This is a genomic window from Aminobacter sp. GW821-FHT11F06, assembly GCF_058808215.1.
Genome location: NZ_JBXARL010000001.1, coordinates 673,383 through 788,435 on the forward strand (window position 1 = coordinate 673,383; position 115,053 = coordinate 788,435).

Consider the following 115,053-nt stretch of genomic DNA (forward strand, 5'->3'; position numbering starts at 1 on the left):
GATCAGCAACACGTCGAAGCGCGTGCCCTCGACCTTGTTGACCGTCAGCGACGTGCCGTCGAGTGCGACGGAGCCCTTGGGCGCAATGAATTTGGCCAGCTCGCGCGGCGCTTCCAGGCGGAAGCGTACCGCCTCGCCCTCGTCTTCGCGCGCCACGATCTCGGCCATGCCGTCGACATGGCCTGAAACGATATGACCGCCAAGCTCGTCGCCGATCTTGAGAGCGCGTTCGAGATTTATCCTGCGACCGGACGCCCAGTCGCTCGCCGTGGTCAGGCGCAGTGCCTCTTCCCAGGCCTCGACCTCGAACCAGCGGGCGTTCGAGGTGGCTTCAGGGAGGGTTACCACCGTCAGGCAGACGCCGGAGCAGGAAATCGACGCACCGATGTCGATCGTCTTGGGATCATATGCCGTGTCGATGCGCAGGCGCACACCCTGGTCGAGCTGTGCTGCAGACGCGACTGTACCCACGTCGGTAACGATACCGGTAAACATCAAATTTCCCTTATCCATTCAGCGAAGCTGTCCTCGCCGAAGCGCGCTTCGCGCACCAGCTCGAACCCTGCCGGTATATGGTCGCGCCCGATAGGGGCTGCAATGCCGTCGGTTCCAATCGCTTCGGGTCCGTAAAACAGTGCGATCCGGTCGACGAGGCCCTCCTCGAGAAAGGCGCGCGCTGTGTCGGCGCCACCTTCGACGATGATGCGCGACATGCCGTGATTGCCCAGATCCTCGAGCAGCTCAGGCAGCGCCACGCGCCCGTCATAGGTCTCGGTCGCCAGGAACTTCACGCCGGCGCGCTCCAGCTCCGCCTTGTTTACCGTATGGATTTCCGAACAGGCGGCGACAAGCACCGGCACATCATGGGCCGAGCGCGCGAGCTTCGAGGTTGCCGGCAACCGGGCCAGCCTGTCGAGCACGATACGCGCCGGCGACCGCGCCCTCAGCCCCGGCAAACGCACGGTCAGCTCGGGATCGTCAGCAAGCGCGGTACCGATACCGATCAGGATCGCATCGGTTTCGGCGCGCATGATGTGAACCTGACGGCGAGCGATCTCACCGGTGATCTCGATCTGGCCCTGGCCGCGCCGGCCGATCATGCCATCGGCGGAAAGCGCAAGCTTCAGAATCACTTCCGGGCGCTTCCTCACCGAGCGATTCATGTAGCCGGCGAGCTGGTTGGAAGCCTCGCGGGCAAGCACGCCTTCCTTAACCTCAACGCCGGCGTCTCGGAGGATCGCATAACCCTTGCCTGATACACGCGGGTCCGGGTCGCTGGCGGCCCCCACAACACGCACGACGCCGGCGGTGACCAGCGCGTTGGCGCAAGGCGGGGTGCGGCCGTGATGAGCGCAGGGCTCGAGCGTGACATAGGCGGTGGCGCCGCGCGCCAGATCGCCCGCTTCGGCCAGGGCCTCGGCTTCGGCATGCGGGCGTCCGCCGATGGCGGTGACACCGCGCCCGACAATGACAGGGCCATAACCGTCGTCGCGGACAATGAGCGTGCCGACCGCCGGATTGGTCGAGGTCAGCCCGAGATGTTTTCGCGACAGCCTGAGGGCTGCTGCCATGAAACGATGGTCAATCCTGTCCTGCCTGGATGCGTCGTTGACCATTGCTCAGCTGGCTTCCTCGTCGCCCTTGAGCTCGCCCAGTACTTCGTGGAAATCCTTGGCCTCGCGGAAATTGCGGTAGACAGAGGCGAAGCGGACATAGGCGACATCGTCGAGCGACTTGAGCGCCTCCATGACCAGCCGGCCGATCTCGCCGGAAGGGATTTCGCTTTCGCCGGAGCTTTCGAGCTGGCGGACGATGCCTGTCACCGCGCGCTCGATGCGTTCTGGATCGACATTGCGCTTGCGCACCGCGATCTCGACCGAGCGGGCAAGCTTGTCGCGGTCGAACGGCACCTTGCGGCCGGACTTCTTGAGAACCACGAGGTCGCGAAGCTGGACGCGCTCGAACGTGGTGAAGCGGCCGCCGCAAACCGGGCAGATGCGCCGGCGGCGGATCGCAGCCCCGTCCTCGGCCGGACGGGAGTCCTTCACCTGCGTGTCTTCAGACTGGCAATATGGGCAACGCATCGTTCAGCCTTGTCATTCGAATCCTCGACCGTGAAAGGCTTAACCCATCGGCCCGGAAATCTAAACCATGATCCCAAGATGCGGAGACCGCATTTGGATGATCACGCCCGGCCGAAAAGCAAAAACCCCACCCCTTACATGTAGGGATGGGGTTTCCATGTTTCAGGGGATAGCTCGGCGCCCTCCCCGGCTCGGTGCTTAGCCGAGGTAAGGATAGAGCGGGAAGCGTTCGGTCATGCTGACGACCTTCTGCTTGACCGCCGCCTCGACGGCAGCGTTGCCCTCGTCGGAATTGGCGACCTTGAGGCCGTCCAGCACCTCGGTGATCAGCGTGCCGATCTCACGGAACTCGGCCTCGCCGAAGCCGCGGGTCGTGCCTGCCGGGGTGCCGAGACGGACGCCCGAGGTGACGAAGGGCTTTTCCGGGTCGAAAGGAATGCCGTTCTTGTTGCAGGTGATGTTGGCACGTCCAAGGGCTGCCTCGGCGCGCTTGCCGGTGGCGTTCTTGGGGCGCAGGTCGACAAGCATCAGATGGTTGTCGGTGCCGCCGGAGACGATGTCGAGGCCGGTGTCCTTGAGGCTCGCGGCCAGCGCCTTGGCGTTGGCGACGACATTTGCCGCATAGGTCTTGAACTCGGGCTTCAGCGCTTCGCCGAAGGCGACTGCCTTGGCGGCGATGACATGCATCAGCGGGCCGCCCTGCAAGCCCGGGAACACAGCCGAGTTCATCTTCTTGGAAATGTCCTCGTCATTGGTGAGGATCATGCCGCCGCGCGGGCCGCGCAGCGACTTGTGCGTGGTGGTGGTGACGACATGGGCGTGCGGCAGCGGCGACGGATGCACGCCACCGGCAACCAGTCCGGCGATGTGGGCCATATCGACCATCAGATAGGCGCCGACTTCATCGGCGATCTCGCGGAAGCGCTTCCAGTCCCAGATGCGGGAATAGGCAGTGCCGCCGGCAAGGATCAGCTTCGGCTTGTTTTCGCGGGCAAGGCGCGCGACCTCGTCCATGTCGAGCAGATTGTCGTCCTTGCGAACGCCGTAGGAGACGACCTTGAACCACTTGCCGGACATGTTGACCGGCGAGCCGTGGGTCAGGTGACCGCCCGAATTCAGGTCGAGGCCCATGAAGGTGTCGCCCGGCTGCAGCAGCGCCAGGAACACGGCCTGGTTCATCTGGCTGCCGGAATTGGGCTGGACGTTGGCGAACTTGCAGTCGAACAGCTTCTTGGCGCGTTCGATGGCGAGCTCTTCGGCAACGTCGACGAACTGGCAGCCGCCATAATAGCGCTTGCCCGGATAACCCTCGGCATATTTGTTGGTCATGATCGAGCCCTGCGCCTCGAGAACGGCGCGGGAAACGATGTTTTCCGAGGCGATCAGCTCGATCTCGTGGCGCTGGCGGCCAAGCTCATTGCGGATCGAGCCGAAGATTTCCGGATCGGCCTCCGACAGTGGGGTTCCAAAGAAGGATTCGAGGTGTTTCGAAGCGGCCATTGCGGAAGATCCTTTAGTCCGGAGGGCATCGGGGAGGTTCGGCGGGCCATTAACACACTTGCCCCAGCGTCGCCACGTTTGCGGCGCGAAATTTCGTTGTCGCTTTGCGCCAAAGGGCGGCCCAAACGAAAAAGGCCGCCCCGAAGGACGGCCTTTTCAAAATGATTGTGGCTGGCTCAGAGCGCAGAAGTGATCTGCAGCTCCTGAACACCGTCGAGGCCATAGATATCGTCGCGGAACTGGGCGACGCCGTCGCCAGTCGACCATGCCGAGACATAGGTGAAATAGACCGGCACCGGGTTGGTGACCGCAATGGGCGTGTTCTCGCCCGACTTGATCGCCTGTTCAAAGTGCTGGCGGCTCCAGCCTGGCGTATCGCGCAGGATCCAGGTGACAAGGTCGCGCACGTTCTGGACGCGCACGCAGCCCGACGAATCGAAGCGCATCATCTTGCCGAACAGACTCTGCTGCGGCGTGTCGTGCATGTACACGCCATCGGGGCTCGGGAAGTTGATCTTGACCGAGGCCATCGCATTGTTGGCGCCGGGATCCTGGCGGAAGCGATATTTCGCCGCCTCTTCCGTCGACCAGTCGACATTCAGCGGATCGACTTCGCTGCCATCGGGCGCAAACAGGCGAATCTTGCTGTCGGCCAGATAGTTCGGGTTCTTGCGCATCAGCGGGATGATGTCCTTGCGGACGATCGACACCGGCGCGTTCCAGTAGGGGTTGACGACGATCTCGTTGATCTTCGAATTGACGATGGGCGACTGGCGGTCGACCTTGCCGACGATAGCGGTGTGGCGCAGCACGATGCGATCGTTTTCGACGGCTTCGACCTGCGCTGCCGGAATGTTGACGTTCACATAGCGGTTGCCGAGCTTACCCGCCTGCGCCTGGATGCGGGCGAGATTGGTCTGGAGCTGGCCAAGACGAACCTGGGCGGAGATGTTCATCGCCGCGTAGGTGTACTTGCCCATGACGCCGTCGGACGGCAATCCATGTCGGGCCTGGAAGCGATTGAGCGCTGCATCGACATAGGTGTCGAAGGATTGGGAAAGACCGGCGCGCGGCGACAGGTCGCCAGAAACCATCAGGCGCTTGCGCAGCACCACGACATCGGGATCCTCGTCGCCAAGCTTAAGCTTCTTGTTCGCCGGCACGACCGGCCAGCCACCCTGAGCGACGATATTCTGATACTGGCCAATCGCCTGCTGGACAAAAGAAGCCGTCTGCGGCGAAAAGATCGGCAACGTCGAGACGACCTTGGCGCCCTGCGTCACACGCGCATCGAACTGATCGTCCCAATTGCCGCGACGCGACGAACCAAGCACCTCGCCGACAACATCCTGGGCGCTGGCGGCACCTGATATGGCAGCCACGGCGACCGCGCCGGCACCGGTGAGAAAGAAACGGCGGCTAGTTTTCATGGACGTTCCAGACATATTCGCGCAACCAAACCCGGCAGGAGATCTCCCGCGACGATATGACGACCATACTTAACAATTAGCCAACCATAACCCGGCATCACTAAGGCGTGAAACGCACTTCATCGCACGGGTTGCTGACGGCCGAACAGGCAGATCTGGCACATCACAGTTTTTCGATAGTCATCCGAATATGGCGGCAACATGGCTGTGTCGCCTTCTATTGCCTCGCCGGGCGTTGAAAAAGGAAGAGCCGGTGCATTTCTGCAACCGGCTCTGCGACTGGAGGTCGGTCCTTGGGAAGATAGGAATAGGGCAGTTAGGCAGGAGCGCAGTCAGGATTTGGAGCATGGCGCTACGGTCGCGCCGACCCATTGCCCTACTGCCTAACTGCCCTATTCCCCTTCCCCGCAGGCTTACATGCGATAGGCGATGGTGTCGTTCCAGAAGCGGTCGAGGCGCTGCAGAGCGCGGTTCATCTGCTTGAACTCGTCGGTGTTGATGCCGCCGACATGCTCGATCGAGCCGACATGGCGGTCATAGAGGCCGGCCACGACCTCGGCCACGTCCTGGCCCTTGGGCGTCAGGCTGACACGGACCGAGCGACGGTCGATGCGCGAACGCTGGTGGTTGATGAAGCCAAGCTCGACAAGCTTCTTGAGATTGTAAGAGACGTTCGAGCCGAGATAGTAGCCGCGTGAGCGCAATTCACCGGCGGTCAGTTCCGCATTGCCGATGTTGAACAGCAGCAATGCCTGGATCGCATTGATGTCGCTGCGGCCGTTGCGGTCGAACTCATCCTTGATAACATCAAGCAGACGGCGATGAAGTCTTTCGACCAGCTGCAGGGATTCCATGTAAAGCGAACGGATCGCTTCGTTACGGTCCTCGGAAACCATGGCGGGCTTAGCCACCTGACGCGAGTTGATCATTGTCTTTGCCTCTCTGTTGTCGCCTGGTGACTTTTTTGTTTGATGTCACCTTGATCGCGAACTTATCGAATACCCATAAAATTCGACTTAAACGTCAGGCTTAACAAGGGCTTACCAGGCACTGGTTTCGAAAGAGGGTTAATGAAAGCCCTTCCGAGTAAGAATAATTAACCTTGTATTTTATGGGATGGCCCGCAACGCCCTGAAAGCGTTGGCTACTGGGCTGCGCGGCGTCTTTTGAGGTGCAAGACGATCCGGAAGGCCGCGTAAATCAATGCCACCGAAATATGGGCGGCGACGATAAGCGGTCGGCTGCCGAACATATTGGGGAAGCCTGCATACATAATAATTTCGGTCGCAGCGCAAATGAACCAGATGACCGGCCCCCACGACGACAGCATCCACAGGCCGATGGCGGCGAAGGGGAAGAAGGCTGACAACGTCACCGCGGCGACCTGCCAATGAATGGGCATCAGGTCGAAGCGCCAGAGCGGGCCGTCATAAACGCCGATGAGGCGAATCCAGTAGAGGATGCCGAACAACAGGCAATAGGCAGCCACCACGCGCAGGAACAAGGCAAAGGCATTCTCTATCGCGGAGGGGTGCATCTCGCGCAGGCGGCTTGCATTGTCATTCACAGGGCGAGTTCCCTGTCGCCGAGCGTTTCGAAATAGCGATCGATATCGGCCGGGTCGACATCGGCGAGCCGCGCCGGTTGCCATTGAGGCGTCGAGCCCTTGTCGATCAGCACCGCGCGGATGCCCTCGTAGAAGTCGCGGCCGGCGAGCATGCGGTTCAGGATGCGGAACTCCATGCGCATGCAATCGTCCATCGACATGGTCAGCCCGGCTTTGACCTGGCGGAAGGCGACGGACAGGCTGGTTGGCGAACGGGTCAGAATGGTCGCGAGCGTCTTGGCTGCGAATTCGCTCGTATCGGCTTCGAGGCTTTCGATGACATCGGCAAGGGTGGGCATGGAAAAATGCAGCGCGATGGCTTCGAGCGTGGCGCGGTCGGTCTCACGCTTGGCCGGTTGGAAAAAGTTGCGCAGGACCGCTTCCGACTCACCGGTCTCGCAAAGACGTTCCAGAAGCCCGATCTGCCCGTCCGCCGAAATCGTGTGCGTCGCCAGACCCGACCAAAGCGCGTCGCCATAGCGAATGCGGTTTCCAGTCAATGCCAGATACATGCCGAAATAACCGCCGAGGTCGGGCAGCAGGTGGCTGCCGCCGACATCGGGGAAAAATCCGATACCGACTTCGGGCATGGCGAACTGCGCGTTTTCGGTCAGCACACGATGCGAGCCATGGAACGAGAGTCCAACGCCGCCGCCCATGACGATGCCGTCAATGAGTGAGATGTAAGGTTTGGGAAACCGCGCGATCTGCGCATTCAGCCGGTATTCGTCAGCGAAGAAATCGACAGACGGATTGCCGAGGCGGCCCGCCTCATAGACCTTCAAGATGTCGCCGCCGGCACAAAACGCCCTGCCCTCGGCCTTCAGGACAACCAGTGCCACGTCGCGGTCCACCTGCCATGCGGTGAGTGCCCGAGACAACGCCAGGACCATCTTGTGGGTCAGCGCGTTCAGCGCCTGCGGCCGCGTCAGCGTGACGATGCCGGCTGCTCCGGAGCGCTCGAAGCGGATTTCGTCGTCGCCGCCAAAGTCGATATCCACGAGATTCCCTCACATTCAGGCTGAGTGTGCAGAGCTAATGTGGAGTGCCGGGGTGCGTCAATGCCGCAGGGCTCATCCTGCATCTTGGTCTTGGGCAAACCGGCATGCTAAAAACTGCACAATTGCCGGAGACGACCGATGAACAAGTTTACCCCAGCCAAGCCAGCCAGCGCGCGCAGCGTCGACGAAATCACCGGCAGCCGCCGCCTGCGCCGCATGCGCAAGGCCGACTGGTCGCGTCGCCTGGTGCAGGAAAACCACCTGAGCGTCGATGATCTGATCTGGCCGATCTTCATCATCGACGGCGAGAATCGCCAAGAGATCATCCCGGCGATGCCCGGCGTGTTCCGCATGTCCGTCGATCTCGCCGTCAAGGAAGCCGAGCGCGCGGCAAAACTCGGCATCCCGGCGATCGCCACCTTTCCGAATGTCGAAATGGGTCTGCGCGACCAGACCGGCGCGCATATCCTCGACCCCGACAATTTGATCAACCGCACCACCCGCGCCATCAAGGCGGCGGTGCCGGAGATCGGCATCATCACCGACGTCGCGCTCGACCCGTTCACCAGCCATGGCCATGACGGCATCTTGCGCGACGGCATCATCGTCAATGACGAGACGGTCGCCCAGGTGGCAGCTGCAGCTGTGCTTCAGGCAGCGGCAGGTTCCGACATCATCGCGCCATCCGACATGATGGACGGCCGCATCGGCGCCATCCGCGACGCGCTCGACGACAATGGCTTCCAGGACGTGGCGATCATGTCTTATGCGACAAAATTCGCCTCAGCCTTCTATGGTCCCTATCGCGAGGCGATCGGCACGCAAGGCCTGCTCAAGGGCGACAAGAAGACCTACTACATCGACCATGCCAATTCCGACGAAGCGGTGCGCGAGGCCGAACAGGATCTGGCCGAGGGCGCCGACATGCTGATGGTCAAGCCCGGCCTGCCCTATCTCGACATCATCCACCGGCTGAAGCAGGAATTCCGCGTGCCGACCTTCGCCTATCAGGTGTCGGGCGAATATTCGATGATCAAGGCCGCAGGCGCCAATGGCTGGATCGACGGCGAAAAGGCGATGCTGGAAAGCCTGCTCGCCTTCAAGCGCGCTGGTTGCGACGGCATCCTGACCTATTTCGCGCCTGAAGTGGCGCAGATTCTGAAGGGCTGAGGCGGCGCCTACTCCCCGATAGCATTTTTGCCGGTCGCGCCAGAATTCTTGAATCCGGCGCTGCAATTCCCATTTATTTTCCTGCGCGGGCAATCTCGCCCGCCATAGAGGATACAATGACCGCACGCGTACTGGACGGCGAAATCATCACCAACAGGCTTGAGGATACGCGCGCCTATGACGGTGTACGCACGCGCCGCATCCTGGCGTTCCTGATCGACTATCTCATCGTCGGCCTTTTGATGATCCCCTTCGCCATCATCATCCTGTTTCTCGGCATCCTGACGCTCGGCCTCGGCTGGGCGCTATTCGGCATCCTGTTTCCCGCGGTTGCCCTGCTCTATATCTGGACGACGCTCGGCGGGCCGAATCAGGCGACAACCGGCATGCGCATGATGGGCATCCGGCTCGACCGCCTCGACGGTCGGCCGGTGGACGGCATGCTGGCGGTTGTTCACTCGGTGCTGTTTTGGGCCGGCAACGTGGTTTTGACGCCGTTGGTGCTGCTGGTGACGCTGTTTTCCGACCGCAAGCGTACGCTGCACGACCTCCTGCTCGGCACCGTCGTCAGCCGCAGCGATAGCTGAAATTGCCATTCGGCGAGTCAAAACGGCCAGTTGCGCCAAAATGTGAAGGCAAAGAATCCACTTGCCTTCACATTCATGTTGAAATTTTCGCCGGTAGCGCCAAGCTAGGGGACATTGATTGGGAGTCTTCCTGACGCTCGATGACGCAGCATCCGACCCACTCTCCCCAATTTTTCCTGACGGCGCCGTCTCCATGCCCCTATCTTGAGGGGCAGTTCGAGCGGAAGGTCTTCACCCACCTCGTGGGCGACAAGGCGCCGGAGATGAACGACCTGTTGACCCAGGGCGGCTTCCGACGCTCGCAAAACATCGCTTATCGGCCGGCTTGCGAAACCTGCAGGGCGTGCGTCTCGGTCCGCATCCTGGCCCAGGAATTCAAGGCCACGCGCAACATGCGCCGGGTGATCGAGCGCAACTCCGACCTCGTCGGCGCCATGCACGACGCCGAGCCTTCGACCGAGCAATATTCACTGTTCCGTTCCTATCTCGATGCCCGCCACCGCAAGGGCGGCATGTCCGACATGACGGTGCTCGACTATGCCATGATGGTCGAAGACACCCATGTCGACACCAAGGTGATCGAATATCGCCGGCGCGGTCCTGATACCTTCATCACCGGCCAAGGCCAGGGCGAGCTGATGGCGGTGGCGCTGACCGACAAGATGTCGGACGGGCTGTCGATGGTTTATTCCTACTACAATCCGGAAATGGACGAGCGGTCGCTTGGCACTTACATGATCCTCGATCATATTGCCCGCGCGCGCGCCATGGGCCTGCCCCACGTCTATCTTGGCTACTGGGTCAACGGCTCGCGCAAGATGAACTATAAGGTACGCTTCACACCTCAGGAACATCTCGGCATGAAAGGCTGGGAGCGTTTCGAAGGCAACATCTGAGCCCGTCCGGCCCGTTTTCCACGCTGCCGTCCGACATCTGGCAGGGAAAATCGTGGCAAACACTCAATCGAACCACTCCAGGGGATTGTTGCTGACCGGCCTCGGCGGGCTGGCGCTGACTGTCGACATTCCGCTGATCAAGCTTGCCGACGGCAACAACTGGTCGATCCTGCTGATGCGCAGCGGCGTGACGTTCGTTGCGGCCATCGTCATCTGGCTGGTCTGGCGCTCGTTCAGCCGCAATGCGCCGCAACTTATCCCAGGACGCGCCGGCCTGGTGGTTGCCGGCCTCTACGGCCTCGGCTCGATCGCCTTCATCACCGCCGTCTACAACACCTCTACGGCCAATCTGGTGTTCATCCTGGCCTTCAACACAGTGTTCGCGGCCGTGCTTTCGTGGATATTCCTCAGGGAAAGGCCACGACCAGCGACCATGCTTGCCATGCTGGCGATGGTCGGGGGCGTGCTCATCATCGTTGGCGGCTCGATCGGCACTGGACATCTGTTCGGCGACCTGATGGCGGTATGCTCGGCCTTTTGCATCGCCTCGGCCATCACCATTTCGCGCTCAAGCGGCAAGGACATGGGCTTCACAGCCCTCGTCGGCGTCCTCCTTCCCTGCCTGGTCGCTGCCTTCATGGTTTCCAAAACCGGCTTCAAGGTCGAAGCGCCGTGGTGGATCATCTTCAACGGCGCGGTGATCATGCCGATCTCGTTCTTCTGCCTCGCCAACGGCCCCAAATACATTTCCGGGCCGGAAGTCGCGATGTTCTACCTGCTCGAGACGGTGCTGGCGCCGATCTGGGTATGGATGATCTTCGCCGAGGTGCCGACCCGCAACAGCCTGATCGGCGGTGCGATCCTCATCGTCACGCTCGTCGCCCACTCGGCCTGGCAACTCGCCGAAGGCCGCAAGCGGCGGGCAAGTGCCGCCGTTCAACAGGCTGTGTAAGCGCCGGTTCGGTATTATCCGGCCTTTGTTCGCTTGGACGACAGGTCCTCTCGGGAGGCCTCGATGGCGCGCGGTGTGTCGCCTTCGGCCAGTACATTGGCACCGATCATCGCCGCCTCGTCGTTCAGCTCGATCTCGCGGATCCACTCGCGCCAGATGGCGACAAGCAGCGCCATCAGCACCGGGCCGATGAACAGGCCCAGAAAGCCCATCGTCTTGACGCCGCCGATAAGGCCGAAAAAGGTCGGCAGGAACGGCAGCTTGATCGGTCCACCGACGAGCTTGGGACGCAGCGTCTTGTCGACGATGAAGAGTTCGATCGAACCCCAGGCGAACAGGGCGATACCGGCAACCGGCGAGCCGCTGGCAACCAGATAGACCGAGACCAGGCTAAACGACAAAGGCGCGCCGCCGGGGATCAGCGCCATGAAGCCGGTCAGCACGCCGAGCGTCACCGGCGACGGCACACCGGCGAGCCAATAAGCGACGCCAAGCACCACGCCTTCGCCGATGGCAATCAGCGTCATGCCGGTGACTGTGGCGCTGATGGTCTTGGGCACGACCCGCGAGATGCGCTCCCAGCGCATCGGCAGGATGCGTTCACCTAGGCTGTCAAGCTGGGCAACGAAGGACTCACCGTCGCGGTAGGTGAAAAACAGGGCAATCAGCATGAACAGCAGCGTCAGAACGATGCCGAAGGCGCTGCCACCGGCAGCAAGCACGCCGCGATAGATGCTACCTATATTGGCGCCGCTGACGAGTTGGATCAGTTCGCCGATCGCCCCGGGGTGGCCGACATAGTGGGCCCACTGTTCGTTCAGCCACTCGCCGACGACGGGAAGGTTCAATATCCAACCGGGAGTCGGCGCGCCATGGCGATTGGTCTCCACAGCCCAGCCAACCCATTCGCGGATCTCGTTGACGGTGTAGGTCGCGGCAAACGAGATCGGCACGACGAGGAAGGCGATGATGAAGAGCAGCGCCAGCGTGGCGCCAATGGTCCTGTTGCCGTCGACTGCCGTCAAAAGCCTACGATAGAGCGGCCAACTGGCAAAGGCGATGACGAGCGCTGCCAGCACCGGCACCAGGAAGCCATGAAAGAAATAGATTCCCGCCGCAACGATCAGCACGAGCAGCCAGCGCGCCGCCGAAAGCGGCGGCACCAAAGCGGCACGCATCGGCTGGGACGGGCCGAACAGCCTCGGCTCTCGCTCCGGTTTGCGGGGATTGGTCACGTTCAAAGGCCTAAATCTCCTCGGCCCTGAAATGGACCCGTGTTAACGCCCGGCGCTGGCTTCGTAGCCGGTGGGGAGATCATAGAGGCTAATGCGATGCCGCGCACGAAAACTTTGCCGCACCGCACGCGCTCAATGCTTCATTTCGCCCTTAGCCAAAGCGTCCTGTGCGCGGAAAACCCTTGGGCACCATCCGTCCGGCGGTTGCACGCGTACCGATCCATTCGATCAGTTCCTCGCGTGAGCGGGTGAAGGTGCGCTCGGCTGAATCCAGCCAGCTGAGCCCGTTTTCCATCGTGAAGGTCTTCACGTCGAGCACCCCGCCGTCCTTATATTTCTGCAGCCTGACACCCTTGCCGCGGGTCATTTCGGGGATCTGCTCAAGCGGGAAGACCAGCATCTTGCGGTTCTCGCCGACGATGGCGAGATGATTGCCCTGAAGCGGTATGCAGCGCTTGGCTTCATCGGGCGATTTGACGTTCATCACCTGCTTGCCCTTGCGGGTGTTGGCGACGACCTCTTCTTCGACAACGACGAAGCCATTGCCCTCATGGGAGACAAGCAGCAGCTTGCGCTTGGGCTCATGGACGAAGGCGGTGACGATGTCCTGGTCATTGTCCATGTCGACGATGATGCGGATCGGCTCGCCATGGCCACGCCCACCCGGCAGGCGGTCGGCACCGATGGTGTAGAACTTGCCGCCGGTGGTGAAGACCAGGATCTTGTCGGTGGTCTGGGCGTGGAAGGCGAGCTTGAGGCTGTCGCCTTCCTTGAAGGTGAGCAGCGAATAGTCGGCCAGATGCCCCTTCATCGCCCGCAGCCAGCCCTTTTCCGAGACGACGACCGTCACCGGCTCCTTCTCGATCATGGCATGGGCGATATCGGTCAGGTCGTGGTCGGGCGCTTCGGCAAAGACAGTGCGGCGACGGCCAAGCTTGGTATCGGGACCGTAGTGCCTGCGAACCTCGCTCACCTCCCACTTGATTGTCGCCCACTGTTTGGCGTCAGACGCCAGCAACGCTTCGATCTGGCTCTTTTCGGTGCTCAGCGCATCGAATTCCTTGCGGATTTCGAACTCTTCGAGCTTGCGCAACGCCCTAAGGCGCATGTTGAGGATGGCTTCGGCCTGATTGTCCGTCAGTCCCCAGCGCGCCATCATCGTGCGCTTGGGCTCATCCTCCTCGCGGATGATGCGGATCACCTCGTCGATATTGAGATAGGCGATCAGGTAGCCGCCAAGGATTTCGAGGCGTTTCTCGATTTCGCCGAGACGGAACTTCGAGCGGCGGACAAGCACCTCGCGGCGGTGGTCCAGCCATTCGCGCAGCACGCCCTTGAGCGACAGCACGTTCGGCACCTTGCCGCGCGACAGCACGTTCATGTTGAGCGGGAAGCGGCTTTCAAGCTCGGTGAGCTTGAACAGCGATTCCATCAACAGGCCCGGATCGACAGTGCGGCTCTTGGGTACCAGAACGACGCGGATGTCTTCGGCACTTTCGTCGCGAATGTCTTCGAGCAGCGGCAATTTGCGGGCCATCAGAAGCTCGGCGATCTTTTCGATCAGTCGCGACTTCTGCACGCCATAGGGAATTTCGGTGACGACGAGGTTCCAGGTGCCCCTGCCCTGGTCTTCCTGCTGCCACATGGCGCGCATGCGGAAGCCGCCACGCCCCGTCTCGTAGGCATTGACGATGGACGCCCAGTCATCGTCGATGCTGCCGCCGGTCGGCAGATCGGGACCGCGCACCTTGCAGCCCAGGCGCAATTCGGGATCGTCCTTGATGCGCTCCCACTCGCCCGGCGAGGTCATCAGGTCGGTGACCGAAGCGTCGGGATTGTCGATGAGGTAGAGGGCCGCACTGCACAGCTCGGCCGCGTTGTGCGGCGGTATCGACGTCGCCATGCCGACGGCGATGCCTGACGAACCGTTGGCGAGCAGATTGGGGAACGCGCCCGGCAGGACGACGGGTTCTTCGTCTTCTTCGTTGTAGGTCGGGCGGTAGTCGACGGCGTCTTCGGTGATGCCTTCCAGCAGCGAGACCGACACTTCGGTCATGCGCGCTTCGGTGTAACGCATGGCAGCAGCGCTATCGCCGTCGATATTGCCGAAATTGCCCTGCCCGTCGACGAGCGGATAGCGGACCGAAAAATCCTGCGCGAGGCGCACCAGCGCGTCGTAGATCGACTGGTCGCCATGGGGGTGGAACTTGCCCATGACCTCGCCGACGATGCGGGCGCATTTGGCAAAACCCTGGTCCGGGTTGAGCCTGAGCAGCCGCATGGCGTGCATGATGCGGCGATGGACCGGCTTCAGTCCGTCGCGCACATCCGGCAGTGCCCGGTGCATGATGGTCGACAGCGCATAGGCCAGATAGCGCTCTTCGAGCGCCTTCTTCAGATCGACCGGTTCAATGTTGTCGCCGCTACCGTTTCCGGGCGGCAAAAGCGCTTTTCCCATGGGTTGGGACTAGCGGAACGGGTGATTCGCGACAAGGGCATTTGGCGAATGCAAGAGTGTCGTGGTGCCGCATATGAACAAATCTGGTTGCAAGGCGATGGTAGCGAACCGCAAAACCAACCCTTCACCATTCTTGCGTGTGCTGCGCGCCAGAGATTGCCTTTTCGCGCGAATTGCGGCCAATGTCACCGCAATGCCTTTTTCCAGTCCAGTTCCTGACGGACAGGAGAGGCGTGAACGAATCCTCACAGTCTCAGGGAACCATGATGACGCAATACCGCTCTGCATTCAGCAAGCTCGCTCTATCGACATTTCTCTTCACGCTTCCGCTCAATGCAGCATTGGCCCAGGATGCCACCGCGGTCGCCGAGCGACTGAAGTCCGTACTGGCCGCCCAGAACCTGACGCTCGCCTGGACCGGCGTGTCGGGTGACGCCTCCAGCGCCGTGCTCGAAGGGGCGAGCATCGCGATGGACGGCGAAGGCAAGCCGCTTTCCATCGGCAAGGTCACGCTCAGCGGCATCACCGAAGAGAACCGCGGCTACAAGATCGAGTCCATAACCACAGAGCCCTACAACGTCACCGAAGGCACGGCCAAGGTCGAAATCAGCCCGCTGACGCTCGGCAACGTGACGCTGCCAGCCGCGGATTCAACCGATCTGCTTGCGTCGTTTTTGATGTACGAAACCGCAAGCCTCGACAATGTCAGCGTCAAGATTGGCGACAAGCAAGCCTTCCAGATGACCAATTTCCAGGCCGAGGTGACGCCGCCGGCCGATGGAAACGCCATGGAATTCACCGGTTCGGCCGAGAAGTTCACCGCCGACCTGACCCTTGTCGACGACCCGCAGTCCAAGGCTGCGATCGACGCGCTTGGCTATCAGAACATCAGCGGCAACTTCCAGCTGGGCGGAACCTGGCAGCCGACCGACGGCCGCATGTCGCTGTCGCAGTATGACATCGCAGTCGACAATGCCGGCACGCTCGGCATGACCTTCGACCTCGGCGGCTACACGATCGACTTCCTCAAGTCGGTGCAGGACCTGCAGAAGAAGATGGCGGCCCAGCCGGAAGGCACCGACAACTCGGCTCAGGGCCTCGCCATGCTCGGCCTGATGCAGCAGCTGACCTTCCATGGCGCGACCGTTCGCTTCGACGACGATTCGGTGACCAACAAGGTGCTCGAGTATCTCGCCAAGCAGCAGAACATGACGGCGAAGGACATCGCCAACCAGGCCAAGGCGATCGTGCCGTTCCTGATGATGGAGCTGAACAATCCGGAGCTGGCGACACAGGTAACGTCGGCGGTCACCGCCTATCTCGACAACCCGAAGTCGATCGAGATCGCCGCCAAGCCCGCCTCGCCGGTTCCGTTCGCGCTTTTGGCCGCAAGCGGCATGTCGAACCCCAAGGACCTGCCCAAGACGCTTGGCCTGACGGTTACGGCTAACCAGGATTGATCCTGGTTAGCATGGTCTAAAACGAAAAAAGCCCGGCAGCGATGCCGGGCTTTTTGCTGAGTCCAAAGAGTCGCTTGCGCGGACTTCTTAAGCTTCTTTCTTAGCCACGGCGACGCGCAGAGACAGCTCGCGAAGCTGCTGCGGCGAGGCCTCGGCGGGTGCGTTCATCAAAAGGTCCTGAGCCTGCTGGTTCATCGGGAACAGCGTCACTTCACGCAGGTTCTTGGCACCGACAAGCAGCATGATCACGCGGTCGACGCCCGCGGCCATGCCGCCATGCGGCGGCGCGCCATACTGGAAGGCGCGGTAGAGGCCACCGAACTGCTCTTCAACCTCTTCGCGCGTCTTTCCTGTCAGCTCGAACGCCTTGACCATCAGGTCGGGCAGCTGGTTGCGGATCGAACCGGACGCAATCTCGAAACCGTTGCAGACCATGTCGTACTGATAGGCCTTGATGGTCAGCGGGTCCTGGCTGTTCAGCGCATCCAGGCCGCCCTGCGGCATCGAGAATGGATTGTGGGCGAAATCGATCTTCTTTTCGTCTTCCAGCCATTCGTAGAACGGGAAATCGATGATCCAGCACAGCTCGAAACGCTCGCGGTCGACGAGGTTCAGTTCCTCGCCGGCACGCGTGCGGGCAGCACCTGCAAACGAAACGAACTTCTTGGGATCGCCGGCAACGAAGAATGCGGCATCGCCATCCGACAGGCCAAGCTGCTGGCGGATCGCTTCGGTGCGCTCTTCGCCGATGTTCTTGGCGATGGGACCAGCACCTTCGAGCTTGTCACCTTCCTTGCGCCAGAAGATGTAGCCGAGCCCCGGTTGGCCCTCGCCCTGCGCCCAGGCATTCATGCGGTCGCAAAACGCGCGCGAACCACCGGTCTTGGCCGGAATCGCCCAGACTTCAACCTTCGGGTTGGAGGCGATCATGCCCGCGAACACCTTGAACCCCGAACCGTCGAAATGCTCGGTGACGGGCTGGATCTCGATCGGGTTGCGCAGGTCAGGCTTGTCGGTGCCATAGGTGCGCAGCGCCGTATCGTAGGGAATACGGCGGAACTGCTGTGTGACCGGCTTGCCTTGGGCAAACTGTTCGAACACGCCGCGCATCACCGGCTCCATCGTGTTCCAGACGTCTTCCTGGGTCACGAAGCTCATTTCGAGGTCGAGCTGGTAGAATTCGCCCGGCAGACGGTCGGCGCGCGGATCTTCGTCGCGGAAGCAAGGCGCGATCTGGAAGTAGCGGTCGAAGCCTGCAACCATCAAAAGCTGCTTGTACTGCTGCGGTGCCTGCGGCAACGCAAAGAACTTGCCGGGATGGATGCGCGACGGCACCAGGAAGTCGCGCGCGCCTTCAGGCGACGATGCCGTCAGGATCGGCGTCGAATATTCGGTAAAGCCCTCGTCGGTCATGCGCTTGCGCATTTCGGCGATGATCTTGGTGCGCGCGACGATGTTCTTGTGCAGCGTTTCGCGGCGCAGATCGAGGAAGCGGTACTTGAGGCGGATGTCTTCGGGATAGTCGGGCTCGCCAAACACCGGCAGCGGCAATTCCTTGGACGCCGACAGAACTTCGATCTCGCTGGCGAAAACCTCGATCTCGCCGGTCGGCAGGTTGCCGTTGACGGCGTCGGCCATGCGCGCCTTGACCTCGCCGTCAACGCGGATCACCCACTCGCCACGCACGGTCTCTGCGACCTTGAAGGCAGGCGAATCGGGATCGGCGACGATCTGGGTCAGGCCGTAGTGGTCGCGCATGTCGATGAACAGCAAGCCGCCGTGATCTCGCACGCGATGGACCCAGCCGGACAGGCGAACGGCCGAGCCGACGTCGGATTTCCTCAATTGAGCGCAGGTGTGGCTGCGGTAACGGTGCATGGCAAATATTCCGGTTCGGGCTGTTGTCATACGGCCGGAGCGTCCGATGCGCCCGGGCCGAAATTTGGCGCGAAAAGCGCATGGGTGCCCGGTTTTGTCAAGGTTAGGCCAGCCGCGAGCGGGCAAACGAGCTGTGCTCAGAGTCTTTTCTTCAACCAGACGCAGGAATGTCCTGGCGGGAAATCGTCGATGCGCCCGAACTCCTCATATCCCAAGCGCTTGTAGAAGTCCGGCGCCTGGAATGTAAACGAATCGAGATAGACGCCGATGCAGCCGCGCTGGCGGGCTTGTTCTTCGGCCTTTGCCAGCAATTTCTCGCCAAGTCCCTGCTTGCGGTGCTCGACGCCGATCCACAACCACGCGACAAACAGCCAGGAATATTCGGACACCCCCTTGAGGCCACCGATGACCCGTCCATCGTCGTTGCGAGCAACGATCCACAGGTCTTGTCCGTTGTACGGTCCGGCGCTATCGAAGTTGTACTTATCCAAGCCGTCGCGGATAAAACGGGCGATCTCGTCGTCGATGCTGGTGCTAACGGTCAATGTCGTCATTGCGGCGGCCTCGTTCGTGCCAACAGGCTCCAGCCAAGCGGCCGGACGGCGCGCACGCTAACCGCCTCCGTGGCAGCGACGTTGGCGCAGTCGACGGAATATGTCGCACCAGCGGCTGACTGCCATTGACCGATCAGGCAAACTGTAGCCACCTCAGCTTTTGTATCGCGTGCCTGATGTCCTCCATACGTCCCCTCATCCCGCTCCTGATCACCGCCGGCATCCTGTTGGGCGGCAACGGCCTGCAAAGCACCTTGATTGCGCTGCGCGGCGCGCAGGAAGGCTTTTCGGCGTCGACCATCGGGTTGATGGGTACGGCCTATTTCATGGGCTTCCTGCTCGGCTGCATCTTCATCACGCGCATCATGAAGGCCGTCGGCCACGTCCGGGCCTTCGCGGCACTTGCCGCGATCGCCGCCTCAGCCACACTGACCCTAGTGCTGGTCATCGATCCGGTGATGTGGTCGGTGGTTCGCTTCGCCACGGGTTTCTGCTTCGCCGGACTGTTCACGGTGATGGAGAGCTGGCTCAATTCGGGCGTTTCCAACCACGACCGGGCCCGCGTGCTGGCCATCTACCGCATCATCGACATCGGTTCGGTGACAGGCGCGCAATTCATGATCCCGGTCTTCGGCGCGGGCGGCTTCACCATCTTTGCCATCATGTCGATCATGATCACGCTGTCGCTGGTGCCGGTCTCGCTTGGCGACCGCTCCAATCCGACACCGCCTGAAGACGTCAAGCTCGACCTCAAGCGCGCCTGGATGATCTCGCCGCTCGGCAGCATTGGCTGCATCTTCGTCGGCATCACCAACAGCGCCTTCCGCACGCTAAGCCCGATTTATGCCGAACAGATCGGGCTGTCGGTCACCGACGTCGTCACCTTCGTCAGCGTCGGTATCATCGGCGGCGCGCTTATCCAGTATCCGCTCGGCTACATGTCCGATCTGTGGGATCGCCGCATGGTGCTGCTTGTCACCACATTTGGCGCGATGGCATCGGCGCTGATGCTGGTTTTCCTCGCCGGCAATTCGCCGCTGGCCAATTTCGTGCTCGTCTTCATCTTCGGCTCGTTTGCCATGCCGCTTTATTCGCTGTCGGCGGCGCACGCCAATGACCGGGCCGAAAAGGGTGAGTTCGTATTGGTCAACGCCGCCCTGATGCTGTTCTACTCGGTCGGCGCCATTGCGGGTCCGCTCGTGGCCTCAATCGTCATGGAACAGTTTGGGCCGCATGCGCTATTCAGCTTCAGCGCTGCCGTCTATGTCATCTTCGTCGCGGTCATCGTCTACCGCATGGGATCGCGCTCGCCGGTGCCCGCCGGCCATCGCGGCCGCTTCATCGCACTGCTGAGAACATCGCCCATCTTCGCGCGCCTCGCCCGCAAAAATGGCCCCACGAATGGTCCGGATGCCGGCTAGACTTTCCCTCCGAGCGCCGCAAGCGCTTGACGAAAGGGCGCACGACTGAAATGGAAAGACAACGCGTTCTGAACAAAGCAATATTATGCATGTAATAACGACCCAGGACGAGCTCGAAACCGTCATTGCCGCTCTCGAAAAATCCAATTTCGTCACGGTAGACACCGAGTTCATTCGCGAAACCACTTTCTGGCCTGAGCTCTGCCTGATCCAGATGGCAGCGCCTGGCGTTTCCGCGCTTGTCGATCCCCTCGCCCCCGGCCTCGATCTCAAGCCGTTTTTTGCGCTGATGGCCAATGAAGCGGTGACCAAGGTCTTCCACGCCGCCCGGCAAGACATCGAAATCGTCTTCCATCTTGGCGGCCTGATCCCGCATCCGGTGTTCGACACCCAGGTTGCGGCCATGGTCTGCGGCTTCGGCGACAGCGTCTCTTACGAGCAGATCGTCCAGAAGATCACCGGCGGGCGCATCGACAAGTCGTCGCGCTTCACCGACTGGCGCCATCGGCCGCTGTCGGAAAAGCAGCTCGACTACGCGCTGGCCGACGTCACCCATCTGATCGACGTCTATCAGCATCTCGTCGCCGAACTCGAGCGCGAAGGCCGCGCGCACTGGCTCAACGAAGAGATGGAGGTTTTGACCTCCCGCGAAACCTACGATCCGCATCCCGAAGACGCCTGGAAGCGGCTCAAGATGCGGCTGCGCAAGCCGCAGGAACTGGCCATCGTCCAGGCGGTGGCTACCTGGCGCGAGCGTGAAGCGCGTGAGCGCAATGTGCCGCGCGGGCGCGTGCTCAAGGACGATGCGATCTACGAGGTAGCCCAGCAGGCGCCGCGCGACATCACAGCCCTTTCGCGGCTGCGGACCACACCCAAGGGCTGGGAGCGTTCGTCTTCGGCCACCGCACTGCTGGCGGTCGTCAACGCAGCGCTCGACATGCCGCGCGAGCAGATGCCCAGACTGCCCAAGACATTCCAGCCGCCGGAGGGCTCAAGTGCCGCCGCCGAGCTGCTCAAGGTGCTTTTGCGCCTGGTCTCCGAGAAGGAAGGCGTCGCGCCCAAGGTGCTCGCTTCCGGCGACGACATCGACCGCATCGCCGCCGAGGGCGAGGCAGCAGACGTGCCTGCCCTTCAGGGCTGGCGCCGCTCGGTGTTCGGCGAGACCGCACTCAAGCTGGTGCGCGGCGAGATCGCCATCCGCTTCGACAAGCGCAAGATCGCGGTATTCGAGATCGAGGCCTCAGAGGTCTGAAGGCGCGCCGCTCTCGCGGCGTTGGCTTCTATCCCCGGCGCGGTTCAAACCGCGCCGGCAAGATGCAGCGCAAACCAGATCCACAGTAGCCCAAGCACCAGCCAGCCAAGGATGAAGGCGCGGCTGCGGAACGTGACCTGGTTCGTGGTCAGGTGACAAAGGGCATGCGCGTAGCGCGTGGCAACGAACAGCCAGGCCAGCCCGACACTGACATAGGAAGTGCCCTCGGTCACATAGAGCGACAGGCACGCCGCATAAAACAGCACCGGCAATTCGAACTGATTGTTGATGTTGTTGGCGACTGTGGCGCTTGATTCCGGCTCGGCCGAACGTGTCTTGAACTGATTGACGCGCGCCTCGCCCGAGACAACCGCCTGTCTGCGGCGCATGCCGAGCACGACATAGACGATGTAGACCAGAAGAACTTGCGCAAGCATCGGCCAGAAAATGGCGGTCTGGTTCATGATTCCCCCAAAAGCAATTGCCGATGATACGCGAAACGAGTGTGCGGCCTTTTCAGCCCTTGGTATTTTGCGTTGTCCGCTGCCCCGCCAGGACAAAGGCTGCGATGACGGCAACGGGCACAGCCAGCAGCGCGAACTTCGTCACGATCAGCCCCGAAGCCAGCGACATTGACCTCGCCCCTGCCGCTGGCGGGTCGGAGAGAATACGGCCCACGACGAAGTTCTGGGCGTAGTCGGCAATCATGTAGGGCAACACCAACACAAGTGCTGCAACCGAACGCATGGTTGGGGACAGGGCGGCAAAGCGCGGCAGGCGTTCACCTGCTTTCAGGATCAGGCTGGCCAGAGTCAGCGAAAGCAGTGCTGGAAAAACCAGGTCGAGGGTCAGGTAGTGCCAGACAAGAACGGCCTCGGCACCACGACGCCCGAGTGCTGCCACCCAGGCGAAACCCTCGGCTTCGGAAAAACCCCAAAACCGCAGGTCGAGCGAGGTCAGGCCGCCGCTCAGACTGCGGAAATAGAACAATTCCAGGGCCACCATGGCAGTGAACACCGCCACGGTGGCAAAGCTCAATACAGCCGCATGACGTCGCAGCCGTACGGTCATTCGCCTTACACTCCGCCGGGATAGTTCGGGCTTTCGCGGGTGATGGTCACGTCATGGGCGTGGCTCTCACGCCAACCGGCATTGGTGATGCGCACGAAGGTGGCACGCTCGCGGAAATCGGCAAGATCGCGCCCGCCGACATAACCCATCGCAGCCTTGAGGCCGCCCGCAAGCTGATGCAGCACACCGGCGACAGGCCCCTTGTAGGGCACCTGGCCCTCGATGCCCTCGGGTACCAGCTTGAGCGTGTCGCGAACTTCTGCCTGGAAGTAGCGGTCGGCCGAGCCGCGCGCCATCGCACCGACAGAACCCATGCCGCGATAGGCTTTGAACGAGCGGCCCTGGTGCAGATAGACTTCGCCCGGGCTTTCTTCGGTGCCGGCAAGCAGCGAGCCGATCATGGCAGCGCCAGCACCTGCGGCGAGCGCCTTGGCCAGATCGCCCGAATATTTGATGCCGCCGTCGGCAATGACCGTCACGCCGGCCTTCTGTGCTGCCTCGACGGCAGACATGATGGCCGAGAGCTGGGGAACACCGACACCGGCGACGATGCGCGTGGTGCAGATCGAGCCCGGTCCGATGCCGACCTTGACGGCGTCGGCACCAGCGTCGATCAGCGCCTGCGCGCCGTCGGCTGTCGCGACATTGCCGGCCATGATGCGCACGGAATTGGAGATTTTCTTGGCGCGGGCGACCGCGTCGAGCACACGCTGCGAATGGCCGTGCGCGGTGTCGATGACGAGCAGGTCGACGCCCGCGTCGATCAGGCGCTCGGCACGCTCGAAGCCGTCATCGCCAACACTGGTGGCGGCCGCGGCCCTGAGGCGCCCCTGCCCGTCCTTGGACGCGTTCGGGTTGAGCTGCGACTTCTCCATGTCCTTGACGGTGATGAGGCCGACGCAATTGCCGTGCTTGTCGACGACGAGCAGCTTTTCGATGCGGTGCTGGTGCAAGAGCCGCTTGGCCTCGTCCTGCTCGACCGTCTCCTTGACGGTGATCAGGTTCTCGCGCGTCATCAGTTCGTAGACCTTCTGCGCCGGGTCGGAAGCAAAGCGCACGTCGCGGTTGGTCAGGATACCAACGAGGCGCCCGGTCTTTTGTCCGCCGGTGCCGCCGTTTTCGACGACCGGAATGCCGGAGATGCCATGCGCCCGCATCAGCCCGCGTGCGTCGGCCAAGGTTGCGTCAGGGCCAATGGTGACCGGATTGACCACCATGCCCGATTCGAACTTCTTGACCTGGCGAACCTGCTCGGCCTGTTCGGCCGGGGTGAAGTTGCGGTGGATGACGCCGATGCCGCCGGCCTGGGACATGGCGATGGCAAGCCGCGCTTCCGTCACCGTGTCCATGGCGGCTGAAATGATCGGAATGTTGAGGTCGATATCGCCGGCAATGCGGGTGCTGACGTCGGTCTCGCCGGGCATGACCTCGGAATGACCGGGCTGCAACAGCACGTCGTCAAATGTCAGCGCCAGAGCGCCGGTGGAGGATTCAATGATTTTTGCCATGGCCAACCTCGGAATGCGTGAAAGGACGCTGGAACCATTGGTATGCAGCGCCGACTCGTCTTTTCCCTTTCAGGATTGGCGCTGGCTGGTACCACGTCTTCGGTTCGATGAAAAGCGCGTGATGAAGGCCAATCGCCGCAGTTCGCGCCGGAACGCTTAGCCAAGACCTTGCGTTATGCCAGCGAGGTCGGCGTTCGAACCGACTGGCCTTGAGAAGCGGCAGGTCCTGGCAGCGGACAGGCTGGCATATCCATGCTAACCCTTCAAAACGGCTGAGCCAGCGGCCGCTATCGTAGACTTCATGCCGGACGCTTTCGTGAACAGAACCACGCCGCTGATCCTTGCCGTCGCCTTGTTCATGGAAAACATGGACTCAACGGTCATCGCCACATCATTGCCGGCGATCGCCGCCGACATCGGTACAAGCCCGATCGCGCTCAAGCTGGCATTGACGGCCTATCTGGTTTCGCTCGCCATCTTCATCCCGATCAGTTCGTGGATGGCCGACCGCTTCGGCGCGAAGCTCGTCTTCCGCGTGGCAATCGCCGTGTTCATGGTGGGCTCCATCGCCTGCGCCATGTCGGATTCGCTCAGCGCGTTCGTGCTTGCCCGCTTCTTGCAAGGCATGGGCGGATCGATGATGACGCCGGTGGCGCGGCTGGTTCTGGTGCGCACGACGGAAAAGAGCGGGCTGGTCGCGGCGATGGCGACGCTGACCATCCCAGCCCTCGTCGGCCCATTGATCGGACCACCGGTCGGCGGCTTCATCACCACCTTCTTCACCTGGCACTGGATATTCCTGATCAACATTCCGATCGGCGTGATCGGCATCTGGCTGTCGGGGGTTTTCCTGCCCGAGATACCGCCCGAAGCGACACGGCCGATGGACGTGCCCGGCTTCTTCCTGTCGGCGATCGCTGCGTCAGGTGTGGTCTTTGGCCTGTCGGTGGTCAGCTTGCCGGCACTGCCGCCGGCCGTCGGTGCGATCACCATCGTCATCGGCGTGGTCGCTGGCCTGCTTTATGTCCGCCACGCGCGCCGCGCGCCCTACCCGCTGCTCGACCTCAAGCTCTTCGCCAATCCGGTTTTCCGCACGGCCATTGTCGGCGGCTCGTTGTTTCGCATCGGTGTCGGCGCGGCACCATTCCTTTTGCCGCTGCTGTTTCAGCTCGGCTTTGGCCTGTCGCCGTTCCAGTCGGGTATGATCACCTTCGCCACGGCAGCAGGTGCGCTGTCGATGAAGTTCGTGGCGCCGAGGATCCTGAGGACAGTGGGCTTTCGCAACGTACTGGTGGTTGCGTCGGTTGTGTCGGCCGGCTTGATGGCCGCCAACGCACTGTTCACGCCGCAGACGCCTTATCTGGCGATCCTGTCGGTTCTTTTCCTGGCCGGCTTCCTGCGCTCGCTGTTTTTCACCTCGTCGAACGCGCTGGTCTTTGCCGACATCGAGGCGTCCCAGAGCGGCCAGGCAACAGCAATCTCGGCAGTCGCCCAGCAGACCTCGGTGGCGTTGGGTGTGGCAGTCGGTGGCGGTGCGCTCGAGATCTGGTCACTGGCCACCGGCCAGGCGATCGGCGGCGCGGGCTTCACCTTTGCATTCCTGACGGTCGCCGTCATTTCGCTGCTGCCGGCGCTCATGTATGCGCGCATGGCACCCGACGCCGGCAAGGCCATCTCCGGCCACCGCTTGGCGCAAAACACCGCAGACGAGCCGCAGCAACTATGAGGCGTCTGGCTCGGACTTGCCCTTGAAGTCCTTGGCGAGCAGATAAAGCTCGGCTGATTCCTCGCGCGACGCCGGCGGCTTGACGTGCTGGACGGTGCGGAAATTCTTCTTGAGCAGGGTCAAAAGCTCGGATTCCGTTCCGCCTTGAAACGTCTTGGCCAGGAAGTGGCCGCCGGGCTTGAGCACCGAAATGGCGAAATCAGCGGCGACCTCGCACAGATGCATGGTTCGGATATGGTCGGTGCGGCGATGCCCGGTCGTCGGTGCCGCCATGTCGGACAGCACAAGGTCGGGCGCGCCGCCGAGCGCCTCGGACAGGCGTGCCGGAGCCTCGTCGTCAAGAAAATCCATCAGCAGGACCGGTGCGCCGGGCACCGGATCCATTTCGAGATAGTCGATACCGACGACATGCGGATTTTCCGCCGTCGAGTTGGTGCGCGCAGCCGCCACCTGGCACCAGCCGCCGGGCGCAGCACCCAGATCGATGATCTTCATGCCGGGCTTGAGCAGATGGTGCTTGTCGTCGATCTCGATCAGCTTGAAGGCCGCGCGCGATCGGTAGCCATCGGCCTTGGAGCGCTGGACGTAGGGATCGTTCATATGACGTTCGAGCCAGCGACGCGACGATTCCTTGAGACCGCGCTTCTTCTTGATCTTGGTGCGGAGCACGCGCGTGGCGCCCGCCGCTACTCCTGGTTTTGTCGGTTTCTTGGTCATATACGCTGTCCGTTCCGCCAGTTGCGGCGCCACACGCCGTCGTCGGCCATCAATTCGCTCAAAATGCCTTCACGCAAGCCGCGATCGGCGACGCGCAGCCTCTCCGACGGCCATACCGCGCGGATGGCCTCAAGGATGGCGCAGCCCGCCAAAACGAGGTCGGCCCGGTCGGCGCCGATGCAAGGGTTTGCCACACGCTGGTGAAAGTCCCAGCCGAGCACCTTTTCGACCATCTGGTCGACGCTTGTGCCATCCATCCACAATCCATCGACACGGCGGCGGTCGTAGCGGTCAAGTTCGAGATGCACGCCGGCAAGCGTGGTGACAGTGCCCGACGTTCCCAGCAGATGGAACTTCGGGCTCGACACGATATGGCTGAGCCGGTCGCGTCCGTCAAACGCGCGCAGGCGGGCAGCGACGTCCTCGACCATGGCGGCAAAGATCTCGCGCGTCACCGTGCGGCCGCCGAAACGCTCGGCGAGCGAAACCACCCCGACCGGCAGCGACGTCCACGAGACGATGTGATTCGCCAGACGCGGCGAGCGGTGACGCGAGACGTCGATCAGCGCGATCTCCGACGAGCCGCCGCCAATGTCGAACAGCACCACGCCATCGGTATCGCGCTCGACAAGCGAGCCGCAGCCGGAAACGGCGAGCCGCGCCTCGGTCTGGCGGTCGATGATCTCGAGCTTCAGGCCCGCCTCGCGTTCGACGCGGTCAATGAACTCCGCACCATTTTCGGCCGTACGGCAGGCTTCGGTCGCGATCAGCCGCGCCTTCTTGATCTTGCGGTTGCGCAGCTTGTCGCTGCAAACCTTGAGCGCTTCGACCGCGCGGTCCATCGCCGGCTGGCTGAGCCGCCCTGAAGCCGTAAGCCCCTCGCCCAGGCGCACGATGCGCGAAAAGGCATCGATCACCCGGAACTGTCCGGGCCGTCCAGGCACAGCCACGAGCAGCCGGCAATTGTTGGTGCCGAGATCGAGTGCGGCAAAAACCGGCAGTTCCGACGTCGGCACACGACGCGGCTGTTCGGCCTGATCCTGCCTTGCGACAGGGCTCGGCCTTATCGGTGCGACGCTTGGCCGAACAGGCGCCTGCGGGCCGGCTGGCTCAGGCTGCGCGCCACCGGACTGAACACCATCGCGCGCAAATACCTTGCGGCCGCGACGGCGCTTGCGCCTTTTCCTGGTCTTTCCATTGTGTTGCGCAGCGTCCCCATTGCCGTGACCGTTGACCGGTCGCGCGGCGGCCTTGCGGCCTTTTTGAGATCGGCCCGCGCCGTGAGGCGACGAAACATTCCCAGAGACACCCGCATCCGACGCACCAGCGTCGGGTTCGCGGTCCTTCACCTTGCAACTTCCTTCTCGCGCCGCGCGAACCTTTTCGGACGCTGCAGGCGCATGTCATCTTGTGTTGCCGGCAGCGTATCAGCGCCGGACCAGATCACCAAGGCCCGCTCGGGCGGAAATTTAGCTCGCCCTCAATTCACATCCCCCCACCGACCGAAATCCCGGGATCGGGTTGAAGTGCCGGCGTTGATGAGGCAAAGCTGAAAAACGAACAGGATATGCGAGCGGACGCATAGCCAACGCGAGGCACAAAAAACGCCAGACCGAAAGGGACAGCCCAGCGCTATCGCATGAGAATCAAGGACTATATCTGGCCCGTCATCGGGCTTGGCGCCGTCGCCGTTTCCGCCTGGCTGCTCTATCACGAGTGGCGTGAAATCTCCCTCGACGATGTCTGGAGCGGCCTCACCGCCATCCCCTTGCATGGATGGATGCTTTCGGCCCTCAGTTCCATCGTCGCTTACGCCGCCCTTGCCGGCTACGATCACATAGCGCTTCTGCATCTGGGCAAGCGCGTGTCGTGGTTCTTCGTCACCATCTGCTCCTTCACCACCTATGCGCTGTCGCACAATATCGGCGGCTCGGTGTTTTCGGGCGCTGTCATCCGCTATCGCGCTTACGCCAGCAAGGGCCTCACCGGCCAGGATGTCGGGATCCTAGTCGGCATTTGCTGGTTCACCTTCGTGCTGTCGAGCGTGTTTGTGGGCGCCGTGGTGATTCTGCTCGAACCGGGCCTGCTCGACCGCTACACCGAAGGCAGCCACGAAGGCTGGTGGATAGCCCTTGGCATCGCCATGCTGGTGTTCGTTGTCGCTTACGTGTTCGGCAGCTGGCTTCATCTCAAGCCGCTCGCCATTCGCAACTTCCGCCTGCACTACCCGGCTTTGCCCATCGTCGTGCGCCAGCTGATCATCGGCCCGCTGGAGATTCTGGCAGCCGCCGCGATCATCTATTTCGCGCTGCCTGCCGAAAACAATCCGGGCTATCTGATCGTGCTCGGCATCTTCCTTTTCTCCTTCGCCGTGGCGCAGGCCTCGCACGCGCCGGGCGGCCTGGGTGTGCTCGAAGTGGTCTTTCTCACCGGCCTTTCGGAAATGGATCCGGCGGCGGTTCTGGCTGCCCTTCTGGTCTTCCGCCTTTTCTACCTCATCATCCCGCTCATCCTCGGCATCATCGCAGTACTTGCCTTCGAGCATTCGCAGTTCGGGCGCGGCGACAAGCAAGGCGAAGCCTGAAAACCGAAATTGCAGCATCGAACGGGGTTGACTATTTCCCGGCGGTGGCTACAAGGCGCGCACCGGCGGCGTTGTCGAGACAGCGTCGCGGCCGAACCAAAAGTCGGCCCTGCTGGGGAATAGGTTAACGGTAGACCCACGGACTCTGACTCCGTTAGTCCTGGTTCGAATCCAGGTTCCCCAGCCAACCTTCTTTTTTCCAATAGAAACAAGCGCTTAAGCGAAGCGAGAAAATCGCAACCGGAACACCTTTCCGGTTCATATATCCGGAGCATCCGCCTTCGGTGAGCGCCTCACAGTCCCCTTGAAAACCGCACGTCCCGCGCTTGACACGCGAGTCCGACAAAGAGACGTTGCTGCCGGGCAATGCTTTGGGGACCATTCGTGAAAAAGCTAATCATGGTAGCGGCGAGCGCTTGCGCTCGCCGGGTAGTGAAAATCTGTCGCGACATGAAGGTCTAACTGGGATGTGCGCCACTATCATAGCCAATTACAAATGGCTCACCTTCTTCGGCCTACTTCTGGCTACATTGGCAGCGCTCTTATTAGCTTTTACAGGAAGTGCGCTGTATAACTGGCTTCGCCGGCATCAAGCTCAACATGTTTTCACAACCCTTGGGAAGCTTGCCGCCAAACATGAGCGGCTGGAGACTGCGACCAAAGTGCCCGCCCTTCTCGAAGGTTCGGAAGTCGTCACCGCACATCTAAAGGCAAAGCGCCAATCAAGATTAGTCGGATTGGCGCTATCAAGGTATCTTTGGGTTCGAACGCATAATGACATGCGCAAGAAGCTCAATCTGCCACCGCAGTCGATTGAATGGCCGACATCGATAATGCGGCTGAAACTGGTAGAAATCAGCCGAAAGCAGGTGATGGAAGCATTGGAATGCTCGATTGCCAACACTGCTCTTTCGGAAAGCAGATACTTCAAATTTGCGATATGGACATTTGTGTTTGGATCGACACTTCAGGTGATTGCGGGAATACCTTGGTGCTGATGGCAATAGATCAGCGACCAGTCGAACGCCCTAAGCGCCGGCAAAATCGGCTGGTGGCCAGCCTATATCCAGGGCATGGCCTTCGCGCACCTTCCGTTTTCTTTTAAGCTTGATATTCTCAATATCGGGCATGTTTTTGAGGCTGGACAATGGCTGTAGTGCATATCGGCATGGATACGAGGCAATCGGTCATCGGCGAGCTTTTACCATATGACGTAGAACTATGCATTCGCTCTATTGAGCTATTATACTATATAAGCGCGGAACCTAAAATATTTCCTAGACCTTACATGGATGACACTGTCATAATTGATGGTATCAACTTCACAAACCCACTCAACATATGGGCGTTCTTCAAGGAAATACCCGAATACTTTGCGAAAGCGGCATTGGACCGCACCATCTTTTACCAAGCAGAATATGCGCGGCGGAGCGCCGAAGCAGAGATTACACGGCAAGCAGTTATTTCGGCAAAGCTCGATAACCTTCGAAAGGCAAACGAGATTCGCAACGAACTAATCGCGGGCGAGCACGACCCGGAGATAACCTCCCGAATGCTTGCAAAAATACTGCAAGACCAGAAGGCTAGTATGAAAGTGCACGGCGCAAACCGGCGAAAGCGCCTACTGCCCTGAGACTGTCAAAAGTAAAGCCTGCCGGGGTGAGCGGGGCAATCGTCAACAGGAATTTACATGCCCAATGGATATGCTGGCCTTTCATCGAAAGAGGCCAACGAAGTGATGACCAGCACTATTGCCGATATCATTTGCGAAGAACTTGTTGCCAAGCGTCCGCCAAAGATAAGGGAAAGCCCGCCGGGGTGAGCGGCGGGCTTTTTGGTAGCTTGGCGATCGGCGACTAGATGAATTCCGGCTCCTTATCCGGGTCACAAAAGATGACTTCGCCAGCGACAAAACCGATCGCCCGACGCTCAAGCTCATCCATGACGTCCGTTGCCAACTGCGGGAAGTCGGCCTCCATGCCGGTTTCTACTGCCTCGACAAGCTTCGTATAGATCGCGTCAAGGGCCTTTTCGCGCGGGCTGAGATACGTCGCCTGCGCATCCATAACCATCTTCTTAATTGCGGCCGATACCTGGGGCGTGTTATTTTCAATGTTCATCGCGTTTGCTCCTTGTGATTGCGATGTTTCGGTAAAGCGGCGCGGTCATGCTCGGCGACCAAACTTTGCATGGCCCGCTCGCTGCTTCATTCGCCAAGCCAAAGCTTGACGCCATCAAACGATGGACGGTTGCCGGATCGGCGGTGCCGGTCACGGTCATCTTCGTTCTGCGAAATCATGGGAACGTCCCTTCGTTGATGGGACTTGATGATTAGACACAGAAAACCTTACTTCTCCATCGGAAAATATAGGCGATTGATAAGCGCTTGTTTTCGCTAGCTTTATGCGGTGAGCGAGATCGGTTTGCATCCGTCTTTCTGGCAGTAGTCCGGCCAGATGTTACCGACTTCACCCAATGCGATCTTGATGGCGTCGCTATCTGACTTTCCGGTAATCGCGCACTCGCGGTCGGCGGTCATCAGGGCCTCGACCAGAGAAGCATAGGCGGCGGCGGACAGGTAAGCAGGTTGGTTGTTCAATTCAGGCTCCTACGTTTCAAGCGGTAACCGCCCATTAAACGGTGCCGTTTACTGTGTCAATAAACGGCACCGTTAATTCGCTTGGGAGATATGGGAGATATAGTTGACTGAATATACGATACCGCTTATTCGTCGCCAGATGGGACGGCCACCACTACATATGAAATCCACTAATGTGCGATTTCCATCCGAGATCTTGGACCGCATAGACGCGCGGGTTGGCGATAAGCATCGCGCGAAGTTCATCCGTGAGGCTGTTATTCGCGAGTTGGAACGGCTCGAACGCGCCGACGACCAGCCCGACGGTTGAAGAATTGGCCCCTCACGCTGGTTACTTCATGAGGGGCCGCCGCGCCGAACCGGGTAGCGCTTACAAGGAGCCCGGCCCGACAATTCACTTATAGCGGGCTGGCTATGCGGCCGCTGACGATTTGTCAGAAAATCGCCCGGTCCTTCAACGCCGCCGCTGCGTCAGCCTTCTCGCGTTCCTTTTGCGCTCGGCGCCGCGCCGCCCGAGCTTCGTTCTCAGCGTCCTTCTGTTCGGGTGTCATGGCGTCGCGCTTCGCCGTCTTGGAAGCGTTCTTCTGCCCCTTCCTGCGTTGTTGCTTTTCCGGGCTGTCAGGCTCGCCATATGGCCTGGGAAGCTTGCCCGTCCTATTGAGCGTGGACGTGGCGTATGCTGCCTTCCGATCCGCATTGTAGGCGTCCCTGCCCACCCCGCGCCGGTGCTCGTCAATCTCTCGCCGCGCCTGTGCATTCCAGCCATTCTTGATCGCGTCGGCCTTCAGGGCGTCGCGGGTGCGCCGCACAAGTTCCATGCGGGCGGTGTCGAGCGGCAAGGTCGCATCGTCGCCGTGAAGATCGAAATCGGCCAAAGCCGCACCGATATCGTTCAATTTTTCTTGATGATTTCTGCTCATCGTTCTATAATTTTGATTTATGATCTTGATTTGAACCCTTGGCGACTTCGCTTGCCGGGGTTCTTTTTTTTATACGGCTGCCTGCTCAACCAGCCCGGCGAGGTCGCGGGCGAGGTCAGCGGAGAACACGGTTTCAGGACCGGGGAACGGCAGCGCGATCTTGAAGCCAGTCCCCTTCCTGTAGACACCGAAGCTAAGGTCCAGGTTCACGACGCCCGGCGCACCATCAACAACGGCACGGATCGTGCCGGCAAGCTCTCGCGCGCTGTCCTTGTTGTAGACGGCCGGCGCATGCTCATCGACAGTGATCGATACACCGGCGTCAGTCTTGCGGATGATGACGCCGGGGATGGCGTCGGCGATCACGCCTGCGTCGATCTTCTCGCGGATCATCTGCGAGACAACGCCCGCGCTGGTGAGCCCAAGCTTCGCACCGATGGCCTTCAACTGTTCCACGCGCCGGGGATCAAGGCGAACGGCATTCGTGGACTTCTTTAGGGAATTCATATGGTAATACTCCTGCAACTGATCTATACATATTAACACGTTAACGTGTATAGATCAAGCCGAGATAGGAATATTGTCCGCCGACAGTTTTCGGGAATCGCCCGGTGTCCGCCGACAATTTTCGTTCGTAGTGCAGGCATGTAACTAACAGATACATCAAATACAGATTCACTGGACGCGAAAACTGTCGGCGGACACCTAAAGGCAAGACGCCCCGGCTACTCGGGCCTTCGGCCCTCGCCCATGCGGCCCTTCGGGCCTTACCGCGCCTGAGGCGCGGCTTGTAGCTCGTCTCTCATTCCGGAATGAGTGAGTTTTCCTGCTCCGGCCCGCAACAGATATCCCGGCTCGAACAACGGAGGGTTGCCCGGCTCGGTCGCTTCGCTCCCGGCTGGCAACGTCTCCAGATCGAGCGGGGACCGTTCCGCCCCAAAGCGACAGGGAGACTCACCAGCAACCGCCATGCACGCCGGATAGGGAAAGACACCAACCGGATGCCAACGCCCTCTCCACGGCCGTCCCTGAGTCAAACAAGGTATGCGCTACCGCATCCGCGTGTTCATGAAGTTGCCCGGCCGGGTCTGGCGTCGAATCTCATCAGCAACAACCGAACGCATCCCCAACTCCATCTGCTTGCGCATCTTGTCGGCGAGGTCGGCATTCTGTTCGGGCGTGCCGGCGCTGCCGTTAACGGTGATCGGTGCATTGATGGAAATCGCCTGCGCAGGCGCGGTATTGTTGTTCGCCGGCACCTGCATTCTGCGGACGGCCGGCGCATCTCCGACATAGCCACCTTCGGCAAAGCCGCTAAGTGCTCCCCGGTGTAGCGCCTCAAGATTGCCGACGCCGATCCGGCGAGTTGCGTCCTTGCTCATAACGTATTCGCCCTTATGGACGATGCCGGCCGGCTGGTGCTTCCTGCCGTCGCCGGTGTAGCCACCATCCGCAAAGCCGAACAACGCGCCAAACAGACCACCACCGCCACCGGTGCCGAACAGGGCAGCAAGCGGCCCCTGCCCCAAGAGCATCGCCTGAAGTGTGGCGTCGATCAGCGAATTGACCAGCCCGCGCACGGCGTCGTTAAGCGTGGTCGTGCCGGTAAGCAGGCCGGACAGGGCGGACGTGAAATTCTGGGCGAAGAACTGGCCCGCCTGCTGCAAGGCGGTTTCGGACTGCGCTGCCTGCTGGTTCTTCTGATCAAGCTGCCCGGTGAGTTCGAGCTTCTCGCGTATCTTCTGGATTTCTTCGGCCGTGAGCGTGATCCCGGCGCGCCTTGCCTCCTGCTGATACTGGTAAAGCTGAAGCTCGACACGCTGCTGACTGGCAGACATGCCGGAAATGGACTGTTCGAACCGAGCGAGGTCCAATCCCTGCTGCACGGTCTGATTCAAGCTCTTGCGGGCCTCGTTCTGCTGCCGCGCAAGGTCAATCTGCTTCTGCTGCGTATCCGTGGGTGCAAGGGGCTGTGCAGCGGTCGGTGTGCCGCTGTAGGCATCGCGAATGGTCGTATCGTCTACACGGCGCAAGCCTTCCCATTCGTTGCGAAGGCCAGCCGGATCGTCGCCACGCCGCCGAAGCAAGGCGCGCGCAATTTCGTCCTGGGTGCCTTCATCAAACAGTCGGTCGCCGGTAAGGCCAAGCTGTTTCATCATATCGGTGAGCGTGGCGCTGGTGATCTGATACCGGCCAAGCGCCGATGAACCCTTGCCCTCTCCATACAAGGCGCGGTTTTCGGGCGTTCGCATACGGCCCTGAAGTGCAAGCACCTGATCAAGCGTCATGCTGGTGAGGTTCACCGCGCCGCCGGTCCAGCGGCCATAGTCGAGCGTTTCATTGTAGCCGCGCCCCTTGTCGGTGCCTTCAGCCGCGCCGATCAGGTCGAGAATATTGTCGTGCGCGCCGAACCGCTGCATGCTCTTGGCGCGGTTTGCGATATCGGTCGCGCTCAAAATCTCGCCCATGCTGCGCGCGTTTGCGACCGTCTTCCGATAGGCGGCGTCGATGGCGTCGGACTGCGCGAGCGTGTCCAGTTCGGCCTTCAGTTCGGGCACAAGCGCCTTGAGGTCGGCGAGTGCCGTCTTGAAATTCGCCGCTGCCGTGACGTTGCCATTGAACCGATTGCCGACATTCTGCGTGATGTCGGAAAGCTCCTTCAGCGCCGCCTTCAACTGGTCGCTGCCACCCCCGAGCGAGACGATCTGTTCCTCGACAGCCTGCAGCGATGCTCGAAGCTGGCGAAGCTCCAAACCCTTCGTAGCAAAGTCCGGTCCGATCTCAACATCGGCGATCTGCTTCTGTATGCGCTCGCGCTGCTTTTCGGCCTGTTTCAGCTTCGCTTCGTCAGAGAACAGGTAATCATAGGCCTTCTGCTGCTTGTCGTAGCCGGGGAGCCATTCACCGCGAAGGGCAGAAATGATGCTACCGGCGTAGCCAACACCTTCGATTGCGGCCTTCTTGGCGTAGACGGTGACATTTCGCCAGAGCGTGGCGAACTCCGCATCGATCTTCTTCGCGGCCTCAATCTGCTCATTGGTGAAGGTGGCGGCTTCGTTCCGCATCTTCTGGATTTCGGTGACAGACAGGCCGAGCACCTTCGCAAGCTGTTCCGCGCCGGTGCCGCCGAACATCTCATCGAGGACGCGGGTGCGCGAAGCGGCGTCAAGCTTCTGCAGCTTGCCGATAATCTCATCAAGGAAGCGGCTCGGGTCGGCGAGCTTGGCGGCAACTTCCGTCGCCGAGTAGCCGAGCGTTTCGAATGCGGCCTGTGCGCTCCCCTTCCCGGTCTTGGCGAACTCGTCGCCGCGAATGTTCAGTTCCTTGAGGGCGTCAGTCATGCCGTCAATAGACATGCCGGTAGAGGTCGCAACCGCGTGCCACTGCTGCCATACCTGTGCCGTGACGCCTGCCTTCTTGGCCTCGCGATCCACTTCGGCAACAGAGTCGGCAATCTGCTTCACTGCCATGGCAGTGCCGGCGACACCGGCAAAGATTGCGCCACCACGAAGGAAAGGCGCGAAAGCGCTTTCGATGCTGCCGGCGAGTGATTCCACGGCCCGGCCGGTCGCCTTCTCCATGTTGCCGGAGAACTGCTTGGCGCGGCCTTCCATGCGCCGGAAGTTATCATTGGTCGCCTTGCCGGCGCGCGTCATGTCCTTCTCATACTTGTTCAAGCGGGCTTCGAGCGACACGACAAGGCGCTGTTGATCGTTGTTCATTCTCAAATTTCCTATGCTGCTTCGTCCGTGAGGCGGTCGAATTCGTCTTTGTCCATGTCGTAGATGGACTTGCGGTTATCATTGAGAGTGGCGCGGGCAACGGCCATGACGGCGGCAACCGCGCCGTCTATGCGATCGGTCTTCTTGCTCTTGTGCATCCGAACAAGACCTGTGTCGTTCCGCGATGCTACGACGCTATCGAAGTGATGGCGAAGCACGGGGTGCCCGTTGTGGCGAAGCGCCCGGCCGTTCACTACGCGCTCGAGCACGCCGATTGCTGGCCCCATGGTGAGCGGCCCTTGCCGCATCTCGACTGCCGGCAAGCCATCGTCATGAAGGCGCTGCATCGTCATCCGGGCAAGGTGCGGGTCGAAGGCGATTTCACGCACGTTGTCGTTGTCGGCGCATATCTCGCGAATCTGCTTTTCAACTTCCTCCGGCTCGATCACCGGCCCGTCGATCACAGTGATAAGGCCATCGTCGCGCCACTGCTCATAGGGAACGCCGTCACGTTCGGCCCGTCCCTTTAGGTCGTCACCGGGCACGAAAAACCACGGATGCACCGTGATCGTGCCATCATTGCCGCGCCAAGCCGCCACAACAGCCGTGAGGTCGCCGTTGACGGACATATCCACGCCAATGAAACACGGCAGCGCTGATAGGTCCGCGAGATCGAGCGGGATCTTGCCGGTGTCATAGGTCGCCATGTCAAAGAGCGGATCGCGGGAATGTGCCTGCCAGATATTCAGGTTCAACTGCTGAAACTGATAGCGGGCGGGCGGGCTGTTTTCGGCTTCCTTCGCCTTGTTCCGCAAACCGACGATGTTCGGGAAGCCGAAAGGAAGGCCAGGATTCGCCTTTGGCCACATCGCTTCATCGCGCCAGTCGTCGCCCGCCTCAAGCTGGAACAGGATCGGTAACACGGTCGGGTCGTCAATCTCGCCGGTCGCTACCCTGTAAGCGTAGTCATACTGCTCGAAACCGAGATTATCCTGTCCACGGCCTGCCGTGGTGCAGATGATCGTAAGAGGATCGGCCACCTTCGTCGTGCCGGAGTCGAGTGCTTCCCAAAGGTCGCGTCCCTTCCATTGGTGGATTTCGTCCACGAGGATGAAGTTGGGCGTGGTGCCGTGTTGCGCCTTCCCGTCGCTCGAAATGGCCTTGAGGGTCGCGCCGTTCGTCCGGTTCAAAATCTGCTTCGCGGAATTGAATGCGTCATTGATCTTCGTCGCGGCCACAAGCCGCTTATCCATACGCACGATGTTCGCCGCTTCACGGAAGCCGATGCCCGCCTGTTCACGGTCGCAGGCCGCAAAGATTACCTGTCCAGCGGGAACGGCTTCGGGGCCAAGTAGATGCAAGAGCGACCACGCCGCGGCGTGGCTGGTCTTCCGGTTCCCGCGGCCAAGCATAAGAAAGACCTTCTTTACAATGCGAGTGCCGTCCGAATTACGCGGCCCATAGATGCGCTTCGTCATCCGCTCAAAGGGCGTAAATAGCTGGAAGACGTGCTTCGGCGCCGTGCTGGCCGGGTGCCTCAGCACCCGGAGGAAATCAACGGCTTCCTGTCCGTAGCCCTTCGGATCGGGGATCGGAGTGCCGTCATAAATCCAGTGTGGAAACGCGCTCCTACTCATGGGCGGTTCCTTCCGATTGTGAGCGGGTTGCCGTCGTCATCGTCATCAGTGCCGACAGCACCGACGCGAGCGCGCGAGACCGGCGACAGGCCATATTCGGCGGCAAGCTGCCGCGCCGTCTGCATGGCGCGGTTCTGCATTCCGAAAAGCACCTTGTCCAAACTGCCAGTAGCGCGGAAGATAGTTTCGATTTCGCGGATGCGTCCGGTCGCCAAGCAATAGTTCTCGACGCCGGTCAGGTCGGCCTTGGTGATGATCCGATCCGCCACAAGGCGCGGCATGATCCGCTTCCATTCCGCGCGGGCTTCGGCCGTCATCCACTTCGGCGCGGATGGTGCCTTCGTAAGCGGTTCACGATCTGGGGAGAGAGCGGGCTTTATGCCCCTGAGGTGGGTCACGACGTTGCCACGGCGCGAAGCTCAAGGGCATCGCGCCTGCCGACTTCGGTGATGCCCTTAAGGTTGAACACGCAGCCTTCGAACACCAGTCGGTCGGCAGTCGTGATACCGGGGAAGTAGCGGGTGCGGAACGTGAGTGTTTCGGTTTGCGCCTCCCCCATGCCTGCCTCCCCTTCGTCGGCGACGGTCTGAAGAACTTCAGCCCAAAGCGTGACAAACTCCGTCCAGGCTGCAATCGGGGTGTGGTGCTCGTTTTTCGCTTCGGTGCGCCTTTCAACAACAACGGTGCGGTCGAGCCTTCCAATATTCAGCATGTTAGACGCTCCACCGCATGACGGCTTCTACAGTGAGGACGCCGTGGGTGTAGGACTCCTCCGGATCGGGATCGCGCATCCACCGAACAGCCGGCAGGTCGAATTCATCGAAGGTGAAGCCAGCCGCATCGGGCGCTTCCTTTAGGACGTTGCAAACGGCAAAGCCGATGGCCTTCGCGGTGTCAGCACCGTCCTCCACCGCCCACACATGAAGGTCGAGAAAGACGCGGGCGACATACTGCGAGCCGGAAGCGTTGCCGAGGAATTGGGTCATGCCGCCGCTCATGATGATGGCCGGTAGGTTGTCGGGCCGCGTCGAGCCGCCACGGATATTGTCGGAATCGACAAGCGCGGTGACGGCGGGCGATGCCACTAGGGCGTTACCGATAGCGGTCTGAAGGGCTAGGGTCGGTTCGATCATTGGCCGCTCCAAGCGTCCTTGACGGCCTTCTTTGCGGTCCGGTTGATGCGGTTCTGAAGGCGCTTTCGAAGCAGGCGAAGGGCCGGCCAGAAGAACGGTTGCGCTTCAGCGTCGGCCGTGCCGAACTCGACAAGGTGCGCGTAGCGGACATCTACATTGCCGGCGGTCACTATCACTTCGGTTTCACCTGCCACGCGCGAGCCACCGGGCTGCGAGTAAGGCGGTGTCGATTGGCCGGGCGGCGTCACGGCTATGCTGTCGATCAACGCGCCTGTGTCGCGCGAGCTTTCAGCAAGCAGCCGCTGAGCGTCGGCAAGCTCTTCGCCGGACTTCAGAAGCGCCTGCATGATGGCCTCGCGGGGTGCGCGGCGAGCGCGCTCGATAGCCGCGAGCGTCGAGACAAGCCCGTTGTCTTTCTTAGCCATCGGCGTCATCCGTAAAAATGTCCGCGCGCTTCTGTCCAAGGAAGGCGCGGTAGTTGTCGGCAACGGTCGTGACGCCGGCCGGCGCAAGCTGCATGGACAGGCCGAAGGCGGCAATGCCGCGCATCTCATAGTGGAAGGCCGCGAGCTTCAGAACGGCGTGCTTGAGGTCCCCCGGCAGCGGATCGAAGTCGGCGAGCGGCTTGTCGATGTAGTTGCCTAGGAATGCTTCGGCCGAGTCGAGATAAAGTTGAATGAGCTCATCTTCGTCAGTTCTGACTACCTTCAGGTGTGCCTTGGCGAGCGAAAGGGTCACGATGCTCATGCGTTTTCAGCCTTTTCAGAAAAAGTTATTTCGGGAGTCTCTTGCGCGGTGCTCCCCGCGCCGGTCCCCTCGAAGGGCTCAAAGTTAGAGACCACCCCGGGGCGCTTTCTCAGGGGAGTGGTCAGGGCATCCTCAATCGACCAACCGCTATTCAATCGGGTGCGGAGGGTGCGCGGACTAAAGCCAACACGCTCCGCCCATTCGACAAGGCTTCCGCTTTTGCCCTTATGGAGGAGCTCATGCGTTAAGCCGTAGCAGCGGCCCAAAGGATTGCGACGGGCTCGCGGTCTTTGATCGCGCTCTCGCTTCTCACGCTGCCACACACTGCGATTGGCAGTGATGTAGTGTTCAAGATGCTGACCAATGAGGCGCTGCCCACGTGCCGTCACCATGGGCTTGGTGATGGCCTGCTCTATCGAAAGGCCGCGCTCAAGCCGGGCGATGATGATCGCCGGCAGGATGCCGTAGTCGAGCGCCCATTCAGTGATGGCTTGGCTGACGCCGTCAAAGGCAAGTAAATCGTCGTTGGTCATCACGCGGCGTTCCGCGCTTGTATTTTTGTCGTCTTTAAGCCACGAGTAAGTCTGCTTTGATTCATCTTGGGGGTATTATGTTTTCGCATCCGGCTGCAATTGTGGGCTTTATCGCCATGGGCGTTGGCTGGCTTATGCTTATGGGGGGCGGAGCATCCGGCTACGCTTATGAGTCGCGCGGCATCGTCAATTTTCACACGCTCTGGATTGCAAGCGGGCTGATAATGACCGGGGGCACGCTGATTGTTGGCGGCATCGTCGCGGGTGCAGCCGATCGCGTCCGGCAAGCCCTGCTCTTTCATCCAGAGATCGCCGCTGGCGAGATGAAATTTCAAAGGAGTGAGAAAATCCGGAAGAAAGCAGAAAGCGACTATCTGAGGACTGGCAAGAAGCCGGCCAAAGAAGTGCCGGACGTTGACGCCGAAGAAGCACTCGCTCGCACCCTTCGTGAAAAAGGGCTTGGATAACGTCACAGTCATGTGCGGTTGCTCCGCTCAAGGCGCTGCTTCACGCGGTTGTGGCAGGGCGCGCAAAGAGGTTGCCAGTTGCTCCGGTTCCAGAACAGGGAGCGGTCGCCACGGTGCCGGACGATATGGTCGATGGTCGTGGCGGGGTTGCCGCACATGCGGCAATACGGGTGCGCGGTGAGGTATTCAGCGCGCGCCTTGCGCCAATCATGGTTATAGCCGCGCTCGCGGGCGGTAGGCCGGCGGGCGTCGTGACGCGCGTTGCGCTCACGGGTCGCTGCGCGCTGGCATTCACAGCGAACGCCATACGGAACAATACGGCCGCAGGTGCAAAGGTGCGGCGGGCGGGACATCAGCTAGCCCTCCGAAGCTTCACCTGGAGGGCGCGAAGGCCTTCCCGGTCAAATTCAGGGTCGAGACCTTCCGCGATGTTGCGGCTGGCCTGCGCGGGGTCGGGCTGCTTCTGGTCGGCATCCTTTTCAGGTGCGCCGTGGATGGTCTTCAGCATGGCAACATGGCCGGTGAAGGCATCATTGATTTCGGTCGGCGTAGCGTTCCATGCGGCTTCAGGCGTCCAACCGAGCCAGCCAGTCGCCTTGCGGAAAAGCTCGCGATAGACTTCCGGCCAAGGCATAGGCTTGGCGGTCGGATCGGGCTCGGCGTTTTGATCGGATGCCGGAATGAAGGCGGCGCAAAGGGCCAGGATCGGCGCGACGATGGTTTCGGCGACGATCTTCAATGGCGTGGTGTCGATCCGGGCGAGGAAGGCGGTTGCCTCCTGCCGGTCGCTGGCAGCGGTCGTGATGATGTCGCGGATCGTGCCGAGATGGAATTCGGTGACGTGCCGGAGCAAGCCGGCGAAACCATCATGCAGGCGCTCAAGGCGGGAAGCGGCCCGCAATGACGGGCGCAAGCGCACGGTGTTGCCACCGAGCGCAAGCGTGATCTCGTCATGTGCGAGCCGGTAGGTCATGGATTAGGCCGCAACCTTCAGCTTCAAGAAGCGGTCGGTGTGGGAAACGTCGCCACCGGTGCGCCGATACGCGGTGAACTTCACCTGTCCATTGTCGGACAGGGTGAAGGGATCACGGAGGATCGACAGGCCGATGCGGTCAACGATCCGGTAGCCGGACAGGTCGCCGAACATGATCGGATAGGCGTTTGCGGCAACATCGGGCATGTCGATCGCTTCCACGATCGGCCGGCCGAGCAACGTGGCCGGTGCGCCCACCGTGATCGGGTCGAGCATGATGAAGCGGCCGGTGTCATCCTTCAGGGTGCGAAGCTGGCCGAGCGTCTTGCGGTTCATCAACCAGACGCCATTCTGCGCCACAACAGACGGGACAGAATGGAACATACCGATGATGGTGGCGGCCGGATCGGTGCCGAGCGTGGCAGCGTTGCCGGTCTTCACTTCAGCAATACCGCTGGCTACAAGCAAACCCTTCGGCTTGCCGGTGCCGTTGCCATTGACGAATGCAGCGCCTTCGGTCTTGGCGAAGCTTTCGCCGAAGTCGGCGGAAAGCTCGGCCTCAAGGCCATAGGCGTTGTCTTCCAAAAGCTGGCGAGACACGGGCACAAAGCACGAAAGCTCGTAGGGCGTAAACGTCGCCTGTTCGAACGTCATGCCGGACTCGGAACGGTTTCCGATCTCGGAAACCCAAGTCGCTTCGGTGCCGGTGAGCTTGCGCGGATACTTGATTTCCGCTGCCGTAATCGACGTAACCTTGGCATACTGGCGGATTGGCGACATCTCGACGATCTTCTTCAGGATTTCGTCGCCGAACGCTTCCGGTGCCAGATAGCCGCCGTTGCCATCCACCGACACTGTGAGCGCCTTCACCTCGTCGGCGTTAAGCCTCTCGATGCCGCGCCGAATGAACGAAACGAACGCCTTGCGCTCATCATTGTCATTGTCGGCGGACGGGTAGTTGTTGTTGGCAGCAACCGGGCGATTGGCCTTCGCTTCGATCTTGTCGAGGCGGGCCTTGAGGGCGTCGAAATCCTTCTTCTCAATCACAGGATCGGCGTTCACGACCGGCGCATTCTCAAGTTCTTCTTCCATGTGGGTTTCCTTTTGTGTTGCCGTGCCATCGGCGGCTTTGATCGATGTGATTTGCGCGCCCGGATGGCAGGGGATCGCGACAACGGAAATTTCGTGAAGGTTGAGCGCCGTAATGGTGCGGCCGCGCTGGCGGGGCTTGCTCGCCTTGGTAACGAAGCCAATCGACAAGCCGGTGACGGCCTTGCTGCGGATCATGGCGCGGACTTCGCGGGCGCGTTCCACGTCATCGACCAGCAAGCGGCCCTTAACGGTCAGGCCATCGGCGGTTTCCGCGATGCTGTCCCAAACGCCAATCACCTGTGATTGGTCGTGCGCAAAGAGCATCGGCAGCGTGGCCGGGCCGGTGATCGCGCCCTTTTCGATCACGTCGCCGACGCGATCTGGGGAACCGAACGGCCATGCAAGGCCAGTAATTTCGCCGGTATCGTCAACTGTGAGCGCGGCCTTGATTTCGAGACGTTCGCTCATGCCGGCACGTCCTGGGTATCGGGTGCCGGCGTGTCGACCTTGCCGCTCCACCGGGCTTCAAGGATGTCGGCTGCAAGCTGGAATGCTTCGATGATCGGCGTCGGCCGGGCATAGGCATCGACAAGCGCCTGTGCTTCTTTCGGCGACGTGCCGCCACCGATAAGGCCGAGCCGGATGGTTTCCATGATGTCTGCAAGCTGGAACTGGCCGGTCATGACGCGTGTGTAGATCGCGCCGACGCCGGTGCTAGTCTTCCGCTGAAGTTCTTCAATCAGGTCGTTCGGGAGAGCGAAGGTCTTTTCGCCATCTCCGAAAAAGGCGGTGTGCTTCACTAGGCTGCGTCCTTCGCCGGATCGGCGTTGTCGTTGTCGCCGGGCGGGAGTTTCCCGGCTTGCGGCGTGGTCGTGGTGTAGGGATTGACGAGTTCGTCACCGCCCGGCAGCGCCGGCAGGTTCATGGCAGCGCGGACTTCGTTCGGCGTCATGGCGCGCATGGCGACCAGCTTGCCGAAGATTTCCGCCCGGCCCGCCGCGTCGGCGCGCTGAAGGTCGTCAATGACGAATTCGAAATAGAGGTCGTCCTGTTCGTCTTCCGTCAAAAGGACGGTCGCATAGGCGTCCTGCCAGCGGTCGAGCCAAGGACGAAGGCAAAGCTGAAGGAAGCTCGCCGCCATCTGTTCGGCGTTGCTCCAAGTCGCACGCTCAAGCTGGTAGAGCATGGACGGCGGCACACCGAAGATGCGGGCAATCTCATTGATCTGCTCAAGCCGGTTCTCAATGAACTGCGCATCCGTGCTAGGCATCGTCTGCGCCGCATATTTCCATCCGGCGTCGAGAATGAGCGGGTCGCCGTTGGCATTGGACAGCCAGGCGCGCCACGACTTCAGGATGTTGGATACAGTCTTTGCACCGGACTCACCGCCGGCCGGCTTCTCATTCGAGACGACGCCAGACGGGCGAGCGCCACCGGCGAAGAACTGCGAAGCGTGGCGTTCAAGCACCATAGCAACGCCGATGGCATCCTTCCCTAGCGTGATCGGCGAGGTAGCAGCAAAGGCCGGCACATAAAGCACGTCGCGGTAGGACAAGCGCACCTGTCGGCCGCGCTCACGCTGCACAAGGTAATAGGGTTCGCTGCCAACATCTTCGATGCGGCGCTGAACGGTGCCGGGCGCAAGGCGGTGAAGCTCAAACGGCTGGTCGTCGCCGACGCGCACCACTTCAGCATAACCAGCGCCGTGCAAAAGGGCGTCGACCGTGAGATCAATGCGGAGCTGGCCGGCGCTTGTCCAAGGGTTCGCGAGGTTGTGCACAAGGCGGCCGGCGTGATCCTTCGCGGCTTCTTTGCTGTCCCCTTCCTCGCGGTAGAGCTTGCAAGGCAAGGAACCGATGGTTTCGGCAATGAGGCGGACTGCATGAAGCACGGCAGGCACACGCAGGGCGGTGCTCGCAGTGACGGTCACGCCAGAAGCGGACGGCACGACGCCGAACAGTTCGAAGATGGCAGGATCGGACAGAGGCAACGCCTTCTGCTCCGATCCGAAACCTAGGGCCCTAACTACTCGGCCGAACCTATTACGCAACGCAACCAAACCTGTGAGAACAAAACCTGAATCGATTCTCTCACAGGTTGAATCTAGTGTGAATCCCTAAAATAACAAAAGATGATAGATCGTCAAAAATTCATAAGAAAAGATGATCAATCTTCAGGTCGGGATAGGCGATGGAATTCACAAGCTCGACGCGCTGCTGAAGCATTCCTTGAGGCATGATGCCGTAACGGCCGGTCATGCTGGCGCTGGTATGTCCAAGGATGAACCCGAACTGTTCGTCCAGGTGTCCAGCGCGGCGAAGGGCATCGGCCGCACCATGCCGGAAGCTATACAGCGATAGGCCGCGCCCGACCTTCATTTCCTGCCGCGTGAGATAGCGGCCGAACTCGCGGGAGAACTCCGCAATCATTTGTCCGCGCGCATTGCGCTTGGCTTCGGGGAATAGGCGGGCGTGGCCGGCTGCTTCCATGCCATCACGATACTTGATGAACCCGAGCCGGATAAGCTCGTCATGCATCGGCACGACGCGCATCGAACCTTCAGTCTTCACACTCTTGTCGCCCTCTCCTTCCGTAGTGATGTGCATGATCCAATGGCCGTGCTCCTGCCGAACATCAGTGACGGCAAGTTGCGCAATCTCTGCCGGGCGAGCGCCTGAGAAAAGCATGATCAATGGAACCCAATAGCGATGATCACGAATGCGCACGTTGCCGGGCTTGGCGACATTGCGCCATTCGTCCGCGCCGCGGCATCCGGTGAATAGCGGCGACTTGAAAAGAGTATTCATCTGGTCCGTCGTGAAGGGGACCGTGGTTTTATCCTTAGACTTTTTCAGGAACATGCCATCGGCCGGATTGTGGTCGAGGTATCCATGATTGACCAACCAGCTACAAAATGCGCTGAAGCCCGCAAGGTAGCGGTTGACGGTGCGCGGCGTAATCACCGGCTTGCCGACCTTTTCATTGTGCCGGACGATCTGCGCTAGCTTCATACCTGCGAATGCCTTCGTCTCGGTCGCTTTCACCGGATACTTCAGCAAGAGCGCCTTCCACTCGCGAACGGCCTTCTTGTCGATCCGGTGAGCCGGACAAGTGCTGCCGACATAATCGACAAAGCTGCCAACGTCGCGCCGTGCCTGCGCAATGGTGTCGGTGGCGATACCCTTCGGGTTTTCGGCGGCGTATTGCTCGAATAGCTCCATGATGGTTTCACCGGCCTTCGCCTGCTCGCGTGACGTGCCGGTGGCGGGCTTCACTATCGGGTCACGCGGGGCGCCGGCGTAATTGCCCTTGTCGCGTTCAAGAGTGCGCTCAAGAGCCTCGATCTCGGCACGCATCATGCGCCGGGCAAGGTCGCCGCGATCCGGCGACAGCGGATCAGCCAGAAGCTTGTTTTGGTCAACGTAAGTGTCAACCTCACCGCCAATAACTGATGGATCGCCTGCAGACAGGTCCGCACGAAACCGGTTCAATCGGGCCGCCCGGCGGCGAGCTTCCCATGCTGCCTTGTTGGCGAGGATTTCAACATCCGTCATGGCATTAATCATGGCGATAGGGCCAGCATCGGCCGCACCGGACTTGCGAGCTTCAGCAAGTGCTGCGTCGGTAGCCGTCTCTATGTCGCTAGCGGTCGAGCGGTTTGCCTGTTCCACTTCATAGCGTTCAAGGATGCCGGTGTAGTGCTGCCAAACAGCATCGGCCTTGTCATCGGCGGTAATAGCCCGGCGTGCACGCACGTCCTCAAACTCGGCCCGCCATGCCTCAATCACCGGCCACAGGCGTGACTTGGCGGTGGCCTCATCCTTAGTGCGAAGCGACTTCTTCCGGGTCGTGGTGCCGTAGAACGGGACAAGATCAACGGGAATGTCGATCCGCGCATAGTAGGTCGCGGCGCGCCTTTCGAGGTAAGTCAGCCTTGCCATTGTCGCCTTTCCGTAGCACCATTCCGGAACACTAAACCGGAACAGTTTTAGCCAGAAAAGACATTTAAAAGCAATAGTTTGTTTGATTTCAGGCACTTGAAAAAAGTTGGATTACTGTCCAGGTTCCCCAGCCAATTTTTTCCAAACAAATCAACAATGCCCGAGTGGCCTCTGCCCGCAGCGGCAATCGCCTCCGGCGGTCTGGATGTGGTTCATCCCTCGCCCGTGGGCTCGAACAGTGCGCAGCAGGGAAGCGCGCAATTGGGCCTCGGCGTACTCACCAGTACGGAGCTGCCCGCACAGATTGCACATCCGCACGAGCGTTTTCGACAAGATCGCCAAGGCGGAGCGGCGTTGGCATCAGACGGGCTGCCCGGGCCAGTTCCCTAAAGGAATAGCACCGGGCAAGCCGTCAGTTGATCGTGCACTTTGCCGGCAAAATCGTGGTCTCGGCCACCTGGCCTATTTCTTCTTCGCGGCCACGCGCTTTTTCTTGGGCTCGACGGGCTTCAGGGCCTCTTCCGCCCGGTCTGCCTCGTCTTTGGCAAGTCGCAATTCTCGCAACCTGGCAGTCTTTGCAGCCCGGGCCTTGGCCTCGGACTGATATTCAGCCATCGCGCTGTTGCGCTCCGCTGTTTTCTTCTGCGCCTCATTTGAGCGAGACTGAGCTTTCTCCAGAAAATTTTCCATACCAAGATCCACTATTTGAAATCCTCATCGCATCGCGGAAATAAGATTCCACTGAATGTTAAATAAGGATTCTCTGCCCAGAATTCAATTTTCCCGCGTATTGTCGTTTGATCGGGCATTTCAACGTGCGCGCACTCACCCTAATTTTGAATGAGTTTATACGATGCGGGAGAATTATTTCTCGCCTATCGCCACTTAAGGCGCCCCGAAGCGAAAATGCAGGAGACCACCGTCCCGCCGGGCGCCGGGGTCGGGCCATCGGCCGAGAATGGCGAACTGGTCGAAACCAGCCCGCCTTCACTTTGCCTAGCGCGAGCGCAGGAGATCGGGGATCCTGACCAGGGCGATCTCGGCGAGCATCACGGTCACCGCCCCGACGACGATCGAATGGCCCAGCATTTCGCCAAGGATCTGCGGCAGGCCGCCCGACAGCGCGCCCGAAAGGGCGGGAATGCCAAGGCCGGCCATCAGCCCCAGCGGCGCGACCATGTTCTTCACCGGCGAGCCACGGTCCTGACCCGCCATCTGGATGCCGGTCATGACGACGGTTGCGGCAGCCGGCAGGAACAGCCCGCCGACGACGGCCGCCGGCGTCGCCACCAAAACAGCGGCGACCTTGGGCAGGAATGCCAACGCGATGAAGATGATGCCGGTGACACGCACCACATGCCGGCTGGCAACACCCGTCAGCCTGATGACGCCAAGGTTCTGGGCATAGGCGGTGGTGCCGAAGCCGCCGATGAGGGCGGCCAGCATCGACCCGCCTGCCTCCCCGGCAATGCCGGCGTTGACGCGCTTGTCGGTCAGTTCGACGCCGGTCAGCTTGGCAGTCGCCTCATACATGCCCATGGCTTCGACAACGGCGACGACAAAGACGATGCACATGGTGATGGTGATCGCGGGGTCGAAGGTCAGCGCTCCGTAAGGCAGCAGCTTGGGGAACGCGATCCACGGCGCCTGTCCCACGCCGGAAAAGTCGAGCATGCCCAGGCACAGCGCCAGGATGTCGCCGACGATCAATGCGATCAGAAAGCCGAACATGCGACAGGAGCCGCCGAGTGCGGCACTGACCAGCACGACCGCCGTGGTGACGCAGGCAAGCAGCAGGCTGGGACCGGTGGCAAAACTCGGCGAGCCGATGCCGCCGAAGAACTCCATGAAGGTGAAGCCGGCGAGTGCAATGCCGACAAGGGTGATGATGGTGCCGGAAACCGCAGGCGACAGCAGGCGGCGGAGCCGGGCAAACTGGCCGAAGATCGCAGCTAGAAAGACCAACCCCGCGCCGATGATCAGGCCCAGGCTCGCCGCCGACATCGTGCCTGCCTTGTAGTAGCCGATGGCCAGCGGCGAGAATGCCGAGGACGGCCCCTGCACCACCGGCAGACGCACCAGCTTGGTGCTTTGCACCACCGTGACGATGCCCGCGGCCAGGAAGGTCGCGGTCACCAGGTTTGTCGCCAGGGCAGCGGAAAAGCCCGCCACCGAGGCGATGAAGATGGGGTCGAGCCAGGCGTTAGAGACGAGCGCCTGCTGAAGCCCCAGAGCGATGCGACGCTTGGCGGGGATGATCTCCTCAACATCCCCGACCGCGTTGTCGACCAGCCGATGTTCCTGTTCGCCCAGATGGGCATCTATGTATCCAGCCATGGTTTGAACTACCTCCTCCCAGAAGCATGAGCCGCGCTTTGCGGCGTTCGGTGATTTGACTTGGGTCAGGCCTCGAGGCACTGCATGCGGCGCGCGTGCCTGGAGTGTTCGCGCAGCACCTCGGACAGTTCAGGCATGACGGGCTGCCCATATTCGACAAGGATCTTGCCATTGACGATGGTGGTGCCGGCAGTTGCCGGACCGCAGCGAAGCCAGGCTTCGACCGGGTCGGTGTGGGCGCCGGCAAGGGCGACATCAGACATGTGCCAGACGACCAGATCGGCGCAGGCGCCGGGCCGGAGATGGCCGATCTCGTCTTCCCAGCCCAGGCATGCCGCGCCGCCACGGGTTGCGACATCAAGCGCGTCGCGCGCCGACATCGAGTTCGGTCCGTTGCGATAGCGGCCGAGCAAAAGCGCCGTCCTCGCCTCCAGCCACATCGAGGCGTGGTCGGTCGAGGCCGAGCCGTCGCAGCCGAGGCCGACGCGCATGCCGCGCTTTCGCAAGGCCATCACGTCGGCCGAACCGCCGCCGATCAACATGTTGGAGCAAGGGCACTGCGTCGCGCAGACTCCCGCCTGGGCAAGGCGGCCGATCTCGGCGTCGCTGGGATAGATGAAATGCGCGACCCACGAGCGCTTGCTCGCCCAGCCGACGCGCTCGAAATATTCGGTCGGCGTGCAGCCATAAACCTCGGCGCAGTATTTGTCCTCCTCGGGGTCCTCGGCGAGGTGGGTGTGGAGCCTCAGATCGTATTTGTCGGCGAGGCGCGCTGATTCCGACATGATGCGTTCGGTCACCGAAAACAGCGAGCATGGCGCCAGCGCCAGACGTGTCATCGAACCGGGCGACGCATCGTGAAACTTTTCGACCAGACGGATGCTGTCGTCGAGGATGTCGTCCTCGCGCTGCACGACGGAGGCCGGCGGCAGGCCGCCATTTTCGACCGAGCGGGTCATCGAACCGCGCGTGGCGTAGAAGCGGAAGCCGATATCGGTGCTGGCGCGGAACTGGGCGTCGATCAGCTTGGGCTTGGGATGGACATACATGTGGTCCATCGAGGTGGTGCAGCCGCCCATCAGAAGTTCGGTCATGGCGATGTAGGTGGAGAGATAGACCGATTCTTCGGTGAGCCCGGCCCACAGCGGATAAAGCCCGGTCAGCCACTCAAACAGCGAACCATTGGTCACCGGCGCGTAGGAGCGCGTCAGGTTCTGGTACATGTGGTGATGGGCGTTGATCAGGCCGGGCGTCACCAGCCGGCCACGTGCCGAGATTGTTTTTTGGGCAACAGGCTCCTCGCCCGCCTTGCCCACCGAGTGGATTCTCTTGTCTTTGACGGCCACCCAGCCGTTGGCGATTTCCCAGCCGCGATCGACATAAACATGTGCGTCGCGAACGAGCAGGTCTACGGACATGCAATTTCTCCAGGTCAGTTCTCATTCAACTCGGCGAAACTGCGGTTCAGCTTCGTCGCGCTATGAGCCCTGTCCCTGGAATTGCGAGTTCCGGATCGTCATCGACTTGTAGGTTGAGCGGGCTTGCTCTGATCATGCTCTCGGGAAGACCGGCCTGAACCACCGGCATCCCAGCCTGAGCGAAGGCTCGCGCTTCCGCATCATCAGGCAGTGCGGATGCAATCGCACATTTGCCCGTCTGTCAATTTATTTTCATTTGAGAGAATTTCGCGGACGCAGCGGCGCGCATTTTTAGGAGGCGCCGGAGCGCGTCTTGAGAATCGCCGAAAAACGCGGATCGAAGGCACGGCTGATCGGCTCGGCGGCGGCACCAAGCGCGATCGACCACGGATCGGTGATGCCGAGTTGCAGGCGCGGCAAGGCGCGATCCGGACGGGCGGCATTCGATGGCAACAGCGGATGCATGGCTTGCAGGAGGAGGCGGGCCAAAGCCTCGGGCGCACCGCTGGTCAGGATCACTGTCTGCGGGTCGAAGACCGTTTCGATGAGTTGCACGCTCCAGCGCAGATCCCGGGCGGCAGCCTTCACCCAGGCAAGCAGCCCCGGATCTTCGGCCAGGGCCAGCGCGCTGACATGGTCGTAGAGATCGGGATCGGAAGGGTCGAGTTCCAGATGCTGATAGAGCGAGGCAAGCGAGGCCCGGTGTTCAAGCACCGTGCCGTCGGCACCGCTCGGTGTCAGCAACGCCATGCCGATCTCGCCGGCATTGCCGTAGCCGCCCCGATAGAGCTCGCCATTGAGGATGAGCCCGGCGCCGATACCATAGCCGACATAAAGGCAGACGGCGTGATCGAGACCGTTGGCGGCACCCACCATGCGTTCGGCTGTGGCGCAGGCAGCCGCGTCGTTCTGCAGGCCGACATCGAGCCCCGTGCCAACGGCAAGCGCTTCGAGAAGCGGAAATTTCTGCCAGGCCGGCATCATCCACTTATTGTCGCCGAATTCCTCCAGTCCAAAAGGACCGGGCATGGCGACGCCCAGGCCAACGAGGCGCTTTTCGGACTGCTCCGAAATCAGCGCCAACTCGCCCCTGATGCCCTCGATAAGGCCAAGGATGACCTTGACGCCGCCAGACGGATCGTCGGGCGGCAGGTTTGCCTCGGCGCGCGCCAAAACGGTCCCGACCAGATCGACGGCAATCGCGCGCGTCAGATGCCGGTCGATCTGCAAGCCGATGGCGAACGCGCCTTCTGGAACGAGTCTGTAGGGAGTGGAAGGCTGCCCCCTGCCCTTTCGCACCGCTTCGAGCGACACGACAAAACCGTCGCGCTCAAGCTCGTCAATGATGTTGGAAACCGCCTGCTTGGTGAGCTGCGTCGCCCGCGCCAGATCGGCGCGCGAGAGCGCGCCGTTGAGCCGCAACGCGTCGATCATGACACGGCGGTTGTGGGCGCTCGTGCCTTCCTGATTGGTGCCGCTGGTGGCTCTGATTGGGCGAATATCGTTCACCGCTTTTTCCCCTCTTGACTTCAATAGATAATTGCAGAAGTAATAAGTCAAGTCAGTTGACTTAATAAAGGAGCCGTGAGAGTTCCGGGGAATTAATGACGGCTGGAGCCGTCGCGCTTTTCGATCAGGACACCGCTTGGGCAAGAACGCCGAGACCTTCGCGCGACGCCTTTCTCAAGCGGGATGGCGGCGTGTGACGCCGGCATCGCAAATATTGCCAACGTCAAAAAATGGAGGATTAAATGTTGAAATCGTTTAGCAAAACACTGCTCGGTGCGGCTTTCATTGGCGGCGCCTTCATGCCGCACGCTTTCGCCGAAACCTCGATCAATGCGCTGTTCATGGCGCAGGCCGCCTATAGCGAGGCCGATGTGCGAGCGATGGCCGAGGCCTTCACCAAGGCCAATCCCGACATCAAGGTCAATCTCGAATTCGTCCCCTATGAAGGCCTGCACGACAAGACCGTGCTCGCCCAGGGTTCGGGCGGCGGTTACGACGTGGTGCTGTTCGACGTCATCTGGCCGGCCGAATATGCTTCCAACAAGGTGCTTGTCGACGTAACCTCGCGCATCACCGACGACATGAAGAAGGGCGTGCTGCCGGGCGCCTGGACGACGGTCAACTATGACGGCAAGTCGTATGGCATGCCCTGGATCCTCGATACCAAGTACCTGTTCTACAACAAGGAAATCCTGGAGAAGGCCGGCATCAAGAACCCGCCCAAGACCTGGGAAGAATTGGCTGAGCAGGCCAAGATCATCAAGGACAAGGGCCTGCTAGCAACGCCGATTTCGTGGAGCTGGTCGCAGGCCGAAGCCGCGATCTGCGATTACACCACGCTCGTCAGCGCCTATGGCGGCGAGTTCCTCAAGGACGGCAAGCCGGCCTTCCAGAGCGGCGGCGGGCTCGATGCGCTGAACTACATGGTGACGAGCTACACGTCTGGGCTGACCAACCCGAACTCCAAGGAATTCCTTGAAGAAGACGTGCGCAAGGTCTTCCAGAACGGCGAAGCCGCCTTCGCGCTCAACTGGACCTACATGTACAACATGGCCAACGACCCCAAGGACAGCAAGGTCGCGGGCAAGGTTGGCGTCGTTCCCGCTCCCGGCGTTGCCGGCAAGAGCGAGGTTTCGGCCGTCAACGGTTCGATGGGCCTTGGCGTCACCTCGGCCAGCAAGCATCCTGACGAAGCCTGGAAGTTCATCACCTTCATGACCTCGCAGGCGACGCAGAACCAGTATGCCAAGCTCAGCCTGCCGATCTGGGCCTCGTCTTACGAAGACCCGGCCGTCACCAAGGGCCAGGAAGAGCTGATCGCCGCGGCAAAGCTTAGCCTGGCCGCGATGTATCCGCGCCCGACCACGCCGAAATACCAGGAGCTGTCGACGGCACTCCAGCAGGCCATACAGGAATCGCTGCTCGGCCAGGCCAAGCCTGAAGACGCTTTGAAGAGCGCTGCCGAAAACAGCGGCCTCTGAGGCGCTATCTGCCCCAACTTTCCGGGCGGCTTCGGCCGCCCGGCCCTTTCGGTTCCAGTGAAAAGAGTCGCCTCATGTCGGGCTCATGGATGACGACCCGCGCATGGCTGCTGATGCTGCCTTTGCTCGTGGTCATGATATCAGTCATCGGCTGGCCCCTGGTCGATACCGTGCGGCTTTCCTTCACCGATGCCAAGCTTGTCGGCACCGAGGGCAATTTCGTCGGCTTCGACAATTACGCCAAGATGCTTTCCGGCTCGAATTTCCAGCGCACGCTGGTGACCACGACCTGGTTCGCGGTCATCTCCGTCGCCGCCGAGATGGTGCTTGGGGTTCTCGCGGCCCTTTTGCTCAATCAGCAGTTTCGTGGCCGAGCGTTGCTGCGCGCCTTGATGATCCTGCCCTGGGCTTTGCCGACGGTGGTCAACGCAACGCTGTGGCGGCTGATCTACAATCCCGAATATGGCGCGCTGAACGCAGCGCTGACGCAGGTGGGCCTGCTCGACGCCTACCGCTCCTGGCTTGGCGAACCCAATACGGCGCTCGCGGCCCTGATTGTGGCCGATTGCTGGAAGAATTTCCCGCTGGTCGCCCTCATCGCACTAGCCGCACTCCAGGCCGTCCCGCGCGACATCACGGCGGCATCGCTCGTCGACGGCGCCGGCGCCTTCTCACGCTTCCGCTTTGTCATCCTGCCTTATCTGGTCGGACCTCTGATGGTGGCACTGGTGCTGCGCACCATCGAAGCGTTCAAGGTCTTCGACATCATCTGGGTGATGACCCGGGGCGGCCCGGCAAACTCGACGCGAACGCTGTCGATCCTCGTCTACCAGGAAGCGTTCTCATTCCAGCGCGCCGGCTCGGGCGCATCGCTGGCGCTGATCGTCACCTTGCTGGTCACGGTGCTGGCCGTCGCCTATGCCGCCCTGGTCAGGAAAGCCGCCGGGAGTACCAGCTGATGGAACGCAAGAGCCCGCTTTTCACCGTCTTCATCTACGCGTCGGCACTTCTGTTGGCCGCGGTGATCCTGGCGCCTGTGCTGTGGATGTTCATCATGAGCATCTCACCGGCCGCGGACCTTTCGGCCAAACCCTTGCGCTGGTGGCCGCAGGAGGTCGACTTCTCGCGCTACCGCATGCTTTTGTCGACCGTGGAAAACAGCGCGGGCGCGGCCTTTGTCGCCTCGCTCTACAACAGCATCAGGATCGCCGGCATGGCGACGATCGCCGCGATCGCGCTGGCCATCCCGGCCGGTTGGGCGGTGTCGCGCACACCGACTGTGGGCTGGTCGCTGTCGATGGTGATCGCCACCTACATGCTGCCGCCGGTGGCGCTCGCCGTGCCGCTCTACATGGGCCTGTCCTATCTCGGCCTGCTCAACAACATCTTCGGCCTGGCGATGGTCTATCTGACCATCCTGGCCCCGTTCACGACCTGGCTGATGAAGTCGGGCTTCGATTCGATCCCACGCGAAATCGAGGCCGCCGCGATGATCGACGGTGCCAGCCTGTTCCAGACCTTGCGCATCATCACCTTGCCGCTGGCAGCCCCGGTTGTCGCCACCTCGGCCCTGTTTGCGTTGCTGCTTGCCTGGGACGAGTTCTTCTATGCGCTGCTGTTCACCTCCGACCTGCGCGCCAAGACGCTGACGGTTGCCATCGCCGATCTCGCCGGCGGCCGCGTCTCCGATTACGGGCTCATCGCCACCGCTGGTGTTTTGGCCGCCCTCCCCCCCGTGCTGATCGGCCTCGTCATGCAGCGCGCCCTGATCTCGGGCCTGACCAGCGGCGGCGTGAAAGGATGATGACCATGACCTCACCAAAGACCAGACCTGCCGGGCTCCTGGCGATCGACCGTGAAATGGCACGCCAGAACGGCGACGCACTGGCCTCGTTCGCCGAAAACTCCGAGATGGCCGCCAGAGTGGCCGCATCGCTAACAACAACCAGCCAGTTGCTCCTGCTCGGCATGGGCGGCTCGCATGCCGTCGGCCGCGCCGTCGAGCCGCTTTATCGCGCGCTCGGCATCGATGCCATCGCCTTGCCATTGTCCGAGCAGCTCGGCCAGCCGCTCACGCTCGACGGCCGAACAGTACTGATGACCTCGCAATCCGGTGAAAGTGCTGAGGTCCTGCGCTGGTTCGCTGAAACCGGTGCCAACGCCGAAACCTTCGGCCTGACGCTGGAAGCTGGTTCGTTCCTCGCCCGCACAGCACCGTCTCTGGTTGGCGTCGGCGGCACCGAGCTCGCCTTTGCCGCCACCCGCAGCCTGACAGTCACTTTCGCGCTTCACCTCGCCATCCTGGCAGCACTTGGCGAGCACCCGAGTGGCGCGCTCGTCGCACTTCAAGTGCCTGAGATTGTAGACATAAGCCCGGCACTGGCCGCATTGGAAAGCGTCGCAACGGTGGTCACTTCGGGGCGTCGCTTGCAAGGCGTTGCCGAAGCGCTCGCACTTGGCCTCACCGAGCTGTCACGCCGCCCGTGCTTTTCGCTCGAAGGCGGACAGCTTCGCCATGGGCCGATGGAGATGCTGGGCCCCGACATCGGCGTCGTGCTGTTTCGCGGCCAGGACGCAACCGCCCCTCTCGTCACCGCCATGGCCGTGTCAGCTGTCGAAACTGGCGCGCCGGTCGTCATCTTCGATTCGTCTGGCGACGCCCCGGTCGCGGGCGCAACAACACTTGCCTTCAAGCCGGCCACTGGTCTGGCCGCGATTTTTGCCATGCTGCCGGCGGCGCAGCGCCTGATGATCGCGTTTGCGGACGCCCGCGTCGACGATGCCGGCACGCCGGTGCGCTCGACCAAGATCACCCGGAGCGAGTGAATGCGCCCGCTTGCGGTCATCGGCAACGTCAATGTCGACCTCATCTTGGGCCCAACTGCCCCCTGGCCCAAGGCTGGCACGGAAATCATCGTCGACCATGACGAGTTGCGTGTCGGCGGCCAGGCAGGCAACTCGGCCCTGGCCTGGGAGGCGCTCGGCGTCGACTTCGAGATTGCGGCCAATGTGGGCAACGACCAGTTCGGCCTGTGGCTGCGCAATGCCTTCGGCGACCGCGCGGCCAAATGGCCTGTCTCTGCCGAGCGCACAACGCTCTCGGTCGGCATCACCCATCCCGATGGCGAGCGCACTTTCTTCACCACGCATGGCCACCTGCCCCGCTTCAGCCTTGCCGACACGCTTTCGGTACTCGACGGCGAGCGCCTTTCAGGTGGCTACGCGCTGCTGTGCGGCTCGTTCCTGACCATCGAGCTCGCGCGCGAATACGACGCTTTCTTCGACTGGGCGCATGGCCACGGCATCTCGGTTGTCCTCGACACCGGCTGGCCACCCGACGGCTGGACGGAGGCGAACTGCGCCTTGGCCCGCGCCTGGCTTTCGCGCTGCGACTGCGCGCTTTTGAACGAGGTCGAGGCGACAACGCTTTCCGGCCTCGACAATCCGGCCGAAGCGGCGGCCGCACTTTGGTCGAGCATGCCCAAGGGCGCCACCGTGGTGGTCAAATGTGGGCCTGATGGCGCCGTCGCCATTGGTCCCGACGGCAAGCTGGTCTCGGCTGCGGCACCCGCCGTGAAGGTCGTCGACACCATCGGTGCCGGCGACGTCTTTAACTCGGCCTTCCTTGCGGCGCTTGCCAAGGACCAGCCCCTCGTCGCTTGCCTGACTGCTGGAGTGCAGGTCGCATCGCGGGCCATTTCCACCTTGCCCCGCAGCTATGGCGGGTTGCCTGATATCAGGGACGACGTTGCATGAGCGCGCTTGAAATCCAAAACATCCGCAAGAGCTATGGTGCCATAGAGACGCTAAAGGGCATCGACATCGCTTTGGAGAGCGGCGAGTTCCTGGTGCTGCTCGGCTCGTCGGGTTGTGGGAAATCGACCCTGCTCAACATCATCGCCGGGCTGGCCGAAGCGACGAGCGGCGATATCCGGATCGGCGACCGCTCGATCCTCGGCGTCCATCCCAAGGACCGCGACATCGCCATGGTGTTCCAGTCCTATGCGCTTTATCCCAATCTCAGCGTCCGTCGGAACATCGGTTTTGGCCTGGAGATGCGCAAGGTCCCGGTCGCCGCGCGCGACAAGGCCGTGCAGGAGGCAGCCAGGCTGTTGCAGATCGAGCCCCTGCTCGACCGCAAGCCAAGCCAGCTCTCCGGCGGCCAGCGCCAGCGCGTCGCCATCGGCCGCGCGCTTGTGCGCAAGCCGCAGGTGTTCCTGTTCGACGAGCCGCTGTCGAACCTCGACGCCAAGCTGCGGCTCGAAATGCGCACCGAGCTCAAACGCCTGCACCAGATGCTGAAGACGACTGTTGTCTACGTCACACACGACCAGATCGAGGCGATGACGCTGGCGTCCCGCATCGCGGTGATGAAGGACGGGCGGATCGAACAGCTCGGCACGCCCGAGGAGATCTACAACCATCCCGCCACGCTCTATGTCGCCGGCTTCGTCGGCTCCCCGCCGATGAACATTCTCGACGTCACCTTGCGCAATGGAAAACTCGAGATCGCAGGCTCCGAAGTGACTATCCCGCTGCCAGCTCGCTATCAGGGTTCGGTCGAAGAAGGTGCGCGGCTTTCGCTCGGAATACGGCCCGAATCTCTTCGTCTCGCTGCAGCGGATGTGACCGGGCTTTCGCTGCCAGCAAGGGTCGAGGTCGTCGAATTGACCGGTCCGGAACTGGTCACGACAGCCCGCATCGGTGGGCAAAAACTGATCGCTTGCCTCCCGCCGCGGGTCCGTCTCGGCGAAGGTGAAATCGGCACATTTGCCCTGGACGAAGATGCGGTGCATCTTTTCGATCCGAAGACTGGCGTGGCTTGTAAAGCATCAGTCTAAGAAGACGAAGTCGGTCGGGTCGGCCCTCAATTCCTCTACAAAATCGCGAAACTGCTTCTAGCAGAATTGGCCGTCTGGCCTCTTGTGCCGGCAAAGCAACGGGCAGAAATTGGCCCGGTTTGCACAGGCAATGATGTCTTGTGTCAAACGATCAGTCATCGCCGGCTTGGGATGGACACGCTGGGACAGCGTCAAAGCCGACGGGTGTGAGGGAAAGCAGCGTTCAGCAAGACCATTGGTTTTGATCCGTGGACAACGGGTCACATCACGGTTGTGCGCGACGGACGATTGCCCGCGCGCCGCATGGGAGGAAGCAAAGAGTGTTCGAGAAGTATTTCAACCTGAAGGAACAAGGCACGTCTGTCAGAACCGAGGTGATCGCGGGCATCACCACCTTCCTGACGATGTCCTACATCATCTTCGTCAATCCCGAGATCCTGTCGTCGACCGGCATGGACCGCAATGCGGTGTTCGTGGCCACCTGCCTTGCGGCGGCGCTCGGCTCGCTGATCATGGGCCTGGTGGCGAAATGGCCGATCGGCATGGCGCCGGGCATGGGCCTCAACGCCTTCTTCGCCTTCACTGTCGTCGGCGCCATGGGCTTTTCCTGGCAGCAGGCGCTTGGTGCGGTGTTCATCTCAGGCGTCATCTTCCTGCTGCTCACCGTCAGTGGCGTGCGTAGCTGGCTGATCGCCGGCATCCCGCATTCGATGCGCAGCGCGATCGCTGCCGGTATCGGCCTGTTCCTCGGCATCATCGCGCTGAAAAGCTCGGGCATCGTCGTTGCCAGCCCGGCTACGCTGGTGACGCTTGGCGACCTCAGCCAGACCGGGACGCTTCTGGCGATTGCCGGCTTCTTCATCATCGCCGCGCTTGATGCCCTCAAGGTGCGCGGGGCGATCCTGATCGGCATTCTGGTGATCACCATCGCCTCGATGGTGCTCGGCGTCAGCCAGTTCAACGGCATCGTCTCGATGCCGCCCTCCATCCTGCCGACCTTCCTGCAGCTCGACATCGTCGGCGCCATGCATTCGGGCCTGGTGCATGTCATCCTGGTGTTCGTGCTGGTCGAAGTGTTCGACGCCACCGGCACGCTGATCGGCGTTGCCAAGCGCGCCGGGCTGATCGAACAGGGCAAGCCCAATCGCCTCGGCCGCGCGCTTCTGGCCGACAGCACGGCAATCGTCGCGGGTTCCCTGCTCGGCACAAGCAGCACCACCGCCTATGTCGAAAGCGCTTCGGGCGTCCAGGCCGGCGGCCGCACCGGCCTCACCGCACTTGTCATCGGCGTGCTGTTCCTGGCAGCATTGTTCTTCTCGCCGCTGGCGGGCTCGGTGCCTGCCTATGCGACGGCTCCAGCCCTGCTCTACGTCGCCTGCCTGATGATGCGCGAACTCGTCGAGGTCGAATGGGCCGACATCACCGAGGCAGCGCCTGCCGCGTTGACCGCGTTGATGATGCCGTTCACCTACTCGATCGCCAACGGCCTGGCGTTCGGCTTCGTCAGCTATGCCGCGCTCAAGCTTCTGACCGGACGTCCCGGCGAGGTGCACGCGGCGACCTGGCTGGTGGCAGCGCTGTTCATCATCCGCTTCGCTTTCTTCGCTTAAGAGGCCAGCCTGGCGCTCGCGCCAGAAGCAAAAACCGCCGGGGGCCGCGAACGCGGCCTCCGGCGGAATTGTTTTGAAACGTCGTTCCCGGACCTATTTGGGCGCAGCCGCCGCTGTTTCGCCCGGCGGCAAAATCCGGAACGTGAAGGTCGAGACCTTCTCGCCCGGCTTGAAGGGACCGGGAACCGCGTTGCTGACAGGCTTGACGCTCTGGAGGAATGCCGTGATCGCGCCTGCATCTTCCGGGGTGAGCCGCGCGAAGGCGTGCCACGGCATGATGGGCGCGAGTTCGCGACCGTCCGGTCGCTGACCGGTCTGGATGGCCGTCACGATCTGCGTGGCCGTCCAGCTGCCGATGCCGGTCTCCTTGTCCGGCGTGATGTTGCGGCCGACAAAGACACCCAGCCCCGGGATCTCGAAACCGACATCCGAGCCGCCCAGGAATTTCGCCTCATCTGGTTTTCCGAAGAAATAGCCCGGCGTGTGGCAATCGTTGCAGCCACTCATCGTTACAAGATATTCGCCCCGCGCCACTTGCGCGCTGTCGGCGACAGGGGCCGCGGATGCGGAGGTTGCTAAAGCTAGGAATGCGAGTCCAACCGACGTTCTAAACATCGCTTCACCCTTGTCTTTGCCTGTCCCTGATCCCCTCGCAGATCCGCCGCTTGTCCCCAGGCCTGGCAAAGGTCCGGGAAACACCAAATTCTCGCACTGTCTCGGAGTACTGACCAGAGGCCGGGGGATAAGGCATTGGGCGTATATCCGCCGGTTTTTTGCATGCCGGCCGAGCCGAAGCGAAGCCGCGCAAAGCGCTACCATTTCTTACGAAAAATCAACTTGACCGCGAATTGATGCAGCGCAATATACCACCCGTCGGCAACAGGTGCCGGCGTCAACTCAGGATAGCTCCGTTAATGGACAGTTCCAGTCGATCTAGCATCAGCCTGCTCGCCGCGACGCCGCGAACCTGACCATCTGCGTCCGGTTCACCCCGTCCACGCCGGCAGGCACAGGACAAGAGGTGAACCATGCGGGCGCCCATCTTCCGCATCCGACAACCCGCCCTCAGGTCTGCAGACCGTGGGGATCGAATAGGACGCTGACACTGCCGCTCACGCGGCAGTCGCCAGTTGCGCTTTGGCGCGGCCCTGCTTTCATTCGATAATCGGGTTGTCAGACCATGACCATGCATCATCCGGCCCTCGAGGCCGGCCGTCGGCGGCGTTACGTTCCAAATCTCTGGGACGCGCTGGCCTTCGGCCTGCTCTTCGGCACGCTCATTCTCATCATCCAGGGTGGCCGCGACACGCTCGCCCCGCTCACTGCACTTGACCAGGCGCCAATCTCGCTCGATCCGGCCATGCTGCCGGAATACGCGCTGCGCACCACCATGCGCATGCTGGCGGCGATCGTGGCATCGCTCGTCTTCACTTTCGCCTATGGCGCGCTGGCAGCCAAAAGCCGTCGTGCCGAAATGGTGCTCATCCCGTTGCTCGACATCCTCCAGTCGGTTCCGGTGCTGGGTTTCTTGTCGTTCACTGTGGTCGGCTTCATGTCGCTCTTTCCGGGCCGGGTGCTCGGCGTCGAACTGGCGGCGATCTTTGCCATCTTCACCAGCCAGGCCTGGAACATGACCTTCAGCTTCTACCAGTCGCTGAAGACAGTGCCGGCTGATCTCGACGAGGCCTCGCGCAGCTTCCGCCTTTCGGGCTGGCAGCGCTTCTGGCGCCTCGAAGTGCCCTATTCGATGCCAGGCCTCGTGTGGAACACGATGATGTCGATGTCCGGCGGCTGGTTCTTCGTCGTTGCCTCCGAGGCGATCTCGGTCGGCAACACCACGATCACCCTGCCCGGCATCGGCTCATATGTGGCCCTTGCCATCGGGCAGCAGAACCTCGCGGCTGTCGGCTGGGCGGTCATCGCCATGCTCATCGTCATCCTGATCTATGACCAGCTGCTGTTTCGGCCGCTGGTCGCCTGGGGCGACAAGTTCCGCGTCGAACAGACGGCCAGCGGCACGGCGCCACATTCATGGCTGCTGGTGGCAGTGCGCCGGACGCGCCTGTTCCAGATCCTGCTCACCCCCTTCAGGGTCGTGCTCGGCGCCCTGCCGCGCCAGCGCTTTGCCTTGCCTGTCGTCGTGCCGGGCGAGGTTGGCGCGTTCTGGTCGACGCGCTGGGCCGATCGTGTCTGGTTCGCGCTGGTGCTTGGGGCCGCCGGCTATGCGATATGGCTGATCGTCGGCTTCATCGCGACGGAGCTTGCGTGGGTAGAGGTCGGCGAGGTCCTGTGGCTCGGCGTCCTGACGATGCTGCGCGTGATCGTGCTGATGGCGCTCGCGACCTTGATCTGGGTGCCGATCGGCGTCTGGATCGGGCTCAGGCCGCGCGTCGCCGAGCGGGTGCAGCCGCTGGCCCAGTTCCTGGCGGCCTTCCCCGCCAACATCGTCTTTCCATTCGCTGTCGTTGCGATCGTCAAATTTGGTCTCAACCCCAACATCTGGCTGTCGCCACTGATGGTGCTGGGCACCCAGTGGTACATCCTGTTCAATGTGATTGCCGGGGCGAGCGCCTTTCCCAACGACCTCAAGGAAGCGGCCGCCACGTTCCGCATCAAGGGTTGGTACTGGTGGCGCAAGGTCATCTTGCCGGGGATATTCCCCTACTACGTCACCGGCGCGATCACCGCGAGCGGCGGCTCGTGGAACGCATCCATCGTCGCCGAGGTGGCAAGCTGGGGCAGCACCACGCTCAGGGCCCACGGCCTTGGTGCCTACATCGCCGAGGCGACGGCCGCCGGCGACTATCCACGCATCGTGCTCGGCATCGCCGTGATGTCGCTGTTCGTCATCCTGTTCAACCGGTTGGTCTGGCGTCCGCTTTATGCCTTTTCCGCCAACCGTCTCCGCCTCGATTGAGGAAAGGAACCTCCCATGACCCTGCTCGAACTCACCAACACCCACACCAACCTCACCACCGCCCCGCTGGTCGACATCTCCGGCGTGCGCATGGTCTATCCCAAGGGCGACAATGCCGAGCTCGTCGTGCTCGACAATGTTTCGCTGAATATCCGCGAGGGCGAGATCGTCGGGTTGCTCGGCCGCTCCGGCTCGGGCAAGTCGACGCTGCTGCGCGTGTTGTCAGGCCTCGTTACGGCGACCAGCGGCGACGTCAGCTGGTGCGGCAAGCCCGTGGTCGGCCCCTGCGAAGGCATCTCTATGGTGTTCCAGAGCTTTGCCCTGTTCCCCTGGCTCACCGTGCTTGAGAATGTCGAGATCGGCCTGGAGGCGCTGGGCATTCCGGCACCGGAACGGCGGCGCCGCGCCATCGAGGCCATCGACCTGATCGGCCTTGACGGTTTCGAAAGCGCTTACCCCAAGGAGCTGTCCGGCGGCATGCGCCAGCGTGTCGGCTTTGCGCGCGCGCTGGTTGTCCATCCGCGCCTGATGCTGATGGATGAGCCCTTCTCCGCACTCGACGTTTTGACCGCCGAGACGCTGCGCACCGACCTCATCGATCTGTGGATCGAAGGACGTCTGCCGATCAAGTCGATCCTGATGGTGACGCACAATATCGAGGAGGCCGTGCTGATGTGCGACCGGATCCTGATCTTTTCGTCGAACCCCGGACGGGTCGCGACCGAGATCAAGATCGATCTGCCGCATCCGCGCAACCGCGACGATCCCACCTTCCGTCAGCTCGTCGACGACATCTATGCACGCATGACCCAGCGCACGCCGGCCGAAAAGGCCGAAAAGCGGGCCATCGAAGGTTTTGCCGGCACGGGTATCGGCATGGTGCTGCCACGCGTTTCGACCAACCTGCTGTCAGGGCTGATGGAGGAGCTTGCAGCACCCGCCTATGGCGGCAAGGCCGACCTGCCGGACCTTGCGGCGACGCTGCAAATGGAGGTGGACGAGCTCTTCCCAATCGCCGAGACACTGCAGCTGCTGCGTTTCGCCGAAATGGCCGAAGGCGACGTCCAGCTGACCGAGCTCGGGCGGCGGTTCGTCGATTCGGAAGTCGACGCGCGCAAGCGGCTGTTTGCCGAACATCTCGTCGCTTATGTGCCACTCGCCGCACTGATCCGGCGTGTACTCGACGAGCGGCCAAGCCATCGAGCGCCGTTCACGCGCTTCTCGGAGGAACTCGAGGACCACATGTCGGAAGAAAGCGCCGAGGCAACCTTGAGGGCGACGATCTCATGGGGCCGCTACGCCGAGCTGTTCGGCTATGACGAGCATAGCGGACAGTTCAACCTGGAAAACCCGGCTTGAGCGCAGGCTAACCGGAAACGGGCTTATCCGTGGAAGAGCCAGCTTCGTTCGCATGCGTTGACGAAGCTGGCCCTCCTACGTCGATCTGGCCACGTTCGTTTTCATGAAGTCCTCTGAAAACGAAAACCGCAGCAGGCAATTGCCCTGCCTTGCTTGGGATGGGATGCTTTCGCGGCCCGCAAAACGGAACTGACTTGAAATATGAAGCGAAATTCGCTGCAAATGGCCACAGAGGGCAACAAACTCGTGGCTTGCAATCCCCTGGGCCAAAGCGCGCAATCATCGCCGCATTTCATTTGACATTCATTTGTAGTTCGAAATAATCCAAATCGAGCTTCGATAAATGTTGAAATTGCCGCAGTGCGAAAAGACGGCGAAGGCGTGAGCATGCCAGACATACACGACATCTTCGTCATCGGCGGCGGCATCAATGGCTGCGGCATCGCACGCGATGCGGTCGGGCGCGGCTACTCGGTCTACCTCGCCGAAATGAACGATCTCGCCAGCGGCACGTCGTCTTACTCGACCAAGCTGATCCATGGCGGACTGCGTTATCTCGAACATTACGAGTTCCGCCTGGTGCGCGAAGCGCTGATGGAACGCGAGGTGCTTTGGCACAACGCCCCGCACATCATCTGGCCGATGCGCTTCGTTTTGCCCTACGCCAAGGGCCTGCGCCCGGCCTGGCTGATCCGGCTTGGCCTGTTCCTCTACGACCACATTGGCGGGCGCAAGCTTCTGCCCGCGACCAAGACGCTCGACATGCGTAGCGATGCCGCCGGCAAGCCGCTCAAGCCGATCTTTTCAAAGGCGTTCGAGTATTCGGACGGCTGGGTCAACGATGCCCGGCTGGTGGTGCTCAACGCTCGCGACGCCGCCAACCGGGGTGCGGTGATCCGCACGCGAACCAAGGTGACAAGTGCCCGCCGCGGCGATGGCCACTGGACGATCCGCATCGAAGACCTGCGCAGCGGCAATGTCGAAGAGGTCAAGGCGCGGCTGATCGTCAACGCCGCCGGCCCATGGATCGACCATGTCCTGACCGAAACCGTTGGGCAAAACAACGTCCACAATGTGCGCCTGGTCCAGGGCAGCCATATCGTGGTGCCGAAGAAGTTCGACGATCCGCGCGCCTATTTCTTCCAGAACAAGGACGGGCGGATCATCTTCGCCATTCCTTATGAGGAGGACTTCACGCTGATCGGCACCACCGACCAGGATTATGACGGCGATCCGCATACGGCGAAGATCAGCCAGGCCGAGATCGACTATCTCTGCGATGCGGCAAGCGAATATTTCGCCGAGCCGGTCAAGCCCGAGCACATCGTATGGACCTATTCCGGCGTGCGCCCGCTCTATGACGACGGCGCCAGCAAGGCACAGGAAGCAACGCGCGACTACGTGCTGAAATCGGATGGGGGCGAAGGCCAGGCGCCGATCGTCAACATCTTCGGTGGCAAGATCACCACCTACCGGCGCCTTGCCGAGTCGATGCTCGAGATCATCGAAAAGCACCTGGGCAAGAAGGGCAAATCCTGGACCGCGACAGCCGCCCTGCCCGGCGGCGAGTTCGCGGCAACCGCCTTCGACGCCGAAGTGATGAAGCTCAAGGCGGCCTATCCGTTTCTTGACATGCATCTCGCCCGTCGCCTGACCAGGCTCTATGGCACGCGCGCAAAAGCTTTGCTCGGACTGGCCAAATCCGAAGCCGACCTGGGGCGCAATTTCGGCGCCGACCTCTACGAGGCGGAGGTGCGCTACCTCGTCGACAACGAATGGGCAGTCACGGCAGAGGACATTTTGTGGCGGCGCACCAAACGTGGCCTCAAGCTCGGCAAGGAGCAGGCCGTCACGCTGGATGGTTTTTTGCACGACATAGGCACAAGGACTGGCAACGCCGCAGCCTAGCGGCCAAACTTGCCGGCAGTTAGAAAAGCCGGGCGCAACATCGCATGGCATCGATTTTCAAGGGGAGACGGCACCGAACCGCCTCCCCTTCGTGCAGCAGGAGAGGGATATGAGCGGGTTCATTCTGGCGATCGATCAGGGCACGACGTCAAGCAGGGCGATCGTGTTCGACCAGGCGATGAAGCTCGCCGGTTTAGGCCAGAAGGAATTCACTCAGCATTTCCCCGCCTCCGGCTGGGTCGAACACGACCCGGAGGAAATCTGGGACAGCGTCGTTTCGACCTGCAAGATCGCACTCGAAAAGGCTGGCAAGTCGGCCGCCGAAATCGCGGCAATCGGCATCACCAACCAGCGCGAAACGGTGATCATCTGGGACAAGGCGACCGGCAAGCCGATCCACAATGCGATTGTCTGGCAGGACCGGCGCACGGCACCGCTTTGCGCCAAGCTCAAGAAGCAGGGGCTGGAGCCGCGCTTCACCAAAAAGACCGGCCTGCTGCTCGATCCCTATTTCTCCGGCACCAAGATCGCCTGGCTGCTCGACCATGTGAAGGGCGCACGCAAGCGGGCCGAGCGGGGCGAGTTGCTCGCCGGCACGATCGACTCGTTCCTGATCTGGCGCCTGACTGGCGGCAAGGTGCATGCGACCGACGCCACCAACGCCTCACGCACTTTGGTCTACAACATCGAGAAAAACGCCTGGGACGCCGAATTGCTCGACATCCTGCGCATTCCAGTGGCCATGCTGCCGGAGGTCAAGGATTGCGCGGCCGACTTCGGCGTCACCGAAAAATCGTTATTCGGTGCCGAGATCCCGATCCTGGGTGTGGCCGGTGACCAGCAGGCGGCGACCATCGGCCAGGCTTGTTTCGAGCCGGGTATGATGAAATCGACCTATGGCACCGGCTGCTTTGCCATCCTCAATACCGGCAGCGACATCGTCCGGTCCAGGAACCGGCTGTTGACCACCATCGCCTACCGGCTCGACGGCAAGACCACCTATGCGCTGGAAGGCTCGATCTTCGTCGCGGGCGCTGCGGTGCAATGGCTGCGCGACGGCATCAAGGTGATCGGCAAGGCCGAGCACAGTGGCGAACTCGCAGCAAATGCCGACGATACGCAGAGCGTCTATCTGGTGCCGGCCTTCGTAGGCTTAGGCGCGCCGCATTGGGATGCCGATGCGCGCGGCGCGATCTATGGCCTGACCCGCAATACGGGTCCTGAAGAGTTCGCGCGCGCGGCGCTGGAATCGGTCGCTTATCAGACCCTGGACCTGCTCGATGCCATGAAGAAGGACTGGAAGACCAGGAACGGCAAGACCGTGCTGCGCGTCGATGGCGGCATGGTCGCCTCCGACTGGACGATGCAGCGCCTCGCCGACATCCTCGACGCGCCGGTCGACCGTCCGACGGTGCTCGAAACGACAGCTCTTGGGGCCGCCTGGCTCGCGGGTTCGTACGCAGGCGTCTGGCCCAAGGCCGAGGCGTTTTCCAGGGCCTGGGCGCTCAACCGGCAGTTCACGCCTCAAATGGAGCCGAAGCTACGCAACGCCAAACTGAAAGGCTGGCAGGACGCGGTGCGGCGCACGCTGACGCCGAAGTAACCCAAATCGGGGCAGTCCTATCTGGCAAACTTGGTGAGCAGCGCTTGCGCTTCGTCGGCGAGCACTCGTGTAAGCTCGGCGGCGGGCATTTCGCGGCCGAGGCGTGCCGCCTGCCCCGACCATAAGGACATGAAATCGCCTGAGCCAAGCGGCTCCGACCTGGCCCTGAGTGGCGCGAGCGCGCCGCCGGCCAGCGGGAACGCGGGCGCCAGATCCGACATCGGGCCGACTTCGCGCATGACGCGGTTGACGATGCCGCGCGCAGGGCGGCCGGTGAAGACATTGGTCAGCGCGGTGTGGTCGTCCTTCGCCGAGCGCAGCGCCGCCTTGTGGGGAGCGGCTACCTTGGCCTCCGGGCAAAACAGATAGGCGGTGCCGATCTGCACCGCCGATGCGCCAAGCACGAAGGCAGCGACGATGCCGCGCGCGTCGGCAATGCCGCCGGCGGCGATGACGGGCACCTTGACGGCATCGACCACCTGCGGCACCAGCGCGAAAGTGCCCGCCTGGTTGGCGACATCGTCGGTGAGGAATATGCCGCGGTGACCGCCAGCCTCGGCACCCTGGGCGATGATGGCGTCGCAGCCTCTCGCCTCCAGCCATACGGCCTCGTCGGCGGTGGTTGCCGAAGACAATATCTTGGCGCCGGTCGCCTTGACGCGGTCGAGCAATGCGGCGTCAGGCAGGCCGAAATGGAAACTCACCACCTCGGGGCGGAATTCCTCGACGATCTCGCAGAACTCGGCATCGAAGGGCGCGCGTGCCGAACGCGGCGCGGGTGCTGCCGGATCGAGCCCGAGTTCGACATAGAAGGGCTCAAGCCTGTGCTTCCAGGCGGCTTCGCGCGCGGGATCGTCCTCAGGCTGCTTGTGGCAGAAGAAATTGATGTTGATCGGCCGCGCGGTGCGCTGGCGGATGATGCCGAGCTCGGTGCGCGCCTTTTCCGGCGACATCAGCGCGCAAGGCAGACCGCCCAGGCCACCGGCCTCCGACACGGCAATCACCATCTCGGAATCGACAGGGCCAGCCATCGGCGCCTGCAGGATCGGAAGTTCTAGGGCCAGAAGATCAAGAATTCGACGATCGGGCCACATGGTGTCTTCCTTCCTTACAGTCAGGCCTGCTGACGCTCGGCCCTGCGGGCGGCAATCTGGCGCATGGCGATGACGCGGCGGCGCCAGATCTCGGTGCGCATCGCCATAAGATGCAGCGTGAAGAACAAAAGGGTAAAGCCAAGCGCCATCGTCATCAGGGGCCAGAGCATGCTTGGGTCGATGGTCGGGCCGCCGATGCGGAACACAGATGCCGGCTGATGCAGCGTGTTCCACCACTCGACCGAAAACTTGATGATCGGGATGTTGACGAAGCCGACAAGCGTGATCACCGCTGCCGCACGGGCCGAACGCGCCGGGTCGTCGAGCGCGCGGGTCAAGGCGATGATGCCGAGATACATGATGAAGAGCACAAACACCGAGGTCAGGCGCGCGTCCCACACCCACCAGGTGCCCCACATCGGCTTGCCCCAGATCGAACCGGTGAGCAGTGCAAGCGCGGTGAACACGGCACCCACCGGTGCCGCCGACTTCAACGCGACATCGGCGAGCGGATGACGCCAGACAAGCGTTCCAAGGGCCGCTATCGCCATCACCGAATAGCACATCATGGCGAGCCAGGCGAAAGGCACATGGATGTACATGATGCGGACGGTGATGCCCTGCTGGAAATCCTCAGGCGCTGCAAAACCGAGATAGAGCCCGGTTGCCAGCACCAATGCCGACGCCCCGGCAAGCCAGGGCGCGATCTTGTCCACCAGCGCGATGAAGCGGGTCGGGTTGGCCAGGTCGCTGAAACGCCAAGCCTGCGAGGTCGTCTGTGTCATGGACGCTAAATAGCCTTGGCGGGTTTTCTTCGCAATCGGTTCCGACGTCGCGGGCCACAACGAAAACGGGGCGCCAAAGCGCCCCGTTGCATCTTGCCGAAGCTGAACCAGCCGGCGCAGACAGCCTTAGGCCGCTGCCTCGACGTGGGTGACGCGGCGAACTTCCTCGTCGTTGAGCAGGCCACCGGCGCGCAGCAGCGAGGCAAAGCGCCCGTTGCGCGCCGAAAGCTCGCCAAAGCCGCCCATCTCAACGACATGGCCGCGATCCATGAACACGACAAGATCCGCGTCGCGGACAGTGCTCAGGCGATGCGCGATGATGAAGGTCGTGCGACCGTCGCGCAGCATGTCGATAGCGTCCTTGACCCGGTTCTCGGTTTCGACGTCGAGCGCGCTCGTCGCCTCGTCCAGCACCAGGATCGGCGCGCTCTTGAGGATGGCGCGGGCAATGGCGATACGCTGGCGCTCGCCGCCGGACAACTGTCCGCCGCGCTCGCCGACATTGGTGTCGTAGCCTTCGCTCTTCGACAGGATGAAGTCCTGCGCGGCCGCAGCACTTGCAGCGGCGTGCACTTCTTCATAACTCGCGCTGGCGCGGCCGACGCGGATGTTGGCCTCGATCGAGCGGTTAAGCATGCCGGCGTCCTGGAACACGGTGGCGATCGAATGGCGCAGCGACTTCTTGGTCACCGTGCGCGTATCGATACCATCGATGAGAATGCGGCCCTGGTGCGGCGTGTGGACCCGCTGCAACAGGTTGATCAGCGTGGTCTTGCCCGCGCCCGTCGGGCCAACAATGGCGACCGTCTGGCCGGCGCTGACCTCGAAGGTAACGTCGGTGACGCCCTGCCCCGAATTCGGGAACTCGAAGCTGACATTTTCGAAGCGCACGTGACCGGTGACGTTTTCCAGTTCGCGCAGGCCTTCCGGCTCGCGATTATCGCCGGCGGAGTCCTCGAGACGGTAGAACTCCTCCAGCTTCGAACGCGCGTCGAAGATCTGGTTGGCGAAGTTCGAAACCTGGTCGAGACGGCTGATCAGCAAAGCGGCAAAGCCGGTGAAGGCAACGATGTCGCCAATGCGCAACTGGCCCTTGCTGACGAGATACGCGCCGATCAGCAGCACCACCATCATCGAGATGGTCGAGGCCAGCCGGTGCATGGCCGAAGCCAACGCCCACCAGTCGAGGACCGGGTTCTGCGTGGTGATCAGCGCCTTCACATAGCCGCGAAGCGCTTCGGTTTCCTGGCCGACACGGTTGTAGCTCTGCAGCACCGCGACATTGCTGACCGAATCCGAGACGTGGGAAAAGACCTTGTGGTAATGGCGCTCGACCGAGGCCTGACCTTCCTTGGTCTTGCGCATGACGAGCCGGCCGATGGCGACATAAAGCGCGCCCAGCACCACCAGCACCAGCGACATGCGGGCGTCGAGCGAAAACGCAGTCGGGACAAGCAGCACCAGCGCCACCGCCGTCGACAGATGCGTACGCATGAATTCGAGCCACAGACCGAACAGTGCCTCGATCGCGCGCAGCAAGGTGTGCAGCGAATGCGACGTGCCACTCTGCTGGTGCCAGGCCAGCGGCATGGTGATGACGCGTTCGAACGACTGGCAAAGCACCTCGCCGCGCCGCGCATGAGCGAGGCGGTCGGCGCCGCGCGCTACCAGCACGAAGGCTACGATGTTGAACGCGCCGAAGCTCGCCCACAGTGCCATTGTCGGAACGACTTCCGTCTTCCCGGCGATGGCATCGATGATACGCCCGAACAGGATCGGCTCAGCAATAGTGACGATTGCCAACACAACGTTGGCAGCGCAAATCAACCCGACCTTCTTGCCGTCTGCGGCAAGATAACGAAGGGCTCTCCAATAGACTTCAAGCAACGACACTTTGGTACCCCTTGAGTCCCGTTCGTCCCTTTATTGTGCACTGCACCATGGCCGACAGATAGCGACCCCGGTTCCGCAAGACAATGCGCAGATAGCCGTTGAGTTCAAAAAAATCGACCAACACATTTCAACGGCCCGTAATCTGGTGTGATCCGATAAGGAATTGAGAACTAACGAAAAAAGGCATCGTTGCGGCGAAATGATGACGAAGATCGCGGACTAGCCCATTGACGTAAAAAAAGGCAAGCACGATTTGCTGCCTGAATGAGAAAGAGCGCCGCCCGTCCCATCGACGCGCGGCGCTCCAATATCGTTGTGGTCTTGATGGTCAGGCCGGAATGCGGATCACAACCTCGACCTCGCCGCTGTCGCGCATGGCAAAGGATGCGTCCTTGCCCTTCACGCCATCGACATCGGCTTTCGCAGCTTTAGTGGCTTTATCCCTCACCACCCGCAACCTGTAGACGGCACCGCCCAAACGAACCGTGGCCGAATAACCTTCCCAATGCTTGGGAATAGCTGGCGAAACGACAAGCCGGTTGCCGCGCTGGCTGATGCCAAGGATACTTTCGACAGCCGCGCGATAGAGCCAGCCGGCCGAACCTGTGTACCAGGTCCACCCACCCCGCCCTGCCTTGGAGGCATCGGCATAAACATCGGCCGCCACGACATAGGGTTCGACCCGATAGGTCTCCGCCGCCTTCTCGTCGAGCGCATGGTTGACAGGGTTGAGCATGGAGAAGCAGCGGTAGGCCTCGTCGACCTGCCCCATTTCCGCCAAGGCAATGACAAACCAGGTCGCCGCATGGGTGTACTGACCGCCATTTTCGCGCACACCGGGCGGATAGGCTTTTATGTAGCCCGGATCCTTTTCCGTCTCCGAAAAGGGCGGCGTGAACAGCTTGATGAGTTGAAGCTCGTCGTCGACCAGCATTTTTGTCGCCTGCGCCATGGCGGTCTGTGAGCGGGCTGGGTCGCCCTCGCCCGAAATCACGCTCCACGATTGCGCGATCGAATCGATCTTGCATTCGTCGGAATTGCGCGAACCAAGCGGCGTGCCGTCGTCGAAGCTGCCGCGGCGATACCACTCGCCGTCCCAGGCGGCATTCTCCAGGGCCCGCTTCAAGGCATTGGCGTGCTTGTCCCAGGCGTTGGCGCGCTTGGTATCGCCCTCGGCTTTGGCCAATGGCGCGAACTCACCCAATGTTCTGAGCAAGAACCAGCCAAGCCAGACACTGTCGCCCTTGCCCTCTTCGCCGACGCGGTTCATGCCGTCGTTCCAGTCGCCGCCCAGGATCAGCGGCAGGCCGTTCTTGGCCGTCCGCTTAATGGCAAGGTCGAGCGCACGCGCGCAGTGCTCGTAGAGCGAGGCTTTTTTCTTCGACGTCTCAGGCGTGAAGAACGCGTCGTGTTCGCCCGGATTGAGCGGCTGGCCTTCGATGAAAGGCAATTGCTCGTTGAGGATCGCCGCATCGCCGGTCACCGTGACATAGCGCGCGGCGGCACTCGCCAGCCAGACGACATCGTCGGAGATCATCGTGCGTACGCCCGCTCCGGTGCGCGGCAGCCACCAATGTTGCACGTCGCCTTCGGCGAACTGCCGGCCAGCCGCAGTCAATATCTGCTCGCGTGCAAGACCAGCATCATGCATCAGCAACGCCAGCGTGTCCTGCAACTGGTCGCGGAAGCCAAATGCACCGCTCGCCTGATAGAAGGCCGAGCGTGCCCGGATGCGGCAGGCAAGGCTCTGATAGGGCAGCCAGTTGTTGACCATCGCATCGAGCGCCTTGTCGGGCGTCTCGACCTCGATCGTGCCCAGGAAGGAGCGCCAATTGCGTTCGTTGTCAGCCAGCCTCTGGTCGAAATCGACCTTGAGGTGGCGGGCAACCAGCGCGCTCGCCTCTTCGTCCGAGCCGGCATCACCGAGCAACCAGAGCAGCGTCACCGAGCCACCGGCGGGCACCTCGACATCCCTTGATATAGCCGCGCACGGATCAACACCCGCCTCGACGCGTCCGGTCAGCTCGACGCCGAGCGTGACAGCGCGGGGCGCCTCGACAGTTCCGCCGGCGCCGATGAATTCATGGCGATCGGAGGTGACGGAGCTTGCCTTGCCGTCCATCGCCATGAAGGCGACACGCTCGCCGAAATCGAGGCCATAGGTATTGCGGGCCAGCAGCGCGCCGGTTGCCGCATCCAGCGAGGAGACGATGTTTGGCGCGGTCTTGGCCCGGCTGTTGCCGAGCACCCACTCGACATAGGCATAGACCCTGAGTTTTGCCGGCACAGCGCCGGTATTCTCGATGCGCAGACGCGAGATACGAACCGGATCGTTCGGGTCGACAAGATGCGTCAGTTCGGTCGCCAGCGTGCCGCGCTTGGAGCTGAAGGTCGAGAAACCCTGGCCGTGGCGGGCCTCATAGGTTGCTTCCGCGTCGCGAGCCACCGCTGCAATCGGCGAATATGTCCGCCCACTGGCGCGATCGAAGATGTAGATCGCCTCGCCCGGACGATTGGTCACCGGATCGTTGGACCATGGCGTCAGCTGGTAGTCGCGGCTGTTGCGGCTCCAGGTGAAGGCAGCGCCCTCGGCCGAGCTGTGGAAGCCGAAGCCGGCATTGGCAACGACATTGATCCAGGGTTGCGGGGTGGCACGGGCGCCGTTGAGGCGCACGACATAGTCGCGGCCGCCGGCGTCGAAGCCGCCGAAACCGTTCCAGTAGGTCAGCCCGTCACCCGCAGGTTTGCGGGCACTGCGCGAAGGCGACGTTTGAAGTGCCGTCGTCTCGGGCCTGTCAGTGGCCTGGGCAGCCATCAACGCGTCACGCGCCTGAAGGGCGGCAGCCTCCGCCCGCTCGATCTGGTCGAAGATCGTGCCGTTGCGGGTGTGCAGGCAAACGCGGGCGACGGCCAGCAGCGTGCGGTAGGACGCCTCGTCCATCAGGTCGCGGCGCACGGCGAAGATGTGCTGGCGCGGTCCAAGTTCCTTGCCGCGCAGGCGGCTGTTCTCGCACAGCGCCTCGATCGCCTGCTGCAGGTCCTGCACATAGGACGAGGCCTGCTCGTTGACGATGACGAGATCGGCGACAAGGCCGCGCGCCCGCATGTATTCCTGGAACCTGAGCACCTGGGCGATCATCTCGATGTCGGCGATGTCGCCGATCCTGATCGCAAGGATGGGGAAGTCGCCGGAGATCGCCATCGGCCACAGCGCCGACTGCCGGCCAAGCCCGGAAGCGATAGCATCCGCCGACAGGCGCAGGAACGGATCGGGATAGATCAGAAAGCGTGCCAGCTTCTGGACGTTGGCCGCATCGGCAAGATTAAGGCCGAGATGGCGCGTCTGCACCTGCGAGCGCGTCCACGACAGCATTGCCTGGCGCGGGAAGCCCTCAGGATGATCGAGCCGTGCGACGGTCTCTTCGACCTCTTCGCGGGTTGAACCCACAATCGTCCAGAACGTCAGCGATACCTTCTTGTTGGCCGGCACGCGGACGCGGCGACGAAGGGCTGCCACCGGATCGAGCGTGAAACCAGCGCTGCCCGAAAGCTTGGCGCCCGGATCGAAAGCCGCCGGATCGGCAATGGTACGGCCGCGGCCGATGAAGGCGCGGCGGTCGGTTTCCGCCTCGGTATCGCGCACGAAGCCCGACTGGTCGGTGACGAAATGCGCTGCCACCACGGACGGCTCGTTGGCCGCCCGCGTGCGGCGGGTCGCAAGGATCGCACTGCCGTTGTGTGTGATCTCGGTCTCGACGAACATCTTCGAAAACGCCGGATGGGCATTGTCGTTGGCTTCGGGTGCAAGCACCAGCTCGGCAAAGGAGGTCACCTCGATGTGGCGATCGACCGCCGCGTCGTTCCAGATGGTGACCTTGCGGGCTTCGCCATTGCCTTCGGAGACGACGATGCACTCGACCTCGCTGCGCAGCGTGCCCACCGTCTTGATGAAGCTCGCCTTGTCGTCGCAGAACACCGTCTGGGTCTGCTCGCCGGTCGCGCGCTTTGGCTCTGATGTAGCCGACCACCAGTCACCGGTATCGGTGTCGCGCAGGAACATGTAGGTGCCCAGCCGGTCCTCGGTCGGATCCGGCTGCCAGCGTGTGATCGCCATGTCGTTCCAGCGGCTGTAGCCGGAGCCAGTGGCGGTCACCATCACCGAATAGCGGCCATTCGACATCAGATTGGTCGAGCGCAGCGCGCGCATCGGATTGAGCACAATGCGGGTATCGGCGCTGTGATCAGTCGTCTCGTCCTTGGTGTGTTCGGCCACTTCGGTGCGGACAGTGGCGACGGGAATGTCGCGCGGCGCCTTTTCCTGCAACAGGAGCTCAGCCGCCTCGATCACCGGATCGCTGTGGAAGCGGTCGCGCATCCGGCCTTCGAAGATGGCATTGGCGATCGCCACGATCGACATGCCCTGATGGTGAGCCATGTAATTGTAGACGACGGCGTGGTCGGTGCCTTCCGGCACGCGTTGCGGCGTGTAGTCGACGGCGTCGTAATAGCCATAGCGGCCGAGCGCGCCGAGCTTGCGCAAGCGCCTGAGGTTTGCTGTCGCTTCGCTCGGCATGAACTGTGCCGCCAGCACCGTCGCATAAGGCGCGATGACGGTGTTCTGGCCAAGTCCGCGCTTGAGGCCAAGCCCAGGCACGCCGAAGTTGGTGTACTGATAGGTCAGCTCGCGGTCGCGGCCGTTGTAGGCCGCTTCGGAAATGCCCCACGGAATGCCCTTCGAGCGTCCATACTGGATCTGCCGGCGGATGATGAGCTTGTTGGTCTGGTTGAGGATGCCGCCTTGCGGCTCCTTCATCACCAGTGGCGGCATCAGGTACTCGAACATCGAGCCGGACCACGACATCAGCGCGCCCTGGAAGCCGATCTCGACAATTGGCCGGCCGAGCCGGAACCAATGATCGGTGGGGATATCCCCCTTGGCGATGCCAAACAGACTGGTCAGCCGCGCCTCGGAGGCGAGCAAGTCGTAGCAGCTTTCGTCGAGCTGGTGCTCCTCGACACGGTAGCCGATGGACAGAAGCTTGCGCTCGTTGCGCATCAGGAACGAGAAATTCATCTCGAAGGCGAACTTGCGGGTCCGTTCGCGCAGTTCCATCAGCTTGGTCCGCAGGGCGATGACAGTCTGGTCGTCGCTGTGGGCGTCGTGCACATGCGCTTCGCAAGTGGCTTCGAGCGTCCTTGCCCAATCGGCAAGCACATCGCTCTTGGTCGAGGCGGCCTCGGTGTGGATGGCGCCTGCGAGTTTGCGGATCTCGCCTGACAGCACCGCGAGATTGATTGTGCGGATCGACGCCATCTCAGGCTGCGACTTGATGGTTTCCACGGCCCGGCGCATGCCGTCGATGCGGTCGATGAGCCGCTGGCGCAACGGCCTCAGCTGCCTGCGATCGTCTGGCAGATCAGCGACGCCCTCCTCAATGATCGAAACGATGTCGAGAATGCCATCAAAGTCGCCCTGCAGATGGACCGACGGAGCCTCCGCCCATTCCGCACAGGCAGCAGCGACCGCTACAAGATGGCCGGCGAGATTGCCGCTGTCGACGCTTGAGACATAGAGCGGGTAAAGCGGCCTCAGGGTCGTTGTGTCATACCAGTTGTAGAGGTGGCCCCGGTAACGCTCCATCTTTTCGATGGTCGAAACCGTGGCGTCGATGCGGGCAACGGCATCGGCCAGGCTGATCCAGCCGAAATCGCGAGCTGAAACGACCGACAGCAGGTAGACGCCGATATTGGTCGGCGAGGTGCGGGTGGCAATGACGCCTGTGGGGTTTTCCTGGAAATTGTCCGGCGGCAGATGGTTCTGCTCAGGCGTCACGAAGGTTTCGAAGTAGTGCCAGGTGCGGCGTGCCACCGTGCGCAGCGTATGCACATCCCATGGCGCTACATGCAGCCGGTCTTCGGTTTCAGCCGAGCGGCTGATCAGGCAGGCAAAAGCCGGCGACCCAGCCCAGAAGATGGCAAAGGCGAAGGCGACGAAGGCACCGGTCGAATCCGTCATGACCGGCAATACCAGGCCGATCAAGGCGATGATCACGGCGCCATACATCATGCGGTAATAGGCGGCGAGATCGTTGTCGCCGGACTTGTGGGCCTGCGATGCGGTGCGCCACTCCAAAAGGTTCTTGCGGCTGACGAACAGGCGGTAGAGCGTGCGGATGATGGCGTCGCCCATCATCCAGGCGAGATGCGCCATCAGCACGATCTTCAGCGCCACCATCGCCGTGCCGAAAGCCAGGTCGCGGCCGAGCGCGCTGAAATGGCCACGCGGGGTGGCATCCCGGTTCTTGGGCAGGATGGCATCGATGATGTCGAAGGTCGGCGCCATGAACAGAGTGAGGATCAGCAGCGCCTGCCACTGCGCGGCCTGAGTGAACGGCAACAGCGTCCAGCCTGCAATCGCCGCCATGACCCAGAAGATCGGGGTCAGCGAACGGCGGAGGTTGTCGACCATCTTCCAGCGCGACAGTGCTGGTACACCCGACTTCGGGTCGAAGATGAAGCCGAGCAACTGCCAGTCGCCACGCGCCCAGCGATGCTGGCGCGAGGCATCGACCGAATAGCGGGTCGGATAGTCCTCGACCACCTCGACATCGGTCACCAGCGCCGAGCGGGCGAGTGCGCCTTCGAGCAGATCGTGGGAAAGCACTGTGTTTTCGGCGATGCGCCCCTTGAGGGCCGCTTCCATCGCATCGACATGGTACAGGCCCTTGCCGGTGAAGGTGCCTTCGCCAAAGACGTCCTGATAGAGGTCGGAAACGGCAAAGACATAGGGATCTAGCCCGCGATGGGCCGAAAACACGCGCTGGAAGAACGAGGCTTCGTCGCCTGTTGTCAGCGACGGTGTCACGCGCGGCTGCAGGATCGCATAGCCTGCAGTCACCAGACGCTTTTCGGTGTCGAATTCCGGGCGGTTGAGCGGATGGCACATCTTGCCCGCCAGCTTAGTCACCACGCCGCGCGTCATGCGCGTGTCGGCGTCGAGCGTCATGACATGGACGACGGTTTCGGGCAGCGGCGTGTCGGTCGGCATGAAGGTCGTGTCGCCGTCGCCGCGCAGCAGCAAATTCAGCTCGTGCAGCTTGCCACGCTTGCGTTCCCAGCCCATCCAGCAGCCCTGCGCCGGGTTGTAGAGCCGGCGGCGGTGCAGCAGGTAGAAGCGCGGCGCGCCTTCGCTTGGATAGCGCTGGTTCAGCTTGGCGATTTCACGACGGGCGTAATCATATATCTCACGGTCGGCGACCGAAATCTCGTCCTGGCTGTCGGGCCAGTCCGACAGCACCGCAAAGTGAATTTCGCCCGACATGTTGGCGAGATAATGCACCTCGATGTTGCGGATATTCTCCTCGACATCGTCGCGTGAGCCGATCAGCGAAGGCACCACGACAAGCGTGCGGGCTTCCGCCGGCACGCCGTCCTTGAATTCGTAGCCGATAAGCCGGGTCGGCTCGAGGAACTTCAACACGATGGTGTTGAAGAAGGCGAGCGCACCTTCGCTTGCCGGCACTGCAAACAGCGTCAGCATCAGCACGATCGCTCCTGTCGTCATGCTCGGCAGGCCGAGTGCGGCAAGTGCGTTGCCGGCCAGGAAAAGCAGCAGCACTGTCAGCGCAAAGACCGGGAGAGCTATGCCCACCCAGTTGGTCTTGCGGAACGCACGGTTGACCAGGCGGCCGATGGTCGGGCGATAACCGATCGCTTCTTCCAGCTCCTGCCGGCGCGGGCCGACAAGGAAAAAGCCGACGTCGGAGCATTCTTTCTGCAAGCCGTCTTCGGCCGGGGCAGGCCTTTCGGTGTGGGCGAAATCGGTCGCACGCTCGGCAACCTGAAATTCGGACAGCTTGGAGTGACGGGCCAGTTCTTCAATCGCGGTGCGATACTGGTCGCGCGAGGCAAAATCGAGCGCGGCAAAATTGGTGCGTTCGCGCAAGAGCATGTCGACACGGCTGACATCCTCGAACCAGACAGTCCAATCCTGGTCGTCGATGAGACGAAGGCCACGAATGATGTTGCCGGTGGTGACATTGCCGCTCGACAGCGTGTGGTGCTCGCCGATGATGATCTCTTCGGCGTCGCTGCCTGACTTCTCGAGTTCGTTTTCCAGCCAGATCAATGCCTTGCCGGCGTTTTGCGAGCCGTCGCGCAAACGATAGAGCAACTGCGTGGCGAAGGTCGTGTCGCGGGCGTGCACGGCATAGGCCTTCAGCAAGGCAAGACCGTCGTCCTGTTCCTGCACGCTCTGCAAGCGGTCGGCGACGTCATTGGCGATCGCGCGCATTTCGCGGGCGCGGTTGACCCGCACGGCGATGCGTCGCAGGTTTTCGACCAGAACGAAACGCAGCAGTGACGGCAGCGCCCAGAGCTCGCCGATATGCAGAGGCTCGACAGACTGGTAGCCCTCGACGACAGCCTTGAACATCTGCGCCGACACTGTGCTGTCGGAGTGGGCGACATAGACCCAGGCGATGGCAAGCGCGCGCGGCACCCGCTGTCCTTCGCCAAGATCGATCGTCGGCAATTCACGATAGAAGCGGCGCGGCAGGTCACGCTTGACCTGATAGATGGTCTCTTCGACCAGATAGTTGTTGTCGAGCAACCACTGCGCAGCGGGCGTGATCGGCTCTCCCCTGCCCTGCGCTGCATTGGTGTCGCGATAGACCTGCAGGATCTTCTTGGCGCTCTCGCGGATGCGGGCGTGGAAGTCGAAGGCCTCAAGACCGAAATAGGAGCGGAGCTCCTTGCGAGCCAGGCTTTCACCTGTCGCCCTGAGGCGGTCCTCATGCAGCACTGTGGCCCTGATAGGCTGTTCGGCTACAGCCGGGAAGCTCGGCACTACATCTTTGATCCGGCGCAGGTCAGTCTGAATATTCATCTACAGCATTTCCGTTTGACAGAAAGTCCGCGGCGCCTGTCGACGTCGCGGACCTGTCGCATAAACCGTTTCAAACAAGAATTGGTTGCATCGCAACACAACAGGTCGATGGATCGCTCTCGCACCGCGATTGAGTGAAAATATGGCGTCGTCGTAGCACACGCCGCCACCCGCCTCATAGCAGTGCCAAGTGAAGACCGGAACGCAAGGATTCGGGCTTTTTCGTGTTTGTCTGCTGAAATTTGGCCATATTTCAGGCAGTGCCCGTCAAAGGGCTTCGCCTTGGCTTTTGCGAAGCCGAATCTGCATCCCGACGTCTTCCCAATATCCCTTCAACGGCGCAGGTCTCCGCCGTGAAAGACTGGCTCCGCAAGTCACCCGCCTCGCGGCAATACGGTGTAGACCCTGACGACAAAAGCATGGAACTCGGCCATGTAGTTCTTGAGGAACTCGGCGGTTTCGTCATTGGTCACCTCACCGTCGTCGGTGATCAGGCCGGGCTTGAACTGGATATAGGCTTCGGGCGCGTTCATCTGCGGCGAATTGCAAAAACTGAGCACGCTGCGCAGGCTTTGCTGGGCCACCGCCGTGCCGATCGCACCCGGTGACGTCCCGATGACAGCCGACGGCTTGCGGGTGAAGGAATTGGTGCCATAGGGCCTGCTCGCCCAGTCGATGGCGTTCTTCAAACCGCCGGGAATGGAGCGGTTGTATTCTGGCGTAACGAACAGAATGGCGTCGACACCGGCGAGCGCCTTCTTGAAGGCGCGGGCTGGCGGTGGAAAATCGGCGTCATAATCATAACTGTAGAGCGGCAGATCCTTGAACGAGATCTCCTCCATATGGAGATGTTTCGGCGCGAGCCTGACCAGCGCCTTGGCGAGCTTGCGATTGATCGAACCGGCAGCAAGGCTGCCGATGAAATAGCCGACCTTGTAGGTATCCATGGCACGTTCTCCATTTCGCCGCGCGATATCGATCGCCGGCCTGACCTACCCGTCCCCACAGGGATAGTTGGCCAGTTCTATCAGGATGTCACGACGATTTTGGAGATTGCGCCGCTATCGGTTCCGAATGGAGACGCGCAGCAGCGTCACCGGCTCGCTCGGCTCGATGCTCAGCATGGCCGGACCGCCCTCGAAATGCAGTGTGTCCAATGGCGCGAGGGGCTCGTGGCCGACACGCGCCGCGCCCGAAACCATGAAGATCAAGCTGTTGCCCTCACCTAAAGCGATTTCGGTCGGCTCGGAGAATTCCAGCCGCTCGACCACATGGCTGAAGCGGCGACGCCTGGTCATGACGTTAAAATCAAGCACGGGGCCATCGATCAGGGCAGCACTGGTGCTCTCATCGCCGGGAAACGCGTAAGGTTGTGACCTCGGCGAAAGCTCGACCGGCGGCGCATCACCTGCCGCGAGCCGCATGGTGCCGGCAAGAACCGTCAGCGTCCTGTCGATACCTTCAAAGGTGGAAAACGGCCCGCCGGATGCCACCTGCGCCATCGAGATGCGCCAATCGAAATCGTCGAGCCCGGCCTCAGGCGGCCAGGCGATGATTTCGGTCGTCACGCCGCCGCCGTTCTTCCACGGCATGGGGCGGCAGTCGGCGTGACGGATGATGTGCATGGCTCAGCCCAGAATGCCCGGCAGGTTGAGACCGTGCTGCTTGGCGCAGTCGACGGCGATGTCGTAGCCGGCGTCGGCATGGCGCATCACGCCGGTTGCCGGGTCGTTCCACAACACACGTTCGAGACGACGCGCCGCATCTTCGGTGCCGTCGGCGACAATGACCATGCCCGCATGTTGCGAGAAGCCCATGCCGACGCCACCGCCATGGTGCAGCGACACCCAGGTGGCGCCCGAGGCGGTGTTGAGCAGCGCGTTAAGCAACGGCCAGTCGGACACGGCGTCCGAGCCGTCCTTCATCGCTTCCGTCTCGCGGTTGGGCGAGGCGACCGAACCCGAATCCAGATGATCGCGGCCAATGACGACCGGCGCCTTGAGTTCGCCACTGGCGACCATCTCGTTGAAGGCAAGGCCGAGGCGGTGACGATCGCCGAGACCGACCCAGCAGATGCGCGCCGGCAGGCCCTGGAAATGGATGCGCTTGGCCGCCATGTCGAGCCAGTTGTGCAGATGCTTGTTGCCCGGCGTCAGTTCCTTCACCTTGGCGTCGGTCTTGTAGATGTCCTCCGGATCGCCCGAAAGTGCTGCCCAGCGGAACGGGCCGACGCCACGGCAAAACAGCGGCCTGATGTAGGCCGGCACGAAGCCAGGGAAGTCGAAGGCGTTCTCGACACCCTCTTCCAGCGCCATCTGGCGGATATTGTTGCCGTAATCGACCGTCGGCACGCCCGCCTTGTGGAAGTCGAGCATGGCGCGGACCTGGATCGCCATCGAGGCGCGCGCGGCCTTTTCGACGGCCTTTGGGTCGCGCTCGCGCTTCTCTTCCCACTGGGCAACGGTCCAGCCCTGCGGCAGGTAGCCATTGACGGGATCATGCGCTGAGGTCTGGTCGGTCACGGCATCCGGCCTGACGCCGCGCTTGACCAGTTCGGGGAAGACATCAGCGGCATTGCCAAGCAATGCGACCGAAATCGCCTTCTTTTCCTTGGTCGCCTTGTCGATGATGGCGAGCGCGTCATCGAGATCCTTGGCCTGCACGTCGACATAACCGGTCTTCAACCGCATCTCGATGCGGCTCGCCTGGCATTCGACGGCGAGGCAGGAAGCGCCCGCCATGGTCGCGGCCAGCGGCTGCGCGCCGCCCATACCACCGAGACCAGCAGTAAGTATCCAGCGGCCGGAAAGATCGCCGCCATAATGCTGGCGGCCCATCTCGACGAAGGTTTCGTAGGTTCCCTGAACGATGCCCTGGCTGCCGATGTAGATCCACGAGCCGGCGGTCATCTGGCCGTACATCATCAGGCCCTTCTTATCGAGCTCATTGAAGTGGTCCCAGGTCGCCCAGTGCGGCACCAGGTTGGAGTTGGCGAGCAGCACGCGCGGCGCATCCTTGTGGGTGCGGAATACGCCCACCGGCTTGCCCGACTGTATCAGCAGCGTCTCGTCGGCTTCGAGATTTCTCAAAGCGGCGACGATGCGGTCATAGCTTTGCCAGTCACGCGCGGCGCGGCCGATGCCGCCATAGACGACCAGTTCGCCGGGCTTTTCGGCGACCATGGGGTCGAGATTGTTCATCAGCATGCGCAGCGGCGCTTCGGTCAGCCAGCTCTTGGCCGTAAGTTCGGTGCCCGTCGCTGCGCGGATGACGCGGGCATTGTCGATGCGGGAATGTTGGGTCATAGGGCTCTCCCTTCAATTGGTTGGAACCACCCCCGCTCCGTCTCGGGCTTCGCCCTCGCCACCTCTCCCCCTGCCCGGGGGAGAGGAAGGCCGCGAACCCGTCGGCCTTGGCGCCTTTCCTCTCCCCCTGGCAGGGGGAGAGGTGGCCCGAAGGGACGGAGTGGGGGTGCTATCTCATCTACTGCCCGCCCGCCCAATCGCGTGCGGTTGTCAAGATATCGGTCAGCGTCGCCCGGATCGGGGCGGCAAAATCGGCGTCGTAGCGCACCGGCCAGTTCGACGGCTCGCCTTTGCCTTCGGGCTCAAGCAGGTAGCCGCGATTGGCGATCTCCATCTGCAGCCCATGGATGCCTTGGGCGGGATTGGCGTGGTGGCGGGTGATCCAGCCGCCCTTGAAGCGCCCATTGACCACCCATGGGCGACCGGTCGCGGCGATGATCGCCGTCACCTTGTCCTGCAATTCCGGATCGGTGCTCTTGCCGTCATTGGTGCCTAAATTGAAGACGGGCAACCGGCCTTCGAACAGGCGCGGCAGCACCGAGCGGATCGAGTGGCAATCGTAGATCACGATCTTGGGATGCAACGCCCTGAGACGCGCGATCTCGCTTTCGAGGGTCGCGTGATAGGGATCGAAATAGGCCGCGCGCCGCCTGGAAATCTCGTTTGCATCCGGCTCCTGCCCTGCTTTGTAGAGCGGGTCGCCGTCGAAGGTGACGGTCGGGCAAAGCTCGGTCGTTGTCTGGCCGGGATATAGCGAGGCGCCAGAGGGATCACGATTGACGTCGATGATCGAGCGCGAAACTTTGGTGCGCACGATGGTTGCGCCCAGATCCTCAGCGAAGGCATAGAGCTGATCGATCCACCAATCGGTGTCGCGCCGCGCCAGCCAGGGCGAGACGAAATGGTCTTCGAGACCGGCAAGATCGGTTCCAGTGTGCGGCAAGCTCACCAGCAAAGGTGCATTACCTCTGATAACGGTAAGCCAGGGTGTGTCGCTCATGCTTGATCTCCCGAAATCTGCGGCAGGCCGACGCCGGCGATTGCCTTGACGACCGCGCCGCTGCGAACCAGCGCAATGGCCTTTTCCATGTCAGGGTGGAAATGGCGGTCTTCGTCGAGATGCGGCACCTGCGCACGGACAAGCTTGCGCACCGCTTCAAGCGCGCCACTCGACGCCAGCGGCGCATGGAAGTCGCAGCCCTGAGCTGCCGCCAGTAGTTCGATGCCGACCACGCCACAGGCGTTTTCGATCATCTGCAACAGGCGCCGCGCGCCGTGCGCGGCCATCGAGACGTGATCTTCCTGATTGGCCGAGGTCGGGATCGAATCGACTGATGCCGGATAGGCCTTCTGCTTGTTTTCGGAAACCAATGCCGCAGCCGTCACCTGCGGGATCATGAAGCCGGAATTCAGCCCCGGCTTTGGCGTCAGGAACGCCGGCATGCCGGACAGTGCCGGATCTACAAGCATGGCGATGCGCCGTTCGGACAGCGAGCCGATCTCGCAGACGGCCAAAGCGATCATGTCGGCGGCGAACGCCACCGGTTCGGCGTGAAAGTTACCGCCGGAGAGCGCGGTATCGTCCTCGGTGAAGATCAGCGGGTTGTCGGTGACGCCATTGGCCTCGGTGCCGAGCGTATCGGCGGCCTGGCGCAGCAAGGTCAGCACCGCCCCCATCACCTGCGGCTGGCAGCGCAGGCAATACGGGTCCTGCACGCGCTCGTCGCCGACGCGGTGGCTCTCGCGAATGGCGCTGCCGGCCATCAGATTGCGCAAGGCATCCGCCGTTTCGATCTGGCCGCGATGCTTTCTCAACACATGGATGCGCGGGTCGAAGGGCGCATCCGAGCCCTTGGCCGCGTCGGTCGACAGCGCGCCGGTGACCAGCGCCGATTGGTAGAGCACTTCCGCTTCGAACAGAGCAGCGAGCGCATAGGCGGTCGAGAACTGGGTGCCGTTGAGCAGCGCCAGGCCTTCCTTGGCGCCGAGCGTGATATGCTCCAGCCCATGCGTGACGAAAGCCACCTTGGCCGGCACAATGCCATGCGGCGTATGGCAATCGCCAACGCCGATCATCGTTGCCGTCATGTGCGAAAGCGGCGCCAGATCACCCGATGCGCCGACCGAACCCTGTCCCGGGACCACTGGGATGACGTCCCTGGCGAGCATCGCCTGCAGAAGATCGATCGTCTCGGGCCGTATGCCTGAGGCGCCCTGCGCCAGGCTCGCGAGCTTCAGCGCCATCATCAGCCGCGCCACAGCCACTGGCATCGGCTCGCCGACGCCAGCAGCGTGGGAAAGCACGATGTTGCGCTGCAGGGTTTCAAGGTCAGCCGCCGGGATGCGGACGCTGGCGAGCTTGCCGAAGCCGGTATTGATGCCGTAGACCGGCTCGCCCTTGGCGACGATCCGCGCCACAGTCTCGGCGCTGGCCTTGATCTTGGGCCGGCAAGCCGGGTCGAGTTCGGGAACAGCGCCGCGATAGATGGCGCGCCAATCGGCAAGCGTGGCATTGCCCGGGTTCAACACAAGCGTTGTCATTTCCCTCTCCAGATACGGGCATGGAGCGGATTGAACCCCATGCGATAGACAAGTTCGGCCGGGCTTTCGATGTCCCAGATGGCAAGGTCAGCCCATTTTCCTGTTTCAAGCGTACCGGTTTCGGCCTGAAGCCCGAGCGCACGCGCCGCCTCGCGGGTGACGCCGGCGAGGCATTCGTCGACCGTCATGGCAAACAAGGTCGCCGCCATATTCATGGTCAAAAGCAGCGAGGTCAGCGGCGATGTGCCTGGATTGTTGTCGGTGGCGACCGCCATCTTCACGCCATGCTTTCGAAACAGCACCACTGGCGGCTTTTGGGTCTCGCGGATGAAATAGAAGGCGCCGGGCAGGATGACCGCCACTGTGCCGGCCTTCGCCATGGCGGCGGCACCCGCTTCGTCGGTGTATTCGAGATGATCGGCCGACAGCGCGCCATAGCTCGCGGCAAGTGCTGCACCGCCGAGATTGGACAGCTGATCTGCGTGGAGTTTGACGGGCAGACCCTTGGCCGTTGCGGCGTCGAAGACGCGGGCCATTTGCTCGGGCGAAAACGCAATGCCCTCGCAAAAGCCATCGACAGCATCGGCCAAGCCTTCGGCCGCGATCTTGTCGAGCATCGGCCCGGAAACGAGGTCGATATAGGCGTCCTTGTCGCCTTTGGCTTCCGGCGGCAAAGCGTGCGCCCCAAGGAATGTCGTGCGCACAGTCACCGGCCGCAGCTCGGCGAGTTGTCTTGCCGCGCGCAGGGATTTTGTTTCGTTCTCAAGGTCGAGGCCGTAGCCCGACTTGACCTCGACAGTGGTCACACCTTCGGCGATCAGTGCATCGAGCCGCGGCAAGGTCTGCGCCACCAGTTCGGCTTCGCTCGCCGCACGCAACGCCTTGACCGACGAAACGATGCCGCCCCCTGCCCGCGCCACCTCTTCATAGGTCGCACCCGCAAGCCGCATTTCGAATTCGTTGGAGCGATTGCCGGCATGGATAAGATGGGTGTGACAGTCGATCAGGCCCGGCGTGATCCAGCGCCGCTGGCAATCGATGATCTCGGCGCCGTCGCGCAAATCCGAGGGCATGTCGGCCTCGGGACCGGCGAAAACGATGCGGCCGTCACGCGCGGCGATCGCGCCATGCTCGACAACGCCAAGACCAGCCAAGCCTTCGGCAAGCGTGACCAGCCGTGCATTGCGCCAGACCCTTGCCGGTGCTGCGGATTGCTCTCCAGCCATGATCTTTTTCGTTTCCTCCGCTTTCAGTTATGTATATACATATCAAAACGCGATGCAAGTGCTATCGTGCGGCGCGCAAAAGAGGTGAGGAGATTATGGTGGCGACAATCTTCGCGGAGCAAGCGCTTCTGGCCGATGGCTGGCAACGAGATGTCAGGCTGACGCTTTCTGGCGGCCGCATCGACAAGGTGGAAGCGGGAACGACCATTCAGCCAAGCGATGAGCGCCACGCGATTGTCCTGCCCGGCATGCCCAATCTGCACAGCCACGCCTTCCAGCGCGGCATGGCAGGCCTCGCCGAAATCCGTGGCCCCTCGTCCGACAGTTTCTGGTCGTGGCGCGAGGTGATGTACCGCTTCGCGCTGACGATGACGCCCGAGCAGGTCGAGGCGGTGGCAGCGCAGCTCTATGTCGAAATGCTGGAGGCCGGTTTTTCCCGCGTTGGCGAGTTCCACTATCTCCACCACGACCGCGACGGCAGCCCTTATGCCAACATCGCCGAGATGGCCGAGCGCATCGCCGCTGCCTCGGTCGAGACCGGCATCGGGTTGACATTGCTGCCCGTCTTCTACGCGCATTCCGGCTTCGGCGGCGCACCTGCCAATGAAGGCCAGCGGCGATTCATCAACGATACGAATCGCTTCGCCAGACTTTTTGAGACGTGCGGCGAAGCGCTCAAAGGCATTGATGGCGCCGTACTCGGCCTCGCGCCGCACAGCCTGCGCGCGGCAACGCCAGATGAACTGGCCGCCGTCACCGCCATGACCTCTGGCCCCATCCACATCCACATCGCCGAACAGGTCAAGGAAGTCGAGGACTGCCTTGCCTGGTCCGGTGCGCGGCCCGTCGACTGGCTTCTGGGCCACGCCGATGTCGACAAACGCTGGTGCCTGATCCACGCCACCCACATGACCGAGGCGGAAACGATCGCCATGGCCAAGACCGGCGCGGTTGCCGGCCTTTGCCCGATCACTGAGGCCAATCTTGGCGACGGCGTCTTTTCAGCGCCGCTGTTTGTCAAACATGGCGGCAAGTTCGGCGTCGGTTCGGATTCCAATGTCGAGATCGGCGTCGCCGTTGAGCTGCGCATGCTCGAATATTCGCAGCGGTTGGCCCTCCGCGCCCGCAACGTGCTTGCCGCCCCTGGCCAATCGACCGGCCGCGCGCTGTTCGATGCCGCACTCGGCGGCGGCGCGCAGGCGCTCGGTGCTGGTCCGGCAGGGCTTGCGACAGGTTCGGCGGCGGATTTCATCTCGCTCGACCCCAACCATCCGACGCTCGCCGGCAAATCCGAGGACGCCATCCTGGACGCCTGGATCTTCGCCCGGGGCGGCAAAGTCGACTCTGTATGGGCGCACGGCCGCAAGCTCGTTTCGGGTGGCGCGCATTTCCGCCGCGACGCTATTGCGGCGAGGTTCCGCAACGTGATGATGGAACTGACGGCGGCGTAAACAAAGGAAAATTCTGGTGCCTGATTCGATGGCGGAGATTGTTGAAGAGCCCGCGAGCAGCGATGCGGCGACATCGCTCTACCAGCGCATCCTCAACGATATCCGCGACCGGATCGTTTCAGGCGAATGGGAGCCCGGCTACCGCATCCCCTTCGAGCACGAACTGACCGAAGAATATGGCTGTTCGCGCATGACAGTGAACAAGGCGCTGTCGCAACTCGCCAAATCTGGGCTGATCGAGCGCCGGAGGCGGTCGGGCAGCTTTGTGCGCCGGCCGCAGTCGCAGGCCGCCGTGCTCGAAATTCACGACATCCGCATCGAGGTCGAGGCGCTTGGCCTGCCCTACCGCTATGAGCTGATCGCTCAGACCAAGCGGCGCGCCACGTCCCTCGACCGCGAACGGCTGGGACCGGGCGCGTCTGTCCCAAGCCACGTTCTGGCGCTGCAATGCCTGCACTACGCCGGTGTGCGGCCCTTCTGCATTGAAGACCGGCTGATCAATCTGGCCGCCGTACCGGAAGCAGCTGATGAAGAATTTCGCAAATCCGCACCGGGGCCGTGGCTGATCGGCCAGGTGCCGTGGAGTGCGGCCGAGCATGTCATCCGTGCCGCCGCCGCCGATGCCGAGACCGCTGCCGATCTGAATCTGGCAGCCGGCGCGCCTTGCCTTGTCATCGAAAGGCGAACCTGGAGCGCCGAGCGCCCCGTCACCCATGTGCGCTTCACCTACCCGGCGAATGCCCATGCGGTGGTGGCCCGCTTCACGCCGTCAGACAGCTGAAACGGGCCATTCCGTAGTTCTGCTTACGCAGCGGCCGTGATGATGATCTCGACCTTGTATTCGGGGCCAGCGAGCTTGGCTTCGCCGGTAGCGCGCGCGGGCGTGTTGCCCTGCGGCACCCAGCCGTCCCACACCGAGTTCATTTCGGCGAAGGTCGACATGTCGTCGAGCCAGATAATCGCCTGGATGATCTTGGTCTTGTCCGAGCCTGCCTTGGCCAGCAGGGCGTCGATCTCGGCCAGGATGGCCTTGGTCTGCGCGGCGACGCTCTCGCCCGGTGCGCCAACCTGTCCAGCCAGGTAAACCGTGTTGTTGTGGATCACGATCTGGCTCATGCGCGGGCCGACATCGATACGACGAATGCTCATTGTGGTCTCCTTCCGTTAGGGGTGGCGCCTTCTTAGATTTTGCCTGCCCCCCGGCGCAAGGCCGCAGCGGCCGAATTCCGTAGGCCAGACGCAGGCTCGCCGGGTTTGCGACACAAATCCACCGGATTGTCCGGTCGGCCTCGTTGACTAATGTAATAACATCACATATCCAGTGACGACTTCGCCGCAGCTGAGCCATGAGCCGATGACCGACGCCTGCCTGACATTCAAGGATCTGACGCTGGGCTACAACAGCCATCCGGCGGTGCATCACCTCAACGGCTCGATCAAGACCGGCTCGCTGACCGCCGTCGTCGGCGCCAATGGCTCGGGCAAATCGACCTTGATGAAGGGGATCGTCGGCGTGTTGAAGCCGATGGCCGGCGCCTGCACGGTGGCGCCGGGCAAGCGCGTCGCCTACCTGCCGCAACAATCCGAACTCGACCGCAGCTTTCCCGCCCGTGTCGTCGACCTCGTCTCGCTCGGCCTCTGGCCCAAGCGTGGCCTGCTCGGCCGCTACACCAGCGAGGACCGCAAAGCTGTCTCCAAGGCACTCATGGCCGTCGGCCTCGAAGGTTTCGAAAAGCGCGCGCTGGACACACTCTCCGGCGGCCAGCTCCAGAGAGCGCTGTTTGCCCGCGTGCTGGTGCAGGATGCGGACCTGATCCTGCTCGACGAGCCGTTCAACGCTGTCGATGCAAAGACCGTTGGTGATCTTATCAAACTCATCAAGCGCTGGCACGGCGAGAACCGCACGGTGATGGTTGTCGCCCACGACCTCGAACTGGTGCGCGCCCATTTTCCCAATACATTGCTGCTGGCGCGCCAACCGGTGGCCTGGGGCGAGACGCTTGAAGCGCTGCGCCCGGAAAACCTGCTCAAGGCCCGGCGTTTCGACGAGGCCTGGCACGATGATGCGCCCTGGTGCGAGCCCGACGACGGCCACGCCCATCGCCCTGCGCATAGCCATACGCACGACGAGCATCACCACCATGATCACGGCGAGGTCCATGATCATCCCGACCATGAATCCGGCCCCCGGGCAGCGTGAACCTCGCCATGTATGATTTCCTGATCGCCCCTTTCGTCGAATTCGGCTTCATGCAGCGCGCGCTTGCCGGCTCGCTGCTGTTGGCTTTGGGCTCCTGCCCGGTCGGCGTGTTCCTGATGCTCAGGCGCATGAGCCTGACCGGCGATGCCATGGCCCATGCCATCCTGCCCGGTGCCGCCGCCGGCTTCCTGCTCTATGGCCTACAGATCGTGCCGATGACCATCGGCGGGCTGATCGCCGGCGTCATCGTGGCGCTCGGCGCAGGTGCCGTGTCGCGCTTCACAGTGCAGCGCGAGGACGCCTCCATGGCAGCGTTCTATTTGATTTCTCTGGCGCTCGGCGTTCTGATCGTGTCGCTGCGCGGCTCGAGCGTTGACCTGATGCATGTGCTGTTCGGCACCGTTCTCGCGCTCAATGACGACGCGCTGACGCTGATCGCTCTGATTTCGGGCATCACGCTGCTGACGCTCGCCGTCTTCTGGCGCGCGCTCGTCGCCGAATGCCTCGACCCGCTGTTCCTGCGCTCGGTCAGCCGGCTTGGCACGCCGGTGCACTTCATCTTCCTTGGCCTTGTCGTGCTCAATCTTGTCGGCGGCTTCCAGGCGCTCGGCACGCTGCTGTCGGTCGGCCTGATGATGCTGCCGGCTGCCGCCGCGCGCTTCTGGACGTCGCGTGTCGAGCCGATGTGCGTGCTTGCTTTCGGCTTCGGCGCGATATCCTGCGTCAGCGGCTTGCTCATTTCCTATCACGCCTCGCTGCCCTCGGGCCCGGCGATCATCTTGTCGGCAGGTGCGATCTACCTCGCCTCCATCCTTTTCGGCACACGCGGCGTCTTCAACACCAAGCTTCGCCGCCACCGCCACCGCACCGCCTGATCCACGTCAACATGGAGAGACTTATGCTCAGAACAATTGGCTTCGCCTCACTGATGAGCGTTATAACATTAACTCCCTTCGCCGCGACTTCGGCCACGGCCGAGCCGCTCAAGGTCGTGGCAAGCTTCTCGATCATTGGCGATTTCGCCCAAAATGTCGGCGGCGACCGCATCGAGCTGACCACTCTTGTCGGTCCCGACGGCGACGCCCATGTCTACGAGCCCTCGCCTGCCGACGCGGTGAAGATGTCGAAAGCGGACGTCGTTCTGGTCAACGGCCTGCAGTTCGAAGGCTTCCTGCAGCGCCTTGTCGAAGCGAGCGCCACCAAGGCTTCGGTGGTCGAACTGACCAAGGGCGTCGAGCCGATCAAGATGAAGGAAGAGCATGAGCATGCCGCAGAGACAGGCGGCGGTCATCACAACCATGGCGACCTTGACCCGCACGCCTTCCAGTCGATCGCCAACGCCAAAATCTATGTGAAGAACATCGCCGATGCTTTTTGCACCGCCGATGCCGCCGGCTGCGACACCTACAAGGCAAATGCCGCTTCCTACACGGCCAAGCTCGACGCCGCCGAGGCCGACGTGAAGGCTGCGGTTGCTTCGATCCCTGAGGAAAAGCGCACCATCATCACCTCGCACGATGCCTTCGGCTATTTCGAAAACGCCTACGGCATCACTTTCCTGGCGCCCGAGGGCATTTCGACCGAAGCCGAAGCATCGGCTGCCGATGTGGCGGCGCTGATCTCGCAGGTTCGTGGCGACAAGGCTTCGGCGATCTTTGTCGAAAACATCACCAATCCGCGCCTTGTCGAGCAGATTTCCGCCGAAACCGGCGTGAAAATCGGCGGCACGCTCTATTCCGACGCGCTGTCCAAGGCCGATGGCCCGGCTGCGACCTACATCGACATGATGAAAGCCAACATCGCCACCATCAAGGGCGCGATCCTCGGCAGCTGACCGAAGCCAGCCACGGCGACTGGCACGCCCGGTCGCCTACCATCCCAGCACATGGGTACGATCAACCAGCCTGAATGAAGGCGGGGCCAAAAACCTCGCCTTTTTCTTGAAACCAAACTGTTATGTAATAACATTATACGAGGGTAATATGAAACATCTGCTCGCGACGGCCTCCGGAATGGCCATGCTCTTTGGCCTCGCCGCCATTCCCGCCTTCGCCGAAGAACAGACCGCTTGGCGGCTGTTCGTCTCCGATCATGCCCAACCCGTCATCCACGCCATAGACATGGAGACAGGCAAGAAGATCGACACATTCAACGTAAAAGTGCCGACAGGCCTCTACCGCTCCGACAGCGGCCGCACGGTGTTTGCCATGCAAGGCAAGGGCGACGTGATCTCGGTGCTGTCGAGCGGCATCTCGTTCGGCGACCATGGCGATCACGGCGACATCCATGTCGAGGCGCCGAAATTGCTTGATGTCGCGTTCGAAGGCAAAAAGCCCTCGCATTTCGTCGACCATGACGGCGACATCGCCCTGTTCTTCGACGGCGAAGGCAAGGCGCGTATTACACGCGAAGCCGATATTCTCGAGGGCAAGCCGGCCATTCGCGAGGTGGCGACCGCAGCACCTCACCACGGCGTCGCCGTCGCTCTTGGCGATCATGTCCTGATTACCGAGCCGAACATGCAGATGCCGGACGAACTTCCAGTCGGGATTCGGGTCGTCGACCGCGCCGGAGCCTCGGTTGGCAATGTCCACGACTGCCCCGACCTGCATGGTGAGGCCTCGTCAGGCGATCTGCTGGCCATTGCTTGCGCCAAAGGCCTGCTTGTCACCTCATCAAGCGGAAGTACGCCAGTGATCGACCTGCTGCCTTACGCCGGTCTGCCCGAGGGAAAATCGACAACGCTGGTCGGCGGTCGCGGCCTTCAGTATTTCCTCGGCAATTACGGCCCGAGCGCTGTCGTTCTGATCGACCCGAAGTCCGAAGAACCATTCCGGCTGATCGACCTGCCGACGCGCCGCGTGCATTTCGCTGTCGATCCGGTACGGGCGAAATTCGCCTATGTCTTCACGGAGGATGGCCAGTTGCACCGCATCGACGTGGTGGCAGGCAAGATCGACACGTCGCTCAAGCTGACCGAGCCCTACAGCATGGATGGCCACTGGAGCGATCCGCGCCCGCGCATCGCTGTCGCCGGCAGCCGGATCGTGGTTTCCGACCCGCTCAAGAGCGTGCTGCATGTCGTCGATGCAGAAAGCTTCAAGCAGGCCGCTGACATCGCGCTTGAAGGCAAGCCCTTCAACCTCGTTGCCGTCGGCGGCGCCGGCGAAACGCACTGAGTGCTTCAGGTCCGGCAGCGCAGTTGCCGGACCTTCACCCAGGTTACTCCAAGGAAATGCCCATGCTAGTCAGATCCAAAGCAGCGCCTTTGCCAGTGACGGTCCTGTCCGGCTTTCTCGGCGCGGGAAAGACGACGCTGCTCAACCACATCCTCAGCAATCGCGAAGGCCGCCGCGTCGCGGTCATCGTCAACGACATGAGCGAGATCAACATCGACGCAGCGCTCATTCGCGACGGCGGCGCTAATCTTTCGCGCACCGACGAACAACTGGTCGAAATGACCAATGGCTGCATCTGCTGCACCTTGCGCGACGACCTGCTCAAGGAGGTGCGTGCGCTGGCGCAACAAAACCGCTTCGACTACCTGCTGATCGAATCGACAGGGATTTCCGAGCCCCTGCCCGTCGCCTCGACCTTTCAGTTTCGCGACGAAAACGGCGACAGCCTGTCCGATGTCGCTCGGCTCGACACGATGGTGACGGTGGTCGACGCGGCCAACCTGCTCAAGGATTATTCTTCATCCGACTTCTTGCATGATCGCGGCGAACAGGCCGGCGAGCAGGATGAGCGCGCGCTGGTCGACCTTCTCGTCGAGCAGATCGAGTTCGCCGACGTCGTGGTGCTGAACAAGGCGACAGCGGCCAGTGCCGCCGACCGCGACGGCGCGCGAAAGATCATCCGCGCACTCAACCCCGACGCCGAACTGATCGAGACCGATTTCGGCCGCGCACCGATCGACAAGATACTGGGCACCGGCCTGTTCGATTTCGACAAGGCCGAACAAAACCCTCTGTGGTTCAAGGAATTGAACGGCTTTGGTGACCACATTCCCGAGACCGAGGAATACGGCATCCGCTCCTTCGTCTATCGCGAGCGGCGGCCATTCGACCCGGTCAAGCTGCACAGCTTCATCCGCCGAGAATGGCCGGGCGTCGTCCGCGCCAAGGGCTTCTTCTGGCTTGCCACGCGACCGAAGCTTGTCGGCGAGATCAGCCAGGCCGGGGCATTGGTGCGCACCGGCAAACGCGGACTGTGGTGGTCGGCGGTGCCGCGCGGACAATGGCCGGAATTTCCCGAATGGCATGAGGCAATGAAGTCCTATCTCGATCCCGTCTGGGGCGACCGGCGCCAGGAGATCGTTTTCATCGGCTGCGACCCAATGAACGAGGTGCGCATCAGGGCCGAGCTCGACTACTGCCTTGTCGACGCCAACTCATTCGACCCCGCACAATGGCGCGACCTAGCCGACCCCTTCCCCTCCTGGGATCGCCCGGCAGCCTGAACAGGAGTTGCCCCGCCGCTCCGACAGTGGCAAGACTGGCGCCGACAAGCCGCCGGAGCGGCCAACAAAACTCGCGAGGACGAAGATGGAATACCGCCAGATCACCGACGACTACTCGGTTTCCGGCCAGATCACGCCGGAAGAAGTTGCCGCCATCAAGGCCGCCGGCTTCAAGAGCGTCATCTGCAACAGGCCCGACGACGAGCAGCCGGGCCAACCCTCCGCCGACAGCGTCAAGGCGGCGGTCGAAGCAGCCGGCCTCGCCTTCCGCTACATTCCCGTCATCAGCGGCCAGATGACCGGCGACAATGTCGCCGACATGGCCGAAGCGCTCGACGAGATGGACGGCCCGGTGTTCGCCTATTGCCGCTCGGGCACGCGTTGCACCAACCTCTATATGGCGATCCAGCAAAGCAGGGGCTGAGCAGAACGGCGGCGGGAGCATGCCTGTTTGCGTGAAGACCAGTTATGACCTAAATTATGGTCATAAGGATAACGCCGATGAATGTTTCCGTCGCCGAAGCCAAGGCCAAATTCTCCGAACTCATCAAGCGGGCGGAAGCCGGCGAGGAGATTGTCGTCACGCGCCACGGCAAGGCCGTGGCTCGTGTCATGCCCCCGGAGCCGGAACAGGAATTGCTTCCCCGGATCGGTGCGCTCAAGGGTAAGATCTGGATCGCCGATGATTTCGACGCCCCCTTGGATGACTTCAAGGAATACATGAAGTGACCGGCGAGGCCTTCCTCGCTGACACTCATATCATTCTGTGGTCGATCAACGACGATCCACGTTTGAAGCGAGCGCACAGGGAAGTTCTGGCTTCATCAGCCCTCGTCTACGCGAGCGCTGCGAGTGTCTGGGAGATTGCAATCAAGCAGAGCATCGGCAAGCTGGATGTTCCAAGCGATCTCGGCTTCCTCCTTCCCAGAATGCAGTTTACGCCGCTTGCCATCACCATCGAGCACGCCCAAAGAGTGGCAGAACTGCCTCGCCACCACGGAGACCCGTTCGACCGGCTGCTGATCGCGCAGGCGCAGATCGAGAACCTGTCTATCCTCACCTCAGATCCGCTGTTTGCGCGCTACGACGTGGCGCTCGCCTAAAGCCCCAGCCGCTTAACCTCCTCGGCGCGAAAGCGCAGGTCATAATCGAGGAAAAACTCGTCGAGCGGCGGTGGCGCCACTGAGGTGCCGGACAGCATCGCATGCACCTGTCCGCGATGGTGGATTTCGTGAAGGAACAGATGCGTGAGCAGATCGCCGATGCGCTCGGGGACCTGCCCCGCCTTGCCACGATCGGACAGCACCTGCCTGTCGAGATCGGCCTCGCTGAGACGGTCGCAACAAGCAACCAGCCGCCGGTCGAAATCCGCCTGCGCCTTGGCGAGTGCTGCAGCATCGTCGAACTCGACGAAACGATCGAACACTTTTTGCCCCTCGCCCCCTTCCTCGATCATGTCGAGATAATAGATGTCGACAGACAGGATGTGGTTCAGCGTCTCCTTGAGCGAAGGAAAGAAGCTCGTGCGCCCAGCCTCGAACTCGCCCGGCTGCAAGGCCTGCACGGCGCGGTAGATGCGGTCGTTGGACCACAGATTGTTCCGCGCCATGCGGCGAAAATGGCTGGTCATGTCCATCTCGGTACTCAGGCAGGCTCGAACCTGCCGACCTGACGCTCGATCGCACCGAAGATTGAATGGCCGGTCTTGTCCTTCATCTCGACGCGCAAGGTATCGCCGAGCGAAACCGAGAGTGTTTCGACCGCGCCCCTGACGATGGCACCTGTGCCTATCGGCCGTGTGGCGGCGGCATCCGCGATCAACTTCGGAAAGCTGGTCCAGACGGAGGTGACGCTTCGCGCCCCGGCAAGCAGCGGCAGATGTACGGCCCCGTCCCAGGCGTCGCCCAATTCGTCAGGCGTTACAGCGACGGGCGACAGTGCGGACGTGCCTGCGTGGCCGCCATCCAGCGCCGTGTCAGCGGAGAGCACGACAAGGGCGATGGCGTCCTTGGCCTTCTCCTCCGTGGCAGCCATCGCAACGTCGGAGACGATCACTGATACAGCCGCCTCGACCTTGGCGTCGCGGGTCTTGCCGGCGAGTTCGAGCGCATCGCGCGGACCGGCGAAAGCATCGCCGCCGCCGAGGCGCTGGTAGGCGCGTGGCAGAGGCGAATGCGCGTCATGCTCGTGGAAACGCGACGACGGTACGGAGCCGACCTCAAGCGATTCGGCCAGGGCGGCAAGGTGCGGGGAAATCCGGCGCCAGTCGTCGAGCGCCGCCTGCAGGCTCAGTGCCAGGAAAGTGGCATCGGTGTATCGCGTCAGGTCGCGCGAGACGATGACAAGTTTTCCGTCACGCGAACCGTTCTTCAGCGTCGCCAGTTTCATGCGGGTCCTCCCGAGTTCGGACGGTATCGTCCTCGATCACCACAACAAGCCCGTCGCGGCCGATCGTCAAGGGACCATTCCATGTTTTCCTGACAGCCTCGATCCAATCGGCCTCGCCGATCTCGGGATCGTCGGCCGGAATGAGGTGGTTGAGCACCAGCCGCCCGACGCCGGCACTGGTGGCAATGGTCCCCGCCTCGCCGGCCAGACTGTGGCTTGCCATCAGATGCTCCTTCAACCGCGCACCGTTGCCGGTACGTGCGACGAGCCGCTCAACGCCTTCTTCCAGCATCGCTTCATGAAGCAAAATGTCAGCACCTCGGGCGAACTCCGCCAATGGCGGAAAGAAAGCGGTGTCCGCGGAAAAGACGACGCTTGTGCCCGCGTGGTCGAAGCGGAGGGCGAAACACGCGGTCACCGGCGGGTGGTCGACACGCAAGGCTGCGACGTTGAATTCCCCCTCGCGCAGCACCTCGCCTTCGCTGAATTCCACGACCTCGACCATCTCGCGCAGGTCGGGGCGGCCTTCGTCGACGATCCGGGTTTCGATGTCGAATTCAAGCGCTTGCACGAAACTTTGCCAGTATCGATTCAAGCCGACAGGGCCGAAAAGCCTGACCGGTGTCGCAAGCCCAGCCGTCCAGGCGGTGTGGACCAGCGGCCCGAGTTCCAGCACGTGATCGGAATGAAGATGGGTGACAAAGATCAGATCGAGCGCCTTGAGGCTCAGGCCCGCGTCCGTCAAACCACGCGTCACACCCAGCCCGCAATCGACGACGATGGTGCGTCCGCCGAGTTCCAAAAGCGTCGATGTCGGCCACGGACCACCCGGCCGGATCGCCGGGCCGCCTTTGGTGCCGAGCAGAACAAGGCGGGCACTCATGCGCACCCGCCCAGGATGATACCTAGCATTGGAATTCCACGCTTCATGCCACACCTCGTCTTGCAGGCGCCCAAGCTAGAGCGCCGGCCATGACCGAGGCAAGTTTAAAGCATCAATCGACGCGGCGCGGGTATTGGGCGCGTGGGGGGATCCAGTGATGGACCAGCGCCAGCACCAGAAGGCTGATGCAGCCGAGCAGGACAACGACGAACAGCGTACTGCCCTGATAGGGAGATGCCGTGGCGACGAGCGGGATCGCGCCTGCGGGTGGATGGGTGACGCGCAACATCAGCATCAGCGCGATCGACAGACCGACCGCCACTGCCGACACTTCCCACATGCCGGGGAAAGCCATGGCCGCAGCTACGCCCACAAGCGTTGCAATGAAATAGCCGGCGAAAATATTGATCGGCTGCGCCAGGGGGCTCGCCGGCTGGCCAAACAGCAGCACCGCCGTCGCGCCTAGCGGCGCGATCAGCATCGGCAGACCGGTCATCGAAGCAAGCCCGCCAACCGCCGCCAGACCGACAACGGCGCCCGATCCCGACTTGACGTGCGAGAGCATCTGACCTTTCGGCTCATGGCGGGCAGTAAGGGTGCGTATGTGACGGCGCATCATCGTTTCCAGCCGAAGGGCCTGCTTCGATAGCAACAGCGACTTCGGCTGGCAATGTGCCTTTATTCGAAAAATTCTCCCTACAGTGAAAAAACTTTCCCTAAATCACCAATCCATGACGACCTTGCCGGAATTGCCGCTGCGCATGGCGTCGAAACCGGCCTGATAGTCGTCGATGCCGATGCGGTGGGTGATCAGTCCGGTGATGTCGAGCGGACCCTGCACGAGCGCGATCATCTTGTACCAGGTCTCGAACATCTCGCGGCCATAGATGCCCTTGAGGTGCAGCATCTTGAAGATCACCTTGTTCCAGTCGATCTCGAAGCCTGTAGGTGCAATGCCAAGAATGGCGATCTTGCCGCCATTGTTCATGGTGTCGATCATGTCGCGGAAGGCGACAGCAGAGCCCGACATCTCGAGGCCGATGTCGAAGCCTTCGGTCATGCCCTCGTCGCGCATGACATCGCGCAGTTTTTCCTTGGAAGCATCGACGACGTGATGGACGCCGAGCTTTTTCGCCAGCGCGAGACGCACAGGATTGATGTCGGTGATGACGACCTTGCGTGCGCCGACGCATTGAGCGACCAGCGCGCCCATGATGCCGATTGGCCCGGCCCCTGTCACCAGAACGTCCTCGCCAACGAGGTCGAATGACAGTGCTGTGTGCACGGCGTTGCCGAGCGGATCGAAGATCGCTGCGATCTCGTCGGGCACATCGTCGGGGATCGGCACGACATTGTGCTGGGGGATAGCGACATACTCAGCAAAGGAGCCCGGGCGATTGACGCCGACGCCAAGCGTATTGCGGCACAGATGGCCGCGCCCGGCGCGACAGTTGCGGCAATGGCCGCAAACGATATGGCCCTCCCCCGACACGCGCTGGCCCACCTTGTAGTCGGTCACGCCTGCGCCGAAGTCGGCGATCGTGCCGACGAACTCATGGCCGGTGACCATCGGCACCGGCACCGTCTTTTGCGCCCACTGGTCCCAATTGTAGATGTGGACGTCGGTGCCGCAGATCGCCGATTTCCTGACCTTGATCAGCACATCGTTGGGGCCGACCTCGGGCAGCGGCACCTCTTCCATCCAGATACCCGGTTCGGCCTTGGCCTTCACCAGCGCGCGCATCATGTTCGACATTGTCTTGTCCTCGGAATCGCTTGATCCAGAATCGCTTTTGGCAAGTCTGGCACTTTATGAAATGACGCCCAACTCGCGACCGACTTCACCAAACGCCGCGACCGCGCGATCGATATCGGCTGTCGAGTGGGCCGCCGACATCTGGGTGCGGATGCGCGCCTGGCCCTTGGGCACGACCGGGAACGAAAAGCCGATCACATAGATGCCGCGCTTCAGCATCCGCGCCGCCATCTCCTGGGCAAGCGTCGCATCGCCCAGCATGACCGGGACGATCGGATGATTGGCACCGCCAAGCGTGAAGCCGAGCTTGCCCATGCCCGCGCGGAAACGCTCGGCATTGGCGTAGAGTTTTTCGCGCAAAGCCCCACCCTCGGCGATCAGGTCCAGCACCTTGATCGAAGCACCGGCGATGGAGGGGGCAAGCGTGTTGGAAAACAGATAAGGCCTGGAGCGCTGGCGCAGCCAGTCGACGACGTCGCGCTTGCCGCTGGTGTAGCCACCGGATGCGCCCCCCAGCGCCTTGCCGAGCGTACCGGTGATGATGTCGACGCGGCCCTCGACGCCGCAATGCTCCGGCGTGCCGCGGCCATGCTTGCCGACGAAGCCAACGGCATGGCTGTCGTCTACCATCACCATCGCCCCGTATTTTTCGGCAAGATCGCAAACGCCCTTGAGATTGGCGATGATGCCATCCATGGAAAACACGCCGTCGGTGGCGATCAGCTTGAAGCGACTGCCCTCGGCTTTCTTCAACTCTTCTTCAAGGGCGGCCATATCGTTGTTGGCGTAGCGGAAGCGTTTGGCCTTTGACAAGCGCACGCCATCGATGATCGAGGCGTGGTTCAACGCATCGGAAATGATGGCGTCTTCTTCTGAAAGCAGGGTTTCGAACAGACCGGCATTGGCGTCGAAGCATGAGGAATAAAGGATCGTGTCCTCCATGCCGAGGAAAGCGGACAGCTTCGCCTCCAGTTCCTTGTGCTCTTCCTGCGTGCCGCAGATGAAGCGCACCGAAGCCATGCCGTAGCCGTAGCGGTCGAGCGCGTCCTTGGCGGCGTTGCGCAGATGATGGCTATCGGCGAGGCCGAGATAGTTGTTGGCGCAGAAATTCAGCACCTTTACGCCGCCGACCTCGATCTCGGCGCTCTGCGTCGAGGTGATGACCCGCTCGGACTTGTAGAGGCCGGCCGACTTCAGCCCCTCCAGTTCGGAAGCGATGTGGGATAGGAAATTGCCGCTCATGCATTTGCTCCCTGCTGCCGCGGAAAATCGGGCGAAGCTTGCCACGACGCTATCACAAATGCGACTTGGCCGCTCGCCGCTTCCCTGGCCTCGACAGCGAAGCCGACGCGCTAAACTTCATCCAATTCGCACACCACCGCCTTGGGGACAGCATGATTGACGCTACGATTTCAAGCATTCGCATCTTCCGCCAATGGCAGCCGTTTCGCGACGGCACCTATCGCTGCTCGGGCGGGCGAAGTGCTGAAGGTTTTGATTCGACGATCGTCGAGATCACCAGCCGCGACGGCATCAGCGGTTATGGCGAGATGGCGCCGCTTGGCAGCTTCTACGATCCCGCCTTCGCCGCCGGCGCGCGTGAGGCGATGCGGGAAGTGGCACCGCAACTGCTCGGCTGCGACGCATCCGGCATCGAAGCGTTGAACCGGCGCATGGATCTGCTGCTCAAGGGCCACCCCTATGCGAAATCGGCGGTCGACATGGCGCTGTGGGACCTCTTGGGCAAGCGCTCCGGCTTGTCGCTCGCCGCCTTGAGCGGCGGTGCGGAAGGCACGCAGCTCGCGCTCTACCGCTCGATCGCCCAGCAATCGCCCGACGCGATGGCTGTGCGGGCGCAAAAATACATCGCCGAGGGCTACCGTCGCTTGCAGGTCAAGGTCGGGCTCGATGTCAACGACGACATTGCGCGGCTGGAAGCGGTGCGGTCAGCTGTGCCGAATGACACGGTGTTGTTTTGCGATGCCAATGCGAGCTGGGGTACAGCCGAAACCCGACGTTTCCTGATGGCGACGCGGGCGCTCGACTACACGCTCGAACAGCCTTGCGCGACCTACGAGGAAAACCTCGCCATTCGCCGCGCCACCGACCGGCCGCTGGTGCTAGATGAAACCATCGACAGCGCGGACGTGCTGTTGCGCGCCATATCGGACGGGCTTGTCGACGGCATTACCATCAAGCTGGCGCGTGTCGGCGGGCTGACCAAGGCCAAGCTTTTGCGCGACATCGCGATCGCCAAGAACCTCAAGGTGACAATCGAGGACACAGGCGGCGCGCAGATCGACACGGCGGCCTATTCGGGCCTGCTGTTGTCGACGCCGGAGGGGCTCAGGCAGCACACTGTCGACTTCCACAACTGGGTGACGGTGTCGAACGCGCGCGGCGAATTTGCCATCGAAGACGGCATGATGAGCCTGCCTGGCGGACCAGGCCTTGGCCTGGATGTCGACCCGGCGGAATTCGGCGCGCCAATATTTGCCTGCAAATCATAAGGGATGGCTGGACGGACACGCCCCCGCACCCGTCCAGCCCAGCATCGGCGCTATGGTAGCGGTGCGCCGATGACCTGGATGTTGTTTTTCGCGCAAGCGTCGATGAAGCGCTTTGCAGCCTCCGGCGTCCGCTCAGCTTTTGGCGGCAAAGTTGCCGACGGCGCCGGCACGCTCATCTGACGGATCATTTGCTCGAAGTCACCGCCCTGGGTGACGATCAGGCACGTCGCACCGTCTGTCGATTCGACGCGGAACGTATGTGGAATTCCCTTGGGGGCCATGACGGTCTGCCCCGCATGGGCGAGAAAAACCTTGCCATCGACGCGAAAGCGCATCGTGCCTTCGAGAATGTGGATGATCTCGTCTTCGCAGAGATTGACGTGGAGCGGCGTCGTTTCGCCCTGTGGCATGCGGCATTCAATGATGCTGATCTGGTCGTTCCCCGCACAGGCGGGAACACGGATCGTCATCAGATTGTCGCCAAACCACAAAATCTGGCTGGCACTCTCAACCTTGGCCTGGGCGTTCACCGACAAAATCCCCTCTCCTCGCAGCCGGCGAAACTGCCGGACAAGTCGGGAATTATCGGCGAGATGTAACCGTTTGAGGTCGGGAACGATCACGACTGTTTCAGAACCATGAAACAATTCGCGCCTCCTTCGAAGCATACTCGAACTAACTAAACTTAAAATCGAAAGCCATACGCAAATCAGTCAACAAACTTGCCTGCAAATAAAAGCGGCCGCGGGATCGCTCCCGCGGCCGCCATGGAAGCGAACCATTGCCCTTGAGGCTTAGAAGAACGCCTGCAGACCGGTCTGTGCCCGGCCGAGGATCAGCGCATGGACGTCATGCGTGCCCTCATAGGTGTTGACCGTCTCCAGGTTCTGCGCGTGGCGCATGACGTGGTAGCCAATCTGGATGCCGTTGCCGCCATGCATGTCGCGGGCCTGGCGGGCGATATCGAGTGCCTTGCCGCAATTGTTGCGCTTGACCAGCGAGATCATCTCGGGCGCGAACTTGTGCTCGTCCATCAGGCGACCGACGCGCAAACTAGCCTGCAGGCCAAGCGCGATCTCGGTCTGCATGTCGGCGAGCTTCTTCTGGTAAAGCTGGGTGCCGGCCAGCGGCTTGTTGAACTGCTTGCGGTCAAGGCCATACTGGCGAGCGCGGTGCCAGCAATCCTCGGCGGCACCCATGACGCCCCAGGAAATGCCGTAGCGGGCGCGGTTGAGGCAGCCAAACGGCCCTTTCAGGCCCGACACGTTGGGCAGCAGCGCGTCTTCGCCAACTTCAACGCCTTCCATGACGATCTCGCCGGTGATCGAAGCGCGCAGCGACAGCTTGCCGCCGATCTTCGGAGCTGACAGTCCCTTCATGCCCTTTTCGAGCACAAAGCCGCGAATCTGGTTGTCGTGGGCTGCCGACTTCGCCCAGACGACAAACACGTCGGCGATCGGCGCGTTGGAAATCCACATTTTCGAACCGCTGATCTTGTAGCCGTTAGCGGTCTTTTCGGCGCGGGTCTTCATGCCACCGGGATCGGAGCCGGCATCCGGCTCGGTCAGGCCGAAGCAGCCGATCCATTCGCCCGAAGCAAGCTTGGGCAGGTACTTCTTGCGCTGCTCCTCGGAGCCGTAGGCATAGATCGGATACATCACCAGCGACGACTGCACTGACATCATCGAGCGATAGCCCGAATCGACGCGCTCGACTTCGCGCGCGACCAGACCATAGGTCACGTAGCCAGCGCCAAGGCCGCCATATTCCTCGGGAACGGTGATGCCGAGCAGGCCGGCCTCGCCCATTTCGCGGAAGATCGCCGGATCGGTCTTTTCGTCGAGATAGGCCTCTTCGATGCGCGGGGCGAGCTTGTCGGCAGCGAAGCTTGCCGCCGCATCGCGCATCATGCGCTCGTCTTCGGTCAGTTGATCTTCGAGAAGGAAAGGGTCGGCCCAGACAAAGCTGGCGGCGGCCGCCGGTTTGGATGTGTTCATTGTTCCTCCGGGAGAATGAGAGCGTTTTTCATATCCTAGCCCGCTTCAGGCCTTTTCGCTAACAAGTAATCTTGTAAAGTTGATGCGTAAACTCGATCAACTCGAACCAGAGCCTTCCTTATGCGCCGCGCTTATGTGCCAACGATTGCCGAGCTTGAGGCGTTCCGCGCCAGTGCCCGCTACGGCACGACAATTCGCGCTGCCAATCAGCTTGGACTGACGCAAAGTTCGGTGAGCCGCTCGATCGGGCAGCTGGAAGACAGGCTCGGCGTCGCCCTGTTCCACCGAGTCCGCCAGCGGCTGACCCTGTCGGACGCCGGCCGACGCTTCGCCCGCGACGCCGACGCGATCCTCGACGCCCTGCATGAGGCAACCGTCAGGACCATGGCATTTGGCGGCCAGTCCGAGATGCTCAGCCTCGCGGTGCTGCCGACACTTGCCGACCGCTGGCTCATCCCACGGCTGGCGGGTTTCCATCTCGCCGCCCCCGACGTCGCCATCGATCTGGCAGTCCGGCTGGAAACGGTCGATCTCGAAACCGAGGCCTTCGACGCTGCGATCCAGCGTGGGCCTGTCGAGCCAGGCCAGCCGGGCATGCTGCGCCTTTTCGACGAGGAGCTGGTGGTGGTTGCCGCTCCGGCTCTTCTCGACGGCCGGGCCTCGCTCGACGATGCCGAACTCGCCGCCTTGCCGCTGTTGCAGCAATCGACGCGCCCGACCTTGTGGCTGCAATGGTTCCAGGCCGCCGGCATCGACCCGCGCACCACCTTGCGCGGCCATCGCTTCGAGCAATTCTCGATGGTTGTCGAAGCGGCTGTCGCCGGGCTCGGCGTGGCTTTGGTTCCTCAGGTGCTGGCCGCACGCGAACTCGCTTCCTGCCAACTGGTCATGGCCTCGGCAAACCGCATCGCCGGCGAATTCCCCTATCGCCTCGCCTTCCGGCCCGGCACCGAGGATCGCCCGGGCCTGCGCGAATTCCTGCGCTGGATCGCGGCCGACGTGGCGTTGCCGGCGGTCAAATCCTGAGGCCGAACCTGATCCCGTCATAGATCGCCGCATGGATGTTGCGGGCCTGGACCGCGTCGCCAATGCGCAGCAGGATGAAGCTCGCATCCCGAACCTCGGGGAAAATCTCGCCGCCATGGATCAGGCGCTCGTAATCGATAGCGCCACCGTTTTTCGACAGCGGCTTGAGTTCGAGATAGAGGTCGTCGAGCGGCAACGTGCCATGCTCGACCGCCACCTGATCGACACGCCGCTCCTCCTGCCAGCCCTTGGCGTAGTCGGAGGACAGTGTGGCGACCAGTTGATTGCCCTCACGCCGGACCGATTGAAGCCGCGTGTTGATGGTGATCTTCACGCCGGTGCGGTGGAATGCCTCCATGTAAGGCACATGGTTCATGCCGCCGATCTCCGGCGCAAACAGCCGCTCGGGCGTGACCAGCTCAAGCTTCGAGCCGGCCTTGCCGATCAGTTCCGCCGCCGTCATGCCCTGATGGCCGCCATTGTCATCATAAAGCAGCACGTTTTCGGCCGGCTTCACCGCACCGGCGATGATGTCCCAACTCGACGTCACCAGATCGTCGCCGGCGTCCAAGGGCGGGTTCTGCGGCAAACCGCCTGTGGCGATGACCACCGCGTCGGGCTGCAGCGCCAGCACATCGTCCTTTCCGGCCCAGACGTCATAGCGGATCTCGACGCCCAGTCGTTCCAACTCGGCCAGGCGCCAGTCGACGATACCGATCAGCTCACGCCGACGCGGGTTCTGCGCCGCAAGTCGCACCTGCCCGCCGGCCTGGCTGGTCGCCTCCAGCACGGTCACCTTGTGACCGCGCTCGGCCAGCACGCGCGCGGCCTCGAGGCCGGCAGCCCCCGCGCCGACCACGACGACCTTGCGTAGCGGGCCTTCGGTGCGTGAAATCACATGCGGGATCGTCGCTTCGCGGCCGGTCGCGGCGTTGTGGATACACAGTGCGCCGCCACCCTCATAGATGCGGTCGAGGCAGTAGGTGGCGCCGACGCACGGGCGGATCTGATGCTCGCGCCCTTCCATCACCTTCCTGACGATATGCGGCTCGGCGATGTGGGCGCGCGTCATGCCGACCATGTCAAGCTTGCCATTGGCGATGGCGTGGCGGGCCGTTGCAACGTCGGAAATACGCGCGGCATGAAAGACCGGGAACTTGGTTGCCGCCCTGACCTCGCCGGCAAAGTTGAGATGCGGCGACGAGGCCATGCCGTGCAGCGGGATGACGCCGGTCAGTGCTGCGTCGGTGTCGATATGGCCGCGAATGATGTTGAGGAAATCGAACTTTCCCGAAGAGGCCAGCCGCCGGGCGATCTCGATGCCCTCGTCCTTCGACAGGCCTTTCTCGAAATCCTCGTCGGCGACCATGCGGATGCCGACAATGAACTCCTTGCCGACAGCCGCGCGCACGGCATCGATCACCCGCCAGGTAAAGCGCAGGCGGTTGTCGAGCGTGCCGCCATAATCGTCGTCGCGATGGTTGGTGGCCGGCGACCAGAAGCCATCCATCAGATGGCCATAGGCCTCGAATTCGATGCCATCGAGCCCCGCCGCCTGCATGCGCTGGGCAGCGGAGGCGTAGTCGGCGACGATGCGCTCGATGTCCCAATCCTCGATGGTCTTGGGAAATGTGCGGTGGGCAGCCTCACGCACCGGGGAGGCGCTCAGCACCGGCAGCCAGTCGGCCTTGTTCCAGTTGGTGCGGCGGCCGAGATGGGTGATCTGGATCATCACCTTGCAGTCGTGCTCGTGGCAATCGTCGGCGAGTTGGCGCAACCATGGCACGATGGCGTCGTCATAGGCATGCAGATTGCCGAAGGCTGCCGGGCTGTCGCGTGAGACGATCGCCGACCCCGCCGTCATGGTCAGCGCCATGCCGCCCTTGGCCTTTTCGGCATGGTAGAGCCGGTAGCGCTCCTTGGGCATACCGTCTTCGGAATAGGCCGGCTCGTGGCTCGTCGACATGACGCGGTTCTTCAGCGTCAGATGCTTGAGCTGGTAGGGCTGGAGAAGCGGGTCGTTGCTGGTCATTGCATTCCTGCATTATCCGGCGCTAATACACGCCACTCGAAAATCTGGCCCGCACAGTTTGGCGCATGCCGCCTTGCCAGCAATGAGCCAGGGCAATTCAGAAGAGCTACCCAATGACTGTAACCGACAGCCTCACCCAACTCGGCACCAGGGTCGAAATGCCAACGTCGCCGGAAACCGCCGTGCTCGAAACCGTGCCCTACGACCGTGTCGGCGGCCCGCCGGCGATCGTGCGCTTCACCTGCCCGGAATTCACCTCCTTGTGCCCGGTCACCGGCCAGCCCGACTTCGCCCACATCGTGATCGACTATGCGCCGGACAAGCTTCTGGTCGAGTCGAAGTCGCTGAAACTGTTCATGGTCTCGTTCCGCAACCATGGCGCCTTCCACGAGGACTGCACCGTGATGATCGGCCGCCGCGTCGTCGAAGCGACCAAGCCGTTGTGGCTGCGCATTGCCGGCTACTGGTATCCGCGCGGTGGCATTCCCATCGACGTGTTCTGGCAGACCGGTGCTCCGCCCGAGGGATCGTGGCTGCCCGAAACCGGCGTCGCGCCTTATCGCGGGCGCGGCTGAGCTGTTCACAAGCTTGCCAAGCGCGTTCATTCGCATTGGTACTGGCTGAACGCCCATTCGTTGGTCACCGACAAGAAGTCCGCGATCTTCCATTCGCCGTCGACCCTCTTCAGTTTCCACTGCATGCGGTGAGGCTCGCCTGCCGCCATGAATGTTGCGACCACGATCGCGCTTTCGCCGCTCTCCGCTTCGTTCAGTTTCAGGCTCTTGTCGAGCTCGGCCTTGTCGTAGGCCGCACTGTCGAGCGGCATGTTCGTATCAAGACAATCGCCCTGACCTGATTTTTCGAGCAGGTCGCGGGCATCGAGCACTGCCTTTGCCGGATCGACGAACCGACCGCGCTCGGCTGGATCGAGCTCCAGGCCGATATGGTCGTAGAAGGGTTTCACCGCCTCCAGTGGCGTTCCGGCAAGGGCGGGCGTCACTAGCAGGGGCAGGATGGCAGTTGCAAAAGCGGCTTTCATGGCGGCCTCGGCGTTGGATTGGCTGCCCTCAATACCATGCATCATGCGTTGCTGCCTTCGGGTACAAGATCATCTTTCACCTCGACCCGGACAATCATGCCGTTCGCATCGAAATGGACTGTCTCCTCGCCAGACCGGCTGAGGCACGCGCCAGTGACGGCATGCGTGGCTTCGAGCCGCCAGCGCGCCCAGCCCACATATGGTGACAGCGCCACCACTGCCTCGTCCTTGGAAATCTGGTCGCCATAGACCGCGAAATAGCTTCGGAAGGCTTCCATGATCGCATCGCGGCCAATGATGGCGCCGATACCGTTCGACACATAGCTGGCTTCGGGTGCGAAACAGGCCTCGATGGCAACAAAGTCGAGAGCGTCGATGGCGGCGTGATAGTGCTTCAACGCGGCGATCGGATCGAATGGCGGATTGCGCAAGCGACTATCGTCCCGCATCAATACCACGCATCGTCCATCGACACCTTCTTGCGCGCGAAAACAGCAACACATCGCATCACGAACCATCCGATCCCGGCATATCGGCCGGATCGCGCGCGCCGTGCCGCACCGCATGAATGACAATCTCGTTGTCCGCAAGCTCGTAGAAGATCAGATAAGGATACGGCCTCGCATTGATCCGCCGGATACCTTCCACTTCGGTCAGCCGGCCCACCTCGGGGTGGCGGCACAGCAATTCGGTGATCATCTTTATGCGCCTGGCGACTTTCCGGCCGCCAGACGGCGATTGATTGGCGACATGGTCGAGTATCCCTTCAAGATCGGCGAGAGCCGGAAGGGTGTAGCGCAACCTCATCCGCCGTGCTTCGCCCAGACCGTCCGGACTTGCTCCTCGGACGCAAATTCACCGCGCAGAGCGGCGGCACGGGATCGTTCGATGGCCAAGCGCTCGTCAGCGGTCAACGGGACAGGCTCGGCGGAACCTGCACCGACCAATTCGAAGATTGCGCGAGCAATCTCGTCCTGGTCATCCCGGGAGAGCTTTCGGGCGGCCTCCAATGCCTGTTCGAGCAACTTGGTCATGTCTAGCCTCGCCAATGTGCGGACAAGATATTCCGCCCTGGCCGGTCCCCGTCAATACCACGCATCGTCCATCGACGCCTTCTTGCGCGCCATGAAATCGTTGAGCGCCTCGTCGATGGCAACGTCCAGCGGCGGCGCTTCGTATTCGGCGAGCATCGTCTTCCAGCGCTTGTTGGCGCGCGCGGCCGCATCGAGCGAGCCCGCAGCCTGCCATTTCTCGTAGGGCTCGTTGTCGGCGATGGCCGAATCCCAGAACGCGGTTTCGTAATTGGCCATGGTATGGGCGCAGCCGAAGAAGTGGCTGCCAGGGCCGACTTCCTTGAAGGCGTCGAGCGCCAGCTGGTTGTCGTCGATCTTCACGCCGTCGAGATAGGTGTGCAGCGCGCCGCAGAAATCGGCGTCCATGACGAACTTTTCGTAGGACATCGACAAAAGCCCGTCGAGGAAACCGGCGGAATGCAGGATGAAATTGGCGCCGCAATGCACCGCCGCCAGCATCGACATGGTGCCTTCGTTCATGGCGTGGGCGTCGGGAAGCTTCGAGGTGGTGAAGTTGCCGGAGCATCTCAGCGGCAGGTTCAGTCTCCGCGCAAGCTGCCCTATGACCATCGAGCCGATGGCCGGCTCCGGCGTGCCGAAGGTCGGCGAACCCGAGCGCAGCGACATCGACGACAGGAAATTGCCGAAAATGACCGGCGCGCCGGGCCGTTCGAGCTGGGTCAGCGCGCAGCCCGCCATGGTTTCGGCCAGCGACTGGGCGATGGCGCCGGCATTGGTGACCGGGCCCATGGCGCCGCCCAGGATGAAGGGCACAACGACCGCCGCCTGGTTGGCCCGCGCGTAGGCGCGAAGTGCCGTGGTCATGGTGGCGTCCCAGACCAGCGGCGAGTTGACATTGACGTTGCCGAGGATGACGCAATTTTCATCGGTGAATTGCTCGCCAAAGACGATGCGGGCCATGTCGATGGAGTCTTCCGCCCGGCTTTCAGACGTCACCGAGCCCATGAAGCCGCGATCGGAATAGCGGATATGGCTGTAGACCATGTCGAGATGGCGCTTGTTGACCGGCACGTCGACCGGTTCGCAGATGGTGCCGCCGGAATGATGCAGCCAGGGCGAGGACTGGGCCAGCTTCACGAAGTTGCGGAAATCCTCGATGGTGCCGTAACGCCGGCCATTGTCGAGATCCATGACGAAGGGCGAACCATAGGCCGGCGAAAAGATCACGCTCTTGCCGCCGATGACCACCGAGCGCTCGGGGTTGCGGGCGTGCTGGGTGAATTGGGCGGGCGCCGTTTTCAGCAGTTCGCGCAAAAGCCCTGGCTCGAACTTGACGAGCATGCCATCGACCTTGGCCCCGGCCCGCTTCCAGTGGTCGAGCGAAACGGGATCGTCGCGGAACTCGATGCCGATTTCGGCGAGGATGCGGTCGGCCGTGTCTTCGATGCGGAGGAGATTTTCCTCCGACAATATGTCGTAGGTCGGGATGTTGCGGATGATGTAGGGCCGGCCATGCGCCTCGGGCCCATGCGAACGCTGCTCGCGGCGCGCATTGCGGCCGCCACGCTCACGGCGTTTTGCCGGCTCGGTTTTGATATCAGGGGCAACGACGTCCATGCACGGCTCCAAAGCATTCCAGCATGAAGCTAGCCTTTGGATCGGCTGCTGTGACGCTTGAAAATCCTGATTGTTTGCATAAGCTGCATTTATGCAAAGCCTGCGCCACCTCCTGCCCTCCGCTGGCAGCCTGATCGTCTTCGAGGCGGCCGGGCGGCTATCGAGCTTCACAGCCGCAGGCCGAGAACTCGGCATGACCCAGGCTGCTGTTTCTTATGCGATCCGCGGGCTTGAAGAGCAGCTTGGCGCAAAGCTGTTCCAGCGCCGCCACCGCCAAGTGATGCTGACCGAGGCCGGCGAGCGCTTCCATGCCGACGTCACGCTTGGCCTGTCGCATATCCGCAAATCGGCGGAGGAATTGAGGGCACGCGCGGGTGGCATGCATGTCACGCTGTCGGCATCGACCGCTTTCGCTTCGTTCTGGATGATGCCGAGGTTGCAGAAATTCCGCGATGACCTGCCCGGCATCGACCTGCGTATCCAGACCGCCGACCGCGATCTCGACCTGATCGCCGAAGGTATCCCATTGGGCATTCGCGGAGGCGACGCAGCGGACTGGCCGGACTACGAGCTGTTGCCGATATCAATCGAAGAGATTTACCCCGTTGCCGGCCCGGCCTATCTGACGCGCGCGGGGATGCCGCAAACGCCGACCGAGATGACGTTGCACCACTTCATCCATCTCGAAGAACCCTTCCGGCCGGCGGCAACCTGGAACGAATGGTTCCAGTCGGCGGGTCTCAATGGGGCAGTCGCCAAGCGCGGGCTGGTCATCAACGACTACGTGCTGGTCATCCAGGCCGTCATGGAGGGACAGGGCATCGCGCTTGGCTGGCGCCATCTCACCGACAGGCTGATCGCTGCCGGATTGCTGGTGCGACTGACCGATCACATCATGACCACTGGCAAAGGTTTTCACGTCGCCTGGCCGAAGAACCGCCCGCTGAGCGAAAGTGCGGAAAAGGTCCGTGACTGGCTAGCAGCGCAGGCTTGAGAAGCCTGTACACCAGGCAGATCAAGCCGGGCTGGCAAGTGCGTTCCTGACAGGAATTTCCGCGAAGTATCCTTAGGCAGAGCCTGTCCGCGCCACTCCGAATCCCGCTATAATGTCCAGATGTCCATTCGCCAGCTTTCCGAAACGATGATCAACCAGATCGCTGCCGGCGAGGTCGTTGAACGACCTGCCAGCGTGGTCAAGGAACTGGTCGAAAACGCGCTCGACGCCGGCGCGTCGCGCATCGAGGTCGCCACTTCAGGCGGCGGGCTCGGCCTCATCCGCGTCGTCGACGACGGCTCGGGCATGCCCGAAGATGAGCTTTCGCTGGCGATCTCGCGCCACTGCACCTCCAAGCTCGGCGAGGACATCCTCGACATCCGCTCGCTCGGCTTCCGTGGCGAAGCGTTGCCGTCGATCGGCTCGGTGTCGAAACTCGCCATCCGCTCGCGGACCAAGGCTGCCGACAGCGGTGCCGAAATCACAGTCGAAGGCGGCCGCGTCTCGGCGGTACGGCCAGCACCGACCAATCGCGGCACGTCGGTCGAGGTGCGCGACCTGTTTTTCGCCACCCCTGCCCGGCTCAAATTCATGAAGACCGAGCGCGCCGAGGCGACAGCCATCGCCGACGTCATCAAGCGCATCGCCATCGCCTTCCCCGCCGTGCGCTTCACGCTGTCGGGCACCGACCGCTCGACGCTGGAACTGTCCGCCGCATCAGACGATGTTCAGGGCAGGCTGACCCGCATCGCCCAGGTGATGGGTAAGGATTTCCCCGACAATTCGATCGTGATCGAAGCCTCGCGCGAAAGCGTGCGCCTCGATGGCCACGTCTCGATCCCGTCATACACCAGGGGCAATGCGCTGCAGCAATATGCCTATGTCAACGGCAGGCCGGTGCGCGACAAGCTGATCGCCTCGGCCATACGCGGCGCTTATGCCGACGTCTTGCCGCGCGACCGACATGCGGTGACGGTGCTCTTCCTGACGCTCGACCCGGCCTATGTCGACGTCAACGTGCATCCTGCCAAGGCCGACGTGCGTTTTCGCGACCCAGGCCTGGTGCGCGGGTTGATCGTGGGCGCCGTGCGCCAGGCGCTGGCTGGTGCGGGCATCCGTCCGGCCACCACCGGCACGCAAGCGATGATGGGCGCATTCCGTCCCGGCGCGACCGCTTACGGCCATCCCGGGCCGGCCAGCGGCCATCGCGCCTACAATCCCGATTTTCGCGCCGCCACCTCTGGGGGATTCGACCCGCTGCGCTCGCCGCACCGGCCACTCGATGCAGGCTTTGGCGAGCAACGACAGGCGAGCTTCGACACCGGCCCGCTGCACAGCGCCGACGCCCGCGCCGGGCAAACCGAAGTTGCCGAGGCCCTGCTGCAAACCGAACTGGGTGCCGCGCGTGCGCAAGTGCATGAAAACTACATCGTCGCCCAGACCAACGACTCGCTGATCATCGTCGACCAGCACGCCGCCCATGAGCGGCTGGTCTATGAGGCGCTGAAGAACGCGCTGCATTCGCGACCGGTGCCGTCACAGATGCTTTTGATGCCCGAGATCATCGACCTTCCGGAAGAAGATGCCGAGCGCCTTGCGCTGCATTCCGAAACCCTTGCCCGCTTCGGCCTCGGCATCGAGCGCTTCGGCCCAGGTGCTGTCGCCGTGCGCGAAACACCTGCGATGCTTGGCGAGACCGATGTCACCCAGCTGGTGCGCGACCTCGCCGACGAAATCGCCGACAGCGACACGGCGGATACGCTGAAGGAGCGGCTCGACGCAATTGCCGCAACGATGGCCTGCCACGGCTCGGTACGCTCGGGCCGCCGTTTGAGGCCTGAAGAAATGAACGCGCTGCTGAGGCAGATGGAAGCGACGCCCGGCTCGGGCACCTGCAACCACGGTCGGCCGACCTACATCGAACTCAAGCTTGCCGATATCGAAAAGCTGTTTGGCCGGCGCTAGACCTATCAGCGCTTGAGATTGACCAGAACCATACCGGCCAAGACCAGACTGCCCCATCGAGCGGTTCCTGGCGGAGGACAGGTAACTTGACCTCAGGCATTTCGTGGCCGTAAAAGCCCAAATGCAGCGTA

104 protein-coding genes and 1 tRNA gene (1 of these 105 cut by a window edge) are annotated in these 115,053 nt (G+C 62.1%); 40 read left to right on the forward strand and 65 right to left on the reverse strand.

What is annotated here, in order from left to right; all coding sequences use genetic code 11:
- From AC1RTB_RS03330 to AC1RTB_RS03365, 8 genes are all read right to left on the reverse strand, one after another.
- On the reverse strand, positions 1-495 hold the 5' portion of the coding sequence (locus AC1RTB_RS03330; protein ID WP_492880437.1) for a riboflavin synthase. The gene continues 123 nt to the left of window position 1, outside the view; only the first 495 of its 618 coding nucleotides appear in the window; the start codon lies at positions 493-495; the stop codon falls past the left edge of the window.
- A complete protein-coding gene (gene ribD, locus AC1RTB_RS03335; RefSeq protein ID WP_492880438.1) occupies positions 495-1,616 on the reverse strand; it encodes a bifunctional diaminohydroxyphosphoribosylaminopyrimidine deaminase/5-amino-6-(5-phosphoribosylamino)uracil reductase RibD in 1,122 nt (373 codons plus the stop codon). The genes AC1RTB_RS03330 and ribD overlap by 1 nt, the downstream gene beginning before the upstream one ends.
- Before the next feature lie 3 nt (positions 1,617-1,619).
- The gene (nrdR, locus tag AC1RTB_RS03340; RefSeq protein ID WP_109576858.1) at positions 1,620-2,084 is read right to left on the reverse strand and encodes a transcriptional regulator NrdR; all 465 of its coding nucleotides are present in this window, start codon (positions 2,082-2,084) and stop codon (positions 1,620-1,622) included.
- Between the two features lie 198 nt (positions 2,085-2,282).
- A complete protein-coding gene (glyA, locus tag AC1RTB_RS03345) occupies positions 2,283-3,584 on the reverse strand; it encodes a serine hydroxymethyltransferase (RefSeq protein WP_492880439.1) in 1,302 nt (433 codons plus the stop codon).
- A gap of 176 nt (positions 3,585-3,760) precedes the next feature.
- Positions 3,761-5,014 (reverse strand): L,D-transpeptidase family protein, encoded by a 1,254-nt coding sequence (locus AC1RTB_RS03350; protein WP_492880440.1) that lies wholly within the window; start codon positions 5,012-5,014, stop codon positions 3,761-3,763.
- 413 nt (positions 5,015-5,427) lie between these two features.
- Positions 5,428-5,943, reverse strand: a complete 516-nt coding sequence (ldtR, locus tag AC1RTB_RS03355) for a transcriptional regulator LdtR (protein ID WP_109576855.1) — start codon at positions 5,941-5,943, stop codon at positions 5,428-5,430.
- 215 nt (positions 5,944-6,158) lie between these two features.
- The gene (locus AC1RTB_RS03360; protein ID WP_492880441.1) at positions 6,159-6,581 is read right to left on the reverse strand and encodes a DUF6163 family protein; all 423 of its coding nucleotides are present in this window, start codon (positions 6,579-6,581) and stop codon (positions 6,159-6,161) included.
- Positions 6,578-7,615 carry an enoyl-CoA hydratase/isomerase family protein gene (locus AC1RTB_RS03365; protein ID WP_492880644.1) on the reverse strand — a complete coding sequence of 346 codons (1,038 nt, stop codon included), beginning with the start codon at positions 7,613-7,615 and terminating at the stop codon, positions 6,578-6,580. Before AC1RTB_RS03365 ends, AC1RTB_RS03360 begins: the two co-directional genes overlap by 4 nt.
- 144 nt (positions 7,616-7,759) lie before the next feature.
- On the opposite strand from AC1RTB_RS03365, the gene hemB reads away from it, so the two are divergent.
- From hemB to AC1RTB_RS03385, 4 genes are all read left to right on the forward strand, one after another.
- Positions 7,760-8,791, forward strand: a complete 1,032-nt coding sequence (gene hemB / locus AC1RTB_RS03370) for a porphobilinogen synthase (protein ID WP_492880442.1) — start codon at positions 7,760-7,762, stop codon at positions 8,789-8,791.
- Positions 8,792-8,907: 116 nt separating this feature from the next.
- Positions 8,908-9,378 carry an RDD family protein gene (locus AC1RTB_RS03375; protein WP_492880443.1) on the forward strand — a complete coding sequence of 157 codons (471 nt, stop codon included), beginning with the start codon at positions 8,908-8,910 and terminating at the stop codon, positions 9,376-9,378.
- A 140-nt stretch (positions 9,379-9,518) separates the two neighbouring features.
- Positions 9,519-10,274, forward strand: a complete 756-nt coding sequence (locus AC1RTB_RS03380) for an arginyltransferase (RefSeq protein WP_492880444.1) — start codon at positions 9,519-9,521, stop codon at positions 10,272-10,274.
- A gap of 52 nt (positions 10,275-10,326) precedes the next feature.
- The gene (locus tag AC1RTB_RS03385; protein ID WP_492880445.1) at positions 10,327-11,226 is read left to right on the forward strand and encodes a DMT family transporter; all 900 of its coding nucleotides are present in this window, start codon (positions 10,327-10,329) and stop codon (positions 11,224-11,226) included.
- Between the two features lie 14 nt (positions 11,227-11,240).
- On the opposite strand, the gene AC1RTB_RS03390 is transcribed toward AC1RTB_RS03385, so the two are convergent.
- On the reverse strand, positions 11,241-12,467 hold the full coding sequence (locus AC1RTB_RS03390) for an AI-2E family transporter (RefSeq protein ID WP_492880446.1): 1,227 nt from the start codon (positions 12,465-12,467) through the stop codon (positions 11,241-11,243).
- A gap of 145 nt (positions 12,468-12,612) precedes the next feature.
- A complete protein-coding gene (gene parC, locus AC1RTB_RS03395) occupies positions 12,613-14,919 on the reverse strand; it encodes a DNA topoisomerase IV subunit A (protein ID WP_492880447.1) in 2,307 nt (768 codons plus the stop codon).
- A 266-nt stretch (positions 14,920-15,185) separates the two neighbouring features.
- On the opposite strand from parC, the gene AC1RTB_RS03400 reads away from it, so the two are divergent.
- Complete coding sequence (locus AC1RTB_RS03400) at positions 15,186-16,379, forward strand: aq_1923 C-terminal domain (RefSeq protein ID WP_492880448.1); 1,194 nt, start codon at positions 15,186-15,188, stop codon at positions 16,377-16,379.
- 87 nt (positions 16,380-16,466) lie between these two features.
- Here the strand turns inward: AC1RTB_RS03400 and aspS are convergent, their stop codons facing one another.
- Both aspS and AC1RTB_RS03410 read right to left on the reverse strand, forming a co-directional pair.
- Positions 16,467-18,257: an aspartate--tRNA ligase gene (aspS, locus tag AC1RTB_RS03405; RefSeq protein WP_492880449.1), complete on the reverse strand. Its 1,791-nt coding sequence runs from the start codon at positions 18,255-18,257 to the stop codon at positions 16,467-16,469.
- Positions 18,258-18,394: 137 nt separating this feature from the next.
- Positions 18,395-18,811: a GNAT family N-acetyltransferase gene (locus tag AC1RTB_RS03410; RefSeq protein WP_492880450.1), complete on the reverse strand. Its 417-nt coding sequence runs from the start codon at positions 18,809-18,811 to the stop codon at positions 18,395-18,397.
- Between the two features lie 164 nt (positions 18,812-18,975).
- On the opposite strand from AC1RTB_RS03410, the gene AC1RTB_RS03415 reads away from it, so the two are divergent.
- Together AC1RTB_RS03415 and rnd are read left to right on the forward strand one after the other, a co-directional pair.
- A complete protein-coding gene (locus AC1RTB_RS03415) occupies positions 18,976-20,232 on the forward strand; it encodes an MFS transporter (RefSeq protein WP_492880645.1) in 1,257 nt (418 codons plus the stop codon).
- Positions 20,233-20,317: 85 nt separating this feature from the next.
- Complete coding sequence (rnd, locus tag AC1RTB_RS03420; RefSeq protein ID WP_492880451.1) at positions 20,318-21,484, forward strand: ribonuclease D; 1,167 nt, start codon at positions 20,318-20,320, stop codon at positions 21,482-21,484.
- Between the two features lie 44 nt (positions 21,485-21,528).
- On the opposite strand, the gene AC1RTB_RS03425 is transcribed toward rnd, so the two are convergent.
- Genes AC1RTB_RS03425 through guaB form a run of 3 tightly spaced genes read right to left on the reverse strand, consistent with a single transcriptional unit; the run spans position 21,529 to position 24,063 of the window.
- Entirely contained in the window at positions 21,529-21,948 is a 420-nt protein-coding gene (locus AC1RTB_RS03425) for an MAPEG family protein (RefSeq protein WP_492880452.1), read from the reverse strand.
- A 52-nt stretch (positions 21,949-22,000) separates the two neighbouring features.
- Positions 22,001-22,555: a hypothetical protein gene (locus tag AC1RTB_RS03430; RefSeq protein ID WP_492880453.1), complete on the reverse strand. Its 555-nt coding sequence runs from the start codon at positions 22,553-22,555 to the stop codon at positions 22,001-22,003.
- A 5-nt stretch (positions 22,556-22,560) separates the two neighbouring features.
- Complete coding sequence (guaB, locus tag AC1RTB_RS03435; protein WP_492880454.1) at positions 22,561-24,063, reverse strand: IMP dehydrogenase; 1,503 nt, start codon at positions 24,061-24,063, stop codon at positions 22,561-22,563.
- A gap of 316 nt (positions 24,064-24,379) precedes the next feature.
- Between guaB and AC1RTB_RS03440 the strand changes: the two genes are divergently transcribed.
- The gene (locus AC1RTB_RS03440) at positions 24,380-25,789 is read left to right on the forward strand and encodes an MFS transporter (RefSeq protein ID WP_492880455.1); all 1,410 of its coding nucleotides are present in this window, start codon (positions 24,380-24,382) and stop codon (positions 25,787-25,789) included.
- Here AC1RTB_RS03440 and AC1RTB_RS03445 read toward each other — a convergent pair.
- Both AC1RTB_RS03445 and AC1RTB_RS03450 read right to left on the reverse strand, forming a co-directional pair.
- Positions 25,784-26,506 carry an RlmE family RNA methyltransferase gene (locus AC1RTB_RS03445; RefSeq protein WP_492880456.1) on the reverse strand — a complete coding sequence of 241 codons (723 nt, stop codon included), beginning with the start codon at positions 26,504-26,506 and terminating at the stop codon, positions 25,784-25,786. The two genes, AC1RTB_RS03440 and AC1RTB_RS03445, sit on opposite strands and share 6 nt — an antisense overlap.
- A complete protein-coding gene (locus AC1RTB_RS03450) occupies positions 26,503-27,855 on the reverse strand; it encodes a Ppx/GppA phosphatase family protein (RefSeq protein WP_492880457.1) in 1,353 nt (450 codons plus the stop codon). Before AC1RTB_RS03450 ends, AC1RTB_RS03445 begins: the two co-directional genes overlap by 4 nt.
- A 290-nt stretch (positions 27,856-28,145) precedes the next feature.
- Here AC1RTB_RS03450 and AC1RTB_RS03455 point away from each other — a divergent pair, with 290 nt between their 5' ends.
- The 4 genes from AC1RTB_RS03455 to AC1RTB_RS03470 all read left to right on the forward strand — a co-directional run bounded on the left by AC1RTB_RS03455 (position 28,146) and on the right by AC1RTB_RS03470 (position 30,723).
- A complete protein-coding gene (locus AC1RTB_RS03455; protein ID WP_492880458.1) occupies positions 28,146-29,090 on the forward strand; it encodes a lysylphosphatidylglycerol synthase transmembrane domain-containing protein in 945 nt (314 codons plus the stop codon).
- A 113-nt stretch (positions 29,091-29,203) separates the two neighbouring features.
- Positions 29,204-29,277, forward strand: a tRNA-Gln gene (locus AC1RTB_RS03460).
- A 139-nt stretch (positions 29,278-29,416) separates the two neighbouring features.
- Positions 29,417-30,088: a hypothetical protein gene (locus tag AC1RTB_RS03465; RefSeq protein WP_492880459.1), complete on the forward strand. Its 672-nt coding sequence runs from the start codon at positions 29,417-29,419 to the stop codon at positions 30,086-30,088.
- 290 nt (positions 30,089-30,378) lie between these two features.
- Positions 30,379-30,723, forward strand: a complete 345-nt coding sequence (locus AC1RTB_RS03470; protein WP_492880460.1) for a hypothetical protein — start codon at positions 30,379-30,381, stop codon at positions 30,721-30,723.
- Positions 30,724-30,946: 223 nt separating this feature from the next.
- Here AC1RTB_RS03470 and AC1RTB_RS03475 read toward each other — a convergent pair whose 3' ends face one another.
- Together AC1RTB_RS03475 and AC1RTB_RS03480 are read right to left on the reverse strand one after the other, a co-directional pair.
- Complete coding sequence (locus AC1RTB_RS03475) at positions 30,947-31,210, reverse strand: hypothetical protein (RefSeq protein ID WP_492880461.1); 264 nt, start codon at positions 31,208-31,210, stop codon at positions 30,947-30,949.
- Positions 31,211-31,491: 281 nt separating this feature from the next.
- On the reverse strand, positions 31,492-31,689 hold the full coding sequence (locus AC1RTB_RS03480) for a hypothetical protein (RefSeq protein WP_492880462.1): 198 nt from the start codon (positions 31,687-31,689) through the stop codon (positions 31,492-31,494).
- Positions 31,690-31,792: 103 nt separating this feature from the next.
- Between AC1RTB_RS03480 and AC1RTB_RS03485 the strand changes: the two genes are divergently transcribed.
- Positions 31,793-31,999 (forward strand): YlcI/YnfO family protein, encoded by a 207-nt coding sequence (locus AC1RTB_RS03485; protein ID WP_492880463.1) that lies wholly within the window; start codon positions 31,793-31,795, stop codon positions 31,997-31,999.
- A gap of 124 nt (positions 32,000-32,123) precedes the next feature.
- On the opposite strand, the gene AC1RTB_RS03490 is transcribed toward AC1RTB_RS03485, so the two are convergent.
- The 10 genes from AC1RTB_RS03490 to AC1RTB_RS03535 form a co-directional block, all read right to left on the reverse strand.
- Positions 32,124-32,564, reverse strand: a complete 441-nt coding sequence (locus tag AC1RTB_RS03490) for a hypothetical protein (RefSeq protein WP_492880464.1) — start codon at positions 32,562-32,564, stop codon at positions 32,124-32,126.
- Positions 32,565-32,678: 114 nt separating this feature from the next.
- Complete coding sequence (locus tag AC1RTB_RS03495; protein ID WP_492880465.1) at positions 32,679-33,116, reverse strand: hypothetical protein; 438 nt, start codon at positions 33,114-33,116, stop codon at positions 32,679-32,681.
- A gap of 542 nt (positions 33,117-33,658) precedes the next feature.
- Positions 33,659-36,331: a hypothetical protein gene (locus tag AC1RTB_RS03500; RefSeq protein ID WP_492880466.1), complete on the reverse strand. Its 2,673-nt coding sequence runs from the start codon at positions 36,329-36,331 to the stop codon at positions 33,659-33,661.
- Positions 36,332-36,342: 11 nt separating this feature from the next.
- A complete protein-coding gene (locus AC1RTB_RS03505; RefSeq protein WP_492880467.1) occupies positions 36,343-37,968 on the reverse strand; it encodes a terminase large subunit in 1,626 nt (541 codons plus the stop codon).
- Positions 37,965-38,249: a P27 family phage terminase small subunit gene (locus tag AC1RTB_RS03510; RefSeq protein ID WP_492880468.1), complete on the reverse strand. Its 285-nt coding sequence runs from the start codon at positions 38,247-38,249 to the stop codon at positions 37,965-37,967. Before AC1RTB_RS03510 ends, AC1RTB_RS03505 begins: the two co-directional genes overlap by 4 nt.
- A gap of 113 nt (positions 38,250-38,362) precedes the next feature.
- Complete coding sequence (locus AC1RTB_RS03515) at positions 38,363-38,680, reverse strand: head-tail adaptor protein (RefSeq protein ID WP_492880469.1); 318 nt, start codon at positions 38,678-38,680, stop codon at positions 38,363-38,365.
- A 1-nt stretch (position 38,681) separates the two neighbouring features.
- Positions 38,682-39,101 carry a DUF3168 domain-containing protein gene (locus AC1RTB_RS03520; RefSeq protein WP_492880470.1) on the reverse strand — a complete coding sequence of 140 codons (420 nt, stop codon included), beginning with the start codon at positions 39,099-39,101 and terminating at the stop codon, positions 38,682-38,684.
- On the reverse strand, positions 39,098-39,526 hold the full coding sequence (locus AC1RTB_RS03525; RefSeq protein ID WP_492880471.1) for an HK97-gp10 family putative phage morphogenesis protein: 429 nt from the start codon (positions 39,524-39,526) through the stop codon (positions 39,098-39,100). The genes AC1RTB_RS03520 and AC1RTB_RS03525 overlap by 4 nt, the downstream gene beginning before the upstream one ends.
- Positions 39,519-39,848, reverse strand: a complete 330-nt coding sequence (locus AC1RTB_RS03530) for a head-tail connector protein (protein ID WP_492880472.1) — start codon at positions 39,846-39,848, stop codon at positions 39,519-39,521. The genes AC1RTB_RS03525 and AC1RTB_RS03530 overlap by 8 nt, the downstream gene beginning before the upstream one ends.
- Complete coding sequence (locus AC1RTB_RS03535; protein WP_492880473.1) at positions 39,845-40,381, reverse strand: hypothetical protein; 537 nt, start codon at positions 40,379-40,381, stop codon at positions 39,845-39,847. Before AC1RTB_RS03535 ends, AC1RTB_RS03530 begins: the two co-directional genes overlap by 4 nt.
- Positions 40,382-40,458: 77 nt before the next feature.
- Between AC1RTB_RS03535 and AC1RTB_RS03540 the strand changes: the two genes are divergently transcribed.
- The gene (locus AC1RTB_RS03540; RefSeq protein WP_492880474.1) at positions 40,459-40,848 is read left to right on the forward strand and encodes a hypothetical protein; all 390 of its coding nucleotides are present in this window, start codon (positions 40,459-40,461) and stop codon (positions 40,846-40,848) included.
- 8 nt (positions 40,849-40,856) lie between these two features.
- On the opposite strand, the gene AC1RTB_RS03545 is transcribed toward AC1RTB_RS03540, so the two are convergent.
- The 10 genes from AC1RTB_RS03545 to AC1RTB_RS03590 all read right to left on the reverse strand — a co-directional run bounded on the left by AC1RTB_RS03545 (position 40,857) and on the right by AC1RTB_RS03590 (position 52,118).
- A complete protein-coding gene (locus tag AC1RTB_RS03545; protein WP_492880475.1) occupies positions 40,857-41,201 on the reverse strand; it encodes an HNH endonuclease in 345 nt (114 codons plus the stop codon).
- Positions 41,201-41,821: a hypothetical protein gene (locus tag AC1RTB_RS03550; RefSeq protein ID WP_492880476.1), complete on the reverse strand. Its 621-nt coding sequence runs from the start codon at positions 41,819-41,821 to the stop codon at positions 41,201-41,203. Before AC1RTB_RS03550 ends, AC1RTB_RS03545 begins: the two co-directional genes overlap by 1 nt.
- 3 nt (positions 41,822-41,824) lie before the next feature.
- The gene (locus AC1RTB_RS03555; RefSeq protein WP_492880477.1) at positions 41,825-43,381 is read right to left on the reverse strand and encodes a phage major capsid protein; all 1,557 of its coding nucleotides are present in this window, start codon (positions 43,379-43,381) and stop codon (positions 41,825-41,827) included.
- On the reverse strand, positions 43,378-43,713 hold the full coding sequence (locus tag AC1RTB_RS03560) for a gene transfer agent family protein (protein WP_492880478.1): 336 nt from the start codon (positions 43,711-43,713) through the stop codon (positions 43,378-43,380). The genes AC1RTB_RS03555 and AC1RTB_RS03560 overlap by 4 nt, the downstream gene beginning before the upstream one ends.
- A complete protein-coding gene (locus AC1RTB_RS03565; RefSeq protein ID WP_492880479.1) occupies positions 43,713-44,903 on the reverse strand; it encodes a phage portal protein in 1,191 nt (396 codons plus the stop codon). The genes AC1RTB_RS03560 and AC1RTB_RS03565 overlap by 1 nt, the downstream gene beginning before the upstream one ends.
- A 160-nt stretch (positions 44,904-45,063) precedes the next feature.
- The gene (locus AC1RTB_RS03570) at positions 45,064-46,854 is read right to left on the reverse strand and encodes a DUF6538 domain-containing protein (RefSeq protein WP_492880480.1); all 1,791 of its coding nucleotides are present in this window, start codon (positions 46,852-46,854) and stop codon (positions 45,064-45,066) included.
- 462 nt (positions 46,855-47,316) lie between these two features.
- Positions 47,317-47,544: a hypothetical protein gene (locus tag AC1RTB_RS03575; protein ID WP_492880481.1), complete on the reverse strand. Its 228-nt coding sequence runs from the start codon at positions 47,542-47,544 to the stop codon at positions 47,317-47,319.
- Between the two features lie 306 nt (positions 47,545-47,850).
- Positions 47,851-49,191 (reverse strand): uracil-xanthine permease family protein, encoded by a 1,341-nt coding sequence (locus AC1RTB_RS03580; protein WP_492880482.1) that lies wholly within the window; start codon positions 49,189-49,191, stop codon positions 47,851-47,853.
- A gap of 65 nt (positions 49,192-49,256) precedes the next feature.
- The gene (locus AC1RTB_RS03585) at positions 49,257-50,609 is read right to left on the reverse strand and encodes an 8-oxoguanine deaminase (protein ID WP_492880483.1); all 1,353 of its coding nucleotides are present in this window, start codon (positions 50,607-50,609) and stop codon (positions 49,257-49,259) included.
- A 291-nt stretch (positions 50,610-50,900) separates the two neighbouring features.
- Positions 50,901-52,118 (reverse strand): ROK family protein, encoded by a 1,218-nt coding sequence (locus tag AC1RTB_RS03590; protein WP_492880484.1) that lies wholly within the window; start codon positions 52,116-52,118, stop codon positions 50,901-50,903.
- 242 nt (positions 52,119-52,360) lie between these two features.
- Here AC1RTB_RS03590 and AC1RTB_RS03595 point away from each other — a divergent pair, with 242 nt between their 5' ends.
- From AC1RTB_RS03595 to AC1RTB_RS03625, 7 genes are all read left to right on the forward strand, one after another.
- Complete coding sequence (locus tag AC1RTB_RS03595; protein ID WP_492880485.1) at positions 52,361-53,599, forward strand: extracellular solute-binding protein; 1,239 nt, start codon at positions 52,361-52,363, stop codon at positions 53,597-53,599.
- Positions 53,600-53,673: 74 nt separating this feature from the next.
- Positions 53,674-54,558, forward strand: coding sequence for a carbohydrate ABC transporter permease (locus AC1RTB_RS03600; protein ID WP_492880486.1), 885 nt, complete (start codon positions 53,674-53,676; stop codon positions 54,556-54,558).
- The gene (locus AC1RTB_RS03605) at positions 54,558-55,403 is read left to right on the forward strand and encodes a carbohydrate ABC transporter permease (protein WP_492880487.1); all 846 of its coding nucleotides are present in this window, start codon (positions 54,558-54,560) and stop codon (positions 55,401-55,403) included. Before AC1RTB_RS03600 ends, AC1RTB_RS03605 begins: the two co-directional genes overlap by 1 nt.
- Entirely contained in the window at positions 55,403-56,425 is a 1,023-nt protein-coding gene (locus tag AC1RTB_RS03610; protein WP_492880488.1) for an SIS domain-containing protein, read from the forward strand. Before AC1RTB_RS03605 ends, AC1RTB_RS03610 begins: the two co-directional genes overlap by 1 nt.
- The gene (locus AC1RTB_RS03615) at positions 56,426-57,355 is read left to right on the forward strand and encodes a PfkB family carbohydrate kinase (RefSeq protein WP_492880489.1); all 930 of its coding nucleotides are present in this window, start codon (positions 56,426-56,428) and stop codon (positions 57,353-57,355) included.
- On the forward strand, positions 57,352-58,440 hold the full coding sequence (locus tag AC1RTB_RS03620) for an ABC transporter ATP-binding protein (RefSeq protein ID WP_492880490.1): 1,089 nt from the start codon (positions 57,352-57,354) through the stop codon (positions 58,438-58,440). The genes AC1RTB_RS03615 and AC1RTB_RS03620 overlap by 4 nt, the downstream gene beginning before the upstream one ends.
- Positions 58,441-58,760: 320 nt before the next feature.
- Positions 58,761-60,050: an NCS2 family permease gene (locus tag AC1RTB_RS03625; protein WP_492880491.1), complete on the forward strand. Its 1,290-nt coding sequence runs from the start codon at positions 58,761-58,763 to the stop codon at positions 60,048-60,050.
- 93 nt (positions 60,051-60,143) lie between these two features.
- Here AC1RTB_RS03625 and AC1RTB_RS03630 read toward each other — a convergent pair whose 3' ends face one another.
- Positions 60,144-60,665 carry a cytochrome c gene (locus AC1RTB_RS03630; protein ID WP_492880646.1) on the reverse strand — a complete coding sequence of 174 codons (522 nt, stop codon included), beginning with the start codon at positions 60,663-60,665 and terminating at the stop codon, positions 60,144-60,146.
- A 565-nt stretch (positions 60,666-61,230) separates the two neighbouring features.
- Here AC1RTB_RS03630 and AC1RTB_RS03635 point away from each other — a divergent pair.
- The 4 genes from AC1RTB_RS03635 (at position 61,231) to glpK (ending at position 67,837) form a co-directional block, all read left to right on the forward strand.
- Complete coding sequence (locus AC1RTB_RS03635; RefSeq protein WP_492880492.1) at positions 61,231-62,967, forward strand: ABC transporter permease; 1,737 nt, start codon at positions 61,231-61,233, stop codon at positions 62,965-62,967.
- Positions 62,968-62,982: 15 nt separating this feature from the next.
- Entirely contained in the window at positions 62,983-64,326 is a 1,344-nt protein-coding gene (locus AC1RTB_RS03640; protein ID WP_492880493.1) for an ABC transporter ATP-binding protein, read from the forward strand.
- Between the two features lie 387 nt (positions 64,327-64,713).
- The gene (glpD, locus tag AC1RTB_RS03645; protein ID WP_492880494.1) at positions 64,714-66,234 is read left to right on the forward strand and encodes a glycerol-3-phosphate dehydrogenase; all 1,521 of its coding nucleotides are present in this window, start codon (positions 64,714-64,716) and stop codon (positions 66,232-66,234) included.
- A gap of 109 nt (positions 66,235-66,343) precedes the next feature.
- Positions 66,344-67,837: a glycerol kinase GlpK gene (glpK, locus tag AC1RTB_RS03650; protein WP_492880495.1), complete on the forward strand. Its 1,494-nt coding sequence runs from the start codon at positions 66,344-66,346 to the stop codon at positions 67,835-67,837.
- A 17-nt stretch (positions 67,838-67,854) separates the two neighbouring features.
- On the opposite strand, the gene AC1RTB_RS03655 is transcribed toward glpK, so the two are convergent.
- The 10 genes from AC1RTB_RS03655 to hutI all read right to left on the reverse strand — a co-directional run bounded on the left by AC1RTB_RS03655 (position 67,855) and on the right by hutI (position 87,568).
- The gene (locus AC1RTB_RS03655; RefSeq protein ID WP_492880496.1) at positions 67,855-68,931 is read right to left on the reverse strand and encodes an NAD(P)H-dependent flavin oxidoreductase; all 1,077 of its coding nucleotides are present in this window, start codon (positions 68,929-68,931) and stop codon (positions 67,855-67,857) included.
- A gap of 20 nt (positions 68,932-68,951) precedes the next feature.
- Positions 68,952-69,716 carry a heme ABC transporter permease gene (locus AC1RTB_RS03660; protein ID WP_492880497.1) on the reverse strand — a complete coding sequence of 255 codons (765 nt, stop codon included), beginning with the start codon at positions 69,714-69,716 and terminating at the stop codon, positions 68,952-68,954.
- 126 nt (positions 69,717-69,842) lie between these two features.
- A complete protein-coding gene (locus AC1RTB_RS03665; RefSeq protein ID WP_492880498.1) occupies positions 69,843-71,609 on the reverse strand; it encodes a glucan ABC transporter ATP-binding protein/ permease in 1,767 nt (588 codons plus the stop codon).
- A 328-nt stretch (positions 71,610-71,937) separates the two neighbouring features.
- On the reverse strand, positions 71,938-80,496 hold the full coding sequence (locus AC1RTB_RS03670) for a GH36-type glycosyl hydrolase domain-containing protein (RefSeq protein WP_492880499.1): 8,559 nt from the start codon (positions 80,494-80,496) through the stop codon (positions 71,938-71,940).
- 374 nt (positions 80,497-80,870) lie between these two features.
- Complete coding sequence (locus AC1RTB_RS03675; protein WP_492880500.1) at positions 80,871-81,443, reverse strand: NADPH-dependent FMN reductase; 573 nt, start codon at positions 81,441-81,443, stop codon at positions 80,871-80,873.
- A 114-nt stretch (positions 81,444-81,557) separates the two neighbouring features.
- On the reverse strand, positions 81,558-82,121 hold the full coding sequence (locus tag AC1RTB_RS03680; RefSeq protein WP_492880501.1) for a HutD/Ves family protein: 564 nt from the start codon (positions 82,119-82,121) through the stop codon (positions 81,558-81,560).
- Between the two features lie 3 nt (positions 82,122-82,124).
- Complete coding sequence (hutU, locus tag AC1RTB_RS03685; RefSeq protein ID WP_492880502.1) at positions 82,125-83,801, reverse strand: urocanate hydratase; 1,677 nt, start codon at positions 83,799-83,801, stop codon at positions 82,125-82,127.
- Between the two features lie 178 nt (positions 83,802-83,979).
- A complete protein-coding gene (hutG, locus tag AC1RTB_RS03690; RefSeq protein ID WP_492880503.1) occupies positions 83,980-84,801 on the reverse strand; it encodes an N-formylglutamate deformylase in 822 nt (273 codons plus the stop codon).
- The gene (gene hutH, locus AC1RTB_RS03695; RefSeq protein ID WP_492880504.1) at positions 84,798-86,342 is read right to left on the reverse strand and encodes a histidine ammonia-lyase; all 1,545 of its coding nucleotides are present in this window, start codon (positions 86,340-86,342) and stop codon (positions 84,798-84,800) included. Before hutH ends, hutG begins: the two co-directional genes overlap by 4 nt.
- Positions 86,339-87,568 carry an imidazolonepropionase gene (hutI, locus tag AC1RTB_RS03700; protein ID WP_492880505.1) on the reverse strand — a complete coding sequence of 410 codons (1,230 nt, stop codon included), beginning with the start codon at positions 87,566-87,568 and terminating at the stop codon, positions 86,339-86,341. The genes hutH and hutI overlap by 4 nt, the downstream gene beginning before the upstream one ends.
- Positions 87,569-87,666: 98 nt before the next feature.
- Here hutI and AC1RTB_RS03705 point away from each other — a divergent pair, with 98 nt between their 5' ends.
- On the forward strand, positions 87,667-89,019 hold the full coding sequence (locus AC1RTB_RS03705) for a formimidoylglutamate deiminase (protein ID WP_492880506.1): 1,353 nt from the start codon (positions 87,667-87,669) through the stop codon (positions 89,017-89,019).
- Positions 89,020-89,047: 28 nt separating this feature from the next.
- Positions 89,048-89,800, forward strand: coding sequence for a histidine utilization transcriptional repressor HutC (gene hutC, locus AC1RTB_RS03710; RefSeq protein ID WP_492880647.1), 753 nt, complete (start codon positions 89,048-89,050; stop codon positions 89,798-89,800).
- Positions 89,801-89,823: 23 nt separating this feature from the next.
- Here the strand turns inward: hutC and AC1RTB_RS03715 are convergent, their stop codons facing one another.
- A complete protein-coding gene (locus tag AC1RTB_RS03715; RefSeq protein WP_492880507.1) occupies positions 89,824-90,168 on the reverse strand; it encodes a RidA family protein in 345 nt (114 codons plus the stop codon).
- 205 nt (positions 90,169-90,373) lie between these two features.
- On the opposite strand from AC1RTB_RS03715, the gene aztA reads away from it, so the two are divergent.
- The 8 genes from aztA (at position 90,374) to AC1RTB_RS03755 (ending at position 96,784) form a co-directional block, all read left to right on the forward strand.
- Positions 90,374-91,219, forward strand: a complete 846-nt coding sequence (gene aztA / locus AC1RTB_RS03720) for a zinc ABC transporter ATP-binding protein AztA (protein WP_492880648.1) — start codon at positions 90,374-90,376, stop codon at positions 91,217-91,219.
- An 8-nt stretch (positions 91,220-91,227) separates the two neighbouring features.
- Positions 91,228-92,094 carry a zinc ABC transporter permease AztB gene (gene aztB / locus AC1RTB_RS03725; RefSeq protein WP_492880508.1) on the forward strand — a complete coding sequence of 289 codons (867 nt, stop codon included), beginning with the start codon at positions 91,228-91,230 and terminating at the stop codon, positions 92,092-92,094.
- A 23-nt stretch (positions 92,095-92,117) separates the two neighbouring features.
- Positions 92,118-93,053, forward strand: coding sequence for a zinc ABC transporter substrate-binding protein AztC (aztC, locus tag AC1RTB_RS03730; protein ID WP_492880509.1), 936 nt, complete (start codon positions 92,118-92,120; stop codon positions 93,051-93,053).
- Between the two features lie 148 nt (positions 93,054-93,201).
- Positions 93,202-94,398 carry a zinc metallochaperone AztD gene (gene aztD / locus AC1RTB_RS03735; protein WP_492880510.1) on the forward strand — a complete coding sequence of 399 codons (1,197 nt, stop codon included), beginning with the start codon at positions 93,202-93,204 and terminating at the stop codon, positions 94,396-94,398.
- A 62-nt stretch (positions 94,399-94,460) separates the two neighbouring features.
- Positions 94,461-95,681 (forward strand): zinc metallochaperone GTPase ZigA, encoded by a 1,221-nt coding sequence (gene zigA, locus AC1RTB_RS03740; protein ID WP_492880511.1) that lies wholly within the window; start codon positions 94,461-94,463, stop codon positions 95,679-95,681.
- 85 nt (positions 95,682-95,766) lie between these two features.
- Positions 95,767-96,105 (forward strand): protein tyrosine phosphatase family protein, encoded by a 339-nt coding sequence (locus tag AC1RTB_RS03745; protein WP_492880512.1) that lies wholly within the window; start codon positions 95,767-95,769, stop codon positions 96,103-96,105.
- A 77-nt stretch (positions 96,106-96,182) separates the two neighbouring features.
- Complete coding sequence (locus AC1RTB_RS03750; protein ID WP_492880513.1) at positions 96,183-96,410, forward strand: type II toxin-antitoxin system Phd/YefM family antitoxin; 228 nt, start codon at positions 96,183-96,185, stop codon at positions 96,408-96,410.
- Positions 96,407-96,784: a type II toxin-antitoxin system VapC family toxin gene (locus tag AC1RTB_RS03755; protein WP_492880514.1), complete on the forward strand. Its 378-nt coding sequence runs from the start codon at positions 96,407-96,409 to the stop codon at positions 96,782-96,784. The genes AC1RTB_RS03750 and AC1RTB_RS03755 overlap by 4 nt, the downstream gene beginning before the upstream one ends.
- Here the strand turns inward: AC1RTB_RS03755 and AC1RTB_RS03760 are convergent.
- From AC1RTB_RS03760 to AC1RTB_RS03785, 6 genes are all read right to left on the reverse strand, one after another.
- The gene (locus tag AC1RTB_RS03760) at positions 96,781-97,317 is read right to left on the reverse strand and encodes a DinB family protein (RefSeq protein ID WP_492880515.1); all 537 of its coding nucleotides are present in this window, start codon (positions 97,315-97,317) and stop codon (positions 96,781-96,783) included. The genes AC1RTB_RS03755 and AC1RTB_RS03760 overlap by 4 nt on opposite strands.
- Before the next feature lie 8 nt (positions 97,318-97,325).
- Entirely contained in the window at positions 97,326-98,069 is a 744-nt protein-coding gene (locus AC1RTB_RS03765; protein WP_492880516.1) for a fumarylacetoacetate hydrolase family protein, read from the reverse strand.
- Entirely contained in the window at positions 98,035-98,952 is a 918-nt protein-coding gene (locus tag AC1RTB_RS03770; RefSeq protein ID WP_492880517.1) for an MBL fold metallo-hydrolase, read from the reverse strand. The genes AC1RTB_RS03765 and AC1RTB_RS03770 overlap by 35 nt, the downstream gene beginning before the upstream one ends.
- Positions 98,953-99,064: 112 nt before the next feature.
- Entirely contained in the window at positions 99,065-99,568 is a 504-nt protein-coding gene (locus AC1RTB_RS03775; RefSeq protein WP_492880518.1) for an HPP family protein, read from the reverse strand.
- Between the two features lie 105 nt (positions 99,569-99,673).
- On the reverse strand, positions 99,674-100,708 hold the full coding sequence (tdh, locus tag AC1RTB_RS03780) for an L-threonine 3-dehydrogenase (protein ID WP_492880519.1): 1,035 nt from the start codon (positions 100,706-100,708) through the stop codon (positions 99,674-99,676).
- 54 nt (positions 100,709-100,762) lie between these two features.
- Complete coding sequence (locus AC1RTB_RS03785; RefSeq protein WP_492880520.1) at positions 100,763-101,950, reverse strand: glycine C-acetyltransferase; 1,188 nt, start codon at positions 101,948-101,950, stop codon at positions 100,763-100,765.
- Positions 101,951-102,102: 152 nt separating this feature from the next.
- Here AC1RTB_RS03785 and AC1RTB_RS03790 point away from each other — a divergent pair, with 152 nt between their 5' ends.
- A complete protein-coding gene (locus tag AC1RTB_RS03790; RefSeq protein WP_492880521.1) occupies positions 102,103-103,218 on the forward strand; it encodes a mandelate racemase/muconate lactonizing enzyme family protein in 1,116 nt (371 codons plus the stop codon).
- A gap of 50 nt (positions 103,219-103,268) precedes the next feature.
- On the opposite strand, the gene AC1RTB_RS03795 is transcribed toward AC1RTB_RS03790, so the two are convergent.
- Both AC1RTB_RS03795 and AC1RTB_RS03800 read right to left on the reverse strand, forming a co-directional pair.
- On the reverse strand, positions 103,269-103,841 hold the full coding sequence (locus tag AC1RTB_RS03795) for a cupin domain-containing protein (protein ID WP_492880522.1): 573 nt from the start codon (positions 103,839-103,841) through the stop codon (positions 103,269-103,271).
- Between the two features lie 171 nt (positions 103,842-104,012).
- On the reverse strand, positions 104,013-105,215 hold the full coding sequence (locus AC1RTB_RS03800; protein ID WP_492880523.1) for an acyl-CoA dehydrogenase: 1,203 nt from the start codon (positions 105,213-105,215) through the stop codon (positions 104,013-104,015).
- A 120-nt stretch (positions 105,216-105,335) separates the two neighbouring features.
- Here AC1RTB_RS03800 and AC1RTB_RS03805 point away from each other — a divergent pair, with 120 nt between their 5' ends.
- Positions 105,336-106,241 carry a LysR family transcriptional regulator gene (locus AC1RTB_RS03805; protein ID WP_492880524.1) on the forward strand — a complete coding sequence of 302 codons (906 nt, stop codon included), beginning with the start codon at positions 105,336-105,338 and terminating at the stop codon, positions 106,239-106,241.
- On the opposite strand, the gene AC1RTB_RS03810 is transcribed toward AC1RTB_RS03805, so the two are convergent.
- A complete protein-coding gene (locus AC1RTB_RS03810; RefSeq protein ID WP_492880525.1) occupies positions 106,231-108,273 on the reverse strand; it encodes an oxidoreductase in 2,043 nt (680 codons plus the stop codon). The genes AC1RTB_RS03805 and AC1RTB_RS03810 overlap by 11 nt on opposite strands.
- 113 nt (positions 108,274-108,386) lie before the next feature.
- On the opposite strand from AC1RTB_RS03810, the gene queF reads away from it, so the two are divergent.
- Positions 108,387-108,848: a preQ(1) synthase gene (gene queF / locus AC1RTB_RS03815; RefSeq protein WP_492880526.1), complete on the forward strand. Its 462-nt coding sequence runs from the start codon at positions 108,387-108,389 to the stop codon at positions 108,846-108,848.
- Positions 108,849-108,874: 26 nt separating this feature from the next.
- On the opposite strand, the gene AC1RTB_RS03820 is transcribed toward queF, so the two are convergent.
- From AC1RTB_RS03820 to AC1RTB_RS03840, 5 genes are all read right to left on the reverse strand, one after another.
- Positions 108,875-109,357, reverse strand: coding sequence for a hypothetical protein (locus AC1RTB_RS03820; protein ID WP_492880527.1), 483 nt, complete (start codon positions 109,355-109,357; stop codon positions 108,875-108,877).
- A complete protein-coding gene (locus tag AC1RTB_RS03825; protein ID WP_492880528.1) occupies positions 109,354-109,743 on the reverse strand; it encodes a nuclear transport factor 2 family protein in 390 nt (129 codons plus the stop codon). Before AC1RTB_RS03825 ends, AC1RTB_RS03820 begins: the two co-directional genes overlap by 4 nt.
- A 76-nt stretch (positions 109,744-109,819) precedes the next feature.
- On the reverse strand, positions 109,820-110,119 hold the full coding sequence (locus AC1RTB_RS03830; protein ID WP_492880529.1) for a type II toxin-antitoxin system RelE/ParE family toxin: 300 nt from the start codon (positions 110,117-110,119) through the stop codon (positions 109,820-109,822).
- Positions 110,116-110,346 carry a hypothetical protein gene (locus AC1RTB_RS03835; protein WP_492880530.1) on the reverse strand — a complete coding sequence of 77 codons (231 nt, stop codon included), beginning with the start codon at positions 110,344-110,346 and terminating at the stop codon, positions 110,116-110,118. Before AC1RTB_RS03835 ends, AC1RTB_RS03830 begins: the two co-directional genes overlap by 4 nt.
- 51 nt (positions 110,347-110,397) lie before the next feature.
- Positions 110,398-111,963, reverse strand: a complete 1,566-nt coding sequence (locus tag AC1RTB_RS03840) for a trimethylamine methyltransferase family protein (RefSeq protein WP_492880531.1) — start codon at positions 111,961-111,963, stop codon at positions 110,398-110,400.
- 91 nt (positions 111,964-112,054) lie between these two features.
- On the opposite strand from AC1RTB_RS03840, the gene AC1RTB_RS03845 reads away from it, so the two are divergent.
- Together AC1RTB_RS03845 and mutL are read left to right on the forward strand one after the other, a co-directional pair.
- The gene (locus AC1RTB_RS03845; RefSeq protein ID WP_492880532.1) at positions 112,055-112,957 is read left to right on the forward strand and encodes a LysR substrate-binding domain-containing protein; all 903 of its coding nucleotides are present in this window, start codon (positions 112,055-112,057) and stop codon (positions 112,955-112,957) included.
- Positions 112,958-113,077: 120 nt separating this feature from the next.
- Positions 113,078-114,922 (forward strand): DNA mismatch repair endonuclease MutL, encoded by a 1,845-nt coding sequence (gene mutL, locus AC1RTB_RS03850; RefSeq protein WP_492880533.1) that lies wholly within the window; start codon positions 113,078-113,080, stop codon positions 114,920-114,922.
- The last annotated feature ends 131 nt before the right edge of the window (positions 114,923-115,053 follow it).

Bases quoted from the DNA above. Each gene is read 5' to 3' on its own strand.
- ribD (WP_492880438.1), bottom strand. From the start codon at position 1,616: ATGGTCAACGACGCATCCAGGCAGGACAGGATTGACCATCGTTTCATG.
- nrdR (WP_109576858.1), bottom strand. From the start codon at position 2,084: ATGCGTTGCCCATATTGCCAGTCTGAAGACACGCAGGTGAAGGACTCC.
- glyA (WP_492880439.1), bottom strand. From the start codon at position 3,584: ATGGCCGCTTCGAAACACCTCGAATCCTTCTTTGGAACCCCACTGTCG.
- AC1RTB_RS03350 (WP_492880440.1), bottom strand. From the start codon at position 5,014: ATGAAAACTAGCCGCCGTTTCTTTCTCACCGGTGCCGGCGCGGTCGCC.
- ldtR (WP_109576855.1), bottom strand. From the start codon at position 5,943: ATGATCAACTCGCGTCAGGTGGCTAAGCCCGCCATGGTTTCCGAGGAC.
- hemB (WP_492880442.1), top strand. From the start codon at position 7,760: ATGAACAAGTTTACCCCAGCCAAGCCAGCCAGCGCGCGCAGCGTCGAC.
- AC1RTB_RS03375 (WP_492880443.1), top strand. From the start codon at position 8,908: ATGACCGCACGCGTACTGGACGGCGAAATCATCACCAACAGGCTTGAG.
- AC1RTB_RS03380 (WP_492880444.1), top strand. From the start codon at position 9,519: ATGACGCAGCATCCGACCCACTCTCCCCAATTTTTCCTGACGGCGCCG.
- parC (WP_492880447.1), bottom strand. From the start codon at position 14,919: ATGGGAAAAGCGCTTTTGCCGCCCGGAAACGGTAGCGGCGACAACATT.
- AC1RTB_RS03400 (WP_492880448.1), top strand. From the start codon at position 15,186: ATGACGCAATACCGCTCTGCATTCAGCAAGCTCGCTCTATCGACATTT.
- aspS (WP_492880449.1), bottom strand. From the start codon at position 18,257: ATGCACCGTTACCGCAGCCACACCTGCGCTCAATTGAGGAAATCCGAC.
- AC1RTB_RS03410 (WP_492880450.1), bottom strand. From the start codon at position 18,811: ATGACGACATTGACCGTTAGCACCAGCATCGACGACGAGATCGCCCGT.
- rnd (WP_492880451.1), top strand. From the start codon at position 20,318: ATGCATGTAATAACGACCCAGGACGAGCTCGAAACCGTCATTGCCGCT.
- AC1RTB_RS03425 (WP_492880452.1), bottom strand. From the start codon at position 21,948: ATGAACCAGACCGCCATTTTCTGGCCGATGCTTGCGCAAGTTCTTCTG.
- AC1RTB_RS03430 (WP_492880453.1), bottom strand. From the start codon at position 22,555: ATGACCGTACGGCTGCGACGTCATGCGGCTGTATTGAGCTTTGCCACC.
- guaB (WP_492880454.1), bottom strand. From the start codon at position 24,063: ATGGCAAAAATCATTGAATCCTCCACCGGCGCTCTGGCGCTGACATTT.
- AC1RTB_RS03445 (WP_492880456.1), bottom strand. From the start codon at position 26,506: ATGACCAAGAAACCGACAAAACCAGGAGTAGCGGCGGGCGCCACGCGC.
- AC1RTB_RS03455 (WP_492880458.1), top strand. From the start codon at position 28,146: ATGAGAATCAAGGACTATATCTGGCCCGTCATCGGGCTTGGCGCCGTC.
- AC1RTB_RS03470 (WP_492880460.1), top strand. From the start codon at position 30,379: ATGGATGACACTGTCATAATTGATGGTATCAACTTCACAAACCCACTC.
- AC1RTB_RS03475 (WP_492880461.1), bottom strand. From the start codon at position 31,210: ATGAACATTGAAAATAACACGCCCCAGGTATCGGCCGCAATTAAGAAG.
- AC1RTB_RS03495 (WP_492880465.1), bottom strand. From the start codon at position 33,116: ATGAATTCCCTAAAGAAGTCCACGAATGCCGTTCGCCTTGATCCCCGG.
- AC1RTB_RS03500 (WP_492880466.1), bottom strand. From the start codon at position 36,331: ATGAACAACGATCAACAGCGCCTTGTCGTGTCGCTCGAAGCCCGCTTG.
- AC1RTB_RS03505 (WP_492880467.1), bottom strand. From the start codon at position 37,968: ATGAGTAGGAGCGCGTTTCCACACTGGATTTATGACGGCACTCCGATC.
- AC1RTB_RS03510 (WP_492880468.1), bottom strand. From the start codon at position 38,249: ATGCCGCGCCTTGTGGCGGATCGGATCATCACCAAGGCCGACCTGACC.
- AC1RTB_RS03515 (WP_492880469.1), bottom strand. From the start codon at position 38,680: ATGCTGAATATTGGAAGGCTCGACCGCACCGTTGTTGTTGAAAGGCGC.
- AC1RTB_RS03520 (WP_492880470.1), bottom strand. From the start codon at position 39,101: ATGATCGAACCGACCCTAGCCCTTCAGACCGCTATCGGTAACGCCCTA.
- AC1RTB_RS03525 (WP_492880471.1), bottom strand. From the start codon at position 39,526: ATGGCTAAGAAAGACAACGGGCTTGTCTCGACGCTCGCGGCTATCGAG.
- AC1RTB_RS03530 (WP_492880472.1), bottom strand. From the start codon at position 39,848: ATGAGCATCGTGACCCTTTCGCTCGCCAAGGCACACCTGAAGGTAGTC.
- AC1RTB_RS03535 (WP_492880473.1), bottom strand. From the start codon at position 40,381: ATGACCAACGACGATTTACTTGCCTTTGACGGCGTCAGCCAAGCCATC.
- AC1RTB_RS03540 (WP_492880474.1), top strand. From the start codon at position 40,459: ATGTTTTCGCATCCGGCTGCAATTGTGGGCTTTATCGCCATGGGCGTT.
- AC1RTB_RS03545 (WP_492880475.1), bottom strand. From the start codon at position 41,201: ATGTCCCGCCCGCCGCACCTTTGCACCTGCGGCCGTATTGTTCCGTAT.
- AC1RTB_RS03550 (WP_492880476.1), bottom strand. From the start codon at position 41,821: ATGACCTACCGGCTCGCACATGACGAGATCACGCTTGCGCTCGGTGGC.
- AC1RTB_RS03555 (WP_492880477.1), bottom strand. From the start codon at position 43,381: ATGAGCGAACGTCTCGAAATCAAGGCCGCGCTCACAGTTGACGATACC.
- AC1RTB_RS03570 (WP_492880480.1), bottom strand. From the start codon at position 46,854: ATGGCAAGGCTGACTTACCTCGAAAGGCGCGCCGCGACCTACTATGCG.
- AC1RTB_RS03575 (WP_492880481.1), bottom strand. From the start codon at position 47,544: ATGGAAAATTTTCTGGAGAAAGCTCAGTCTCGCTCAAATGAGGCGCAG.
- AC1RTB_RS03580 (WP_492880482.1), bottom strand. From the start codon at position 49,191: ATGGCTGGATACATAGATGCCCATCTGGGCGAACAGGAACATCGGCTG.
- AC1RTB_RS03585 (WP_492880483.1), bottom strand. From the start codon at position 50,609: ATGTCCGTAGACCTGCTCGTTCGCGACGCACATGTTTATGTCGATCGC.
- AC1RTB_RS03595 (WP_492880485.1), top strand. From the start codon at position 52,361: ATGTTGAAATCGTTTAGCAAAACACTGCTCGGTGCGGCTTTCATTGGC.
- AC1RTB_RS03600 (WP_492880486.1), top strand. From the start codon at position 53,674: ATGTCGGGCTCATGGATGACGACCCGCGCATGGCTGCTGATGCTGCCT.
- AC1RTB_RS03605 (WP_492880487.1), top strand. From the start codon at position 54,558: ATGGAACGCAAGAGCCCGCTTTTCACCGTCTTCATCTACGCGTCGGCA.
- AC1RTB_RS03610 (WP_492880488.1), top strand. From the start codon at position 55,403: ATGACCATGACCTCACCAAAGACCAGACCTGCCGGGCTCCTGGCGATC.
- AC1RTB_RS03615 (WP_492880489.1), top strand. From the start codon at position 56,426: ATGCGCCCGCTTGCGGTCATCGGCAACGTCAATGTCGACCTCATCTTG.
- AC1RTB_RS03620 (WP_492880490.1), top strand. From the start codon at position 57,352: ATGAGCGCGCTTGAAATCCAAAACATCCGCAAGAGCTATGGTGCCATA.
- AC1RTB_RS03630 (WP_492880646.1), bottom strand. From the start codon at position 60,665: ATGTTTAGAACGTCGGTTGGACTCGCATTCCTAGCTTTAGCAACCTCC.
- AC1RTB_RS03635 (WP_492880492.1), top strand. From the start codon at position 61,231: ATGACCATGCATCATCCGGCCCTCGAGGCCGGCCGTCGGCGGCGTTAC.
- AC1RTB_RS03640 (WP_492880493.1), top strand. From the start codon at position 62,983: ATGACCCTGCTCGAACTCACCAACACCCACACCAACCTCACCACCGCC.
- glpD (WP_492880494.1), top strand. From the start codon at position 64,714: ATGCCAGACATACACGACATCTTCGTCATCGGCGGCGGCATCAATGGC.
- glpK (WP_492880495.1), top strand. From the start codon at position 66,344: ATGAGCGGGTTCATTCTGGCGATCGATCAGGGCACGACGTCAAGCAGG.
- AC1RTB_RS03655 (WP_492880496.1), bottom strand. From the start codon at position 68,931: ATGTGGCCCGATCGTCGAATTCTTGATCTTCTGGCCCTAGAACTTCCG.
- AC1RTB_RS03660 (WP_492880497.1), bottom strand. From the start codon at position 69,716: ATGACACAGACGACCTCGCAGGCTTGGCGTTTCAGCGACCTGGCCAAC.
- AC1RTB_RS03670 (WP_492880499.1), bottom strand. From the start codon at position 80,496: ATGAATATTCAGACTGACCTGCGCCGGATCAAAGATGTAGTGCCGAGC.
- AC1RTB_RS03675 (WP_492880500.1), bottom strand. From the start codon at position 81,443: ATGGATACCTACAAGGTCGGCTATTTCATCGGCAGCCTTGCTGCCGGT.
- AC1RTB_RS03680 (WP_492880501.1), bottom strand. From the start codon at position 82,121: ATGCACATCATCCGTCACGCCGACTGCCGCCCCATGCCGTGGAAGAAC.
- hutU (WP_492880502.1), bottom strand. From the start codon at position 83,801: ATGACCCAACATTCCCGCATCGACAATGCCCGCGTCATCCGCGCAGCG.
- hutG (WP_492880503.1), bottom strand. From the start codon at position 84,801: ATGAGCGACACACCCTGGCTTACCGTTATCAGAGGTAATGCACCTTTG.
- hutH (WP_492880504.1), bottom strand. From the start codon at position 86,342: ATGACAACGCTTGTGTTGAACCCGGGCAATGCCACGCTTGCCGATTGG.
- hutI (WP_492880505.1), bottom strand. From the start codon at position 87,568: ATGGCTGGAGAGCAATCCGCAGCACCGGCAAGGGTCTGGCGCAATGCA.
- hutC (WP_492880647.1), top strand. From the start codon at position 89,048: ATGGCGGAGATTGTTGAAGAGCCCGCGAGCAGCGATGCGGCGACATCG.
- AC1RTB_RS03715 (WP_492880507.1), bottom strand. From the start codon at position 90,168: ATGAGCATTCGTCGTATCGATGTCGGCCCGCGCATGAGCCAGATCGTG.
- aztA (WP_492880648.1), top strand. From the start codon at position 90,374: ATGACCGACGCCTGCCTGACATTCAAGGATCTGACGCTGGGCTACAAC.
- aztB (WP_492880508.1), top strand. From the start codon at position 91,228: ATGTATGATTTCCTGATCGCCCCTTTCGTCGAATTCGGCTTCATGCAG.
- aztC (WP_492880509.1), top strand. From the start codon at position 92,118: ATGCTCAGAACAATTGGCTTCGCCTCACTGATGAGCGTTATAACATTA.
- aztD (WP_492880510.1), top strand. From the start codon at position 93,202: ATGAAACATCTGCTCGCGACGGCCTCCGGAATGGCCATGCTCTTTGGC.
- zigA (WP_492880511.1), top strand. From the start codon at position 94,461: ATGCTAGTCAGATCCAAAGCAGCGCCTTTGCCAGTGACGGTCCTGTCC.
- AC1RTB_RS03745 (WP_492880512.1), top strand. From the start codon at position 95,767: ATGGAATACCGCCAGATCACCGACGACTACTCGGTTTCCGGCCAGATC.
- AC1RTB_RS03750 (WP_492880513.1), top strand. From the start codon at position 96,183: ATGAATGTTTCCGTCGCCGAAGCCAAGGCCAAATTCTCCGAACTCATC.
- AC1RTB_RS03760 (WP_492880515.1), bottom strand. From the start codon at position 97,317: ATGGACATGACCAGCCATTTTCGCCGCATGGCGCGGAACAATCTGTGG.
- AC1RTB_RS03765 (WP_492880516.1), bottom strand. From the start codon at position 98,069: ATGAAACTGGCGACGCTGAAGAACGGTTCGCGTGACGGAAAACTTGTC.
- AC1RTB_RS03770 (WP_492880517.1), bottom strand. From the start codon at position 98,952: ATGAGTGCCCGCCTTGTTCTGCTCGGCACCAAAGGCGGCCCGGCGATC.
- AC1RTB_RS03775 (WP_492880518.1), bottom strand. From the start codon at position 99,568: ATGCGCCGTCACATACGCACCCTTACTGCCCGCCATGAGCCGAAAGGT.
- tdh (WP_492880519.1), bottom strand. From the start codon at position 100,708: ATGTCGAACATGATGCGCGCGCTGGTGAAGGCCAAGGCCGAACCGGGT.
- AC1RTB_RS03785 (WP_492880520.1), bottom strand. From the start codon at position 101,950: ATGAGCGGCAATTTCCTATCCCACATCGCTTCCGAACTGGAGGGGCTG.
- AC1RTB_RS03790 (WP_492880521.1), top strand. From the start codon at position 102,103: ATGATTGACGCTACGATTTCAAGCATTCGCATCTTCCGCCAATGGCAG.
- AC1RTB_RS03800 (WP_492880523.1), bottom strand. From the start codon at position 105,215: ATGAACACATCCAAACCGGCGGCCGCCGCCAGCTTTGTCTGGGCCGAC.
- AC1RTB_RS03805 (WP_492880524.1), top strand. From the start codon at position 105,336: ATGCGCCGCGCTTATGTGCCAACGATTGCCGAGCTTGAGGCGTTCCGC.
- AC1RTB_RS03810 (WP_492880525.1), bottom strand. From the start codon at position 108,273: ATGACCAGCAACGACCCGCTTCTCCAGCCCTACCAGCTCAAGCATCTG.
- queF (WP_492880526.1), top strand. From the start codon at position 108,387: ATGACTGTAACCGACAGCCTCACCCAACTCGGCACCAGGGTCGAAATG.
- AC1RTB_RS03820 (WP_492880527.1), bottom strand. From the start codon at position 109,357: ATGATGCATGGTATTGAGGGCAGCCAATCCAACGCCGAGGCCGCCATG.
- AC1RTB_RS03830 (WP_492880529.1), bottom strand. From the start codon at position 110,119: ATGAGGTTGCGCTACACCCTTCCGGCTCTCGCCGATCTTGAAGGGATA.
- AC1RTB_RS03835 (WP_492880530.1), bottom strand. From the start codon at position 110,346: ATGACCAAGTTGCTCGAACAGGCATTGGAGGCCGCCCGAAAGCTCTCC.
- AC1RTB_RS03840 (WP_492880531.1), bottom strand. From the start codon at position 111,963: ATGGACGTCGTTGCCCCTGATATCAAAACCGAGCCGGCAAAACGCCGT.
- AC1RTB_RS03845 (WP_492880532.1), top strand. From the start codon at position 112,055: ATGCAAAGCCTGCGCCACCTCCTGCCCTCCGCTGGCAGCCTGATCGTC.
- mutL (WP_492880533.1), top strand. From the start codon at position 113,078: ATGTCCATTCGCCAGCTTTCCGAAACGATGATCAACCAGATCGCTGCC.